Origin of the sequence: Aquabacterium sp. (assembly GCF_041909175.1) — a bacterium.
In the GTDB taxonomy this organism is placed as follows: domain Bacteria; phylum Pseudomonadota; class Gammaproteobacteria; order Burkholderiales; family Burkholderiaceae_C; genus Aquabacterium.
The window spans coordinates 171,377-286,719 of sequence record NZ_JAYRDZ010000001.1 but is presented as its reverse complement, the minus strand read 5'-3'; the positions used below and the strand labels follow the sequence as shown (position 1 = coordinate 286,719).

Below are 115,343 nucleotides of genomic sequence, written 5' to 3'. Positions count from 1 at the left end.
CCAGGAACTGCTCAAGAAAACCGGGCTCACGGTCATCACCCACAACCTGCTGGCCGCATCGGTGCTGGCCGAACACCCTGACTGCAAACTGCATGTCGCCGGAGGCCTGCTGCGGCACCGTGACAGCGCACTGGAGGGCGACAGCACCGTCGCCTTCATGAAGCAGTTCAAGGTCGACATCGCCATCATCTCGGCCATGGGTATCGAAGCCGATGGCAGCCTGCGCGATCTGGACCGCCGTGAAACCCCGGTGGCACAAGCCCTCATCGGGCAGGCAAGAGAAACCTGGCTCGCGGTGGACGTCAGCAAGTTCAACCAGACCGCGCTGGCCTCTGCGGCCACCTTGTCCCAAGTGAAGCGCGTGTTCACCGAAGGCTTGCCGCCCGCCCCCTTCCCCCTGATGCTGCACGAAGCCGACATCGCGCTCACGATTGCACCCTGAGGAGTTCCGCCATGGCCTTGTTGCTCGCCCTCGATCAGGGCACGTCCAGCTCCCGCGCCATCGTGTTCGACGAACTGGGCCATGTGGTTGCCCAGGCGCAAAAGGAAATCCGCCAGATCTTCCCGCAACCGGGCTGGGTCGAGCACGACCCGATCGAACTGTGGACAACCCAGCGCGACACCGCGCTGATGGCCCTGCTGGACGCACGCACCAAAGGGCACCGGCTCACCGACGTGCGCAGCATCGGCATCACCAACCAGCGTGAAACCACGGTGCTGTGGCGCCGCGACACGGGCGAGCCCCTGGCCCACGCCATCGTCTGGCAAGACCGCCGCACCGAGGGCATCTGCCTGCACCTGCGCGCGCAAGGTCTGGGTGAGGTGGTCAAGGCCCGCACGGGTCTGGTCATCGACCCCTACTTCTCTGGGACCAAGCTCAAGTGGCTGCTCGACACCCTGCCCGGCGCCCGTGAAGCAGCCCAGCGCGGCGAGCTGGCCTTCGGCACGGTCGACACCTGGCTGTTGTGGCAACTCACGGGGGGGCGGGTCCACGCCACGGATGTCAGCAATGCCTCGCGCACCATGCTGTTCAACATCCATACCCGCCAATGGGATGCCGAACTGCTGGCCTTGCTGGACATACCTGAGTCGGTGCTGCCCGACGTGCACCCCTCCAGCCATGTCTATGGGCACGTCAACCCGGCGGTCTGGGGTGGTGCGGCCGACATGGTCATGGAACTGCCGGCTCTGCCTGTCGGTGGCATCGCAGGCGACCAGCAAGCCGCGCTGTTCGGACAAGCCGGATTCGAGCCAGGGCTGGCCAAGAACACCTATGGCACCGGCTGCTTCATGCTCATGCACACCGGGGCCTCCTCACAACCCTCGGCCAACGGCCTGCTGACCACCTGCGCGGCCCAACCCGACCAGGCCCAGGCTTATGCCCTGGAGGGCAGCGTGTTTGTGGGAGGCGCCGTGGTGCAATGGCTGCGCGACGGGCTGCAAGCCATCAAGGCCGCAGGTGAAGTTCAGACCCTCGCGGCCAGCGTGCCCGACTCCGGTGGCGTGCGCTTTGTACCCGCCTTCACCGGCCTGGGCGCGCCCTACTGGGACAGCGAAGCCCGCGGCGCCATCGTCGGCCTTACCCGCGGCTCCACCGTGGCCCACATCGCCCGCGCCGCGCTTGAATCCATCGCCTTCCAGAGTGCGGCCCTGCTGCAGGCCATGAGCCGCGATGCCGTCGCAGCTGGCGGCCGACCCGTGAGCGAGTTGCGCGTCGATGGCGGTGCCTGCGTCAACAACCTCCTCATGCAGTTTCAGGCTGACCTGCTGGGCATCCCTGTCGTGCGGCCCAAGGTGATTGAAACCACCGCCCTCGGTGCTGCCTATCTGGCCGGGCTCTCATGCGGGGTCTACCCCGACCCCCAGACCCTGGCCAGCCTCTGGCAAACCGACCGCGTATTCCTGCCCACGCTGCCCCGTCCACGCGCGGCGCAACTGATGGCGGAATGGGAGCACGCCGTGCGACAAACCTGCCTGCGCTGAGCCCGCAACAAGTGCTTTCAATTTCCCTGCATCGCGCTCCCCCCTGAGGAGGGAACAGCCGGCCATTCCCACACCGTCTTGCGCTAGCGTGCTGGCCTAAAACGACAAATTCAGGTGTGGGTTCATGACCGATCTTTCCGACATCCGCAGCACCGCCTGGGATGCGGTGCGTGATGCTGCCGGCCAGTTACTGGGGGACCTCCTCAGCAGTGGCCCGACGCAGCACAACCGTTTGCTGCGACTGCATACCCCTTTGGGCACCGATGTGCTGCTGGCCGAGAGCGCCCGCATCGACGAACGCATCACCCCCGATGCGCAGCAGTCGCCCTTCGCCATCACCCTGCATGCGCTGAGCACCAATGCCTATCTGCAAGCGCCAGAGTTGATCGGCAAGCCGGTGTTGCTCGAATTGCTGACCGCGCACAGCCGCACCACGCTGCGCCCTTTTCATGGCCATGTGCACGGTTTCCGCCTGCTGGGTGCCGACGGCGGTCTGGCACGCTATGAGTTGATCATCGGTTCTTGGCTTGACTTCCTGCGCCACCGCAGCGATGCTTGGATGTTCCAGGACCAGAGCGTGATCGACATCACCGAGTCCGTCTTCACAGACTACCAGGGCCAGGCGAGCCTGCTGCCAGCGTGGCGCTGGGACCTGAAGGACCCGAACACCTACCCCCGCCTGAGCACCTGCAGCCAGCATCACGAAACCGATTTCGCCTTCCTGCAACGACTGTGGGCCAGCCACGGGCTGTTCAGCTGGTTCGAACACGAAGGCTCTCCGTCTGATCCCGATGCACTGGGTCGACACACCCTGGTCATTGCAGACCACAACGGTGCCTTCCAGCCCAACGCCCAGCCTCGCATCCGCTACATCCAAGCCGCCACCGTGCTCAAGGAAGACAGCATCCAGCGCTGGCACGGCCAACGACGCCTCGCTGCCAGCACCCTGAGCACAGCCAGCTTCGACTACCGCAGCGTGCTCAACCACACAGGCCAGGCCGATGCCCCTCAGGAACACGGCCAGGACATCCCACTCGCGCACATAGACCAACCTGGCGCCTACGCCTTCGAAACCCCCGCCTTCGCGCAGCACATGGCCGACGTGCTGATGCAATCGCTCAGCTCACAGCGCAAGCGCTTCGAAGGCCAAGGCACCGTGCGCACGCTGGCACCAGCCACTACCTTCACCCTGGCTGACCACGCCGAACACGATGCGGACCTCGCTGCCGGTGAGGTCGATGCCGCCTGCTTCGCCGTGCTCAGCGTGACCCACCACGCCCGCAACAACCTCCGTGCCGACGCCCAAGCCGGCCTGGCCCAATTGCTAGGCCCATCCGAGCTCTGCGCCGCAGCAGCCCGCGACTCACTCTATGAGGCCCGCTTCGAAGCGCAACGCGCAGCCGTGCCGTTTCGCCCCGCGCTGCAAGATGCACAGGGTCGCCTGCTGCACCCCAAGCCTTCGGCCTGGGGCACGCAGACGGCCATCGTGGTTGGCACCGGCGGGCCGGTCCACACCGATCGCGATGGCCGCATCAAGGTGCAATTTCACTGGCAACGCGGCACGCAAGGCAGCAGCCGACTGAGCCACCCCGCTGGCGACAATGCCCCTGCGTCCGACGCATCGGGCACCTGGGTGCGGGTAGCCCAAAGCTGGGCGGGCAACAACTGGGGTGGCGTCTTCGTGCCTCGTGTCGGGCAAGAGGTCATCATCGCCTTTGTTGAAGGCGACATCGACCGACCGGTGGTGGTCGGCACCCTTTACAACGGGCAGGGCAGTGCCGATGCGCAAGGCAATGTGATGTCAGGTGGCCCCGCCACCAGCACGGCCAACGCGCCCGCCTGGTTTCCGGGAGCACAGCGGGCCGGCGAGCAGGAAGGCCACGCCCACACCGCCACCCTCAGTGGCATCAAGACCCAAAGCCTCGATACCGCGCAAGACGGCGCCGGCAACTGCAACCAGCTGGTCTTTGACGACACCCCCGGCCAAGGCCGGGTGCTGCTGCACACCACCGAAGCGCAGACCTGGCTGCAAATGGGCCATCTGCTGCAACAGCACGACAACCAGCGGCTGGCTCCGCGGGGACACGGGCTGGAGCTGCACACCCTGGCCTGGGGCGCTGTACGCGCCGGCAGCGGGCTGCACATCAGCACCCACGCGCGAGCCCATGGCACCGCCAGCAACCAGGGCCAGGCCATGGCCAGCCGCGAAGCACAGCAACAACTCGCGCAGCATGCCGAGCTGCTGCAGTCACTGGCAGCCAATGCACAGACCCACCGTGCCAAATTGCCCCAGGAAGCCCAGTCCATCAGCCTGCCTGCACACCAGGCCCTGCAAGACACACTGAGCAGCCTGCGCGGCAGCCTGAGCGCCGACACCCATGGCCAGAGCGGAGGCGGCGGGCAGATCCCCACCACCGAGCGCCCAGACCTGCTGCTGAGTGCCGCCGCCGACATCAGCAGCGCCACCCCACGGCACACCGTGGTGTCAGCCGGCGGGCAAAGCACCATCACCTCGGCACAAGACACCCAACTGCTCAGCCAGCGCCATCACGCCTGGGCGGTCAAAGATGGCATCAGCCTGTTCACGCGAGGTGAAGCCAAAAATGCGCAACGTGCGGTGCAGGGCGTGGGCATGAAATTGCATGCCGCCAGCGGCAATGTGAACGTGCAGGCGCAAAGCGGTCCCTTCACCCTGACGGCATTGAAGACCATCGACCTGCAAAGCACCACCGACTGCATCGAGATCTCTGCACCCGACAAGATCGTGCTCAACGGTGGCGGCAGCTATGTGCGCATTGAAGGCGGGAATATCGAGATCGGGACAACGGGGCCTGCGGAGTTTCTGGCGGGGATGAAGGTGCTGACGGGGGCGGGCAGTGCTTCAGGCGTAGACCCTCACTTCACCCCCAACAGCCAGTTGTTCGATGAACAGTTTGTGCTGACAGATGAAGTCTCTGGACAACCCATCGCAGGCGCCCCCTATCGGGTCGAAAACAACCAGGGCAAGACACTGACCAACGGCATCACCGATGCGCAAGGACGCACGGCCCGCATTCGCAGTCATCAAGCCGAAGGCTTGAAGGTCTATTGGGGGCTGTGATGCCCCAGTTCAACGTCAAAGCAAATCCATATGGGAAACATCGCCTCCGTTGACCAAGCGCCGATTCTCGGACAAGGAACGACAAACACCACGCAAGGAAGCCAAGTCAAGTTACCCGTCAAGCCGGAACCGCTGGCATTCCTTCGTCTTGACACAGGCGAGGTCTATCTCGTCCCTGCCTCAGACACCAACGCGCTCAACGGTGAGTTTGACAAATGGAATCGACTGATCCACGAACAACTTTTAGCCAACGAGGTCTTGGCTCTGGCAGATGAGCGCATGGCCGCCATTGCAACAGCCAAGGCGACCAATCCGTCAGCCATCAGTCAAAACATCGAAGCTAACGCACGCGAAGTTCAGCGCTGGGCAGTCGAATGGCGGGCAACAGCTACTGAATCTGTACGCCAAAACATGCAGGCATTGGACAAGCTTGGGGGGACGGGAGCAAAGCTGATTGAACTGGTTCCTCTGCTTGAAACACCACAAAGCAAGCCATACGCGGGGCAACCTGGCAAGGACAACGGCGATTGGAAACGCAAAGGCATGGACTTAAGTAAGGCATGGTCGGTCAAGGGGGCTGCCGGCATCCGCGACAAATTCATGCAGGAGGCCCGATATGGTGGATTAGGCCCCTTGCGCTATATGTCCTCAGCCAAGCTGAAAGCGAGTTGGCCCCCTTTCAAGGACAAGAAACCCGGGGGAACCAAATGGGCAGATGTCTACAAGGCTGATGCGCAAGGCATGCGAAAAGTTGACAGGGCCAAGCTCAAAGCTTATCTCGGTGAGCAAGTCAGCCAGGCGAAGTTAAAAAGCACCGACTTTGCGAAGCTGGACATCGAGCACACCAGCACCTTGGGCCCAGAGGCACTCGCCAAATGGAATGAGAACTGCAAGGCATCAGCAAACGGAAAGATTGTTTGGGGCGATATTCAGCTCGCCGACATTGATCTCAACGCTGAAGCAGCTGCCATGCGCTTCTTCTCGGGCGCCAGTCTCAGCGCCGAGCTTGCACCGCTCCAAGGCAACCTCAGCCTCAAAGCCGAAGGCAGCGTTGAAGTCGCTTTTGCAGAAGGAAAAGCCGCTGGTCAGCTGTACTTTCCCAGCAAGGAGGGGCTGATGCTCTACTGGCTCGATCTTGAGCAGGCCCTCGACGTTGCCAAGGGCAAGGCGACAGACACAGGCAAATATGATCTGGGTGCTATTCGCCTGGCCTGCATGGCGGAGTTAAAAGGTGTCATCGGCGTAAGCCTGGCTGGCGAAGTTTCCATTGGCGTAGAAATGAAGGACATCGATTCCAAAGATGTCGATGGAAAAACCAAGCCTGGACGCATACCCCACATCAAAGGCACCAACAAAAAGGTCAAACGACTCGCATCAGCTGACGTCAGCGGACAAACCGCTGAGTGGAAAAACACAGCTGGCGTCGCTGCCAACGTGAATTTCTTTGCCGGGGCCAAGGGCGGTCTCGGGTTGAACGGGGCGATCGAATGGCGCAACCCCCATAGCAAAGACAAGAAATTCGAGCCATTTGCCAGCATCGCCCCCGAGCTCCAAGGCATGGCAGGCCTTGCTGGCGAGGCCAAATTGGCCATTGAATATGTCGAAGGCATCTTTCGCATCACCGCTCACGCAGGCTTGTGCTTCGGCCTAGGTGCAGAGGGCACAGTGACACTGGCTGTCGGGGCAAAGCAACTAGCCAGCTTCATGTACTGGTTCTATTACAACTTACTGAACTTGGGCTTTAGAAATGCCGAGTTTGTGGCAGAGGAAGCATTCTCCGCGGCCAAGTATGTTGGGTATTTGGCTTTAGCGGAGGGCAGAGAATTAGGGGACTACTTTGGTCAGAGTCTCATAAAAGGAGGTTATGCCTTGCAAGCAACCGTGAATCGGCTAGAAGCCAAGTTCAAGTTAGAGGCAGAAACACTTGAATTAGGGAAGCGTGTACTTGCCAATACGGCGGCAGTCCGCGTCACCCCGCCTGAAAGCAAGGGCATGCTGATCTACCAGCTCACTCGCTTCGGAGCAGTCAGCTGGGCGCTTGACGGGGCTGGCTTAGGCAGCAGTTACCTCACCACGCAACGTCAAGCGGTTTTAGCCGTACTTCGCCAGACACAAACCAAACGTGATATCGAGAACGTCATTCAACATATCCATCCAACGGGCGCCAAAGTGAATTTGGATCAGCGGCTAGCGGAGCTCAATCGCTTCTTCGCAGCGGAGGGACCGAATGGGCTAGATATGCCTGGCACCAGAACAACTCACCAAGACGGATTCCAGAGCCTCATGCGGCAACGTGGTCGGACGGATTTTGTCGCACTCAACGGAAACTTCAGCGACTGGTATGCGCATGTTCACGCATCCCTGATGGACGAAGCTCCAAGAGGCTATCCGGCGATGGACAACTCACACTTTACATATGAGCTGGCACGCAATGACAAGGGTGATCACCCGCTGTTTTCATCCAGCGAGCACGGCTTCTACAACAGCGTGGCATGACGCTCACCCGGGCGTGACCGCGCACCGCAGAGCCGGCATAAATGACGACGGCGCGAGCACCTGTTTGCCAGTGCCCTCATCATTTTTGAGCGGATACGGGGATTCGTGATATCGATGCACAGAAGATCCAACGAGTGGACTGTCCGCCACACTGCCCCCTCGAACCACTCGCATCGTTCCAGTTGCAGGGCCGCTCGGATTGACCGTGGGGGCGGTCGCATAAGCGTCCTCCGCATACCAATCGACAACCCATTCCTCTCCATTGGTACTCATGTCATGCAGACCCAACGGATTCGGAGGGAACATGCCAACAGCGTAATCACCCAGACTTTGATGTGGCGATAGCAACTCAACCTGAGCCCCATACGGCACATTGCGTCCATACACCACATTCCCGTCGTCTGTGGCCACCATGAAGAACTGGCCCCGACTACGCGCTGCATACTCCCATTGCGCCTCTGTGGGCAAGTCCATGGGCAGCCCCGTCAACTGCCCCAGCCATTGGCAGTAGCTCTTCGCATCCTGCCAATAGGCTCTCGCCGGAATGGCCGGATGCCTGCGCTGCCCGTCATATTCCATGCCCGTTCGGGGCCGCCCAGTCGCGTCGGTGAACACGTCAAACTCGGCATACGTGACCTTGTACTTGCTGATCCAGAAGTCGCTTAAGGTGACCTCCTTGACCACCTTGTCATCTTCCTTCGCCGTCATGCGGCTGACCCCATCCATGCCCATCAGCTTGGCGAAGTCACCCCGCATGAAGCTCCCACCACGCACAAAGACCATGTCAGCCACCACCTTCGCCTTGAGCTCGGCTTGGCGTGCATCCAATGAGCCCACCTGCAGTGCCGCCAGCGAGCGTGCCAAGGCCTGCGGCTGCTGCGGTACAGGCAATTTGGCCAGGTTCTTCGGGCTGATATAGAAATGGGTGACCCGTGGGTTACCAGGTGGCTTGACTGTGCTCAGGCTACTGGCCTCTGCCCTGGACAGCACAGCCCCAGGCCTCGCGGCCGTGGTTTGCTCGGACGGTACGCCTTGAGGTGGCTGCGCACACCCAGCCAAAGCACCCCACCCCAGAGACCAGACAGCGCCCCGGACAAGCTTGTTTGCCATCGCCAAAATGCACCTCTCGTGCGCGTTCATGTGTTGAATGCTGATGCTACTGGGCGAATTCGGCAGCCCACCCCCCAAAAGGGGCGAACTGTGTCACCGGTTGTACGCCACAGGGGGCGGTGCTCGAACCACCCTGCCCCCGAGAAGAATCCAACTCGCTCGGCAGCCCGCAACCGCAGCCACCTTCCTATAATCCACAGATTCCACCTGATACAGGCTGGGGTTGTTTCGTCCGCCATTTCGCACGAACGAGCAGCCACCAGCCTCTCTTGTCTTTGCGGTGATCCAATCCATGAGCGCTCCCAACGAGAACCAGACCTACGACCCGCGTGCTGTTGAAGCACGCGCCCAGCAACACTGGGAGGCCCACGACGCCTACCGGGTCACCGAAACCAAGGACAAGAAGTCGTTCTACGCCTGCTCCATGCTGCCTTACCCCTCGGGCAAACTGCACATGGGCCACGTGCGCAACTACACGATCAACGACATGTTGACCCGTTACCTGCGCATGAACGGCTACAACGTGCTGATGCCCATGGGCTGGGACGCCTTCGGCCTGCCGGCTGAAAACGCCGCCTTGAAGAACAAGGTGCCGCCTGCCGCCTGGACCTACGACAACATCGCCTACATGAAGAAGCAGATGAAGGCGATGGGCCTGGCGATCGACTGGTCGCGCGAAATCGCCACCTGCCAGCCCGCGTACTACAAATGGAACCAGTGGCTGTTCATCAAGATGCTGGAAGCCGGCATCTGCGAACGCCGCACCCAGACCGTGAACTGGGACCCGGTCGACCAGACCGTGCTGGCCAACGAGCAGGTGATCGACGGCAAGGGCTGGCGCTCAGGCGCCCCGGTGGAAAAGCGTGAAATCCCGGGCTACTACCTGAACATCACCAAGTACGCCGATGAGCTGCTGGGTGCGGTTGCCAATCCCGAAGACAAGAACTACCTGTCCGGTTGGCCCGAGCGCGTACGCCTGATGCAGGAAAACTGGATCGGCAAGTCGGAAGGCGTGCGCTTTGCGTTCAGCCACGACATCACCGGCGCCGATGGCCAGAAGATCAACAACGGTCAGCTGTGGGTGTTCACCACCCGCGCCGACACCATCATGGGCGTGACCTTCTGCGCTGTGGCGGCCGAGCACCCGCTGGCCCTGCACGCGGCTGCCAGCAAGCCCGAGGTGCAAGCGTTCATCAACGAGTGCAAGCAAGGCGGCACCACCGAGGCCGAACTGGCCACGCAAGAGAAGAAGGGCGTGCCCACGGGCTTGTTCGTCACCCACCCCATCACCGGCCAGCAGGTCGAAGTCTGGGTGGGTAACTACGTGCTGATGTCCTATGGCGATGGCGCCGTGATGGGCGTGCCCGCCCACGACGAGCGTGATTTTGCTTTTGCCAAGAAGTACGGCATTGCCATCCAGCAGGTCATCGGCGTGGAAGGCGAAACCTTCAGCACCGACGCCTGGGCTGAGTGGTATGGCGACAAGCAAAAGGGCGTGTGCGTCAACTCTGACGCCTTGAATGGCCTGGGCTACAAGGACGCCGTCAACAAGGTGGCCGAGATACTGATCGCCAAAGGCATTGGCGAGAAGAAGACCACCTGGCGCCTGCGCGACTGGGGCATCAGCCGCCAGCGCTACTGGGGCACCCCCATCCCCATCATCCACTGCGCCGACTGCGGCCCCGTGCCCGTGCCTGAAAAGGACTTGCCGGTCGTGCTGCCCGAAGACGTGGTGCCGGACGGCAGCGGCAATCCGCTCAAGTCGCGCCCCGACTTCCTGAACGTCGGCTGCCCCAAGTGCGGCAAGCCTGCCCAGCGCGAAACCGACACGATGGACACCTTCGTGGACTCGAGCTGGTACTTCATGCGCTACACCTGCGCCGACAACCACGGCCAGATGGTGGACGCCCGCACCGACTACTGGATGCCCATGGACCAGTACATCGGTGGCATCGAACACGCCATCCTGCACTTGCTGTACGCGCGCTTCTGGACCAAGGTCATGCGTGACCTGGGTCTGGTCAAGGTGGACGAGCCCTTCAAGAAGCTGCTCACGCAAGGCATGGTGCTCAACCACATCTACAGCCGTCGCACGGCCAAGGGTGGCAAGGAGTACTTCTGGCCGCACGATGTCGAGCACGTCATGGACGAGGCCGGCAAGGTCATCGGCGCCAAGCTGATCAACGAAGTCGACAGCGCCGACGGCAAGCTGCCGGTGGGCACCGCCATCGACTACGAAGGCGTGGGCACCATGTCGAAGTCGAAGAACAACGGCATCGACCCGCAAGAGCTGATCGAGAAGTACGGCGCCGACACGGCCCGCATCTACACGATGTTCACCGCCCCGCCCGAGCTGACGCTGGAGTGGAACGACGCCGCCGTGGAAGGCAGCTACCGCTTCCTGCGCCGCGTGTGGAACTTCGGCATGAAGCTGCAAGGTCTGGATCTGAGCAAGGCCTCGGAAGCCACCGCCGACAAGCAAAGCCTGGCCGATGTCGCCTTCAGCAAGGAAGCCAAGGCCCTGCGCCTGGAGATCCACAACGTGCTCAAGCAGGTGGACTACGACTACCAGCGCATGCAGTACAACACCGTGGTGTCGGGCGCCATGAAGATGCTCAATGCGCTGGAGGGCTTCAAGGCCACCGACAGCGCCGACGGGCAGGTCGCCCTGATCGAAGGTTTCGGCATCCTGCTGCGTGCACTCTACCCGGCCACGCCGCACCTGTCGCACACGCTGTGGAGCGATCTGGGCTACGCCGGCAAGATGGGTGACCTGCTCGACGCCGCCTGGCCCAAGGTCGATGATTCGGCCCTGGTGCAAGACGAGATCGAACTGGTGCTGCAGATCAACGGCAAGCTGCGCGGCTCGGTCAAGGTCAGCCCCAGCGCCGACAAGGCCGCCATCGAAGCAGCCGCGCTGGCCACCGAAGAATTCGCCAAGTTCAGCGAAGGCAAGGCGCCCAAGAAGGTCGTGGTCGTGCCCGGCCGCCTGGTCAACATCGTGGTGTAAGGTAGGTACATGAACCGCCGATCTGCCCTTTCTTTCCTGGCCCTGGGTGCCGCCGCTTCGGCGGGACTCTCAGGCTGTGGCTTCGCGCTGCGCCAACCGCCTAAACTGGTTTTCACGCGCGTCCAGCTGACCGGCTTTGCGCCCAACTCGCCACTGGCGGCGGAGCTGGCTCGCAGTCTGGAAAACACCGGGGTGACGGTGGTCGACCGCATCGCCCCGCCGGCCGGTGGCACATCCGGTGTGCAACTCAAGCCGGATCCCGATGTCGTGGTCCTCAAAGCCCTGAGCGACAAGCGCGAGCAGGTGGTGGCGACCAAGACCTCGTACAGCCAGGTGCGGGAACTGACGCTGCGGACCCGCTTCAAGTTCCAGCTGAGCCGCTCCGGTGGCGGTGAGATCATCGCGCCAACGGAACTGCTGCTCTCACGCGAACTGACCTACAACGAAGCAGATGCCCTGGCCAAGCAGGACGAGACCGAAGCCCTGCACCGCGCCATGCAGACCGACATCGTTCAACAGGTGATGCGTCGCCTGGGTGCCGTTCGTGCCGAGCAACTGGTCGCCCCGGTCGACTCGGTGCAAGCACCGGCGCTCGCTTCGTCCAATCCGCGCTGAGACGGCATGCAACTGCGCCCGGAGCAGCTGCTCGGCCACCTGCAAAAAGCAGGTGCCGGTGGACTCAAGCCCACCTACACCTTCCATGGCGATGAGGCCCTGCTGGTGCAGGAGGGCCTGGATGCGCTGCGCCAAACGGCCCGAGAAGCCGGCTACACCGAGCGCCAGGTGCACACGGTGTCAGGGGCCTATTTCGATTGGTCCGGCCTGCTTGGTGCGGGCAACGCCATGTCACTGTTTGGTGACAAGCAGCTCATCGAGATCCGCATTCCTTCCGGCAAACCCGGCAAGGAAGGCTCGCAAGCCCTGCAGGCCTATTGCGAACAGCACACAGGCGACGACAGCGTCCTGACCATCGTCACCCTGCCCCGTCTGGACAAGACACAGACCAGCAGCGCCTGGTTCACCGCGCTCGATGGCATGGGCGTGACCGTGCGCTGCGATCCCATCGAACGCAACGCCTTGCCGCTGTGGATTGCGCAGCGGCTGTCGGCACAAGGCCAGCAGGTGGAACCCGGTGAGGCCGGGCAACGCGCGCTGGGCTTCTTTGCCGACAAGGTTGAAGGCAACCTGTTGGCAGCCCACCAGGAAATCGTCAAGCTGGGGCTGCTGTACCCGGCGGGCACCCTGAGCATTGACCAGATCGAACAGGCAGTGGTCGATGTCTCGCGCTTCAACGTCTTCAAACTGAGCGAAGCCGTGCTGTCCGGGCAGGTCCAGCGCACCTTGCGCATGCTGGATGGCCTGCAAGCCGAAGGCGAAGCCCCGGTGCTGGTGCATTGGGCACTGGCGGAAGACATCCTGGCCCTGCACCGCTGCCGGCAGGCCATGGAGGGCGGCAAGCCGCTGCCCATGGTGCTGCGTGAAAACCGTGTCTGGGGTGTGCGTGAGCGCCTGTTCGAGCGCGTGCTGCCCCGCATGAAGGCCGCACAACTGATCCGTCTGGTGGTGTCGGCCAGCACGGTCGACGGCATCGTCAAGGGCCTGGGGCACCCGCTGTGGCCCAGCGACGCCTGGGAGGCCCTGCGCAAGCTGGCCCTGCAACTCACCCAACTGGCCGCCGGCGAAAAGCAAGCAGCCTGAGCAGGCTGTCAGAGCAGCATGCTCAGCAGCAGCCACGCGCCCGTGGCCAGCAGCATCCAGGCAAAGGCGCCGCGCAGTTGGCGCTCTGGCAGGCGATGCGCCAAAGCCACCCCGGATGACACGGTGAACATGCCGCTGACCGCCAGCGGCAGCCCCATCGACCAGTTCACCTGATGGGCCTGCGCGTAGCTGCTCAAGGCAATGATGGAACTCGGCGCGACCAGCGCCAGCGACAGGCTCTGCGCCACCGTCTGCCGCTGGCCGAACCATCCCGTCAGCAAGGGCGTGGCCACCAGGCCGCCCCCAATGCCCAGCAGGCCCATGCTGCTGCCCCCCACCACGCCGACCAGCGGGATGTAGCGTGAACCGACACGGGGCGCAGGCAACGCAGGCGTGCTCGCATCCGGGTTCGATGCACTTCGAACCGAGCGCCACCAGCGCACCAGCAGACGCCATGCCAGCACCATCAGGAACAGCGCAAAGATGGCCCGCAACTGCCGCGAGGGCAGGCCGATGGCCCAGTGCGCCACCAACCAGGTGGTGCCACAGGCCAGCACGCCAATGGCCAGCGCCCGTTGCCAGGGCACCGGGTAGACACGGCTGTAGCGCCACCACCCGATCAACAGATTGGGCACCATCATCACCAGGGCCGTGCCCTGCGCCATTTGCTGGTCCATGCCATAGAACCACACCAGCATCGGGATCGCGATGATCCCGCCACCGATACCGAACAGGCCGCCACAAAACCCGAGCACCGCCCCTACCAGCAGTCCTGGCAGCGCATGCCAGCCCATCGACAGCACCTCGGTCATCCCGGCACATCCTTGTCCAATTGGTACACAGGCCACCGATGGTAGGGGGCGCATCAAAATCATCAATGGTTTAGGATTGAATTGATTCATTCCCACAAAGAAACAATCCTCAACCATGAGCGACATCGACGATCTGGCGTTCTTCACCCTGCTGGCACGCAAGGGCAGCCTGGCCCGCGCCGCGCAGGAGCTGGGGCTGGGCGCACCGGCCGTCAGTCGCCGACTGGCTGCGCTGGAACAGCGCCTCGGTGTGCGCCTGCTGCACCGCACCACCCGCCGCCAGAGCCTCACCCCCGAGGGCGAGCGCTATCTGGAAGAAGGTGACCGCATCCTGCGCGACATCGACCTGCTCGAGCGTTCGCTGCGCACCGGCCTCGACCAGCCCCGTGGCCTGCTGCGCATCAACGCCACCTTCGGGTTCGGGCGCCGCCACCTGGCCCCGGCCGTTTCCGATTTCGTGTCGCGCTATCCGGAGGTCGAGGTCATGCTCGAACTCACCGACAAGCCACTGGACCTGGCTGCCCACGCCATGGACATCGGCATCCGCTTTGGCGAGCCCCCTGATGCCCGGGTGCTCGCGCGGCGCATCGCCAGTAACCAGCGCCTGCTCTGCGCCGCCCCCGATTACCTCGCCCGGCAGGGCGCTCCCCAGAAGCCGGACGACCTGCCCCAGCACGCATGTATCGTCATCCGTGAAAACTTGCGCGCCTTCAATGTCTGGCAGCTCTCGGACGGCAAGCAACAAGTCAAGGTCAAGGTGCAGGGTGCGCTGAGCACCAATCACGGCGAAATTGCCGTCGACTGGGCCCTGGCCGGCCACGGCATCGTGCTGCGCTCGCAATGGGACGTGGCCGCCTACCTGCGCAGCGGTGCCTTGCAGCCGATCCTGCCCGACTGGACCGACCCTGCCGCCGACATCCACGCCATCTACCCGCAACGCCACCTGCTGTCGGCCAAAGTCCGCGTGTTCATCGACTTTCTGGCAGAGCGTTTTGCCCCGCAGCGGCCAGACACACTCGCCGGCGAGCCATCGCCATGGTGAAGGCCCATTTGTGACTTTGATCACGAATTGGCAGGCAAAACGCCCGCTGTTGAAACCTCCGTTTAGATCAAGTGCTTGCTACGGTTGCCGATAGTCTCAACAAGCGTAGTCATCCCAGGTCGAGGTTCACATGGACCGCATTCAGCACGGCGAGGAAGCCGCCCGTTCCTTGCTCGATTCAGCCCCCGCAACAAAGGGAAGGCCCAGCACGGCAACGTCATCAAGCTGCGTCACAATCGATAAGCCGCCGATCCAGGCTGTACCGAGTTCACCTGTCAACCATCCATGGTTGGCAGAGGCGCTCAAGGTATGGTGTGCTTCACCCGCTATCGAACCGTGACCTGAATGCTTCCAAACGTCCTGAACCCCAGCAAGCTCCAGTCCCGCATCGTCGCGGTCTATCTGGGGTTGCTTTTGGTTGTCCAGGCTGTGAGCTATCACTTCATCCAGGACAGCCTCGATACCAATGCCCGGGCATCGCTCACGCAGGAGCTCGACACGGGTTCACGCATCCTGCAAAGGCTGCTGGATGACGCCGGCAACAGGCTGACCCGTGCCGCTCAATCAGCCGCAGGGGATGCGGCCATCGAACAGGCCATCCACAGTGGCCATCGCGAAGCGTTGACCGCAGCACTGGTGCAGCATGGCAGCAACGGCAAGGCCGACATCGCCCTGGCAACCGATGACCAGTTCCAGGTGAAAGCCACCACGGTGGCGGAGACCGACCCCTTCATCAAGGCCGTCCGACATTTCCTGCGTGATCAAGGCGAACAAAGCACCCCGCGGCGCCCACATCTGGAAGTGATATCAGGGCGCATTTACCAGGTGACCGCGGCGCGACTGGTACACCACGATGGATGGGTGGCCATGGCGACCCCCATCGACAATGCCCTTCTGACCGAAAGCCGCCAGTTGATCGGCATCGACTCGGCTCTGCTGCAAAGCCAGCCCGATGGCACCTGGCTAGTCAACCAGAGCACGCTGTCACAAGCACAGCAAAGCCAACTCGGTACCGCTTGGAATCAACTGTCGCAGAGCGCCAACCGCGCCCGCAGCACGATCCACCTGAACAGCGATGAATACAGCATCCGCGAACTGGTGCTGCAGCCACGGGCAGGCCACACGGGTATCTCCGCCCTGCTGATCAAGCCGGTGGAGGCCGCGCTGGCGCCCTACCAGGCCTTGCGACTCAAGCTGCTGATCCTAACGGCCATCGGCGCTTCGATCTTCGCGCTGGGCAGCTTCATCACGGCACGCCGCATCACCAACCCCTTGCGAACCCTGTCGAGTTCAGCCAAGCAACTTGAACGCGGCGATTACAGCAACGAAGTGCGCCTGCGCAGCCTCGATGAAATTGGCGAGCTGGCGCAATCCTTCGAAACCATGCGGCTGGCCATCCAGGCGCGCGAAGGCGAGATACGCCGACTCGCCTACCAGGACGCACTGACCGACCTCCCGAACCGTGAACAGTTCCGGCACGACCTGCGTCAGGCCATCGCCCGCGCACAAGACAGCAACCTGCCGTGCGCCGTGCTGTTGCTCGACCTGGACCGCTTCAAACACGTCAATGACGTGCTGGGCCACCGCTTTGGCGACCGGCTGCTGCGTTCGGTGGCCGAGCGTCTGCGCAAGGAAGTCCTGGGCGAGCGCAACATCCTGGCACGGTTGGGGGGCGACGAGTTCGCCATCCTGCTGCACGAAACCAATGCAGAGCAGGCCTTCCCGGTCGCCTTGCGCATCCTGCGGGCGTTCGAGCGCCCCATCACGCTCGACGACCACACCGTCGACCTGGGTGCCGGCATCGGCATCGCCAGCGCGCCGGAACATGGCTACGAAGCCGACATGCTGCTCAGCCGTGCCGAGGTAGCCATGTACGCGGCCAAGCAGCAGCAGGCCGGCACGGTCACCTACCACCCGGGTCTCGACTCGGGCAGCGAAGAGTCGCTGACCTTGCTGAGCGAGCTGCGCTACGCCGTCGACAACAACCAGTTGCGCCTCTACCTGCAGCCCAAGGTGAACCTGCGCACAGGCACCGTGATCGGCGCCGAAGCCCTGTTGCGCTGGGAACACCCCGGGCGCGGCATCGTGCCGCCCATGCGCTTCATCCCGTTTGCCGAACAGACCGGTTTCGTCCGGGTGCTGACCAGCTGGGTGCTGGCCCAGGTGGCCCGCGTCAGCGAAGAGCTGACCATGGCGGGGCTGCCCATGAAGCTGTCGGTCAACCTCTCGGCGCGTGACCTGATGGACCAGGACCTGCCGGTGAAAGTGGGCCAACTGCTTGAGCAGCACAAGGTGCACCCCGGCCTGCTGGTGCTCGAGATCACCGAAAGCGCCATCATGGACGACCCGCAGCGCGCCCTGCAGACGCTGGAGCGGCTGCACGCGCTGGGCCTCAAGCTGTCAATCGATGACTTCGGCACCGGCTACTCGTCGCTGGCCTACCTGAAGCGCCTGCCGGTGGACGAACTGAAGATCGACAAGTCTTTCGTGATGAACATGGAAAGCGACCTGCAGGACGCCAAGATCGTGCGCTCCACGGTCGATCTGGCCCACAACCTGGGCCTGACGGTGGTCGCCGAAGGCATGGAAAACCTCAAGGCCTGGAAGCTGCTCGCTGGCCTGTCATGCGACGAGGCCCAGGGCTATCTGGTGTCGCGCCCCATGCCCGCCGAGCTGTTCGGCAACTGGGTGCGGGAATGGATGCCGCCCGACACCAGCCATGAATGGCTGGGCACCGAGTTTGCAGCCATGATCTGACGCCCGCTCAGCGCTGCGCGCTGGGTAGCTGTCTGGCCAGTTCCACAAAGGCATCGAGCTGGTCTGCGGGCAAGCCAGCCAGCACAGGCTGCGCGGGGGCTGTGCCCGACGCCAGCCAGAGCGCCACACGCTCGACCTGGACCGTCAGGAGGCGTTGGACCTCGCCCAGCCGTGGCAGCACGGGCCCTGCAAACAGGACCACCCCACGCCAGGCCAGCAGCAGCGTGGGAAAGGTCTCGATGTCGATGTCACCCAGCGCATCGGCTTCATCCTCGATGTCGATCCACCGGAAATGGTGTCCTGGCGCGCAGGACTGCAACTCGTCAAACACCTGACGGTAGTCTCGGCAGGTGCCACACCACTCTGCGCACAGGCAAACCACGTCCAGCCGGAGAGCGGCTGAATCGGCGTCAACAGAAGAGCTTGAGCGCGGCGACAAAGACATAGCGGGATTGTCTACCAAACCGAAGATGACCTAAATAACGGGTGATTTCCGCCGATGACTTATCAGCTCTGACAATCAAGATATTCAACTTCCGCTGCTGGAATTGCTGTTGCAGTCATCATCATGAGAATCAAACACACGCTGTTGGGAATGGGTCTGTTGGGTGCCGCTTTGACCGTCATCGTGGGCACTGCCGGTTGGTGGGGTCTGCACGCACTGGGACGAGACATAGACGAAACCGTGGTCGCCACCCAAGGCACACAGGCCGCCACCATGGGCGACATGGCGCACGATGCGCTGCGTGGCGACGTCTTCCAGGCCTTGCTCTATGCCGGCCAGGGCAACCAGGCCGGTGTCACCACTGCCCGCAAGGAAGCCGAAGAACACGCGCAGGACTTCAACTCCCGCATCGCAGAATTGCAGGCACTGCCCCTGCCGGATGACATCCACCAGGGTGCCACCAAACTCGCCCCCATCATCAAGCAGTACACCGACAGCGGCATGCGCATTGCGACCCTGGCGGCTACCGATGCCCAGGCTGCACAGGCCGCCCTCCCCGAGTTCGTAGCCCTGTTCCAGCAGCTCGAAACCGAGCAGGACAAGGTGATCGAGGCGATCGAGGCCAATGCCCAGCGCACCAGCCAGCAAGGCGACCACACCCGTGCCGAAGCCGGGCAGCTGATGATCATCATCACCTTGCTGGGCAGCGTGGTGCTGACCGCCGTGGCGCTGGGCGTGGCCCGCCACCTGATGAACACCCTGGGGGCCGAGCCGAGCACGGTGCGCAAGCTGTTGACCAAGGTGGCCGAAGGCGATCTGGCACTCGACATCCGCGTGCGCAAGGACGATGTCGGCAGCGTGATCGCAGGTCTGCAGCAGATGGTCACCCGCCTGCGCGACACGGTGCAACTGGTTCGCGCCAATGCCGACGAAGTGGCTGCGGGTTCCGGGCAGGTGTCCATCGGCAACCAGGATCTGGCCAACCGCACACAGGACCAGGCCGCGGCCCTGGAGCGTTCAGCTTCGGCGCTGGAGCAGCTCTCAGGCACGGTCCGACAGAACGCCGACAACGCTGTGCAGGCAAACCAGCTGGCTCAAGGCGCATCCGGTGTCGCCACGGAAGGGGGCGAGGTCGTCTCCCAGATGGTCGACACCATGCAGGGCATCCACCAGGCTTCGCAGAAGATCGCCGACATCATTGGTGTGATCGACGGCATCGCCTTCCAGACCAATATCCTGGCGCTGAATGCCGCCGTGGAAGCGGCTCGGGCAGGTGAGCAGGGCCGCGGCTTTGCCGTGGTGGCCACCGAGGTCCGTAGCCTGGCCCAGCGCAGCGCCGAAGCAGCGCGCGAGATCAAATCGCTCATCACCGCGTCGGTCGAACGCGTTGGCGTGGGCTCGGAGCAAGCCGCCCGCGCAGGCGACACCATGAAGGACATCGTCAACGCCGTCCAACGCGTCACCGACATCATGGGCGAGATCACGGCGGCCAGTGCCGAGCAGACCACCGGCATCGCTCAGGTCGCCGAAGCGGTCACGCACATGGATCAGGGCACGCAGGGCAACGCCGCCCTGGTCGAGGAAACCGCCGCGGCCGCCGAGAGCCTGCGCAACCAGGCCCAGGCCCTCGCCAGCTCGGTGGCCCGCTTCAGACTGACAGCCTGATCCAGGTCGTCTTCAGCTCGGTGTACTTGTCAAAGGCGTGCAGCGATTTGTCTCGCCCATTGCCTGACTGCTTGACACCACCGAAGGGCACCGTGATGTCGTCTTCGTCGTACTGGTTGACGTGCACGGTGCCCGCTTTCAGCGCACGGGCCACCCGATGGGCGCGGTCGATGTGGCTGCTCCACACACTGGCCTGCAGCCCGTAGCTCGAGTCGTTGGCCAGGGCGATGGCTTCGGCCTCGTCCTTGAAGCGGATCACGCTCAGCACCGGCCCGAAAATCTCTTCACGCGCGATGGTCATGTCGTTGCGCACACCGTCGAACACCGTTGGCTCGACGTAGTAGCCCCCGGACGCTACCCGTGCACGCGCACCACCAATGAGGCAGTTGGCACCTTCACTGCGCCCCGCTTCGATGTAGCGCAGCACCGTCTGCAGCTGGCCTTCGTCCACCAAAGCCCCCATGGTCGTCTGCGGCGCCAGCGGATCGCCCGGCTGATAGCGGGGGGTCTGCCCCACCACGGCATCGATCACCGCATCGGCAATCGAGTCCTGCACCAGCAAGCGCGACGGCGCATTGCACGACTCGCCCTGGTTGAAGAACATGGCCCCGGCAACCGCCCGTGCAGCCTGGTCCAGATCCTCATGGTCTTCAAACACCACGAAGGCCGACTTGCCACCCAGCTCGTTGAACACGCGCTTGAGGTTGCTCTCGCCCGCATAGCCCAGCATCCTGCGACCAACCCGGGTCGAGCCGGTGAAACCAATGGCATCCACATCCATGTGCAGTGCCAGGGCTTCGCCTGCCTCGTGGCCATAGCCCGGGACCACGTTGAACACCCCTTCGGGGATGCCGGCCTGCAAGGCCAGTTCGGCCAGACGCAAGGCTGTCAGCGGCGATTTTTCAGAAGGCTTGAGCACGACACTGTTGCCCGCAGCCAGCGCCGGGCCCAGCTTCCAGGCAGCCATGATCATCGGGTAGTTCCAGGGCACAATCGCCCCCACCACGCCCATGGGCTCGCGGGTGATCAGCGCCAGCGCGGTGGCGGGCGTGGGCGCCACCTCGTCGTAGAGCTTGTCAATGGCTTCGCCATACCAGGCGATGCAGCGGGCGGCGGCAGGCACATCCACGGCCAGGCTGTACTGAATGGGCTTGCCCATGTCCAGCGTCTCCAGCAGGGCCAGCTCTTCCTGGGCAGCCAGGATCAGGCCGGCAAAACGCTGGAGCGCCCGCTTGCGTGCAGCCGGTGGCTGCTTTGACCAGCGGCCGTCCTCAAAGGCAGCACGGGCACTGCGTACCGCTGCATCGATGTCAGCGGCCTGCCCTCTGGCCACCTGGGTGAGCAGACGGCCATCCACGGGCGAATGGCAGGCAAAGGTGTCGCCCGACACGGCGTCCACACGCCGACCGTCGATCAGGGCTCGCCCATCGGGGCGCAGGTCCAGCGCGCGCTGGTGCCAGTTCACGGACAACTGCTCAGGCGACTTCAAATCGGTTCCAGACATGCGTCGTCTCCTCTCTGTTCCATGGTGATTGGGTCAACTCTAAGACACAATTCGGGCTTATCCACAGTCCGAACATGAGGAAGGATCGCGCCATGCCGGTCATCGTCGTCGCCAACCCCAAGGGAGGGGTCGGCAAATCCACCCTGTCGAGCAACATCGCAGGTTACTTTGCCCGCTCAGGCCACACCGTCATGCTGGGCGACATCGATCGCCAGCAGTCATCACGCCTGTGGCTCAAGCTGCGCCCGGCCGACATGCCCCTCATCAGCCCCTGGGACATCAGCGAAGAGAAGATCGCCCGGCCGCCCAAGGGCACGACCCACGTGGTGCTTGACACCCCGGCCGGCATGCACGGCAAGCACCTGGACGCGGTCATGAAGATCGCCGACAAGGTCGTGATCCCGCTGCAGGCCAGCGTGTTCGATATCTATGCCACGCAGGAATTCATCAACGAGTTGCTCAAGCGCAGCCGTGGCAAGGTGCAGATCGCCGTGGTGGGCAACCGCGTCAAGGAGCACACGCTGGCGACCGAGCACCTGGGTGAATACCTCGAGACCGTGAAGGTGCCCGTGCTCACCATGCTGCGCGACACCCAGAACTACGCCCACCTGGCCGCGCACGGCCTGACACTGTTCGACGTGGCCCCGACCAAGATCGAGCGTGATCTGGAGCTGTGGCAGCCCTTGACCAAGTGGCTCGACAAGGCCTGATCAGAACAGCAGATCGCGCATGCGGTACCAGGCCGTGCCCAGCACCAGGGCCGGCGTGCGCAGCATCTGCCCCCCCGGGAAGGCGTGGTGCTTGAGGCGCGCAAACACATCGAAGCGCCCGGCATCGCCTGCAATGGCTTCGGCCACCACGCGACCCGCCAGGCCGGTCAGTGCCAGACCATGCCCTGAAAAGCCCTGCAGGTAGTACATGTTCGGGCCAATGCGCCCGAAGTCTGGTGCGCGGTTGATCGTGATGTCGACAAAACCACCCCAGGCAAACTCGACCTCGGCCTGCGACAGCTGCGGGAAGGTCTTGAGCATGGTGCGCCGCATGGTTTCCGCCAGGTTCATCGGCGTGACCGTGCTGTAGCTCACCCGCCCACCGTAGAGCATGCGGTTGTCGTTGGTGGTGCGGAAGTAATCGAGCACGAAGTTGTTGTCGCACACCGCCGAGCGGGTCGGGATGAGCGAGTCGGCCTGTGCCTGCGACAAGGGCTTGGTACAGATGATGTAGGTGCCCACCGGCATGATGCGCGACTCGAGCTTGCTCGCCACCCCCTGCAGGTAGACATTGCCGGCCAGCAGCACCTGGCGTGCCTTGACGGCTCCGCGCGCCGTTTCGACACGTGCAGGTTGCCCCGGCACCACCTTGTTCACCGCGCTGTGTTCATAGATGCGCACCCCGGCCTTGGCCGCCGCAGAAGCAATGCCCAGGCTGTACTTCAAGGGGTGCAGGTGGCCTGAGCCGGCGTCGTAATAGGCGTTGTGATAGCGCGGGCTGTCGATCCACTGGCGCACATCGGCGTGGTCGACCACCTGGAGGGGGTAGTTGTAGACGCGCTGGATGCGCTCGGCCCACTCGTGCAGGTCCTTGCCCTTGCGGGCGTTGGTCGACACGCCCAGGAAGCCCTGACGCCACTCGCAATCAAAGCCATGGCGTTCGCTGCGTTCGCGCAGCAGGTTCACGGCCTCCAGGCTCATGTCCCACACCTTGCGGGCATCGTCGAGGCCCAGCTGGTCTTCAATGACGCTCTGGTCACAGGCCAGGCCGGCAATGGCCTGCCCGCCGTTTCGACCGCTGGCGCCCCAGCCCACTTGCTGCGCCTCCAGCAGCACCACGCTCAGGCCGCGTTCAGCCAACTCCAGCGCGGCACACATGCCCGCCAGCCCACCGCCCACCACCGCCACATCGGCGTCGATGGTTTCTTCCAGTGCCGGAAAGGACTGGGTACGGGGTGCCGTGGCCACGTAGTAAGACTGACGGGAGAGATCGCGATCGGTTTCCAGAAATGACATGACAACAAGCCTGCAATGGGATTCATGCCCGGATGGGCGCACTGTTGATCAGTCTAGGCAGCGTGGTGCGCAATGTGCTTGCAATATTGAAGCACTCAGCTCACATTGTTCGCACATTCAGCGACACTTTTGCACTTATGCGCAATGATTCTCCAGAACAGCCACCTTACGTGCAACTCGATGCGATTGACCGCGCCATCCTCACCGAATTGCAGCAGGACGCCCGCCTGACCAATGTCGAACTGGCTCAGCGTATCCACCTCTCCCCCTCCGCCTGTCTGCGCCGGGTCAAACAACTGGAAGACAACGGCGTGATCGCGCAGTACGTGGCCTTGCTGGACCCCAAGCGGGTGGGTCAGCGCGGCGTGAGCTTCACCATCGTCAACCTGAAGTCGGTCAACCGCGAGCAGGTCGAGGCATTCGAAGCCGCTGTGCGTGATGAGCCCCGCATCCTGGACTGCTTCTACATTGCCGGGGCCAACGACTACCTGATCCGCTTCACCTACCGTGATACCGATGATCTGGAGCGCTTTCACACCGATGTGCTGATGCGCCTGCCAGGCATCGAGCGCCCCAACTCCATGCTGGTGCTGCGCACCGTCAAGCGCACCACGGCGCTGCCACTGTGAACCAGCAGGCGGTGGCGCGCTCAGGCAGCCTCGGGTATGGGCGGCTTGACCTTGGCCAGCGCCGACCGGATCACGGGCGCCACCAGGCTGATCTTGGGCATCATCTCTTCACAGGGCACCGCCGCATACGACAGGATCAGCCCGCTGTAGCGCTGCGCCACGCAGTACACCGACAGCGGCATCAAGGTGACCCCGCGCTCGGCGGCTGCGTGCGAGATCAGTTGGTCGTCCACCTCCTGCGGCAGCAGCAAGGTCAGGTGCATGCCCATGGCCCCGCCCGAGATGCGCAAACGCCCATCGCCCAATTCTTCGGCCAACACCGCCTGCAGTGCACGTCGCAATGCCTCGCGTCGGGCCGCATATTCGCGCCGGGTTGCACGGATGTGCGCGGCATAGTGGCCCTCCCGGATGAAGTCGGCCAGCACACGTTGCAGCAGCACGTCCCCATCGCGGTAGAAGTCGGACGAGGCTGTCGCAAAGATCTGCTGCAGGTGTTCCGGCACCACGATGTAGGCCATGCGGATGCCGGGGTACAGCGATTTGCTGAACGTGCCCATGTAGATCACCCGTCCGGACTCCTGCATGCCGTGCAGGGAGGGAAACGGCTTGCCAACATAGCGGAATTCGCTGTCGTAATCGTCTTCGAGCAGGATGACGTCGTTCGTTTCGGCATAGCGCAGCCACTCCAGACGGCGCTCCAGCGGCATCACATGGCCCATCGGGAACTGGTGCGAAGGCGTCATGTAGACCAGGCGCAGAGGGCCCGGCAGGCTTTCCTTCACGGGCACCGGCAGACCGCCCTTGTCGACATCGAGTGCCTGTGTGACCAGACCGTGGTCCCCCAGCACGTGGCTCGCGCCCCAGTAGCAGGGGTTCTCCATCAGCACCACGTCGCCCGGGTCCGTCATCAGCCGCACCACAAGGTCCAGCGACTCCACCGTGCCGTCGGTCAGGATCACCTGCTCCGCCTTGCAAAGCACACCCCGCGTGGTGCGGATGTGGTCGGCAATGGCCTGCCGCAAGGGCACGGCCCCACCCTCTTCGCCCGACTCCAGGTAGCCCGCATCGGCCTGCGTCAGGTGGCGACGCAGCAAACGCCGCCAGATGGACATCGGAAACAGCGAGAGATCGAGCCGGCCGGAACAGAAGGCCTCGGGACGCCAGAACTGGTGAACGCGGTGGCGCTTGTAGGCCAGCCCCCTGCGCGACAGGGTGAGCGGTCGGCTACCGCGCGGCACAAAGGACTCGCCAGCCACGTCGCTGCCAGCCGGGGCATCCTGCCGGGCACGGCCGGCGCGCTGGCGCCAGTCCAGCTCCTGCACGCGGCGCACGAAGGTGCCCGAGCCATGACCCGCCACCAGCATGCCTTCCGACTTCAGCTGCTCATAGATGGCCACCACGGTATTGCGCGCTACGCCCAGCTCTCGCGCCAGTTCGCGCGAAGATGGCACCCGCACGCCCGGCGTCATCACCCCCTCCAGAATGGCTCTGCGCACCAATTGGAGGATCAATGCACCAGGTTGGGACGAGCGCCCAAGAACGGGGGCACGTTGGAGCTCCTGCTGGAGCCATTCGTGTAGGGCAGCGGTCTGCATGATGTATACAACGGCTAGGGAAATCCCGAGAACCCCGAATTGGGGCAATCTTCTCTCGACAGAAGGCAATAAGTGGACCAAATTACCGGCTACAAGTGGCCCTTCCTATTGGACCACTACCCCGGTATCGTCACCCTAACGTCATTTTTGTGACAAGCATGGTCTCCCCTGATACACCCTCCGCTCTGACTCCGCTGCCGCCGAACGCCCCTCGGGTGCTCGTGCCGGCGTGCAACCGGATGATTGGCCGGCACCCCTTCCACATCGTTGGTCAGAAGTACGTCGAAGCCGTGCGACTGGCTGGCGCCCTGCCTGTCGTCGTGCCCTTCGCTCAACCTGAAGAGATCGACAACTGGCTGGCCATGGCCGACGGCGTGCTGCTGACCGGCTCGCCTTCCAACGTGCACCCCAGCCATTTCGATCAGGATGTGCACAACCCCGAGTTGCCGCTCGACCCCACGCGTGACCAGTGGACCCTGCCGCTGATCCGCCGGGCCGTCGAGATGGGGCTGCCCTTGCTGGGCATCTGCCGCGGCTTCCAGGAAACCAATGTGGCGCTCGGTGGCAGCCTGCATCAGGCCGTGCACGAACAGCCCGGCCTGAACGACCACCGTGCCATGTCGGACGAAAACCCGATCGAGGTGCAATACGGCCCGGTCCACCCCATCCACGTTCAGCCTGGCGGCTTGCTCGACAAGCTGCTGCCCGCCGCTGACGCCCAGGTCAACAGCCTGCATGGTCAGGGTGTAGCCCGCCTGGCCGACGGCACCCGCATTGAAGCCACCGCTCCCGATGGGCTGGTGGAAGCCTTCTCCGTGACCAAGGGTCCGGGATTTGCTCTCTGTGTGCAATGGCATCCCGAGTGGCAAGCCGCGACCAATCCTGTTTCGATGGCCATCCTGCGCGCTTTCGGTGCAGCGTGCCAGGCCTGGCGCGACACGCACCGCCCACCGGGACGCTGAGCCCCCGCTCAGCCGCTTCTCTCCATGCGCCTTCGTCCGCGCATGCCCGGCCTGAGGACCTGATCAACTTCAACACAGGTCCCCGTGTCGTTTACCAGTCATGCACATGAACAGCCCTCAAATCCAATCGTTCGCTGATCTCGACCAGTGGTTCTCTGAACAACGCGTCACCGAGGTGGAATGCCTCGTACCTGACCTCACCGGCGTCGCCCGCGGCAAGATCCTGCCCCGCGACCGTTTCTCCGAAGACCGCGGCATGCGTCTGCCGGAAGTCGTCGTCGCCATGGGCGTGACCGGCGAATTCCCCGAATCCGGCCCCTACTACGACGTCATCACCCCCACCGACCGCGACATGCACCTGCGGCCGGACCCCACCACCGCCCGCATCGTCCCCTGGGCCACCGACCCCACCGCCCAGGTCATCCATGACTGCTACGACCCCGAAGGCAAGCTGGTGCCCTATGCACCGCGTTCGGTGCTCAAGCGTGTGTGCGAACTCTATGAAGCCAAGGGCTGGGAGCCCGTTGTGGCGCCCGAACTCGAGTTCTACCTGGTCGAACGCAACCTCGACCCCGACCTGCCCCTGAAGCCGCCCAAGGGCCGCAGCGGCCGTTCGGAAACCTCGCGTCAGGCCTATTCCATCGACGCCGTCAACGAGTTCGATCCGCTGTTCGAAGACATCTACGACTACTGCGAGAAGATGGAACTGAACGTGGACACCCTGATCCACGAAGTCGGCGCCGGTCAGATGGAGATCAACTTCTTCCACGCCGCTCCGCTGGGCCTGGCCGACGAAGTGTTCTTCTTCAAGCGCACCGTGCGCGAAGCCGCCCTGCGCCACGACATGTACGCCACCTTCATGGCCAAGCCGATTGCCGGCGAGCCGGGTAGCGCCATGCACGTCCACCAGAGCCTGATCAACAAGGCCACGGGCAAGAACCTGTTCAGCAACCCCGATGGCACGGCCAGCAAGGAGTTCTACTGGTACATCGGCGGCCTGCAGAAGTACATCCCCGCCGCCATGGCCCTGTTTGCACCCTATGTGAACAGCTATCGCCGCTTGGCGCGCTTCACCGCAGCCCCCATCAACATCCAGTGGGGCACCGACAACCGCACCGTCGGCCTGCGCTCGCCTGTCTCGTCACCTGCCGCCCGCCGTATCGAAAACCGCGTGATCGGTGCCGATGCGAACCCCTATGTGGCCCTGGCCGCCACGCTGGCCTGCGGTTATCTGGGCATCGTCAACCAGATCGAGCCGAGCCCCGAATGCAAGGGCGACGCCTACCTGGGCGACTACGGTCTGCCCCGCAGCCTGGGTGAGGCACTGGAGTTGCTTCGTAATGAAACGGACCTGGCTGAAGTGCTGGGTACCGAGTTCGTCACGGTCTACACCGAGATCAAGGAAATTGAACACGCCGAGTTCATGAAAGTGATCTCGCCGTGGGAACGCGAACACCTTTTGCTACACGTCTGACCGCCCTTCCAACAAAGGAACCACCATGTCTCGTGAATCTTCCCATCGATCCTTTCGAAGCCTTCTGAAACCGCTGGCCGTGGCCGCCCTGGCCGTGGCCGGTCTGGTGGGCCAAACCGCCCACGCCGATGAAGAGAAGGTGCTCAACATCTACAACTGGTCGAACTACATCGCACCAGACACGATCGCCAACTTCGAAAAGGAAACGGGCATCAAGGTCCGCTACGACGTTTTCGACAACAACGAAATCGTCCACGCGAAACTGGTGGCCGGCAAGACGGGCTACGACATCGTGGTACCTTCGTCGTACTGGGCCAAGCTGCAGGCTGACAGCGGCCTGCTGCAAAAGATCGACAAGAGCAAGGTTCCCAACTGGAAGAACCTGGACCCGGCCCTGCTGGCCCAGATGGCCAAGCTGGACCCGGGCAACCAGTACATGGTGAACTGGCTGTGGGGCTTTGACACCATCGGCATCAACGTCGACAAGGTCAAGGCTGCCCTGGGCAACCTGCCCATGCCGGAAAACGCCTGGGACCTGGTCTTCAAACCTGAATACATCAGCAAGCTCAAGAGCTGTGGCGTGTCCTTCCTGGACTCTCCCACCGATGTGATCCCCTCGGTCATGCACTATCTGGGCAAGCCCCCGTTCAGCCGCAGCCTGGGTGACTACTCTGGTGTGTTGCCCCTGCTCAAGAGCATCCGCCCCTACGTGACGCTGTTCAGCTCGTCGGGCTACATCAACGACCTGGCCAACGGTTCGCTGTGCGTGTCGATGGGTTACTCCGGTGACATCAACATCGCCAAGCACCGCGCCATCGAAGGCAAGACCGGTCAGCACATCGAAGCCCTGATCCCCAAGACTGGTGCTGCCCTGTTCTTCGACACCATGGTGATTCCTGCCGATGCGCCTCACCCCGAGAACGCACACAAGTGGATCAACTACATCCTGCGTCCTGAAGTGCATGCCGGCCTGACCAACTCGGTGTTCTATGCGAACCCGAACCTGGCCTCGCGCAAGTTCATCAAGCCTGAAATCGCCAACAGCCCTGCGGTCTACCCATCTGCCGAAGAGATGAAGAAGATGGTTCAGCCTGATTCGCTGAACAACGACATCCGCCGTCAGATGACCCGCATCTTCACCTCGTTCAAGACGGGTCTGTAAACCCCTCTCGCATTTCTCTGGAGCATCGTTCATGAGCACTGCTCATTCCCCTGACGGCAAGGAAGCCTTCCTCCGTATCGACAACGTGGTCAAGGACTTCGGCGGCGGCGCTGTCGCAGTCAACCACGTGAGCATCGACATCGCACGCGGCGAGATCTTCGCACTGCTGGGTTCCAGCGGCTGCGGCAAGACCACGCTGCTGCGCATGCTGGCCGGCTTCGAAACACCGACCTCGGGTCGCATCGTGCTCAATGGCCAGGATCTGGATGCTCTGCCGCCTTACCAGCGGCCGATCAACATGATGTTCCAGAGCTATGCGCTGTTCCCGCACCTCACGGTGTGGGACAACATCGCCTTCGGTCTGCGCCGTGACGGCCTGCCCAAGGACGAGATCGCGGAGCGCGTGGAGTCCATGCTCAAGCTCGTTCAGTTGAGCAAGTATGCCAAGCGCAAACCGCATCAGCTTTCCGGTGGGCAGCAGCAACGTGTGGCCCTGGCCCGCAGTCTGGCCAAGAAGCCCCAACTGCTGCTGCTCGATGAACCCCTGGGCGCGCTCGACAAGAAATTGCGCGAAGCTACCCAGCTCGAACTGGTCAAGATCATCCACGAAGTGGGTGTGACCTGCGTGATGGTGACCCACGACCAGGAAGAGGCCATGACCATGGCCAGCCGCATCGCCGTCATGAGCGAAGGCCGCATCCTGCAAGTGGGCGCGCCTGGCGACATCTACGAAACCCCGGCCACCCGCTTTGTGGCGGACTTCATCGGCAACGTCAACCTGATGGACGGCACCCTGGTGGTCGATGAATCCGACCACGTCGAGATCGAATGTGCCGATTGCCGCCACATGGTGGGCCACGGCATCACCGGCACGGTCGGCATGCAGGTGTCTGTCGCCCTGCGCCCGGAAAAGATCACCCTCACACACCTGGAGCCTGCGGGCCCCTGCAACCGCGCCACGGGCACGATCCGCGATCTGTCGTACTTCGGCAGCTTCACCGTTTACCACGTGCAACTGGCCAGTGGCGCAGCCATGAAGGTCTCGATGGCCAACACCCGCCGCCATGCCGAAGACCAGCTGCGTGTGGGCGACACCGTCTGGGCACATTGGGACAGCTCGTCCCAGGTGGTCCTGACCCAGTAAGGAGCGCACGCCATGTTCCTAGAGAAACTCCAGGCGGGGCGCAAGGCGGTGATCGGCATCCCGTATGCCTGGTTGCTGCTGTGCTTCCTGCTGCCCTTCCTCATCGTCTTCAAGATCAGCGTGTCCGAGATGGACGTGGTGACCTTCAAGGACCTGGTGACCTGGGCCGAAGGCGTGCTGACCATCCAGGTCAAGTTCGGCAACTACATCTACATCACCCAGGATGACCTGTACTTCAAGACCTATCTGACAAGTCTGAAGTACGCGGCCGTGACCACGCTGTGGTGTCTGGTCATTGGCTACCCCTTTGCCTACTTCATGGCCCGCGCCAAAGCTGCACTGCAACCGGCGCTGCTGATGCTGGTGATGCTGCCCTTCTGGACCTCCTTCCTGCTGCGTGTCTACGCCTGGAAGGGCCTGCTGAGTGAAGGGGGCTGGGTAGCCGACGTGCTGCAAGCCACCGGCATCGAGCACCTGCTGGCAGCCGCTGGTCTGATTCCGAGCGCTGGTCAGCTGATGAACACGCCGTTTTCGCTGATCGTCGGCATGGTCTACACCTACCTGCCGTTCATGATCCTGCCGCTGTTTGCCAACCTGTCGAAGCTGGACCTGCGCTTGCTGGAAGCCGCCTCCGATCTGGGTGCCACTGCCTGGGTGACCTTCTGGCGCGTGACCGTGCCGCTGTCCCGTGGTGGCATCGTGGCCGGGTCGATGCTGGTGTTCATCCCTTGCGTGGGTGAGTACGTCATCCCCGAACTGCTCGGTGGCCCATCTACCTTGATGATCGGTCGCGTGCTGTGGGATGAGTTCTTCAGCAACAACGACTGGCCGATGGCTTCCAGTGTGGCCGTGGTGATGATTCTGCTGATCATCGTGCCGCTGGCTCTGTTCAACAAGGCGCAAGCCGATGCGCAGAAGGACCGTCGATGAGCCGCCTGCCCTCCACTCCCTTCACCCCGGCGTTCAACCGCCAGTTCGGCCGCGGCTGGCTGGCTGCAGGGTTCCTGTTCCTCTACCTGCCCATCCTGGCCCTGGTGTTCTACTCGTTCAGCGCGTCGAGCGTGCCCAATGTCTGGGGCGGCTTCACACTGAGCTGGTACAGCGCCCTGCTCAATGACCAGGAACTGCTGTCCGGCCTGGGCCTGTCACTGCGCATTGCGACGGCCACGGCCTTCGGCTCGGTCATCCTCGGCCTGCTGGCGGCCTTCGCCCTGGTCAAGTACCCGCGCTTCAAGGGCCGCACCATGTTCGCTGGCATGGTCAACGCGCCACTGGTGATGCCGGAAGTCATCATCGGTCTGTCGCTGCTGCTGATGCTGGTGTCCATGCAGCGCGCCCTGGGCTTCCCCGAGCGCGGTGCCGGCACCATCTGGCTGGGTCACCTGCTGCTGGGCATGGCTTACGCCACCGTGGTGCTGCAAGCCCGTCTGAAGGAGCTCAACCCCTCGCTGGAAGAAGCCGCCATGGACCTTGGTGCCCGTCCGGCCCAGGTGTTCATGCTGGTCACCCTGCCGTCCATCATCCCGTCGCTGCTGTCCGCCTGGCTGCTGACTTTCACGCTGTCACTTGACGACGTGGTGCTGTCGGCCTTCCTGTCGGGCCCAGGCTCCACCACCTTGCCGCTGGTCATCTTCTCGCGAGCCCGTCTGGGCCTGAGCCCCAGCATCAATGCCGTCGCCACCGTGATCATCACCGTGGTCGCCATTGCGGTGGTACTGGCCAGCTGGCTGATGGCCCGTCGCGAACGCTTGATCGCTGCAGAACAAGCTGCAGCACAACGCGAAGCCAACTGATCGCCCCTTTCATCCACTCACTCACCTTGACTGCCTCTTACCTAGGAGCACCCATGAAGAAAGCCTGGACACTAGCCGCGTTGAGCCTCGCCCTGGCCGCGGCCTACCCTGCGGCCCACGCAGCCCCCAACGACGACATCCTCGCTGAGCTGAAGGCCCTGAAGGCCAAGGTGAATGAGCTGGAGCAAAAGCTGCAAGCGCAAGATGCCAAGATCGCCGACATGCCCCAGGGCATGACGCCTGAGCAGCAGGCCGACTTCAACCGCATCGCCGTCAAGACCGAAGCGCTGGAAGATGGCCGTGACTCGCTGGGCTTCAAGGGGCTGAAGATCTCGGGCTACATGGACCCGACCTACATCTACAACCAGCGCCGTGACCGCGCCGGCTTCCAGTTCCTGAACAACGTTTCTGAAGGCGACTCCTACAACTACAGCTACGACAATTCCTACTTCGGTGCTGCCGTGATCGATTTCCTGAAAGAAACCGATGGCGGCACGCGTTGGCACTTTGCCTTGGCCCCCAACCGCGGTGTGGGCGCCACGTTCAATGGCAATTCACCGATCCAGGAAGCCTCTGTTTCGGTTCCGCTGACCGACCTGCAGACTCGCCTGATCGCCGGTCAGATTCCTGACTGGTCGGGCTACGAATACCTGCAAGCCCCGCTCAACAAGCTGATCAGCCACAACCTGCTGTTCGACTTCACGCTGCCCACCGCCTACACCGGCGCCGGCCTGGAGCTGACACGTGATCAGTGGATCATCAAGGGCGTGCTGGCCAACGTGAATACCAGCAAGCGTGCAGACGGTCGCACCGCGCCCGCTTTTGCCTACCGTGTGGACTACGCCAAGGGTGAATTCCAGGGCTTTGGCTTTGCTGGCGTGCATGGCCAGGCTGCCAACGGCACCACACTGGTGGCTGACGGCGCACCGGATTCCCGCATCGACCTGTTTGAAGCCGACGGCTACTTCATCCGCGGTGACTGGACTGTGCAAGGTCAGATCAGCTTCGGTCGTCAGAAGGACGCTGCGATTGCCCTGTCGTCAACTGGCGCGTTGCAGGATGCCCAATGGTGGGGCCTGTCTGGTCTGGCCGCATATAAATTCAACCCGCGTTTTGAAGGCACCGTCCGCGCCGACTACCTGAACAACAGCAAGCATGGCGGTGGCCTGCTGGGCTATGCGACGGCCGATGACATCAACGGTATCGGCCCCGATGCGCTGGTTTGCCCAGACACCGGCGTTGTCGATTCCGGCTGCTCCAAGGGCGCCAACCGCGCTGCGCTGACCTTTGGTCTGAGCTACCTGTGGGACCTGAACACCACGTTCAAGGTTGAGTACCGCTACGACTGGGCCAGCAAGTCCGTGTTCCTCGATACCGGCAGCGGTGACTACAAGAAGAGCAACCAGCTGCTGGGTGCTTCCGTCGTCGTCACCTTCTGATCTCTCCACAAGGCATTTCTCTCATGAGCACCTCCTCGGTGAACTGGCATGAACGCGCAGCCGCCCTGCGCATCGACGGGCGCGGCCTGATCGATGGACTGCGCTGCGCGTCCCTGACCGGACAAACCTTCGACAAGCACTCTCCGGTGGATGGTCGCCTGCTGGCGCCCGTTATGCGGGGTCAACAGGCTGATGTGGACGCTGCCGTGCACAGTGCCCGCGCCGCCTTTGCTGACCGCCGCTGGGCGGGGCAAGCTCCGGCTGCCCGCAAGAAAGTGCTGCAACGCTGGGCCGAGAAGGTGCTCGCTGCCCGTGATGAACTGGCTCTGCTCGAAACGCTCGACATGGGCAAGCCCATCCGCAAGAGCCTCAACGTCGACGTCGTCTCCTCGGCCAACTGTCTGGCCTGGTATGGCGAAGCCGTCGACAAGATTTACGACGAGATCGCGCCCACGGCCTCCACGGCCTTGGCGCTCATCACCCGCGAGCCCATGGGTGTCATCGGGGCCATCGTGCCCTGGAACTACCCCATGATCATGGCGTGCTGGAAGCTGGGCCCGGCCCTGGCGGCCGGCAACAGCGTGGTGCTCAAGCCCTCTGAAAAATCTCCCTTTACCGCCGTTCGGCTGGCGGAACTGGCCATTGAGGCCGGCCTGCCGCCGGGCGTGCTCAACGTCATTCCCGGCTTCGGTCACGAAGCAGGTGAAGCCCTGGCACTGCACCCAGAAGTCGATGCCATCGGCTTCACCGGCTCCACCCGCGTGGGCCGCCGCATGCTGAGCTATGCCGGCGAGAGCAACCTCAAGCGCGTCTACAACGAGCTGGGTGGCAAGTCGGCCTTCCTGATCTTTGAAGACAGCGATGTCGAAGCCGCTGCCCGCACGGCCGTGGGCGCGGTGCTGTTCAACCAGGGTGAGTCGTGCAATGCCCCGACCCGCATCCTGGTGCAGGAATCGCTGATGCCCGAGGTGCTCGCCGCCATGCGCGACGAAGCCCGCAGCTACGAGCCGGGCGACCCTCTCGACGAAGCCACCAACATGGGCGCCGTGGTCGACCAGGGCCAGATGAAAACCGTGCTGGGCTACATCGACAAGGGCCTGGCCGAAGGTGCCGAGCTGGCCTGTGGTGGCCAGCAGGCTCGCCAGGACAGCGGCGGCTTCTATGTGCAGCCCACCGTGTTCGCCGGCGTGCGCAACGACATGGTCATTGCCCGCGAAGAAATCTTCGGCCCCGTCATGGGGGTGATCCCCTTCCGCACCGAAGCCGAAGCCATCGCCCTGGCCAATGACAGCCAGTACGGCCTGCAAGCCAGTGTGTGGAGCAAGCAGATTGACCGCGCCCACCGCGTGGCGCGTGCGCTGCAAGCCGGCACCGTGCACGTCAATCAGTACGACGAAGACGACATCACCGTGCCCTTCGGTGGCGTCAAGCAGTCTGGCAACGGCCGCGACAAGTCGCTGCACGCTTTCGACAAATACACCGAGCTGAAAACCACCTGGCTGCGTATCGAACCCTGACACGCGGCCCTCTCACCCGACCTTCGAGTCCTTTCGCATCATGTTTACCCACAAGCCCTCCCTCGACCACGCTCCCTCCCTCTACGCCGCCACCGGTCTGCCGCAGCCCGAGCGACCGGCGCTCCAGGGCGCCATCGAGGCCGATGTCTGCGTCATTGGCGCGGGCTACACCGGGATGTCGTCGGCACTGCACCTGGCTGAAGCCGGCTTCAAGGTGGTGGTGCTGGAAGCGGCCCGGGTGGGCTGGGGTGCATCGGGCCGCAATGGCGGGCAACTGGTGCACAGCTACTCGCGGGACATGGATGTCATCGAGTCCCGCTACGGCAAGCAAGCCGCCCAGACCCTGGGCAGCATGGCTTTTGAAGGCGCGCAGATCATCAAGGAACGCATCGAGCGCTACAACATCGACTGCCATTTCAAGAAGGGTGGCGTGTTCGCTGCCCTGACCGACAAGCAGGTTGGTCACCTCGAGAACCAGCAAGCCCTGTGGGCCCGTTTCGGCCACAAGGACATGACGATGCACGATGCCGCGGAATCTGAAAAGATGACCGGCTCCAACCGCTACAAGGCCACCCTGGTCGACCACAGCACCGGCCACGTGCACCCGCTGCGCCTGGCTCAAGGCGAGGCCCTCGCTTTCGAACAGCTCGGCGGCCAGATCTATGAACTGTCGGGCGTCACCAAGATCGACCGAGGCGAGCCTGCCGTGGTCCACACGGCCCAAGGCCAGGTCAAGGCCCGCTTCGTGATCGTGGCCTGCAACGCCTACATCGGCGAGCTTGAGCCCCGTCTGGCTTCGCGCTCCATGCCCTGCGGCACCCAGGTCATCGCCACCGAGCCGCTGGGCGACCGCTTCCCCGAAATACTGCCCACCGACTACTGTGTCGAAGACTGCAACTTCCTGCTGGACTACTTCCGCCTGTCGGCCGACCGCCGCCTGGTCTACGGTGGTGGCGTGATCTACGGTGCCCGCGAGCCGCACCACATCGAGTCCATCATCCGACCGAAGCTGCTCAAGACCTACCCGCAGCTGAAGAATGTGCGCATTGACTACGCCTGGACCGGCAACTTCCTGCTGACGCTGACCCGTCTGCCCGAAGTGGGTCGCCTGGCACCGAACATCTACTTCTCGCAAGGCTGTTCGGGTCACGGCGTCACCTTCACGCACCTCATCGGTCGCGTGCTGAGCGAGGCCATCCGCGGTCAAAGCACCCGCTTCGACGCCTTTGCCAACCTGCCGAGCTACCCCTTCCCCGGCGGTCGTGTGTTCCGTGTGCCGTTCACGGCCATCGGCGCCATGTATTACGACCTGCGCGACAAGCTCGGCATCTGACGTCCGGACAAGGCAGCCATGGCCGACCACGAGTTTGCGTTCCTCTCGCAGAACACCTTCCTCAAAGCGCCGGCCTTTGACGGTGCCCGCCCCTATGCGGTGGCGGGCGTCGCGTGGGATGGCTGTGTCACCAACCGCCCCGGCGCCCGCTTCGGTCCGGATGCGATCCGCCGCTCCAGCCACATGCTGTGCGACGGCACGCACCCGGTGTTCGACACCGTGGCGCTGGATCACCTGACCGACCTGGGCGACCTGGCCCTGCCCAACACCTCGCTGGAAGCCATGCGGGCCATCCTGCAGGCGCAGGCCAGCCTCATGCTCAAGCGCCACCACATGGTCTGGCTGGGTGGGGACCACTCCATCACCTTGCCCTTGCTGCGTGCCCTCAAGGCCCACCATGGTCGCCCTCTGGCGCTGCTGCATTTCGACGCGCACTGCGACACCTGGGTCGACCACTTTGGCGAGCCCTCAGGCCACGGCACCTGGACCTACGAAGCCCTGCAGGAAGGCCTGGTCGTGCCCGAAGCCACGGTGCAGATCGGCATCCGCTCCTCAGGCGTGCGTGAGGCGCGCGAGTATGTGAACGATGTGGGCGGCCGGGTCTTCACCGCGCGCGAGCTGCGCGGCTGTGAAAGCCCATCGCAACTCGGCTTCGTGATCGACGAGATCCGCCGGCGCCATGCGGCCGCTGGTGCCCCGCCCATCTACCTGACGCTGGACATCGACTGCCTGGACCCCGCCTTTGCCCCCGGCACCGGTACGCCCGAGCCGGGTGGCCTGAGCTCCAACCAGGTACTCAGTCTGCTGGAAAGCCTGCATGACCTGCCCTGGGCCGGCATGGACTGTGTCGAAGTCTCGCCGCCCTACGACCACGCCGAGCTCACCAGCTCGGCGGCCGCCACCTTTGTGTGGACCTACCTGAGCGGCCTGCTCGCTCAGGGGTAAAGCCCGCGGTCCTGACGGGCCAGCAAGATGCGCTCGCACGCCACCGCAAACGCGGCCGTGCGCAGCGAAATCTGCAGCGCATCGGCCTTGTCCCAGATAGCGCCCAGCGCGTCGACCATGATCTTGTCGAGCCGGTCGTTGATCTCGGCTTCGGTCCAGAAGTAGCTCGAGAAGTCTTGCACCCACTCGAAGTAGGACACGGTCACCCCACCCGCATTGCAGATCACATCCGGCACGACCAGGATGCCCCGCTCGGCCAGCACCGCATCGGCAGCCGGTACCGTCGGGCCATTGGCGCCTTCCAGCACCATCCAGGCCTGCAGGCGCGTCGCGCGGTCGGCCGTGATCTGGCCTTCCAGTGCTGCCGGGATCAGGATGTCGCAAGGCACATCCCAGAAGCGCTCGTCGTCCAGCGGCTCGGCACCGGCAAAGCCCTGCACGCTGCCGTGTTCGGCCCGGTGGGCCTGCAAGGCCGGCACATCCAGCCCCGCATCGCGGTAGACCGTGCCGGTGTCGTCCTGCACAGCCACCACACGGGCGCCAGCCTGGGCAAAGAGCTCAGCGGCCACGCTGCCCACATTGCCAAAGCCCTGCACGGCCACACGCACGCCTTCCAGCGCCAGCTTCTGGCGGCGCAAGGCCTCTCGCCCAGCAATGAACACCCCACGTCCAGTGGCCTTCACACGGCCCAGCGAGCCGCCCAGGTGCACCGGCTTGCCCGTGACCACGCCGGTGGCGGTGGCCCCCACGTTGGCCGAATAGGTGTCCATCATCCAGGCCATGATCTGGCCATTGGTGTTCACATCGGGCGCGGGAATGTCACGTTGCGGCCCGATCAACAAGCCGATCTCGCTGGTGTAGCGGCGTGTCACTTTTTCAAGCTCGCGCACAGACAACTGGTGCGGGTCAACGCGCACCCCGCCCTTGGCCCCGCCATAGGGCAGGTTCACGGCAGCGTTCTTCACGGTCATCCACGCCGACAAGGCCATCACCTCTTCCAGGGTGACGCCGGGGTGGTAGCGCACACCGCCCTTCCCAGGGCCGCGGCTCAGGTTGTGTTGCACGCGGTAGCCCTCGAAGTGGCGCACCGTGCCGTCGTCCATCTCGATGGGGATGTCGACAATCAGCGCGCGCTTCGGGCGCTTGAGCGTATCCGCCCAGCGCGACAGCGACCCCAGGTAAGGGATCACGCTATCGACTTGAGCCAGGTAAGTGCCCCAGGCGCTGTCCGGTTCCGGGCGGACATAGGACAGCGCCTGCAAATCACCCGTGAGGGTGGATGCGGGTTTGGAAAGCATGACGACAGAGACTCCTCAGATACAAGAAAGACGCCACTGGCGCCACGCTGACCGTGGCGCGGTTTAACCCGGCTGGCTGTCCAGCCCGGCCATGGCCAGGTACTTGGTCACCAGGTAGTCGTCCATGCCCAGGTGCGAGCCTTCACGGCCCAGACCCGACTGCTTGACGCCACCAAACGGTGCCACCTCGTTCGAGATGATGCCGGTGTTGATGCCCACCATGCCGTACTCCAGCGCCTCAGCCACACGCCAGATGCGTCCGATGTCGCGGCTGTAGAAGTAGCTGGCCAGGCCGAACTCGGTGTCATTCGCCATGGCGATGACCTCGTCGTCCGTCTGGAAGCGGAACAGCGGCGCCAGCGGGCCGAAGGTTTCTTCCTTGGCCACACGGGCGGTCGGCGGCACATCGACCAGCACGGTCGGCTCGAAGAAGGTCTGACCCAGCTCGTGGCGCTTGCCACCGGACAGCACCCGCGCGCCGCGCTTGACCGCGTCGGCAATGTGCTGCTCGACCTTGTCGACCGCAGCCGCATCGATCAGCGGGCCTTGCGTCACACCGGCTTCCAGGCCATTGCCCACCTTCAGCTTGGCCACTTCGGCGGTCAGCTTGGCGGCAAAGGCGTCGTACACCTTGTCTTGCACATACAGGCGGTTGGCACACACGCAGGTCTGACCGGCGTTGCGGTACTTCGAGGCCAGCGCCCCTTGCACAGCCTGGTCCAGATCGGCATCGTCGAACACGATGAAAGGCGCATTGCCGCCCAGTTCGAGCGACAGCTTCTTGATCGTGTTGGCCGATTGCGCGTAGAGCAGGCGACCCACTTCGGTCGAACCCGTGAAGGTGAGCTTGCGCACGACCGGGTTGGCCGTGAGCTCGCCACCAATGGCGCGGGCATCACCCGTGATGACCTGGAACACACCAGCGGGCACGCCAGCGCGCTCGGCCAGCACGGCCAGAGCCAGGGCCGACAGCGGGGTCGACTCGGCGGGCTTGAGGATCATCGGGCAGCCAGCGGCCAGGGCCGGGCCAGCCTTGCGGGTGATCATTGCCAGCGGGAAGTTCCACGGCGTGATCGCGGCACACACCCCGATGGGCTCGCGCACCACCAGCAGGCGGCGGTCGTTTTGCGGGCTGGGGATGGTTTCACCGTAGATGCGCTTGGCTTCTTCGGCAAACCACTCGATGAACGAGGCGGCATAGGCCACTTCGCCACGGGCTTCAGCCAGCGGCTTGCCCTGCTCGGTGGTCATCAGCACAGCCAGGTCTTCGGCATGGGCCAGGATCAGCTGGAACCAGCGCTGCAGCACCGCGGCGCGGGCCTTGGCGGTCTGGCGGCGCCAGCCGGCCCAGGCCAGGTTGGCCGCGTCAATGGCACGGCGCGTTTCCACGGCGCCCATCTCGGGCACGTTGGCAATGTGTTCGCCCGTCGCCGGGTTGAACACCTCGATCACGGCACCGTTGTCCGCATCGGTCCAGCGGCCCTCGACGTAGGCCTGCTGACGCAGCAGGTCGGGGTCCTTCAGGGCAATCGGTGTCAGACTCATCTTCGTCATTCCTTCGCGCAATGCTGGGGATCAGGCTGCCAGGATGGCGGCTTCCAGGATGTCCAGGCCTTCGTTGAACACGGTGTCCTCGATGGTCAGCGGGTGCAGGAAACGAACCACGTTGCCATACACGCCACACACCAGCACCATCAGACCACGGGCCAGGGCTTCCGCCTGCACGCGCTTCGTGAAGTCGGCGTCCGGTGCATGGGTCTTCGGGTCGAGGAACTCGACAGCCACCATGCTACCCGGGCCACGCACGTCGGCAATGGTGGGAACCTTGGTCTTCAGGCCGTTCAGGCGGGCCTTCAGGCGGTCGCCCAGCACCACAGCGCGCTCTTCCAGCTTCTCGGTGTCGATGATGTCCAGCACGGCGTGGGCAGCGGCCACGGCCAGCGGGTTACCAGCATAGGTACCGCCCAGGCCACCAGGCTGCGGTGCGTCCATCACGTCGGCACGGCCACACACGCCAGACAGCGGCATGCCGCCGGCCAGGCTCTTGGCGAAGGTCATCAGGTCGAATTCGACGTTGTAGGCCTGCGAGGCAAACAGCTTGCCGGTACGGGCGAAACCGGTCTGGATTTCGTCAACGATCAGCAAAATGCCGTGCTCGTCGGCAATCTTGCGCAGGCCTTCCACGAAGTCGGCCGGGGCCGGGTTGAAACCACCCTCGCCTTGCACCGGTTCGAAGATGAAGGCGGCCACGCGTGCCGGGTCGATGTCGTTCTTGAACAGCTGTGCCAGCGATGCCAGGGCATCTTCCGTCGTCACGCCATGCAGCGGGTTGGGGAACACAGCGTGGTACACGTCACCAGGGAAGGGACCAAAGCCGCGCTTGTAAGGCATCACCTTGCCGGTCAGCGCCATGCTGAAGAAGGTGCGGCCGTGGAAGGCGCCATTGAAGGCGATCACGCCCGGGCGGCCAGTGTACGAACGGGCGATCTTCACGGCGTTTTCAACGGCTTCGGCGCCGGTGGTGAAGAAGGTGACCTTCTTGGTCGACTTGCCCGGTGCGCGCTGTGCAATCTTCTCGGCCAGCGAGACGTAAGAGGCATACGGCACCACCTGGTAAGCCGTGTGCGTGAAGTGGTCGAGCTGTTCCTTGATGGCCGCCACGATCTTGGGGTGACGATGGCCGGTGTTCAGCACGGCAATGCCGCTACCGAAGTCGATGTAGCGGCGGCCTTCGATGTCCCACAGCTCGGCGTTCAGGGCCTTGTCGGCGTAGAAGCTCTGACCCACGGCCACGCCACGCGGGGTGATGGCGTCCTTGCGGGCCACCCACTCGGCGTTGCTGCCCTTGAAAAAGCCGGAATCAAGTTTGAAATCTGTGCTGTTCGACATGATGGAAGTCACCTGGATCAGAAAAGGAGGAAGAGGAGAACCTGACCATCAGATTAGGCAAATTTGGTTCTTCAAAAAAGATCCACTCTGGTAAATTTGATAGAACCACTTTGACGCCTGTGCGTCGACCTCCATGAGCACCACTTCCCTGTCTGACTGGTTGCAGCAACACCTGGTGCGCGACCAGGGCGAGCCCACCTACCGCCAGCTGCACCGCCTGCTGCGCGGCGCCATCCTCGAAGGACGGCTGCCTGCCCAGACCCGACTGCCCTCCACCCGGCTGCTGGCCTCAGAGCTGGGCATTGCGCGCAACACCGTCATCGAGGTCTATGCCCAACTCGCGCTGGAAGGGTGCGTCAGCAGCGTGCAAGGCAGCGGCACCGTGGTGTCCGACGTGTCCGGCGAGCGCATGCTCGACGTGGCCCTGGCCCCCGGCCAGCCTGGTGCCAACACGCCCGATGCCAACCTGACCCTCCTCTCGCCCCGCGGGCAAGACTTGCTGCGCCTGGCCGGGGTCAGCAACCGCCAGTGGGGTGCCTTCATGCCCGGCGTGCCCGATGTCACCGCCTTCCCCGCCCGCACCTGGACACGCCTGCACAACCGCTACTGGCGCAAGCCCCAGCCCGAGCACCTCAGCTACGCCCCCGGCGGCGGCCTGCCCGCCTTGAAAGAAGCCCTGGCCGCGCACCTGCGCACCGCCCGCTCGGTCAACTGCGAGCCCGAGCAAATTGTCATCACCACCGGCAGCCACCAGTCCATTGACCTCACCCTGCGCCTGCTGGCCTCACCGGGCGACCACGTGTGGCTGGAAGACCCCTGCTACTGGGGCCTGCGCAGCACCCTCGCCTCGCTGGACGCCCACATGGTGCCCGTGCCGGTGGACGACGAAGGCATGGCCTGGCAACACCTGCCCGGCCTGCCCAACCCGCGGCTGATCCTGGTCTCGCCCTCTCACCAATACCCGCTGGGCACGGTGATGAGCCTGCCGCGCCGCCAGGCCCTGCTGGCCCAGGCCCGCGCGCAAGATGCGTGGATCATTGAAGACGACTACGACAGCGAATTCCGCTACGGCAACCGCCCCCTGCCCAGCCTGCAAGGCCTCGACGACAGTGGGCGTGTGATCTACGTGGGCAGCTTCAGCAAGATGCTGTTTCCCGGCCTGCGCGTGGGCTACCTGGTGGTGCCACGCAGCCTCAGCAGCGCCTTTGCCACCGGCTCGGCGGCGCTCTACCGCGAAGGCCAATCATGGCTGCAAGCCGTGCTGGCCGACTTCATCCGCGAGGGGCACCTCACCTCGCACATCCGCCGCATGCGCGGCCTCTACAGCCAGCGCCGCCAATGCCTGCTCGAAGCCATTGAGCGCCACTTCGGCACCCGCTTTCCGGTACTGGGCGACAACGCCGGCCTGCACCTCGTGCTGCGCCTGCCCGACCACATTGATGACGTGCAACTGGCCGAGCAGTCCCTCGCCGCCGGCGTGGCTGTGCGCCCGCTCAGCCGCTACCACGCCGATGCGCGACAGGCCCCGAAGGGCCTGCTACTGGGCTATGCCTGCGTCGCGCCAGAAGCTATCGGGCCCGCGTTTGATGTGCTGGCGGGAGTCATTTCAGCGATGTGCGGCTGAGCTCACCGCCCGTAGAGCCCGGTCATCACCGCCGTGCCGATGGCATTGGCACGCGTCATGTAGCCAATCAAGGCTGCAGAGGCATTGGGCGGCACGGCCAGGTGGTCGGTCTTCAAGGCATACAGCGTGAACACATAGTGGTGCGCCGGGTCACCCACCGGCGGGCAAGCGCCGCCAAAGCTGTGGCTGCCATAGTCGTTGGGCCCCTGCTTCGCGCCGGCAGGCAGCGCCGGCCCCTTGTCCGAGCCGGCATTGGCAGGCAACTCGCGCACATCCGCGGGGATGTCGTAGACCACCCAGTGCCACCAGCCCGAGCCGGTCGGCGCATCGGGGTCGTACACGGTCAGCACCAGGCTGCGGGTGCCCGCAGGCACGCCAGACCACGTGAGCGCAGGCGACTGGTTCCCCCCCTCGCAGCCAAAGCCCTGGAAGACTTGTTGGGCAGACATGCGGCCGCCGTTTTCAAACGCCGTGGTGGTCAGCGAAAAAGGCTCGGCATGCGCTTGCAAAGCCAACACAGACAAAGCCAGCGACGTCAGATACCGATGAAGTTTCATGATCAGTTTCTCCTTGATGTGAAACCGATCATGCGCGGCGGCGCCCCACCCCGGTTAGCCGTTTGCAACCAGACTTTGGCCGTTTTCGTTCATCTCGTCGTGCCCGTGCTGATCGACCAGCTCGGCCCGCACCACCGACGGCAGCACACCCCAACGCTGCAGAAACATGGCCGTGAAGCGGCTGTGTGAAGCCCACCCGCACATCTGGGCCACTTCGCCCACAGCAAGGTCACCCCTTTGAAGCAGGGCCAGGGCAATCTCCAGGTGCACCTCGCGCACGATGGCAGCCACAGACAGCTGCTCGCCCTCCAGGCGGCGACGCAGCGACGAGGCGATGATCTTCATGGGGTGGAGATGCTCTGCGCGGTGCGCTCCAGCTTGGCAGTATCAAACCCCATCTTCGCCAACCTGTCCAGCAAGCCTTGATAGGCCACCGGGTCCACCTGCGGTGTGCGTGACAGCACCCACAGGTATGCGCGGTTGGGTTCGCTCACCGCCGCCAACTGGTAGCGCTCGTCCAGGTCGATCACCCAGTAATTGGCCCATACGAACGGCAGAAACGACAGCCACGCGGGTGCAAAGCGCACTTCCAGCTTGGGCGAGGTGGCCGGGCCCACCTGCCTCGCTGCCGCCACGGCTTGCGTCATCTCGCCCGAGGCCGTGCGACAGCGGTTGACAACCTGCAGCGAGCCATCGAGGTTCGCGCTGTATTGGGCCGTGGTGTCGCCCGTGCACTGCCGCTGAAAGCGGTTGGGGTATTTGGCGATCTCGTACCAGACACCCAGGTAACGGGGCACGTCGAGCGCGGGGATCGGGGTCAAGGCGGCGGGGGCCGACGACACCTCGGCAGCCAAGGCATTCACGGCGCCCAGGCACAACAGGGCGGCCATCAGGGGTGGTTTCAACATAGATCGTTTCAACATGGCAGGGCCTCACGGATGATCGCAAGCCTACACAGCCTTATAAGCCCTCAAGGCCTTCGGGGGCACATGCCAGTCGGCGAAACAGGGGACTGCTTTGCAGCGGGAGCAGCCCGTCGAATCGCTGAACTCGATGCCCAAAAACGGCCCCCCAATGCGAGGACCTATCAACTATAAACAGCTCCTGAGAGTCGAACGCGTTCCCTAGCACGAGACACAGGGTTCCAATGAAGGCTGGCGCATGTACTTTGTTAGCCTCAGCGTGGGCCATAGAGCGCGCGTAAAGTGCCTAACGGTCGACCGCAAGAATCCAGGTCCGCAAAACCTTGGCCGTGGTCGGACCAAGGTAGCATCTGACTTATCGTAGTCGTGCAGGTCATCAAGTTGACGATACGCCCTGCAACCCAAGCACACTTGAGACATGCGCTTTATCCCGAATGGTCCCAGCATTCCAGATGAACTACTGACGGCGAGGGATGCGGGTCAGGTTCTTTTTTTCTGCGGCGCAGGGGTCTCGCTGGCTAAAGCCAAGCTCCCCGATTTCGTCACGCTGGCAGAGCGAGTCCTTGAGATCCTCGGCTCCGGCCTCAATAGTTCCGCTAGACTGCTTTTCAATCAAGCAAAGGCTCAACCTGGAACGGTTGCCACAGACCGGATCTTTGGGCTCTTGGAACGAGAGTTCGATCCATCGGATGTTCGTGAAGCTGTGGCGATGGCTTTGACGCCTCCGAACGAAGCTAGCTTGGGCGCGCATCGACTGCTTCTCGATCTTTCGAGAGACAAGGCGGGAGTGCCAAGGCTCGTAACGACGAATTTCGATGTTCTATTCGAAGCTTGCGAGCCTGGGATTGATTCGTTTAACCCTCCGGGTCTACCCGATCCACGTCGGCCGCAAGACTTCCGCGGAATAATTCATCTCCACGGCTGCGTGGACGATGCCTATCGCGGTGCGCGTGACAACGAATTTGTCCTCTCAAGTGCAGATTTCGGCCATGCCTATCTTGCTGACGGCTGGGCGTCGAGATACATACAGTCCCTGCTGCAGCGTTTCCGCATCGTATTTCTAGGCTACTCGGCAGATGATCCGCCCGTGCAATATCTTCTGGAGGCGCTGAACCGATTCGCAGCACCTTCACAATCGCTTTATGCGTTTCAAGCCGAAAATGCGTCGGAGGCCTTGGCCCAGTGGGCTCATAAGGGTGTGACGCCGATACCGTATGACAGCGCAAATCATCATGCAGCCCTCTGGGACACCTTGTCTGCCTGGGCTGGGAGAGCCCGAGACGTTGAAGCCTGGCACCAGCAACTTCTCAAATCCGCCTCCGAGCGCGGACCAGCTCAAATGGCGCCGCACGAGCGCGGCATGGTCGCGCACCTTTTCTCGACTGTGGAGGGTGCTCGGTTCATAGCTGGGTCCAAGACACGGCTGCCGGCGACGTGGCTCAGCGTTATCGATCCGCAACTGCGATATGCCAAGCCACATCTGAGTGGACTGTCCCCTAACGCTAGCTGTCGGTTTGATCCTTTTGATGCATATGGGCTGGACTTCGACGAGCCGCCTGCGCCGATGGATCTAGCCAATCACTATGCCTCACGCGAGGTTCCTGAGGGGGCCTGGAATGGGCTTGCCTGTCAGGTGAGTGAGTTGTGCGACGTCGAACCTTCACCCAACAGAGGAAGCCGTGGGCTTACGACTGATAGCTCTCACGGCCTCCCTGCCCGATTGGGTCACATTGGCTCTTGGTTGATCAGTATTGCCCATCAGCCTGCTGCGCTTTGGTGGGCCGCAGGGCATGCGGCACTTCACCCCTACGTTCTCGGCGGTATCGAGCGTAGGCTTATTTCAGATCAGGGAATCACACCAGCTCTTCGAGCCGGATGGCGGATGGCGATCGCTTGCATGCGAGATCGGGCGGGTAACGCCGACTACCGATCTCACATGATTGATGCTCAAGCGAAAGCTGAGGGTTGGTCAACGCCACTTGTCCGCGAGGCAATCAATGTTTACAAACCCCAGTTGACTCTAGATCGCCCATTTAATGCCATGGTTCCGGAGACAGACGCCGAGGCGGAGCTGAGCGCCCTTGTCCGCTTTGACGTTGACTACCCTCACCCACACCGTCCGATCGATGTCCCGGCTGAATTCCTTGCCTACGGCGTCGGGCAATTCCGTCAGGCCCTGGAATACGGCCTGGATCTCGAGCGCGAAGTCACCGGCAGGGACGTGCCATATTTCGACACCATTCGAGCTGACGACGGGAAAGTGCTGCCAACTGATGCTCACGGGCTGACTGGCCATCTTGTACTGTTCACGAACCTCGTCTCCAAATTGGCGGAATACGATGTTGATGCTGCCAGGCGCGAGGTGGCGCAATGGTCTCAGCGTCAGCACCAAGTCTTCATACGACTGAAGATCTGGGCGGCCGGTCGAGCCGATCTCACCACGCCGGAACAAGCCTATCAAACGGTGCTCGATCTAGACGACGAGACGTTCTGGTCCTCGCGCCAAGAACGAGATCTGCTTTTCAGTCTCCGAGATCGATGGAACGAGTTTTCGTCGTCACTTGCTAGAGAGATCGAAGTTCGCCTTCTCACGAGTGACATCCCTTGGTTGAAAGGGCAGCCTGATCTAGCCGCGAGCATGGCGCACATACGACTGAACCGACTGCATTGGCTTTCGTCTCGCGGCGTGCAGTTCAATTTTGACTATGGCTCCGTATTCACAGACCTCCGAATACTCGCGCCTGAATGGGACGAGCAATCAGCTCAGCAGACCGCACAACCTCAGGTTTCCGAGGCGTTCTTTCTGACCATGGACGTCGATCCCACCGAAATCGATCGCCTACCGCTCGGGGAAGTGCTGGCAAAGGTCCAGGCACTTGCTGGAAATGACTTTTTCGCTCGATTGCACAGAGATCCGTTTCTCGGGTTGGCCAAAAGTCGCCCATCGAGAGCGTTGAGCGTGCTTACTTGCGCCAAGAAGAAAGGATCATTTCCAGCGTCGGCTTGGTGGTCCTTTCTTACGGCCCAAGCGGAGGAATCCTCCCGTTCTAGGCGGTTGCTCATTGCCATTGCAGCTCGACTCGCACGTCTAAACACCAACGATTTGGTGAAGATTTTGCAGCCAGCATCAACCTGGACGCATAACGAGCATCAGCGATTGCAACATGAGTGTCTTGCGACGTTTGAAGCACTGTGGAGTGCCTTAATGGATGCACTCCGCTCGCCCATAACAGAGCTTCCGAGGAGCCGATCTGTTCCGCGACGGTGGGTGGATGAAGGCTTGAATAGTCCTGCAGGGCGATTGGCAATGGCGCAGCGGCAGCAGTTGGCTGAGGTCAACCAAGAGTTCAAGGAGCTTCCTAGAGCATGGAAGCTCAGAACAGAGGAACTACTCAGTCTTCCTCAGGATCACCGGAATCACGTGATTGCGATGATCGCAGCGGATGTGGGACGGCTTTATCAGGCCGACCAGCGGTGGACTGCAGAGCAACTACTTACAGTCCTAGCTAGGGATGATGAGATGGGAGTTGCTGCGTTCTGGGATGGATTCTTGTGGGGCGCACGCGGGATACACGCCGATCTCTTCCCCCAACTCAAAGCGGGACTGATGAAACTTGCACAGGCACCGGAGTTGGCTGACAGGGACCAGACCAGATCTATCGCCGGTTTGCTCTTGGCTACGTGGAGTGACTGCAAGCGGCGCGCTGATTCTTCGCCGCAACTCTCCGACGTGGAACTGAGGGAGGTTCTTATCCAAGCAGACGATAGGTTCCGCATGCAAATGCTTTGGTACGTTGAGCATTGGTGCAAAGATGACAAAGCGAACTGGTCAGAATTCCTCATACCCTTCCTTACAAAGGTCTGGCCTCGGCAGCTTGCTGCACGCACGCCGAGTGCATCTGCGCGGCTCGTGGCTCTGGCACTGGCGCTCCCTGATCGATTTTTGGAGATTGCCGATGCGGTTCAGCGACAGCTTGTCGTGTCGAACAACTCCTTCATGAACCTATTCAATGAGGAGCACAAACAGATCGCGGAGAGGCATCCGCTTGAACTGCTAGCAATCTTGTCAGCCTCACTTGGCGAAGACCCGTCGAGTTGGCCCTACGAAATTGGGAAATTGCTCGCAGTTCTCGCCGAGCAGCCTCTGACGAGATCGGATCCCAGATTGATCATGCTGCGGGAACGCGAGCAGCGGGGTATGCGGTAGGCTGACCGAAGGTGCATCTTTATCGACGATTTCTGGGTCGAAATGCCGGGAAGATTGACCTCGCCTCCCGCCGTACCAGCTTGGCGCTCTCTGCATGGATCTGATGAGATGCAAAGCAGTCCCTGGGGAACTACCGCAATCAGCCTGAGGCCGACCGTCTCTGAACTATTGCCCCCTAATCCCAACCGATATGCGTCACCGTCCAGCTACCAAATCCAGAACTAGGCAGACTTACCCACCGACGCGGCCATGCCTCGATAAAGCACCTCGTAGCCTTCCTCGCTAGGCCAAAAAGCTGCAGCGTCCAGATAATCGGGCCAGCGACTGGTTCGCATATCTGCATCAAATACACGCGCGACGGTAGGTGCCACGATCGAGTCATGCGAAACGAACAGATGTACGCCCCGTTCGCAACCGGAGTTGTCCAGCATGTGCTTGACAAGAGCGTTCGCAGCCTCAGTTGGGTCAGCCATCCCAGGCAGCGCGCCCACTCCCGAAACAAGATGTTTGATCACACCATGGTTGCCATTAGCCAGCCAGTTGTTCCAGGCAATTTCTTCGTCGAGTACATAGACGCCCGGCGCACCCAAGCGCCTATCCAAATTGACGGCTTTATTCAAGTCAGCAGCTTGGCAGAGCAACTCAGCTGTTTGCACACACCGGAGTACCGGGCTTGACCAGGCGGATCTGAGCCTCCCCGTCAGCGCTCTACCTAACTCATGGCACATGCGGACACCCAACTCATTCAGCGGAAGATCCAAACCTGTGCCGCCATCCATAATGTCATCCCGAGCTGAATGCCTGAGGAGCAACGCTACGGGCAGACTGTCAGGGACAGACTGAATCAAACTCAAAGTGCGCTCCAGGGATGTCGTTGTTGCGTCTTTCATATCGCCTCACCGATCAGAACCGTGGACAACGCGTTCATGCGCTTGGCCTCTTTAAGAGCGAATCCGGTTCGCGCTAGCAATTCTGTGTACTGCGCCAGGGTCCGTTCACGCCCGCCCGTGACCATAAGCAGATGAAGGTCGCAGAGGGCGCCACTTGGATCGTTGTCAGACATGACCATCTCGACAATAAACATCTGCCCCCCCAGGGGCATACTTTCGCGTGCACGAGCCAATATTCGCAATGCGTCGGGGTCATCCCAGTCGTGAAGAATGCGGGCCAACACGACGGCGTCGCCTGACACATCCCAAGGAGCAAAGAAATCTCTTGCGACCCACTGGATCTGATCGCGTCTGGTGTGTGTTGCTCTCGCCAATGCGACAACCTCAGGGCGATCGAGAACAACTAGCTGAAGGGTTGGTTGCTGTGACAGCAACACATCGGCCAACACACCCAACCCACCACCTGCATCAATCACACATTCATTACCGACCAGATTCAGCGCTGAAGAAACGGTCGGATAGTCATGTCGAGCGTAACTGCGCAGCATCTGATGATGCAGAGCGGACCGCGTGGTATCAGCCGCGAGCATGCCAAAGATGTCAGGAGGAGTCCATCCGCCATCCCGACGCAGCGCTGCGGCGAGTTGCGACCACATGCCAGGAAAGTGCCGCCCAAACTCCAACGCTGCATGAGACAAGGTCAGCGGGTGATCCTTCCGTAAATACGATCCACGCTCTGTGACGTGCCATACCTCGGAGACCTGCTTGACAAGGTTCAATTCGCTCAAGGCACGAAGCAAGCGAGCCAATCGGTCATGCTGAACTGCCAGCTTTTCAGCCATTGAGGCAGCCGTTGTCGGCAAGACCTCAAAGACACCCAACTCCACAGCGGCAGCGATGGTTTCGGTTCGCCAAAACCCGACCATGTCGCCAGACAGTGAGGCGAACTCGGATTGAGTTTCGGTGCGCAAGACTGTCAAGATCACGCCAGACTCATCGATAACTTCCAGACCACCACACACAGTCTCTACGCGGGCTTGCCCGTTGTAGAAGGGCTCGACTGCGGCGAACCTCCGCTCGTAGATGGGGTGTCCTCGCATGTCAATGTGCATCCAGCCACGTGCATCTTTGGCTCTCGCAAACCCCTTGTGAAAGACATCGAGGTCATGAAACCAAATGCCGTGGAGCTTCAACCCCTGTGCGTTGATGTGAGTAGAGCGCCCATCGGCAGCTTGAACTACAGCAACACCATCTCGAAAGTCTCCGGCATAACGCCATCGCTCTCGGTAGGCTGGTCGACCATCGGGGGTGATGTGGAAGTAGGCACCATCGGTATCACGCACCGTGCAATGGCCCTCTTGGTAATTTCCGCACCATTCATATCTCTGAGGGTAGGCATCTTCTCCAGCAGCGGTGATGTGGAGCGCGCCCTCATCAGATAGGACTGCAGCCAACCCCTCATAGAACCCAAATGTTCGCTGGAACCTACGTGCGTACGCTTGTGTGCCATCGGGATGAACATGCCACGCAAAGGTATCGCGTCGCACGGGCGCCAAGCCCGGAGAATGAAACTTGAGGACCTCGTCAAAACGAGCCAAGTACGCAGGCTCGTTGTTCACAAGGTGGTGGGTAGCACACGGAGAGACCACCAGATCGGTCCAATTCATGTTGGCGACTCCACTGGCTTGCGCATATTGCAACTCAGGCAAAGGCTTCTATTCCGATAGGTCGCCTTCAGTTCTTGATATGCATCGCTCTCCCATATTTCAATGAAGCCCTGTTTATGGAGATTACCGAAATCGCCCAAAGAACGACGCTGTGCATCTGGTGCGCAACAGGGGTTGAAACGCCCTTCAGCACTAACCCAGGCCTCTTGGCCCAAGAATGGACATAGGCCCCCCGGAGCAAGATCGGCTTGCGCACTTTCGTCCAGAAGAAAGATGTTCTCCAGCAAGAGTGGCTTACCGTTGGGCAACATCCGCTCAGAGATGGCCTGGCGCGCGGCAAGCACGGCGTCATTCCATCGCTGAATCGAGGCAGGGCTCCGGCGCATTGACAGGTGCTTGATCTCCTGGAAATGTGCCCAGACGTGATGCCCCTTAAGTCGATCAACCCCCAGATCCACGGCAAGACGCACGATGTCAGCCAACTCACCGACGTTGGATTCCAAAAAGGTCATCTGAAAAGTCACTCGACACCGATGTCCCCCTCCGGCTGCATGAGCGTCCCGCACCGCGATGAAGTCCTTGACATTGCGAACCATCGCTTCCCAGCGTGCCCCGATCATGATGGACTCCTGCGTCGCCTGAGTCGCCCCATTCCAGGAGATCTTGACGTCAGATGCCACGGGCACGATACGCTCGGCCCATGTTTTGGCACCCAGCCGTGGAAAGGTCCCGTTGGTGGTGAGATTCAACTTGATACGGTGCCGTTCACACAACTCGAGGATGCGATCGAAGTCATCGTAGACAAGCGGCTCCCCCATGGTGGAGGGAATGATCTCGCGCAAGCCACGCGGAACCGCCTGCTCCAGCACCTGCTCTATCAGTCGAACGGGCATGATCCGTCGAGCCTGGCCCCGGCCTTTTCGCTCCTCTTGCAAGGTGCTGTGAGGCGAGTGCTCTTCGCACATCACACAGTTAAGGTTGCATGTATCCGGGTTGGTATCGAAAGTGATGCGCCACGGCCCCTGTGTGGGATCAATGTGCGCGCGATCTCGACGTCGAACCAGAGACTCATACAAGGTTTCGATGGCAAGAACGTGGTCATCAATCGACGGGATCTGTCCGTCCTCGCTGAAGAGATAGCCACGTTGGCCTAGACGTTCAAGCAAGTGCGAATCATCCAGCAAACGCTGCATCTGTTCTGCAAGTGCTCGGTGCGATCGGTGCTCAAACAGAAGGCCATTGACCTCGTGGGCAACATACTCCGCCATTCCACCAGCGTTGGCAGTGATGACCGGTACTCTGGCTTGCTGCGCCTCATGAATGACCAGCGGTGAGTTTTCAACCCAAACCGATGGCACGACAATCGCATCCACCTTGTCAAAGACGTCTCGAACGATGTCCTGATTTCGATATTCAGGCATCCATTCAACACGGTCGACCACGCCTTCCGGAAGGTCGCGGGCCAGCGCCTTCAATGCCTCGGTGTCTTGCCCACGATGACGCCCCCAGATCCGCAAGACTGCATTGCCACGTAGCAGACCAAAAGCACGGATCAAATCGTGAATGCCCTTGGCAGGAATGTGCGTACCGATGTAGCCGAAGGTCACAGGCTCGCCCGAGACTCGCGAACGACCCGCAGATCGCTTTCGGTCAAAACCATAGTCCAAGTATTTCAACTTCGCTTCAGGCAAGCCAAAGTCATCTCTGTATCGCTCTAGCAGGTATCGCGCAGGCGCCACAAACACGTCGACCAGTTCAGTCATCGCACGCATGTGACTCATCCTCCGACCCACCCACTGGGTCCAGTAAGACAAGTCGATGGTTTGCTCATCCGCCGCCCCACTGAAGTAGCGCGAATAGCAGCGTTCCGCGCACTTCTGGTCATCCTGCCCATCGCAGGCAGCCCAGAGGTTGTTTGGATCCTCGGGAAATGTCTGCATGAATTGACCGCGTGGGCACATCACCCAGTAGTCATGAAGCGTATAGACGATTGGGATTTCTCTGCTGGCAGCTTCGTGCAGCAGAGAGGTGGACAAATGATTCAGATGCCCGACATGGACCACATCCGGCTTCAAATCATCCAACAACTCAGCAAACCTCTGATCGATACCCGCAGCGCGGTACCGATCTTTGTTCCTTGGGTTGTTGACAAGATGCAAGGTAATCCTGTCGTCATCAGGATCCCTCTCTGTTCGGACTCGATAATCGGGCGCAAACGAATCTTCTTCCCGGGTAAAGACATGAACCTCATGTCTTCCGGCCAACCCCTGACATAGGGTCTGGCTGTAGACCTCGGACCCGGCGTTGTAGCGCATCGGGTAGCCATGAATTACTTTCAATATTTTCATATCACCACCTCAACCTGCTGACTCTTAAAGCAACTCACGCGCATAGTCCGCGATGAGCCGTGACAACCCATCTTTCAGGGACACTTGCGGAGCCCAATTCAATGCATGCATCGCAAGAGAGGGAGATCCATAGAACTGCGCAACATCAAAATTGCGAGGTGGTGCTTCGACAATTGGCGATTCGCTGTCAGCGATGGCGATTGCTTGCAGAGCCAACTCACCTAGAGTCGTTGCAATGCCAGACACAAATTGAATCGGGGGCAAGCAGTCCCATGGACTGCTCATGTGATGAATTAACAAGATGATGCCTCTACAAACATCGTCGACGTGGGTGAAGTCGAAGGTATGGCGATACCCATCGACTCTTAACGGCTCACCCAATACTGCTGCCCTTGCAAAGGCAGGAATCACCCTGTCAACATGGTCAGATGTGCGGCCATACACATTCGACAACCTGATGGTAGAGACCCTCAAACAGTCAAACAAATGCGCACCAAGAACAAGGCGCTCACCCTCTGCTTTGGAGCGCGCATAGATATTCACCGGGTTGAGGGGGGTGTCCTCTGTGGCAGGAAGCTCTTTAGGTTGACCATAGACTTCACGGCTACTGGCAAAGATCAACCAGGGTGGAGAGCTTTGCTTCTTCATCGCTGCGAGTATGTTTTTGAGACCCCCAACATTGGTCGCCCAACATAGGTCCGGATCTCGCTCACCCCATACAACGCGCGAAACCGCCGCAAGATGCAGGATGCCGTCACAGCATGAAACTGCATCCTCTACACAAGCGTAGTCGCAGATATCACCCTGCTCGTCGCCCACCCCATTCAGATCCAAGCCCTTTACAACGTAGCCTCGTGCCAATAATTCTTTGGCAACGACGCGACCAACCAAGCCCTCTGATCCAGTGATCAGTATCCGCTGTGTCATTTTTTGATTCCACGAAAGTGCGCAGCCAAAAGTGGTTACCACTTCGGCTGCATAGAGATGCCGATTACTTGGCGCTGTTGATCAACTGCCGAAGACTGACCCGAGAATCCGAGTGATTAAGCGGTGCTTTCTCTCGCCTCGAGCTAAGTTCTTCCGTCTTGGCTATCGCTAGTGCCTTGGCACGTTCGTCATCCTGACCTCTAGCGAGGTAGTACGCGGAATGGCAAGGGTTCAGCTGGCTGGAACGGTTGTCCCGTGCTGACTTTGAGTCTGAAGTACTCATGAATTGGCTCCAAATATGACCAGCACGGACGATCAACACCTCTTCGGGTCAGAGAGGCTGCCTGGAGCAAGGCATGCGTATTTAGCTACGCAGATGAGGTCAATGCTGGATCGGGTCTGACTGAGCGAAGGTACTAACTCAACGAATTAACCGTCACCCCAGACCCGGACTTGGAGCGTAAAGAGAAGTATCGACGCAGGTGATCAGCATAGACGTCGTATGCATACGCGTCAAGCGAATCCTTTCCCTCACCCCCGCCCAGCCGAAGCCACTTCCTGCGCCCTGCGCCGCTCCATGCGGGCCAGCGCGTAGCTGCCGCCAATCACCGCCACCGACACCACGGCAATCACCACGGTGGCCACGGCGTTCACGCTGGGGTCCAGCCCCAGACGGGCGCGCGAGAAGATCACCAGCGGCAAGGTGGTGGCCCCGGGGCCTGAGAGAAAGGCGGCCAGCACCACGTCGTCCATCGACAGGGTGAAGGTGAGCAACCAGGCCGAGGCCAGAGCCTGGCCGATCATGGGCAGCGTCACCAGAAAGAACACCTGCATGGGCCGGGCGCCCAGGTTTTGCGCAGCTTCTTCGAGCGAGGGGTTGAGGCCTTGCAGGCGGGCCTGCACCACCACGGTGGCGTAGGCCATGCCCACCAGCAGGTGGCCCAGCCAGATGGTGGTGAGCCCCCGCTCGGGGAAGCCAATGGCGCGCTGCATGGACACCAGCATCAGCAGCAGCGACAGGCCGATGATCACCTCCGGCATCACCAGCGGGGCGTTGACCATGCCCACCATCACGGTGCGGCCCATGAAGCGCTTGTTTTTCACCAGGGCCAGGGCCGTGAGGGTGCCCAGCACCACCGCCGCCGTGGCCGACAAAAATGCCACCTTCAGTGTGAGGGTGATGCCTTCGATCACCTCGGTGTCGTGCGCCAGCTTGTGAAACCACTTCAGCGTGGCGCCGCCCCACACGGTGGGCAGGGGCGAGTCGTTGAAGGAATAGATGACCAGCGCAATGATGGGCAGGTAAAGAAACAGGAAGCCGCAGGTGAGCCACAGGCGCGAGGTCCAGCGCCCGACGGCATGGGCACTGGGAACACGTGGCAGGCTGCTCATCGCTTGCCCTCCTGCTGTTCGGTCTGGGCCTTGTTGAAGAGCGCCAGCGGCACGATGATCATCAAGATCATCACCACGGCCACGCTGGAAGCCATGGGCCAGTCGTTGTTGCTGAAGAACTCATCCCACAGCACACGGCCAATCATCAGGGTCGAGGGGCCGCCCAGCAGCTCGGGGATCACATACTCGCCCACGCAGGGAATGAACACCAGCATCGAGCCCGCCAAAATGCCCGCGCGTGAAAGCGGCACCGTCACGGTCCAGAAGGTCACCCAGGGGGAGGCGCCCAGGTTTTGCGCGGCTTCCAGCAGGCGAATGTCCATCTTCGCCAGGTGCGAGTACAGCGGCAAGATCATGAAGGGCACATAGGTGTAGACCATGCCGATCACCAGCGAGAAGGGCGTGTTCATGTACTGCCCCGGCCCGGGTATCAGGCCTGCCCCCACCAGCAGCGGGTCCACCCCTGAGTGGCCCAGCACCGTGGCCACCCAACCGCCCGGCACCAGCAGGCCCTTCCAGGCGTACACGCGCAGCAGGAAGGAGGTCCAGAACGGCAGCATCAGCATCATCAGCAGCGCGGGCTGGATGGCCGGGTTCGAGCGCGCCATGAAGTAGGCAAAGGGGTAGCCAATCAGCAGGCACAGCACCGTGGTGATGGCGGCGTATTTCAGGCTGGTGAGGTAGGCCGTGAAATAGAGGTTGTCTTGCGTGATGTAGAAGTAGTTGCTGAACTTGAGCTGCATGTGCAGCACGCCATCAGCCCAGGTGAACAGGTCCTTGAACATGACCCCGTCCACTTCCGACACGCTGATCTTCATCACGATCAGGAAGGGCAGCATGAAGAACAGCAGCAGCCACCCGTAGGGAATGCCGATGAGCAAGCGGTTGGACCATTTCATGGCGGCCTCCGTTCAGAGCGTGAGCACCACCTGCGCCGTGGGCGACCACCAGGCCCAGGCCTCGTCGTCCCAGGTGAGGGTGTGGTCGGGGTGGCGTTCGGTGTTGCTCTGGCTCACCTTGAGCAGTTGGCCGCTGGGCAACTGCAGGCGGTAGACCGTGAAGTTGCCGAAATAGACCATGTCCTTGATCTTGCCCTTGACGAGGTTCATGTCGGGCGGCGTGCCTGGCAGCGGCTCGGGCCGGAGTCGGCCAATCTTGATCTTTTCCGGGCGCAGGGCCACCGACAAGGCCATGCCCACGTGCCCGCTGATGCCGTGGCTCACATAGTGGCGGCAGTCTGCACACTGGATGACCACGTGGTCCGATTCGTCTTCGGTCAGCGTGCCTTCCATCAGGTTCACGTTGCCGATGAAGTCGGCCACGAAGCGCGTCGCCGGGGTTTCGTAAATCTCGCGCGGGGCGCCCACCTGCTGGATGCTGCCCTCGCTCATCACCGCAATGCGGCTGGCCATGGTCATGGCCTCTTCCTGGTCGTGGGTCACCATCACGCAGGTCACGCCCACCGATTCGATGATGTTGACCAGCTCAATCTGCGTTTCTTCACGCAGCTTCTTGTCGAGCGCACCCAGGGGTTCGTCAAGCAGCAGCAGCTTGGGCTGCTTGGCCAGGCTGCGCGCCAGGGCCACCCGTTGCTGTTGTCCGCCCGAGAGCTGGTGCGGCTTGCGCTGCGCATACTTGCCCAGTTGCACCAGCTTGAGCATGGCTTCCACACGCTCGGCCACCTGGGCCTTGGGCATGCCTTCACGCCGCAGCCCGAAGGCGATGTTGTCCCACACCGTGAGGTGCGGAAACAGCGCGTAGTTCTGGAACATCATGATGATCGGCCGCTTGTAGGTCGGCAGACCGGCCAGATCCTGCCCATTGAGCAAGATGCGGCCTGATGTCGGGTTGTCAAACCCGGCCAGCATGCGCAGCAAGGTGGTCTTGCCGCAGCCGCTGGAGCCGAGCAGGGCGAAGATCTCGCCCTGGTTGATCTCGAGGCTGACATTGTCGACTGCCCTGAACGGCGCAGCGTCGGTACCGAAGTCCTTGACGACTTTCTCGATGCTCAGGAATGCAGTCATGCTGTCCGCCTTACAGACCGGTCTTGAACGAGGTGTAGATGCGTGTCATCTGACGACGGATGTCGTTGTTCAGTGCGCCGGGCTGAGCCATCTGCTTCATCTCGGCCTCGTTCGGGAACACCGCCGGGTCGTTGGCCACCTCGGGCTTGACGAACTTGCGGGCCGCCAGGTTGGGGTTGGCGTAGAACACCTTGTTCGTCAGCGCGGCATGCACCTCGGGGCGCATGATGTAGTTGATCCACTTGTGCGCGTTCTCGGGGTGAGGCGCGTCAACCGGGATCACCATGGTGTCCATGAACACCACGCCGCCGGTCTTGGGGATCAGCGTCTGGATGTGCTGGCCGCTCTTCGATTCGATGGCGCGGTTCTTGGCGATGTTGATGTCACCCGAATAGCCCATCGACAGGCACAGCGAGCCGTTGGCCAGGTCGTTGATGTAGCCCGACGAGCTGAACAGCGTCACATAGGGGCGGATGCTTTTCAGCAGCGGCAGCGCACCGGCGTAGTCGCCAATGTTGCGGCTGAAGGCAGGCTTGCCCAGGTAGTGCATGGCGGCCGGCACCACTTCGGTGGCCGAGTCGAGCACGGACACGCCACAGCTCTTGAGCTTGCTGAGGTACTCGGGCTTGAAGAACAGGTCCCAGGCGTTGTCGGGCATGGGCATGCCACCCAGCGCGGCCTTGACCTTGTCAACGTTGATGCCGATGGTGGTGAAGCCCCACAGCCAGTCGACCATGTACTGGTTGCCCGGGTCGAGCTTGGAGAGCTGCGACATGAAGAGCGGGTCCAGGTTCTTCATATTGGGCAGCTTGCTCTTGTCGAGCTTTTGCAGCAGGCCGCCATCAGCCTGCATGCGCGCCCAGTAGGAAGAGGGCACGACCACGTCGTAGCCGCTCTTGCCCGCCACCAGCTTGGCGTGGACGATTTCGTTGTTGTCGAAAACGTCGTAGCGCACCTTGATGCCGGTTTCCTTCTCGAAATTGGCAATGGTGTCGGGTGCGATGTAGTTCGACCAGTTGTAGACGTTGAGGATCTTTTCTTCCTCGGCCTGGGCACCCAGGCAAGTGGTCAGTGCCACCAGACCGGTGGCCACGCTCATCAGCGTGCGCTTGAACATGCTCTCAAACTCCTGTCAGTTCAGTCCAGGTCAGATCCAGACACTTGCGGATCAGACCCATCATTTCGTCAATCTGCTCGCAGGTCAGTACCAGCGGGGGGGCAATGATCATGCGGTCACCCACGGCCCGCATGATCAGGCCGTTGGCAAAGCAGTGACCACGGCACACCATGCCGGCACCGACGCTGGACGGGAAGGGTTCCGCCGGGCTGGTGTCGGTCGCCTTGCGGCGCACCAGCTTCAACGCCCCCATCAGCCCGCAGGTTTCGGCTTCGCCGACCAACGGGTGTTCCAGCAGCTTGGCGTATTGTTGAGCCAGATAGGGTCCAGTTTCGTGACGAACACGTTGCACCAGACCCATTTGCTCAATCAATTCGAGGTTGGCCAGGGCCACGGCACAGGCCACGGGGTGGCCGCTGTAGGTGTAGCCGTGGTTGAAATCGCCACCCTGGTCGATCAACACCCGGGCCACGCGCTCGCCCACCAGCACGCCACCCAGGGGCACATAGCCTGAGGTGACGCCCTTGGCGAAGGTGATGAGGTCCGGGCGCGTGCCAAAGCGCTCGCAGCCAAACCAGTAGCCCGTGCGGCCAAAGCCGCAGATGACTTCGTCGGACACCAGCAAGATGCCGTACTGGTCGCAGATGCGCTGGATTTCAGGCCAGTAGGTGTCGGGCGGGATGATGACGCCACCGGCGCCCTGCACCGGCTCGCCAATGAAGGCGGCCACCTTGTCGGCACCCACTTCCAGGATCTTGGCTTCCAGCCACGAGGCGGCACGGCGACCGAAGTCGTCACGGCTTTCACCGGGTTGGGCGTGTTCGCTGTAATGCGGCTGGTCGATGTGGACGATGCCGGGGATGGGCAGGTCGCCCTGCTCGTGCATGTCGGGCATGCCGCCCAGCGAGGCGCCGGCCACGGTCGAGCCGTGGTACGCGTTGCGGCGGCTGATGATGGTCTTGCGGCTCTTCTGGCCCAGTACGTCCCAGTAGCGGCGCACCATGCGCACCACCGTGTCGTTGCCCTCCGAGCCCGAGCTGGTATAGAACACGTGCTCGAACCCAGGCGGGCTGAGCTGCGACAGCTTGTGCGCCAGCGCAATGGCCGGCGGGGTCGCCGTCTGGAAGAAGGCGTTGTAGAACGGCAGGGTTTCAAGCTGGTGCGTGGCCGCCTCGATGAGCGGGCGCTGGCCGTAGCCCACGTTCACGCACCACAGGCCGCTCATGGCGTCGAAGATCTTGTGGCCATCGCTGTCCCACAGGTAGATGCCATCCGCTCGGGTGATGATGCGCGAGCCCTTGGCCGCCAACGCCTTGAAGTCGGTAAAGGGGTGCAGAAAGTGGGCGGCGTCCAGCGCTTGCCACTGTGCCGTGCTGTGCTCGAATTGCGGGGGTGCCATAGGTTTTTCTCTCGGTCAGACGTGCAAAAGCAGGTGTTCGCGCTCCCAGGGCGAGATCACCTTCATGAACTCGGCGTATTCGACTTCCTTGATCTCGGTGTAGACCGTGACAAAGGCTTCGCCCAGCACCTCGGCAAGGTCGGGCTCTTCGCGCAGGGCCGTGAGGGCTTCGCCCAGGCTGCGCGGCAACTGGTAGTTGGCCAGGTAGGCATCGCCCCGACACTCGGGCGTGGGCTCGATCTGCTTGGTGATGCCCAGGTAACCGCAAGCCAACGTGGCAGCCAGGGCCACATAGGGGTTGGCATCGGCCCCGATCACGCGGTTTTCGACGCGCCGCGCGGCCGGCGTGGCCACCGGCGAGCGGATGCCCACGGTGCGGTTGTCGGTGCCCCATTGCGTGTTGATGGGCGCAGCGTTGGAGCGCACCAGGCGGCGGTAGCTGTTCACATAGGGCGCAAACAGCGCAGTGGCCGCAGGGATGTATTTCTGCAGCCCGCCGATGTACCAGTAGAACGCTTTCGAGGGGCTGCCGTCGGGGTTGCTGAAGATGTTCTGGCCCGTGGCCTTGTCGGTGATGCTCTGGTGCACGTGCATGGCGCTGCCGGGCTCATTGGCCATGGGCTTGGCCATGAAGGTGGCATACATGCCGTGGCGCAGCGCCGCTTCGCGGATGGTGCGCTTGAAGAAGAACACCTCGTCGGCCAGCCCCAGCGGGTGGTCGTGGAAGAAATTGATCTCCATCTGGCCTGCACCCACTTCGTGGATCAGGGTGTCGACATTGAGCCCCATGCGCTCGCAGTAGTCGTAGATGTCTTCAAAGAGCGGGTCGAACTCGTTGACCGCATCGATGGAATAGGCCTGGCGCGAGGTTTCCGAGCGGCCGTTGCGGCCCACCGGGGGTTTGAGCGGCAAGTCAGGGTCGATGCTGCGCTCGACCAGGTAGAACTCCAGCTCGGGCGCCACGATGGGCTGCCAGCCCTGGTCGTCAAACAGCTGGCACACGCGGCGCAGCACCGAGCGTGGCGCATAGGGAATGAGCTTGCCGTCGCGGTCATAGCAGTCATGCACGACCTGCGCGGTGGGGTCGGTCGCCCACGGCACGATGCACACCGTGGCCGGGTCGGGCTGCAGGTGCATGTCGCGGTCGGTGGGGGTGATGAAGTCGTAGTACGAGCCCGACTCAGGGAACTCGCCCGTCACCCCGATGGCGACGATGGCTTCGGGCAGGCGCATGCCGCGGTCTTCGGTGAATTTCTCGCGGGGCAGGATCTTGCCGCGCGCCACCCCTGTCAGGTCCGGCACCAGGCATTCGATTTCGGTGACACGGCGCTCATTGAGCCATTGTTCGAGTTCACTGAAGCTGCTGGGGGCGGTGGAAGGCATGATGAACCTCGGTCTGCTGTTCAGTCAGACGGGCACCATTGCACGCGACGAGAAGGGGACATGTCTGGCGCCCGTTGACGTGGTGGTTTGTCTGACCAGTGTGCCAAACCGTATACCGAAGTCAACCCAGCCCGTCCGAATTTGTTCACGCTGCGCTATGCTTGCCAGCATGAAACTCGTCTTGCGGTGGCTGCTGTTGTCGGCAGCCCTGATGTTGCTGGCCCAGTGGGACAGCGGTATCCAGATCAAGGACTTCGGCTCGGCCATGATTGCCGCGCTGGTATTGGGCTTGCTCAATGCCTTTGTACGGCCCTTGCTGATTCTGTTCACCCTGCCGGTCACGGTGCTGACCATGGGGCTGTTCCTGCTGGTGATCAACGCCTTCACTTTCGAGATGGCGTCTTACCTGCTGGACAACTTCCATGTGCACAGCTTCACCGATGCACTGCTGGGCTCGGTGCTCTACAGCCTGTGGGGCCTGGTGATCGATGTGGCACTGGAGCGCCTGATGGGCCCGCGCCAGGTGCCCACCGACGACCAATGGCGCTGAGCTAAGCCAGGCTGGCGAGCAAGCCCTGCAGGGCACGCAGCACCGTGGCCTGCCGGACCGCCGCGCGGTCACCGTCAAACACACAGCGCACGGCCTGTGCAGGCTGCCCCTTGCGCGCCCAGCCAAACCACACGGTGCCCACCGGCTTGTCAGCCGAGCCACCCGTAGGCCCGGCCACACCCGTGACCGCCACAGCCAAGTCCACCCCCGCCATGCGCACGGCACCTTCGGCCATGGCGCAGGCCACCGGCTCGCTCACCGCGCCATGGGCCACGATGAGCTCGGCCGGCACGCCCAGCATGGCGGTCTTGGCCGCATTGCTGTAGGTCACGAAACCACGGTCAAACCACACGCTGGAGCCTGCGCGCTCGGTGCAGGCCGCCGCGATCAACCCCCCTGTGCAGGACTCGGCTGTGGCCATCATCCAGCCCCGCGCTTCGAGCGCCGCAGCCAGCTGGGCAACGAGATCGGCGACGGGGTCAGATTGGGTGTCCATGGGGTCGCTCAGCTCATCAGGCCTGCGGTGACGCCACCCTGGCGCATGGCCACAGCCGCCGCCAGGACCAGCAGGGTGCACAGGGCGGCCACCAGGTCGTCAAACAGGATGCCGAAGCCCTGCGCCCAGCCAATGCTTTCGCCGCGGTGCAGCTTGAACAGGCCGTCGGCCCAGCCAATGGGGCCGGGCTTGGCCGCGTCGAAATAGCGAAACAGGATGAAGCCCAGGGTCTGGCCCAGGATGCCATAAGGGGTGATGAACCAGAGCACGAGCCAGATGGCGAGGATCTCGTCCCACACCACGGCACCGGGGTCGGCCACCTGCAGATGTTGCGCAGCCCGTGTGCAGGCCCACCAGCCCACCGCGAGGCCCACCACCAGCACAATGCCCCAGATGAGGTCGGCGTGACGGCTACCGCCCCACCACAGGTTCAGGGCCACGAAACTGGCCCAGCCCCACAAGGTGCCAAAGGTGCCCGGCGCAAACGGTGCCAGCCCGCTGCCCGCGCCCAGGGCAATGAAATGCGCGGGGTGGCGTACAAGAAACGCCACATCAGGGCGGCGCGGCCCCGGCATCACCGAGGGCGAAGGAGCGTCGTCAACGGGCGCGTTCATGTCTTGAAGTGGTCGAAAGAGGTCCAGCGGTTGTCCACCCACTGGCGGCGACCGGCTTCGGCCGGTTCATCGAGCACGCCGGTGAACAGGCGCAAGCCCGCGTCAGCCTGAATGCGGCCGATGCGGCTCACGGCCACGCCGGCTTGTGTAGCACGGGCCAGCACCGCCTCGCGGTCAGCCGGGGCCGTGGTGAACAGCAATTCGTAATCATCGCCCCCGGCGAGGATGCAGTCGAGCTGGGTTTCCCTCGTGCGATGGGCCAGCACGGTGTGCACGGGCAGTGCGTCGAGCGCCAGCTCGGCGCCGACATCGCTGCGGCGCAGCACATGGGCGAGGTCACCCAGCAGGCCGTCGGACACGTCAATGGCCGCATGGGCCAGCCCCTGCAAGGCCAGCCCCAGGGCGACACGCGGGTGAGGCCGCTCGAGCACATCGCGGGCCAGACGGAAATCGAGCCCGGACAAGGGGGGCTCCAGCGTGTCACGGAAACCTTCCAGCGCCAGGCGGGCGACGCCCGGGTAGCCACTGACCCACAGGTCGTCACCCGGTTGGGCGCCACTGCGCAGCAGGGCACCGCCCGCTTTGACCTCACCCATCACGGTGATGCCGATGCTCAAGGGGCCCGAGGTGGTGTCGCCGCCGATGAGTTCGCAGTCGTGGGCATCGGCCAGCGCCAGCAGGCCCTGGGCAAAGGCGGTGAGCCAGGCTTCGTCGACGCGGGGCAAGGTGAGCGCCAGCGTGAATGCCAGCGGACGGGCGCCACAAGCCGCCAGATCAGACAGGTTGACGGCCAAGGCCTTGTGACCCAGGCGGGCCGGGTCAACCGTGGACAGGAAATGGCGACCTTCGACCAGGGTGTCGGTCGAAATGGCGAGGTGGTGTCCGAAAGCGGGCGTCAGCACGGCGCAGTCATCGCCGTTACCCACGAGAGAGTGACGGGCCCCCTGGCCAGGGGGCCGCCAGAAATATCGTTCGATAAGATCGAATTCACCGAGGCTCATGTTGACATTGTCGGTGAATACTGCCTTACCGCGGCCAACGACCCCTGAGCAGCTGCCTTAGTTATTCTTGGCTGGTACTGTCTGATTCTTCTTGTCAGCTCAGCAACAATGCTTCACAGTTTGGCCCAAACATACGGGTTATTGCCTGATCCGATGGCTAAACCGACGTTTAGAGCACATTTCGTTGAATCTGTCTCGATACCATTGAGGTATGACTCCTGGCGTACGCATTCTTGTTATTGACGACCACCCGCTGTTCCGTGAGGGGCTGAAAAGCCTGCTGTACGGACTGGATGCGCTCGCCAATGTGAAACAGGCTGCATCCATCGCCGAAGCCCTGACCCTGGTGGGCGAGCCCTTCGACCTGATCCTGATGGACCTGCACATGCCCGGCACCCAGGGCATGGAGGCGCTCACGGCCATCAAGGCCGCGTTCGATGAGTCCACCGTGGTGGTGGTGTCGGGTGAAGAGTCGCCACACGTCATCCAGGCGGCCATCCAGCATGGTGCGGCGGGTTATGTGCCCAAGAGCACCGACCCCAGCGTGACCACCCAGGCGCTGCGCCTGGTGCTGGCCCAGGGCATCTACCTGCCGCCTGAAGCTCTGAAGGCCCCCCAAGGCGCCGAGCACAGCCACCATGCGCCCAGCAGCCTGCCGGCGCCCTCGCCCAGCGCCGAGGCGGCCAACCGTTGGTCGCAAGAGCTCAGCCCGCGTCAGTTGGCCGTGCTGCGCTGCCTGCTGCAGGGCAAGCCCAACAAGGTCATTGCCCGTGAAATCGGCATTGCCGAAGGCACGGTGAAGGCGCACCTGTGGGCGGTCTACCAGCTGCTCGGTGTCAACAGCCGGGCCCAGGCCATGTACCGTGCGCACGAGCTCAAGCTTTTCGGCGCCCTCAACGCAGGGCCGGCGGCGACGCTGACCAGCGCGCCCTGAGTGCCGCCGCATGTCCACGCAGTACCCGACCGCGGCCCCTCCACCCCACGCCAGCACCACCCCGTTGAATGCGGAGGTGGAAGTACTTGACCTGATCGCACGCCAGGCCCGCAAGGTGCCCTGGCCGGTGGGGCTGGCTGCGCTCTTCGTGCTGGCCGTGACCTGGCAACACGTGCCCCATCTGGCGCTGCTGGTATGGACCGCCTCGGTGGTGATCATGCAAGGGGTGCGCTGGAGCTTGCTGCCCGACCTGCCTTCCCGCCCAGGCACGCACGAGTCGCGCATGCGCACGGCCATCCTGCTCAGTGGCATCAACGGCATCGCACAAGGCTCGGCGGTGCTGTTCTTCTACACGATGACCGATTTGCAGCGGGCGGTGGTCTCCATCCTGCTGTCGGGCATCACGGCCGGGGCCATTGGCACCACGAACGGCCACCCGCGCATCTACAACGCCTTCGCTTACCCGGTGATGCTGGGCATGACCCTGAGCTGGGCGTTTTCGCCCCACCCGGGCGCGCTCTGGTGGGTCGATGCCGCCATGTCCTTCCTGTGCCTGGCCTTTCTGGTCGTGCAGATTGGCCTGGCCAAGGACCACTACCGTTCACTGAACGAATCCGTGAACATGCGCAACGAGCAGATCAGGCTGAACGACCAGCTGCGCTCGGCCCTGCAGTTTGCCGAAGAGGCCAATACGGCCAAGACCCGCTTCCTGGCTTCGGCCAGCCACGACTTGCGCCAGCCCCTGCACACGCTGACGCTGTTTTGCGCCGCCTTGATGACCCACAAGCTGGACGAATCCGGCCGCAGCATCCTCACCCACATGGACGCCGCGCTCAGTGCGCTGCGCTCGCAGCTGACGGCGCTGCTCGATGTCTCGAAGCTGGATGCCGGCATCGTCACCGTCAACCAGAAGCCGACCGACATCGGCCCGATGCTGCGCCGGCTGTGCGATGAAAAGCGCGAAGAGGCCCGCACCAAGGGGCTGCAGCTGGACTGCCAGGCCGACGGCCCCCTGGTCGTCAAGACCGATGCGCTGCACCTGGAACGCATCATCACCAACCTGCTCGACAACGCCATCAAGTACTGCAACGCTGGCAAGGTGTGGCTGGAGGTGAAGGACAGCGGGGCCTTTGTGGAAGTGGCCGTGCGCGACACCGGGCGGGGCATCCCGCAAAAGGACCTGGCCCGGGTATTCGAAGAGTTTTACCAGGTCGACAACCCGGAACGCGACCGCACGCGGGGCCTGGGCCTGGGCCTGTCGATCGTGCAGCGCCTGAGCCGCCTGCTCGACATCCCGCTGGACCTGCAGTCCGAGTTGGGCGTGGGCACCCGCGTGGCCATGCGGCTGCCCCGTGCCGAGCTGAAAGAAGCGCCGGCCGCGCTGCCCGAGATCGACTCGGCGGCGATCCCGCTGTGCCACATGCTGGTGCTCGATGACGAGGCTGGTGTGCGCATGGCGATGAAGACCCTGCTGGAATCTCTGGGCTGCCAGGTGACCCTGGCCGCCGACACCGACGAAGCCATGCGCATGGCCAGCATCGATCCCCCCGACGTCGTGCTCGCGGACTTCCGCCTGCGCGGCGAGGAGAGCGGCATCAAGGCCATCCGCAAGCTGCGCCAGCAACACCCGCACCTGCCTGCCATGCTGATCAGCGGCGACACGGCGCAGGACCGGCTGATCGAGGCACAGGAGGCCGGACTGCGCCTGCTGCACAAGCCGGTATCGGTCGAGGTGTTGCTGAAGGCGGTGATGGACACACTGGAGCAAGGAGTCCCGGATGTCCCCGTCGATGCAGCCGCAGAAAGGCCCTCAGGCACGCCCTGAAGCAGGCCCGCCATGTCAGAGTCGCTGGTTGTCGCAGGGGTGGGAGTCCCTGCTGCATGACCTGCTGACAGGTCAGCGACCGGCTGACGCAGCCGGCTGCCACTGCGATGTCCTCATCATTGGCAGCGGCTACGGCGGGGCCATCGCTGCGGCCGAGTTGGCCGGCACCCGGTTGCCTGATGGACGCCCCGCACGCGTGTGGGTGCTGGAGCGGGGGCAGGAGTACCTGCCGGGCAGTTTCCCGTCCGAACTCGGGGAGCTGCCAGGCCACGTGCGCTTCAGCACCAGCGCCACCGAGCAACCAGCCGGACGCCGCACGGGGCTGTTCGATGTGCGCCTGGGCGCCGAGATGTGCGCGCTGGTCGGCAGCGGCCTGGGCGGCGGCTCGCTGATCAATGCCGGCGTGATGGACTGGCCTACCAGCGAGGTGTTCGACTCACCCGCGTGGCCACAGGCCTTGCGTGCTGACAAAGACCAGCTGGCACAACGGGCCCTGGACGTCAGTGTGCGGCTGGGCGCCCACCTGCGCGAAGGCCCGGTCAATGGCGTGCACACCCACGGCATGGCGCCCGACAAGAACCGGGTGCTGCAGCAACTGGGTGCCCGACTGCCTTACCGCGATGCGCCGATCACCGTGGCCCTGGTTGATCAGCCCAGCAGCGACCAGGTGCAACTGGACGCCTGCGTGCAATGCGGCGACTGCGCCACCGGGTGCAACCACAACGCCAAGATCTCGCTGGACACCAACCTGCTGGCCCAGGCCCAGCGCCTGGGGGCGAAGCTCATCACCGGTGCGACGGCCTGGCGGCTCGCGCCAGGCGAAGCGGGCGGCTGGCAGGTCGAGGTCATCCACACCGACGACCAGGCCCAACGACGGGAGGGGCGGCCCCACACACTGCGCGCACACCGCGTGATCCTGGCGGCCGGCACGCTGGGCTCCACCGAGTTGCTGATGCGCTCGCAAGAAGCCGGGCTGCCGGTGTCATCCCGCCTGGGTCAGCAGTTTTCAGGCAACGGCGACATGATCACCGTGGCCTATGACCTGCATGACCAGCACGGCGCCCCCACCACGGTGAATGCCGTGGCCCACGAGCACGACGAACCTGCCCAACGGCAGGTCGGGCCCACCATCACGGGCATCCTCGACCGGCGTGACCCCGCCCACCGGCCCGCTGGGGTGCCCCCTCATGTGATCGAGGACCTGGCCGTGCCCGGGCCGATGCAGCGGCTGTTTGGCGAGATCTTCACCACGGCCCGCGCCCTGCAGGAGCTGGGCGAGGCCGACACCAGCGCCCACCACGGTGACCCCGACTGGGTGGACCCCATGGTGGTGTCGGACGAGGCGGTGCGGCGCTCGCTGGTGGTGGCCCTGATCGGACATGACCAGGGCAATGGCCAGTTGAAGATGCCTGACAAGCGCAGCAACCGCATCCCGACGGACGGGCAGTTGCACATCAGCTGGCCGACCTTGAAAGACGACCCCCGTTTTCTGGCCCAGGAAAACGCCCTGGCGGCGCACTGTGCACAGCAGGGCTGGCAGATGCGGGTCTTGTCGAACCCCGGCTGGAAGCCCCTGCCCGATGCGATGGAGAAGATCTTCGGCGCCCAACGCGGGCCGCTGCTGACGGTGCACCCACTGGGGGGCTGCGCCATGGCCGACGATGCCCGCGCTGGCGTGGTCGACCACCTGGGCCGCGTCTTCAACCCGACGCCTGAGCAGCCCAGCCAGGTCCACGAGGGTCTGGTCGTGATGGACGGGGCCATCGTGCCCTGCTCGCTGGGCATCAACCCCGCGCTGACCATTGCCACGCTGGCGCAACGCAATGTGCTCGCCTTGCGAGCGCTGTGGGGCTTCACGGTGCCCGCACAAGCCGCCCCGCCCCTGCGGCAACGCCCACGTGCACGACCACCCCAAGCGGTGTCAGCTGCGCCCGCCACCGAGGTGGAGCTGGCCGAGCAATTGCGTGGCTGGGCTGGTCAGCAAGGCATCGAGCTCACCCTGCATTTCCGGCCTCAACCCATCCGGGAGTTGATTGAAGGCCCGCGCCGGCTGGAGGTGGACCCGACCCGCAGCGAGGTGCGGGTGATCAGACGGCCATCGACCGCAGACAGCGACGCCCGCGGGGCCCAGCCCTGGCATGAGGACTTCACCCTGCACCGCAGCCCGGTGCAAGGCACGCTCACGGTGCTGCACCGCGAGGCCAGCACGCCCGCCTGGCGCACAGCCCGGGGCCTGGGCGCCTGGTTCGTGAACCGGGGGCTGCGCGATGTGGTGCAGGCCCTGCAGGCCGCCGTGAAAGCCAGGCTGAACCGATCAGACCGCACGGCGTCGACCACGGACACCGACCTCGCCACGGCCCTGCAGCGCCTGTGGCAGGACCGGGTCCTGGGCACCTTCCGGCTGGCCAGCCGCGCAGGGGAAGTCCGCCTGTTCGATTACGACCTCACCGTACTCGGGCAAGGCCCCTGGGCGGGGGAGCGCCTGCAAGGTCAGAAGCGCTTGACCTATGCCTGCCGCGGCAACCCGTGGCTGCAGCTGATGCAGATGCAGCTGAACCGCGCACCGGGTCTGCCACGTGATCAGCGCCCGCTGCTCACCCTGAACCTGGGCTACCTGGCCGATGAAGGCGTGCCGCTGATGCGGGTGATCCGGCAGCGGCACATGCCCGACACGCTGATGGACCTCATCAGCCTGGGGCTGATGCTGACCCGCGTCATGCTGCACCAGCATGTCTGGAGCCTGCGCAAACCCGACACGCCTGAAGCGCGCCCCATCCACCGCCTGCCGGTGGCCGTGGAAGGGCTGCCGCCGCCGGAGGTGATTGAGCTCGATGTGGCCCCACCCCTGAGCAATGGCACCCCCGTGCGGCTGCGGCTGACGCGCTACCGCGGTCAGACGGCTCAGGCAGAAGCGGTGCTGATGCTGCATGGCTACAGCGCCGGCGGCACCACCTATGCCCACCGCTCCGTGCCCGACGGCCTGGGGCACACGCTGTGGACAGCCGGCTTCGATGTGTGGGTGGCCGACATGCGCACCAGCCCGGGCATGCCCACCGCCACCAAGCCCTGGACCTTTGAAGACCCGGCCTATCACGACATCCCTGTGGCGGTGGACCATGTCTGGCGTGCCACCGGGCAACGCCCCATCCACATCTTCGCCCACTGCATGGGCTCGGCCATGCTCTGGATGGGGCTGCTGGGGCCCCGTCAGGCCGACCACCTGACCCACGAGGCCTTGCGGGTGGCGATGCCCGACCGCATCAGGCGCGTGGCCCTGTCGCAGATCGCGCCCGTGGTCACATTTGACCCGGCCAATGTGTTCCGCGCCTTCGTGATGCGCTACTTCCAGCAGTTCATGCCGCTGGGGCCCTTCTATTTCCGACCCGAGACCGGCGAAGCCAGCAGCACCTCGATGGTGGACCAGATGCTCGACCGCCTGCTGTCCACCCTGCCCTACCCGGTTGACGAGTTGCGCCGCCAGGACCCGTTCTGGCCGCCCGGACAGGCCACGCCCTGGGCCGCCACCCGCCACCGCATGGACATCCTCTACGGGAGGGACTTCAAGCTGTCCAACATCAGCGAAGCGGTGCTGCGCGACATCGACGAGCATTTCGGCCCGCTGAGCCTCAAGACCCTGAGCCAGGCCATGCAACTGGCCCGCAATGGCGGCATCGCCACCCCGCAAGGCGACAACCTCTACCTCGACCCGCACCGCATGCGGGCTCTGCTGGCGCGCTTCCCGGTCATGAGCGTGCATGGGCGGGAAAACGCCTTGTCGGACATCCGCGGCCTGTACCGCTTCAAGGCCTTCATCGACGCCCTGGGCCCGCAGGCCAGCCAGCGCTTCACGCACCACATCATCGATGGCTATGGCCACCAGGACTGTCTGATCGGGGAAAACGCCCGTGCCGATGTCTTCCCTTACATCGTCGATTTCCTGAAGGCCGCAGACGACCAGCTGCCACCGTCCACCCTGACCGAACCCCGCCCACCGGCTGCGCTCGATGTACAGCCCGCGCCCTATGGCCCCTTCCTGGGCACCGCCTTCCTGCACCCGGATGGCCACTGGCACTGGCCCGTCACCATCGGTCGCGACACCCCCTGCGCCCAGCCGGCCGCTGTGGCCTGTGTCACCCGCCAGGCCGATGGCAGCCTCGGGGCCATCCTGTTGCTGCCCTGGCCAGATGCACGGCCTGGCCTGGACCCCACCCCCTCGCTGATGCGGACCCTGAGCCTGCCCGAGGCCTGCTGGCCAGACGCGCACAGCACGGTCGGCCTGTTCTTGGTGCACACCCAGCCCGGCCACGACAGCCCTCGGCTGGCCGACATCCAGGCCGCGCTGACGCCCTTGATGCACAGCTGGAGCGAGACCGACCTGATCTGGATCCCCCGTCCGCCGCTGCCGGTCGATCAGCCGGATCAGCAGGGCTGGTCCTTCATGCTGTCAAGCTGCCTCTACCCTGGCAGCATGGCCGAACGCACCCCCGATGCCGCCCACTGGCAGCCCGGGCCGGCCGACCAGGCCTGGCAGCGTCTGCTCGCCTGGCGAACCGACCCGCAGCGCACGCAGCCGGAACTGGCCATGCTGCTGGGCGACCAGATCTATGCGGACGCCACGGCCGGCCTGTTCGACCCGCGTGCGGCGGATGGCCGCTTCAACCTGCCCTACCAGAGCATGCTGAGCCTGCGCTGGATGCGCCACGCCCTCAATGGCCTGCCGGTGCACACCCTGGTGGACGACCACGAGATCGTCGACAACTGGAGCCAGACCGATTCCGACGATCCGCAGGAAGCCGACAACGACACCCTGCGCGCCGAGGGCCTGCGGGCCTACCGCCACTTCCAGCGCTTTGCGCAGCCCGTGCGCCAGCCGGTGGACCCGCTCGACCCCACGCGCCGCCCTGCACGCCTTTGGTACACCTTCACCCACCGCGGGCTGCCCTTCTTCATGGCCAACACCCGCACCCAGCGGACCTGTCGCGAGGTGGCCCGTCTGGACGAGGCCCGCATCATGGGCCGCGTGCAGTGGGCGCAACTCGAAGCCTGGCTCACCCGGCACGGCCCCGATGCGCAGCCCAGCTTCGTGGCCACGCCATCCATCCTGCTGCCACGGCGCCTCACCAGCGACACCCTGCGCCCGGCCAGCGCCCTGATGGCCGATGCCTGGGAGTCCTATCCGGGCTCGCTGCACGCGCTGCTGGCCCTGCTCTACCGCTGTCAGGCCCGCCATGTGGTGTTCCTGTCGGGTGACGAGCACGTGTCGTGCGTGGCCCGCATCACCCTGACCCGCGAAGGCGACGCACCCGACCGGGCCGTGGTGGCCCACTCGGTGCACAGCTCCGCCCTCTATGCGCCTTACCCGTTCGCCAACTCGCGTCCCACCGACTTCCATCTGAACGACAGCTTCAGCTTCCGGCACCAGCATGAAGGGCAACTGCACCACTACCACTGCCGCGTCGAGACCGAGGTGATCCCGGGTGACGGGTTTGCCATCCTGGCCTGTCAGCCGGATGGTCCGGATGGCGGATGGCAGGTCACCACCACCTTCAACCGACAGGAGGGCCTGCACCACCGTGTGCTGCGCTGAGGCGGTCAGGCTTCACGTCGGCTGGCAACTTTCTTGCGGACATCCACACAACAGCCCCCTCCGAAGTTCCTAGAATCGGGGGTCCGGGCGAGTACCCCTTCGCCAGCCAACAAAGGCCGCACCATGACCACACCCGAAGAAAAACGGGCCGAGCTCAAAAAAGCCGCGCTCGAGTACCACGAGTTCCCCACACCCGGGAAGCTCGCCATTTCTGCGACCAAGCAACTGACCAACCAGCGCGACCTGGCGCTGGCCTACTCGCCAGGCGTGGCTGCTGCCTGTGAAGAGATCGTTGCCAACCCCGCCAATGCCTTCCGCTACACCAGCCGGGGCAATCTGGTGGCCGTGGTGACCAACGGCACCGCCGTGCTGGGCCTGGGCGACATCGGCCCGCTGGCCGCCAAGCCGGTGATGGAAGGCAAGGCCGTCCTGTTCAAGAAGTTCGCCGACATCGACGTCTTCGACATCGAAATCAACGAACAGAACCTCGACAAGCTGGTCGACACGATCGCCTCGCTCGAGCCCACCTTCGGCGGCATCAACCTCGAAGACATCAAGGCCCCGGACTGCTTCTACGTCGAGCGCAAGCTGCGCGAGCGCATGAAGATCCCCGTCTTCCACGACGACCAGCACGGCACCGCCATCGTGGTGGGCGCGGCCCTCCTCAACGCCTTGAAGGTGGTCGGCAAGGACATCAAGACCGCCAAGCTGGTGACCTCGGGCGCCGGTGCGGCGGCTCTGGCCTGCCTGCAACTGCTGGTCAAGCTGGGTGTGCCCCGCGAAAACATCTGGGTGACCGACCTGGCCGGCGTGGTCTACGAAGGCCGTACCGAGCTGATGGACCCCGACAAGGCCACCTTTGCGCAAAAGACCGAGCTGCGCAAGCTCTCCGAAGCCATTGAAGGTGCCGACATCTTCCTGGGCCTGTCCGCTGGCGGCGTGCTCAAGAAGGACATGGTCGCCAAGATGGCAGCCAAGCCCATCATCTTCGCGCTGGCCAACCCGACCCCCGAAATCCTGCCGGACGAGGTCAAGGAAGTCCGCGACGACGCCATCATGGCGACCGGCCGCTCCGACTACCCGAACCAGGTCAACAACGTCCTGTGCTTCCCCTACATCTTCCGTGGGGCCCTCGATTCCGGCGCGACCACCATCACCGACGAGATGGAAATTGCGGCCGTGCACGCCATTGCCGAGCTGGCCCAGGCCGAGCAAAACGAGGTGGTGGCTGCGGCCTACACCGGCGAGTCGCTGAGTTTCGGTCCGGAATACCTGATTCCGAAGCCATTCGACCCGCGCCTGATGATCAAGATTGCGCCGGCTGTCGCTCAAGCTGCCGCCGCCTCCGGTGTTGCCTCGCGCCCGGTGGCCGACCTCGACGCCTACCGCGACAAGCTGCAGACCCTGGTCTACGCTTCCGGCCACACGATGAAGCCCATCTTCAGCGTGGCCAAGCGCGCCAAGGCCAAGCGCATTGCCTACGCCGAAGGTGAAAACGAAGGCGTGCTGCGCGCCGCCCAGATCGTGGTCGACGAAGGCATCGCCCGCCCGACCCTGATCGGCCGCACCCCGATCATCCTGCAGCGCATCGAGCGTTTCGGGCTGCGCCTGAAGGCCGGCGTCGATTACGACATCGTCAGCACCGAAGAAGACCCACGCTACCGCGAGTACTGGCAGACCTACCACGCGCTGGCCGACCGCAAGGGCGTGACCGCGCAGATGGCCAAGATCGAGATGCGCCGCCGCCTGACGCTGATCGGTTCGATGCTGCTGCACAAGGGCGAAGTCGACGGTCTGATCTGCGGCACCTGGGGCAACACCTCGCTGCACCTGCATTACATCGACCAGGTGATTGGCAAGCGCGAGGGGGTGAAGACCTACGCCACGATGACCGGCCTGATCCTGCCGGGCCGCATGGTCAACATCCTCGACACGCACATCAACTACGACCCGACCGCCGAGCAATTGGCCGAAATCACCATCATGGCCGCCGAGGAAATGATGCGTTTCGGTCAGCGCCCGAAGGCCGCGCTGCTGTCGCACTCGAATTTCGGTTCGAGCAACCAGCCCTCGGCCATCAAGATGCGCGAGGCCCTGGGCCTGATCCAGCAACAGGCTCCCTGGCTGGAAATCGATGGCGAAATGCATGGCGACACGGCCCTGGACGAGTCCTACCGCACCCAGCTGATGCCGCGCACCACGCTGAGCGGCGAGGCCAATCTGCTGGTTTGCCCGAACATCGACGCGGCCAATATTGCCTACAACCTGCTCAAAGTTGCAGCTGGTAACAATATTGCCCTGGGGCCCGTTTTGCTGGGTGCCGCCAAGCCGGTTTGCATCCTCACGCCATCGGCCACCGTGCGCCGAATCGTCAATATGACCGCGATGACCGTAGCAGACGCGAACGCCAGCCGCTGAACGCCAACCATCCGGCTAGCGCGTATACCACAATCGCGCAACCCCCTGTCAAAGGCCCTGCCCTACCGGTTTTCCGGTGGTCAGGGCCTTGAGCTTTTTGCCCCTTTTCAGTAGCATCTTGCCTTCACAAGAGCTGACGTCTTAAGCTGACATGAGCAAGGCTGGGTACACAGCATGAGAACAGTGCAGTCACTGCGCGCAACGGGCTTCAAAAGCACCGCCGCCAGAATTGCCTGCCTCGTGTTGGGCATCGCAGGGGTCGTGGGTGCTTCGGCACTGACGAACGCCGGCAGCACCGCAGCCTGGGCCCGCACCCGGGCCGAGGTTGCCGACACAGTCCAGGCGGAGAGAACCTCCACCGTCGGGCTGTCCGAATTGCCCCCTCAAGCCCAAGACGTCCATCGGCGCATTCTGGCCGGCGGCCCTTTTCGATACGACAAGGACGGTAGCGTCTTTGGCAACCGGGAGCGTGCCTTGCCTCGCAGACCACGTGGTTTCTACCATGAGTACACCGTGCCCTCACCCGGCGCGCGTGACCGTGGTGCTCGCCGCATTGTCTGTGGAGGTGAAATTCCGCAAAAACCGGAAACTTGTTTCTATACCGAGGATCACTACAGCAGTTTCAGGATGATTGATCCCAGGCATTGAAGCCTTCGTTCTTTTCTCGTTCTTTTGTTCATCACTTACACCTTCATAAAAGCCTGATGAGATGCCGATCCGTTCGGTGTGTCATGGCTCCAGCGATCATGTTGTTGCAATCCGTTCGACCCAACATCGTCCAATCCATTCGCGCCTTCCGCCCGAGTGACTTGCAACAGGCAGCCCAGGAGTTGGGCCAGCACTTCCTGTATACCAATCTGGGCACTGCTCAGAGCAAGGAGGAAGTGCTGGAGATCATCGCCCGCGACTTCCTATTCCCAGACCACTTCGGCAAGAACCTCGACGCCCTGTACGACTGCATCACCGACCTGGTGCACAAGTCCGGGCCGCAGCCGGGCTTCGTCGTCGTGCTGGAACTCATCCCCGGTGACACCAAGTGCGACCGCGAAACCCGCGAGCAACTGCTCGACGCTTTCCGCGATGCCGCCGATTACTGGGGTGAGCGCAAGATCCCGTTCCGCGTGTTCTATTCGATCGCCTTGTCCGGCAAGGAGTCGGCCAGCAACTGGGACCGTCCCGAAACGGCCCAGAACGATGCTGCCGTGCCTGCCAAGCCCGTCAAGACCTCGAAGAACGCCCCGCAGCCGATGATCATGAACCTGCCGCCGATGAGCAGCGCGTTCGACACGGCCATGCTGCTGGTGGCGGCCTGATTGCCTCGTCAGGGCTGAGCCCTGCATGAAAAAGGCCTCCCGGTGGGAGGCCTTTTGCTTTGCTGCCATCAAGGCAGGTCCAACTCGGGTGGCGGCTGGTCGCCCGCACGCGGACCAATGGTCGCCCCCAGCCGCGTGCGGATCGACAAGGGCTTGCCATACAGCACATGCCCGTACACCACGGCATTGGCCACCACGCGCTTCACATAGTCACGTGTTTCGCTGAAAGGCACGTTTTCAGCCCACGCAGCAGCATCGACCTTGGCCCCTTCACGCCAGCGGCGCGGGCGACCAGGGCCGGCGTTGTAAGCCGCTGCGGCCATGGCCTGTGAGCCCCCCAGGTCGTCGAGCACCAGCTTGAGGTAGCTCGCGCCGATCTTCATGTTCACCAGCGGGTCGGTGATCATGTCCTGCGTGAAGGGGATGCCCTTGCGCTTGGCCGTCCACTGGGCCGTGGCCGGCATGACCTGCATCAGGCCGGCGGCGCCCACGTTCGAGCGCGCCGCCGTGATGAAGCGCGACTCCTGGCGCATCAGCCCGTACATATAGGCCGGGTCCAGCCCCACCTCATTGGCTGCGGCCAGCACGTCGGTCCGCATCGGCGTCGGGAAACGCTGGGTCAGATCCACCGCCTGCCGGGTGCGCTCGCTGGTGTTGATGCAGCGGTCCCAGATCTCGCGCTGGCAGGCCACTTCGGCCAGCGCCAGCACCTCGCGTTCACCCATCTGCCCGCCGGGCTTGCCATAGCTGGCCGTGAAGTTCCATTCCTTGACCGCTTCGGTGCGCCAGCCCAGCGCAAACAGGCGCAAGGCACGGTCCACACCAGGCCAGGACATCACCTGGCTCAACTCGGACTCGGAGGGGCGGGGTGGCACCAGGGGCGGCTTCGGGGCCACGCCATCGAGCTCTTCGGCGGCCAGCAGGTTGTAAAAGCCCAGCCCGCTGCTGATGCGCGTCAGCATCTCGCGGCCTTGCAGGCGCGAGACACCCGGCCGGCTGATCAGGGCACGGGCCTTCCAGTAGACCCAGGTGGTGTCCTGCTGCATGTCGGGGGGCATGGCGGCAATGGCCCGGTCCACCAGGCTCCAGTAGGCCGGCTGACCCGCGGTGGCCCAGCGCAGGCCTGCACGGGCCATCCAGGCCAGGGTGTCGGGCGACCAGGCACGCGGGCCTTCGCCGGGCGCGAGCTCGTCGAACGAACCCATCGCGCGCTCGAAGTACTGCGGCGCCTCCGGCAGCAGGCGCTGCGCGCTTTGCCGCCCCACCTGCGACCAGGCCCAGGCCGACTCTTCACCGCGCCAGCCCCAGGCGGCGCGACGCTGGGGATCGTCCAGTGCCTGGGCAGCCGCCTGCGGATCCATGGCCGCCCAGCGGATGAAGGCCAGCAGGTTCAGCGGCCCCTGGAACTCGCGTGGCACCGGCGGCTGTACCTGAGGCAGATCGCTCGGGCGAACCACCTTGTTGCGCCCGGTCTTGCGTTTGGTCTTGCTGCGGCTCGTGTCCGCCTTGAGCACCGGCGCCTTGACCGCAGCCGTCGCGCTGCCTTGCCCTTGATCGCCGTCCATCAGGTAGGCACGGGGCTGGCCCAACGCACGGGTCAAGGCCTGCGCGACCACATCGCCCAGCATGGCGGCCGCCTTCTGCGACGCCTTCGGCTTGTCCGCCTCGACGGACAAGCGCAGCTTGCGCCAGACGTCATCCGGGGTCAACACCCCGGCCTTGAAGAGGGCCTGCGCCATGGTGTCACAGCCGGTGTCCGCATCTTTTTGCGCCCACCAGGCACGCCGCGCCTGCTCGCGCAGGTCACCCGGGCCTTCCTGGGCCACACTGGTCTGCTGGCGCGCCAGCACATCCCAGCAACTGACCTCTCGGTCGTCGTTCATACGGAATGCGGGCTTGATGCGCAGAAAGGTCGCCCAATCCCGACGGTTGCCCAGCACCAGCAGCCAGTCGTTGCGCAGCCGGTCGGCCACATAGCTGTCAGGCCAGCGCGCCAGAAAGGCGTCCACATCGGCCACAGAAGCGCTGGTGAGGCGCGTCTGCAATGCCCAGTAATCAGCCCAGGGCGCCAGGGGGTGAGAAGCCGCCAGGGCGGCATCCCGAGCATTGGCGAGGCGGTCCTTGTCACGCACGCGGTAGGCGTCCTTGGCCTGCAGCATGACGGCATCGCCGTCCGACTGTGCCTGCGCCGCGCCTACCGGGGCAGCCATCAACAGCGCCCCCCCGATGGTCAGCGTCAGCGGCCACTTGTGCATCAAGCTGGCCGCATACTCGCTCATTCGTTTCACGTTGAAAACCTTTGTCATCCCGGCCATGAGCACCCAGACACCGTCAGACCCCACCACGCCGTCGCGCGCCAGCCTGCGCCAGCAACTGCTGGCCCGCCGGGAAGCCTGGAGCGGCTCGCCAGAACACCTTGCCGCACAACAGGCACTGCAAAGCCGATTGATGACGGTGCTGGGGCAACTGGAGCCTGAATGTCTGGGCCTGTACTGGCCCATCAGAGGCGAATTTAACCCAAGGGAGGTGGCCATGCTGGCGCAGCAAGCATTCGGTTGCACCCTGGCCCTGCCCTGGGCACAGAAATCACCCCGCCAGATGGACTATCGAACATGGCAAGGCGATGAACCCGCCAGCCGCGATGACTGCGGCATTCCAGCGCCCGACAGCAAACCGTGCACGCCGGATGTGGTGGTGGTGCCCTGCGTGGGCTACACCCGCGAAGGATTTCGCCTGGGTTATGGCGGCGGGTACTTCGACCGCTATCTGGCCCAGCACCCCGGCGTCACGGCGCTAGGCGTGGCTTGGGCCCACGCCGAGCTGACGCTGACCGAGCTGGCGCCTGAAGCACACGACCTGCCCTTGATCGGCATCGTCACCGATACCGAGGTGTGGAGCGACTGACGCGTCCTGCTGCAGGCTTGAAAAAAGAAAGGCTCCCGGATGGGGGAGCCTGTCTTCAGGGTTGAAACCCGTCTTGTGGACGGGTTTCGCCAAAGTGATCTGGCTGTCAGATCAGAAACGGTAGCCGATACCGACGCCCACCAGCAGCGGGTCGATCTTGAAGGTGTCCAGCTTGGCACCGGTGGCATCGTTGACGTCAGTGCGGATATAGACCTTCTTGATGTCCACGTTCAGATACCACTGCTTGGCCAGAGGGATGTCGGCACCAGCCTGGAAGGCCAGACCCCAGCTGCCACGGTCCACATTCAGACCACCAGGCAGATCAACCGCAGTGAAGTTGGTGTAGTTGATACCGGCGCCAACATAGGGGCGGAAGGCGGTGCTGTCAGGCATGAAGTGGTACTGCAGCGTCAGAGTCGGGGGCAGGTGCTTCACGGAACCGATCACGCCGCCGTTGAGCTTGACGTTGTGCTTTTGCGGGTAGGTCAGGATCAGTTCGGCCGCGATGTTCGGTGTGAAGTAGTAGCTGATGTCGAACTCGGGGATCAGCTTCTTGTTGATCGACACGTCCAGGTTGTCGTTGTCGTTGGCCGGATCGATGTTCACGGCACGAACGCGCACTTCCCAGTTGCCATCAGTCTGAGCTTGGGCGACAGGGGCCAGAGCGGCAACGGCCAAGGCCACAGCGGCGAGGCGAATCATCTTGGTCTTCATGGTCACATCCTTTGGTGTCGAGGTTGCTTGCAGATGCCGACCCCGGCATCGCGATGGAGGCCATTGCATCAAGCGCACCCCACGCCAAACTTGCTTTGCGTCAAATCCGCGATGTCACACAGGGCGCACCCACCCTGCCGACGAGACGGGTTTGCGGTAGATCAGATCAACTTGACGCTTTTTGGCAACACACCAGATCAGGATGTCCGAAGTTCAAATACCAAGACGCTCGCACAGGCCCAGCACGGGAGCGGACTGGTTCATCGTGTAGAAGTGCAGGCCAGGCACGCCCCCGCGTCGCAGTTGTTCGCACAGCTGGGTCACCACGTCCAGCCCGAAAGCCTGGATCGAGGCCTTGTCATCACCAAAGCCTTCCAGACGGCTGCGCACCCAGCGGGGAATCTCGGCACCACAGGCATCCGAGAAGCGCATGAGCTGGCTGGAGTTGGTGATGGGCATGATGCCCGGGATGATGGGGATGGTCACCCCTTCGCGCGCGGCCTCGTCCACGAAGCGGAAGTAGGCATCGGCGTTGAAGAAGTACTGGGTCAGGGCCGCATTGGCACCGGCCTTGACCTTGGTCACGAAGGCCTGCAGGTCGGCCTGCGGGTTGCGGGCTTGGGGGTGCATCTCGGGGTAGGCCGCCACTTCGATGTGGAAGTGGTCGCCGGTTTCTTCGCGGATGAAGGCCACCAGTTCGCTGGCGTAGCGGAACTCGCCAAAGCCGCCGTAACCGCTGGGCAGGTCACCCCGCAGGGCCACAATGCGGCGGATGCCTTCGGCCTTGAACTGGGCCAGTTGCTCGCGCACCGAGCCCTTGCTGGCACCAATGCAGGAGAAGTGCGGCGCAGCATCAAACCCCTCGGAGAGGATGGCCCGCACGGTCTGGATCGTGCCATCCTGGGTAGAGCCGCCTGCCCCATAGGTCACGGAGCAGTATTGCGGGCGAAGCGGGTACAGACGCTGACGCACCATTGCCAGCTTCTCGACGCCTTCCGGCGTCTTGGGCGGGAAAAATTCGAGGCTGATGGGCAACGAGGCCGAGTCAAGCTTGCTCATGCTTCACACTTTCATGGGGTCGGAGGCAGCGCACCTGCCTCGTCAACATCGGGCGACTGCGCCCAGATAAAGAATTCCAGGTTGCCATCACCGCCGGCAATGGGGCTGGCAAAGCCCTTGTGCACGGTCCAGCCCAGCTTGGTACAGGCACGCCGCACCATGTCGCGCGCCCGGGCGTGCTGGGTTGGGTCCCTGACCACCCCGCCCTTGCCGACGTGCTCCTTGCCGACCTCGAACTGGGGCTTGATGAGCATCACCGCGTGGCCACCCTTTTTCAACCAGGCGCCCAGGTGCGGAATGATCTTCGACAAGGAGATGAAGGAGAGGTCGGCCACGATGAGATCGAAGCCGCCGGCCGGCGCGTGGTCGCGCAAGCTGCTTTGCTCCAGCTCACGGGCATTGACGTTTTCCAGGGCCACCACACGTGTGTCAGCCTTGAGCTTGTCATGCAACTGGCTGTGCCCGACATCGACCCCGACGACCTGGCTGGCCCCGGCGCTCAGCAGCACATCGGTGAAGCCACCGGTGCTCTGCCCGACATCCAGGCAGCGCATGCCGCTGACATCCAGGTTGATCTGAGCCAGGGCACCTTCCAGCTTGAGGCCGGCGCGCGAAACCCAGCGCAGCTCGTCGTCGTTGGTGACCCGGAACTGGGCGTCTTCAGGCAGGTCTTCACCTGCCTTGCGCAGGCTGGTCCAGCCCTTGGGGCCCAGCCACTGGGCTGCGCCGGCTTCAATCAGGCGGTGCGCTGCCGAGCGGGTGGGCGCGTGCCCACCCGAGACCAGCAGTTGATCGGCTCTCGGCATGTCGTTCCTTTGGACGGTTCGGGATCAATAACGGTAGGTATCGGGCTTGTAAGGGCCGTTCTTGGGCACGCCGATGTAGGCGGCCTGCTCATCGGTCAGCTCGGTCAGCTGGGCGTTGAGCGTGGTCAGTTGCAGGCGGGCCACCTTTTCATCGAGGTGCTTGGGCAGCACATAGACCTTGCCGTTGTCATAGGCATCGCTGTGGGCAAACAGCTCGATCTGGGCGAGCGTCTGGTTGGCGAAGCTCGACGACATCACGTAGCTGGGGTGACCCGTGGCGCAGCCCAGGTTCACCAGACGGCCCTTGGCCAGCAGGATGATGCGCTTGCCGTCCTTGAAGATCACATGGTCGACCTGCGGCTTGATCTCTTCCCACTCGCAGTGCTCTTCCAGCTTGGCGACCTGGATTTCGTTGTCGAAGTGACCGATGTTGCACACGATGGCGTTGTTCTTCATCGCGGCCATGTGTTCATAGGTGATCACGTCGCGGTTGCCGGTGGTGGTCACGAAGATGTCGGCCTGCGGTGCGGCCCACTCCATGGTCACCACGCGAAAGCCTTCCATGGCGGCCTGCAGGGCGTTGATGGGGTCGATTTCGGTGACCCACACCTGGGCGCTCAGCGCGCGCAGGGCCTGGGCCGAGCCCTTGCCCACGTCGCCATAGCCGGCCACCACGGCGATCTTGCCGGCGATCATCACGTCGGTGGCGCGCTTGATGCCGTCCACCAGCGATTCACGGCAACCGTACAGGTTGTCGAACTTGGACTTGGTGACCGAGTCGTTGACGTTGATGGCGCGGAACAGCAGGGTGCCCTTGGCGCTCATTTCGTTGAGGCGGTGCACCCCGGTGGTGGTTTCTTCGGTCACGCCGAGGATCTGGGCGCTCTTGCGGCTGTACCAGGTGGCGTCGTCAGCCAGCTTGGCCTTGATGGCGGCGTACAGGATGCGCTCTTCTTCGCTGCCCGGGTTGTCCAGCACGCTGATGTCCTTTTCGGCGCGCTTGCCCAGGTGCATCAGCAGCGTGGCGTCACCACCGTCGTCCAGGATCATGTTGGGGCCTTCGCCTTCGGAGCCCTTGGGGCCGAATTCGAAGATGCGGTGGGTGTAGTCCCAGTAGTCTTCCAGCGACTCGCCCTTGTAGGCGAACACGGGGGTGCCAGCTTCCACCAGGGCCGCTGCAGCGTGGTCCTGGGTGGAGAAGATGTTGCACGAGGCCCAGCGCACATCAGCGCCCAGGGCCTGCAGGGTTTCGACCAGCACGGCCGTCTGGATGGTCATGTGCAGCGAGCCGGTGATGCGGGCACCCTTGAGGATCTGCTTGTCGGCGTATTCCTTGCGGATGGCCATCAGGGCCGGCATCTCGCTTTCAGCGATCTTGATTTCCTTGCGGCCCCAGGCGGCCAGCGACATGTCGGCGACGACACAGGCGACGCCCTTGTGCTCGGTGATCAGGTTGGAAACAGCGGTCATGGACAAAGCTCCTAAGGATTCAGAAGCCGCCGTGCGCTGCCGGGAGTCAATGAAAACAGATACAACTCACCCAGCGGGACACATGCGGGTGAGCGCGGTTGCAATGAAGACATCGGACTTTCGAGCCTGGGGTTCAGCGCGGATGGTGAACCTTGCAACGCTCCTCGAAAGCGACGCGAAGTATAAAGGGTTCGATCAGTTCTGTGTGGTGATTTCCGGCTCGGGGGCCAGCACGACCCGGTTGCGACCGCTTTCCTTGCCCATGTATAGCGCCTGGTCCGCTCGGGCCAGGGTGCGGTCGATGGACTCATGGGGCAGCCGCACGGCCACCCCCAATGTGACACTCAAGGGCTGCCTGCCTGCGGCGCCCATGAACCGTTGCGCGGCCACCCGCTGGCGCAATCGTTCCGCCACCTTCACCGCCTCATCCACCCCGGTGGCAGGCAGCATCACCAGAAACTCCTCGCCGCCCCAGCGTGCCACCTGGTCACCCTCGCGCAGGCCGTCCTGCAGGGTCTGCGCGATCAGCAGCAAGGCATCGTCGCCCGACTCGTGCCCATGGCGGTCGTTGATGCGCTTGAAGTGGTCGACATCCACCAGCAGCAGTGCCAACGTGTGGACGTCATCGGCCGGCACCTCCCGGACGCACTCGCGCTGCACCATGTCGCGCATGGCACGACGATTGAAGAGCTGGGTCAAGGGGTCGGTGCTGGCCTGCACATGCAGCAGGCGCTGCGCCTCTTTCACCATGCGGAAGTACACCGTGCACAGCAGGCCCAGTAGCAAGAGCATGCTCACCAGGTTGAAGTAGTGCAAGGCCAGCAGCACCGGCCCAGCCAGGCTGAACACCGGGGCTTGCTGACGGAAATGCCAGTCAAGCAGCACATAGAAGACCCCGACCGCAAAGGCAAAGGCCACCTTGCGCTGCACCGAGGTCAGGGCGCTGACGATCACGACCGGGATGATCAGCATGATGTAGAAGTGGAAGCCGCTGTCCCAACCGATGGCCAGCACGGCGGCTGTGCTGTGGCCCAGCACCTCGATCGCCATGAGCCACACGGCCAGCAGCGGATGCTCGCCACGGATCAGCTGGTAAGCAAGCAGGTATACCAGCACACTGGCGACATTGACCCCTGCCAGGGGCCATACGGCTGCCCAGGCAAAGACCCCGATGAAGGCCAGATGCACCCCCGCCGCGACGAGGGCCACCGTGGTCATCAGGCGCAGAAAGAGGTGGCGCGTCGAGCGACGCTCTGCCGACTGAAGATAGCTGCGCACGGAAGTGGCTGGTTGGTCTGTTTGCTTGTTTACCCGGTTTATCGGCCGTTCCGCAAGGTGCTTGACCCTTGGGTGTTCATCGTCCCACTGACGTCCGCGACGCGAAGCTGCGACAATGAGCGGTTTAGCCGAACTTTTCCGAGTCCTGCCGTGAGCTTCACGTCCGAAACGCGCCGCCGTCGCACCTTTGCCATCATTTCCCACCCTGACGCGGGTAAGACCACGCTGACGGAAAAGCTGTTGCTGTTCTCCGGCGCGATCCACATCGCCGGTTCGGTGAAGGCCCGCAAGGCCTCACGCCACGCCACCTCCGACTGGATGGAAATCGAAAAGCAGCGCGGCATCTCGGTGGCCTCGTCCGTGATGCAGATGCTGTACCGCGAACACGTGGTGAACCTGCTCGACACCCCGGGCCACAAGGACTTCTCGGAAGACACCTACCGCGTGCTGACCGCGGTGGACTCCGCCCTGATGGTGATCGACGCCGCCAACGGTGTGGAAGCGCAGACCAAGCGCCTGATCGAGGTGTGCCGCCAGCGTGACACGCCCATCATCACCTTCGTCAACAAGATGGACCGCGAAGGCCGCGACCCGCTGGAACTGCTCGATGAAGTCGAGCAGGAGCTGGGCATGCCCTGCGTGCCCATGACCTGGCCAGTGGGCCAGGGCAAGCAGTTTGGCGGCATCGTGAACCTGCGCACGAAGAGCATGCGCCTGTTCGAAGCCGGCGAAGACAAACGCAGCGACGAATACGAGACCGTTTCGCTCGACGAACGTGACAAGCTGGCTGCCCGTTTCGGCCAGGACTGGGAGATTGCCGAATCGAACATGGAGTTGATGGCGGAAGCCGCACCCGCGTTCGATCTGGAGCAGTTCCTGGCCGCCAAGCAGACCCCGGTGTTCTTCGGCTCGGCCGTGAACAACTTCGGGGTGCAGGAGGTGCTGGACGCCCTGGTGGACCTGGCCCCCTCGCCGCGCCCCCGCTTCTCGACCGAGAAGGACGGCTCGCACAAAGAAATCTCGCCCGACATGGAGAACTTCTCGGGCGTGGTCTTCAAGGTACAGGCCAATATGGACCCTTCGCACCGCGACCGCATCGCCTTCGTGCGCGTGTGCTCGGGCAAGTACGAACCGGGCATGAAGCTCAAGGTGCAACGCTCGAGCAAGGAGCTGCGCCCCACCTCGGTCGTGACCTTCCTGTCACAACGCCGTGAAGCGGTGGACGAGGCCTTTGCCGGCGACATCATCGGTTTCACCACGCACGGCGGCGTGCAGCTGGGCGACACCATCACCGATGGCATCAACCTGCAGTACACCGGCCTGCCCTTCTTCGCGCCCGAGCTGTTCCAGACGGTGGAGCTGGCCAACCCGATGAAGAGCAAGCAGTTGCAAGCCGGGTTGCTGCAGCTGGGTGAAGAAGGTGCCATCCAGGTGTTCCGACCGGAAGTCGGCGGCTCGATGCTGCTGGGCGCCGTCGGTCAACTGCAGTTTGAAGTGGTGCAGCACCGTCTGAAGGCCGAATACGGTGTCGAGATCCGTCTGATGCCCTGCCGCTTCACCGGCGCACGCTGGATCACGGCCGACACGCCCGAGGCCATGAAAAAGTTCACCGACGAGAACGCCAGCAAGCTGGCCCTCGACGCGGCCGACACCCTGGCCTACATGATGACCTCGACCTACGACTTGCGCCTGACGGCCGAGCGTCACCCGCAGGTGCACTTCCACCCGCTGCGCGAGCACGCGGGCCTGAGCCTGTCGACCCAGTAAGCGCTCAGGCGACGACTGGCGGGTTCATCAGCAGGTCGGCCAGCCGGGCCAGCATGGCGTCACAGCGCGCCAACTGGTCCACGGTGACGAACTCATCGGGCTTGTGCCCCTGGTCCATGCTGCCGGGGCCGCACACCACGGTCGGGATGCCGATGAGGTGGTAAAGGCCGCCTTCGGTGCCATAAGCCACCGTGCCAAAGGCCGTGGAGCCGCTCAGCAGCGCCAGCAGCTTGGCGGCCTCGGAATCGGCTTCGGTAGCCAGGCCCGGGTAGGCACTCAGCGACTGCATCTCGATGCCGGTGTCGGCCTGCACCGCCTGCATGCGTGGCACCAGGTCCCGGGTTGCATAGTCGCCCAGCTCCTGCGCCACGGTCTCGGCATCGAAGCCGGGCAAGGCGCGCACCTCGAAATCAAACGTGCACTCGGCCGGCACGATGTTGAGCGCGCGTCCACCCTGGATCACACCGGTCTGCACCGTCGAGTAGGGGGGATCGAAGCGCGCGTCGTGCAGGGCCGGGTCGGCCAGGCGGGCGCCGATGTCCCCCAGGCGGCTGATGAGGCGCGCCGCGTATTCGATGGCATTGACGCCATAGGGTGCATAGGCCGAATGGCAGGCCGCCCCCTTGACCTGGCAGCGCATCGCCAGCTTGCCCTTGTGGCCCAGCACGGGCTTCATCTCGGTGGGTTCGCCGATCAGGCACAGACGGGGCTTGACGGCACGCTGGGCCAGTTCGCCCAGCATGGGGCGCACACCCTGGCAACCCACTTCCTCGTCGTAGGAAAAGGCCAGGTGCACCGGCCACACCAGCTTGCGGGACACGAAACGCGGCACCGCCGCCAGCACCGAGGCCAGGTAGCCCTTCATGTCGGCCGTGCCGCGACCATGAAGGCGCCCATCGCGCTCGCTCAGCACGAAGGGATCGACCGTCCAGGCCTGCCCATCGACCGGCACCACATCGGTGTGGCCCGACAGCGCCACACCACCCCGGTCGGTCGGGCCGATGGTGGCGTACAAACTGGCCTTGCTGCCCTCGGCGTTGAGGAACAGTTCGCTCTCGACACCGAAGCCGGCCAGATAGTCCCGGATGAAGTGAATCAGCGCGAGGTTGGAGTCCCGACTGACGGTGGGAAAGCTGACCAGCTTCGCCAGCAGGTCGCGGCTGCTGACCTCACTCATCGCCCGGCACTCCATAGCTCGGTGCGGCGGTGGGGTCCAGGGCGCGGGTCAGGTAGTCCTGCATCTGCGGGCGATAAGCCGTCCACAGACCGACCAGTGCGCCAATGGGGTCGGTGTCGGCCCAATCGACGCGCAGGTCGATGATGGGCCAACTGACGTCGCCCACCACCTTCAACGCTGCCGAATGCACCGGCCCGGCCTCGCCACCGGCCGCCATCGCTGCCTGCATGGCCGCCAGCAGCCGGTCCGCCAGCGAGCCTTGTGCGGCCTCGAAGGCATGCACCAAGGCGTCGATGACGGACGCATGGGACAGCATATTGCCCGCCGCCACACAGTGGTGTCCCGCAACGGCATGGAAAGTGCCCAGCGCATGCGGACCGTTGTAGAGCGCGGTCGCGCCCTGGGCCGACAGCACAATGACTTGCCGATGATCCCGCCCGGCATCGGCCGCCAGCGCGCGCGCCAGGGCCGCCTCCGGGGCCTGCCCTTGCGCGAGGCCGGCGAGCACCTGCGGGCCCAACGCCGGCAGGGTCACGTTCTGCGTCGACACCGCGCCCACCCCTGCTTGCAGCCAGGGGCAACGTGCCCCCACGGCGATGCTCGACGAGCTGATGGCGATGCCCAGTTGCCCGGTTTCGGCGCAGTGGCCGACGATGGAAAAGGTCATCGGCTTGCCTTTCAGGCCTGCTTGGGCTGCCAGCCCTCGGGGATCACGGCGATCACGTCGATCTCCATCAGCCACTGGGGCTGCCCCAGGGCCACGACGACCAGGCCGGTGGAAATCGGGAACACGCCCTTCAACCACTTGCCCACTTCCTGGTAGACCGCCTCGCGGTAGCGCGCATCGGTCAGGTAGGTGGTGGTCTTGACGACATGGCTCAGGTCGCTGCCGGCTTCCTCCAGCAGTTGCTTGAGGTTCTTCATGGCCTGCTCGGCCTGTGCACGCGGGTCACCCAGGCCCACCAGGTTGCCGTCGAAGTCCGTGCCCACCTGACCCCGCACGTAGACGGTGTTGCCGGCACGCACGGCCTGGCACAGGTCGTTGTTGAGGCTCTGGTTCGGGTAGGTGTCCTTGGTGTTGAACATCCGGATGCGGGTGTGTGTCGGTTGGCTCATGGCCCTCTCCTTCGGTTCAGACGGTGGCGGTTTCCGGCACGGCGGCCTGGTAAGCGGCGTACTTGCGCTGGGTGGCGATGTGGTCGGCGATGTACTTGGCGTCATGCCAGACACCCCAGATGAAGGTCGAACCCCGGCGTGACAACCAGGGCAGACCCAGGAAGTAGACACCCCGTTCGGTCGAGACCCCACGCTGGTGGGCCGGCTTGCCCTGTGCGTCCAGCGCATTGACCTGCAGCCAGCTGTAATCCACCGTGAAGCCGGTGGCCCAGATGATGGTGGTGATGCCGGCTTCCGCCAGGTTCAGCGACAGGATGGGATGGGTCACGCAGTCCGGATCGGGCAGGCGCTTGCGTGCTTCCGGCTCTTCCGGCAGGTCCAGGCCGTTGCGGGCGATGTAGGCATCGGCCGCGTCCAGCAGGGACAGGTAGTTTTCGTCGCCCTTGGCGATGTTGTCAGCCAGATCGGCATCAAACGTGGCCACGCCATCGGCGAAGGACTTGGTCAGCCCCACCAGGGTGATGCCCTGATGACCCAGGGCACGGAAGTCAACCGTGTGGCCGCCATGGGCGCCACTGACGGCGATGGTCACGTGCTCCTTGCCTGGCTTGGTGGCGGCGGCATCCCACTCGCCCAGCACACCAAGCCACCAGACGAAATCACGACCGCGGTAGGCACGCGGTGGGCGGTCATGTGCACCCACCGAGAGGTAAACCTGCTTGCCTGCGCGCTGCAGTTCGTCGGCGATCTGCACGCCCGACGAACCGGCACCCACCACCAGCACGGCGCCCTCCGGCAGCTGCGCCGGGTTGCGGTAATGGGCCGAGTGCAGTTGGGTCAGGCCGGCATCCTTCGGCGCAATGGCCGGGATGGTGGGGCACTGGAACGGGCCGGTGGCCGCCACGATGCGCTGGGCCTGGATCACCCCTTCCGAGGTCTCCACGGTGAAGCCGGATTCACCGGCATTGCGCACCACGCGCTTGACTTCGACACCAGTCTGGATGGGGGCCTTCACCATCTTGGCATAGGCCACCATGTAGTCGGCGATGTCTTCCTTGGGCACGAAAGCGTCGGGGCTGAAGCCGTCGAACTCCATGCCGGGGAAGCGGTCGTGCCACGCCGGGCCATTGGCCACCAGTGAATCCCAGCGCTCCGAGCGCCAACGCTCGGCAATGCGCTTGCGCTCCAGAACGAGGTGGGGGATGCCCAGTTTGCCCAGGTGCTCGCTCATCGCGATGCCGGCCTGGCCGGCGCCGATGACCAGTGTGTCGATTTCCGTCTTCTCAAGTGACATGGTGTTCCTACATTTGCCGCAGGGGTTGCTGTAGGACGCATTCTGGTGAGAAGGCCGAATTAGCGAAATTATGTTTTTTGGAGCGTGGAACGAGGAAAAAACTGCCCTGCTGCGGGAGGCGTTCCCATCACGAGTGGCCCATCGAATGGCCTAGGTACACGGTGGTAGTTCATGAGACCCTCCATGACACAGGGCACCACCTCAGCCCAGGATGGCCATGTAAAGTGGCCCATTTGCTCACGCAAGTGCGCGCGCTCGCTCGGATCAGCTACTCGCCGCAATGCCTTCAGCAACGACTGGGGGGTCGAATCGAAATAATGCGCACAGTCTCCCAGCACCTCCCTGCATACAGGCAGGTCACGCGCGACAACCGGACACCCCAGGCTGGCCGCCTCGATCAGCGGCAGCCCGAACCCTTCGGCCTCCGAGGCGAACACCAGTGCTTGTGCGCTGCGATAGGCAAGGGCCACATCAGCGTCCCCCAAAGAAGGAAACCAGAACAATTTGCGTTGCCACCAGGGCGAGCCCTGCATGCGACTCGCGATGAATTGACTCATCCAGCCTCGGCGCCCTATGACCACCAACCATCGCGGGTCACCATCTGCCCAGAGCTGCTCCATCGCATCTATGGCATCCAGGTGCCCCTTTTTAGGCTCAATGGTGCCCACCATCAGCAAATATCCATCTGGGTGATTCACAAATGGCTGCACGGAGGATGATGGTTTACTGGTGGGATCACTGTCGCAACATAACGGCTCAAGCCCGTTGTGGGCGATTCCAATGTGAGCTTCCAGCTGACATCGCTTTGCCACCTGCTGCAAGTCCATGCGCGTCGCCTCTGAGATCGCCAGCACGCCAACACCCATTTCGAGCATTTGGCGTATCGCTCGCAGTTGGGTGTGACTCAACTCGGGTGTGTAATGCCGTGGCATCGTGATGGGCAGAACATCGTGTACCAGCATCACGACGCTACCGGCTCGCGCCTGCAGTCGCTTCAAAACCGCGGGCTCGTGGCGATACCAGTGCGCAGGGCAGAACACAGCATCATCCACGTTCAGACCGACGGACACACCGGGTAGCCTGACGTACGCCCCATCCAAAGCCGTGAAAGGCAGTCTAAGGCCCGCCAGAATGGGCCCCAGCACAGCCTTGCCCGCTTGCCGCCAACGGCGGCGGGGCAACCCTGCCACCCCAAGGTCGACAGCGGCCTCTGCCAACCGCCCAAGATAGATCGCCACCTCACGACACAGTTGGCGGCACACGTAGATAGAGGAGACCACGGCTCGGTGGAACCAACTCATCTGCACCCAATGTACCGAGTGGCTACCCGGCTTGATATCGTCAAAGTACGGCATGCCATGGGCATTCATCCGCATGGCCCGGACAGGCACGCCAGCAGTCTCGCCCCACGTGTGCGCATGCTTCAAATAGTTCCTGACCACCCGACTGAACCCGGCGGTCTGCGCTCGCAAGTCAAGGTGCGAACAATCAATCAGGATGCGCATGTCAAAAACCCGCCTGACTGACAGACGGGCCCTCCCTCTTACTGCGTGAATATGTTCTTCTCAGTTACATATGCCCACAGTAGAACATGAAGGGATTAACTGGTCCACAGATCGTCGAGGTTGGAGAAGTTCCAGGCCGAGGGGGATTCGCGCGCCACAATCTGGTCGCTGCACCCCGGCGTGCCGAGCGCCAGCACCACCGGCATGATCGGCTCGTTCGACTTGGTTGAGAAGAAGGCCTTGACGACCGGGTTGGTCAGCGAGTTCTCACCCTGTTCGATGACCACCCCCAGCCGCCCCGACTTCAGCCGTACCAGCGAGCCGACGGGATAGATGCCGATGCTGCGCACGAAGGCCTGGAACACCTGGTCGTCAAAGTGGCCATCCTTGGTCCACTGGACCATGTTGAGCACCGAGTCGGCCGGGTCCCAGCCCGCCTTGTAGGGGCGGTTGGAAGTGATAGCGTCGTAGACGTCGCACACCGCCCCCATGCGGGCATACAGGCTGATCTGCCCGGCTTTGAGGCGATGCGGGTAGCCGGTGCCGTTCATCTTTTCATGGTGATGCAGGCACACGTCCAGCGGGATCTCACCGGCGCCCTTGGCCTCCAGCAGCATCTTGTGGCCTTCGACCGGGTGGCTCTTCATGATGGTGAACTCGGCATCCGTCAGCTTGCCGGGCTTGTTGAGCACCTCCGGCGGCATCACCGCCTTGCCCAGGTCATGCAGCAGGCCCGCCAGCCCGGCTTCGCGGGTGTCGGCCTCGGACAGCTGGAGCTGCTTGGCCAGCGCCACCATCAGGGCGCACACCGCCACCGAGTGCATGTAGGTGTAGTCGTCACTGGTCTTGAGCCGCGCCAGGCTCACGAGGGCACCGGGGTTGCGCCCGACCGAGCGGGAGATGTCTTCCACCAGGGGCAGACAGTGCTCGGCATCGATGGCCTTGCCCAGACGCACGTCCTGGAACATGTTGATCACGGCGCCACGGGCCTGCCCGACGATCTTGCGCGCCCGCTGCAGCTCATCGGCCATGCTGGCCGTCGGTTCGACCGGCGTCTTGAGCTTGTCTGCTGGCGGCACAGGCGGAATCCGTCCCATGGATGCCCGCACCACCGGCACCTCGACATCGTCATGCACCTCCAGCTCGACGACATCCAGCCCCTTGGCCGTGTCGATCCAGAGCTCCTTGATGGGGCTGCCCTGAATCTGCCCCAGCACCTTGGGGTCTTCGACCTTGAAGGAATTTTTCCAGAAGGGGTGATCGATCCACGAGCCACAGAACTCGTCGATGAACATCCCTATCCGAAGTTGATCAACTGCAATTTTCTTTTTCATACCCTGGTGTGCCACACCTTTTCGGACACGTCTGGATCCTAGGGGCATCTGGTGGTGCTTGCGATGGGAATTGGCCCGTTTTCGGGACATTTTTTACGCGCATACCCCAACTACAGATTGGCAGCATGAAGTCGATAACGCAAGACGAACACCGTTACAGGCTCAGAGGTATTCAACAATGGGTTTCACGCGCATGGGTATCGCCCGCAAGATGTGGGTTGGCGTCATCGCCCTGATCGTCTCGAACATATTTGTAGTGGGTTTTTCTGGTTGGCGCACCGCCTCCCTGAAGGCCAAATCCGAAGCGGCATCAGAACTGATTGATGCGCGCATGCAAGCCGCTCAGCAGTGGGTCAGCCTCAGCGAAGCGGCATCCAGTCGGGCCATGGCGGCCGCGGTCAGCACCGACCCCACCGTACAGCAGGCCTTGCAGGCCGCCAGCGACAAGGCCACCACCGAGATCACCGGGCTGCGCCAGCAACTCGATGGATTGCAACTGAGTGACGCCGACAAGCAGCAACTGCAGAAGATCGAGGGGCTGCGTCAGCAGGTGGACGCCCAGATCCGGGCCGTGAAGTCTGACCCGGCTACCGCGGCCCAGGCCATTGGCGCAGGGGCACTGGCTGCAGCCGACCAGTACAACGACGCCTTGCGCGAGTTCTCTGCCATGCAGCGCCAGGCCGCCATCGACCTGCGTCATCAGATTGGCATCGAGCGCAGCAAGACCGTCGTGATCGCCGCCGTGATGGGCATCGTGGTGCTGGCGGGCATGGCCATTGGCGCCGGCATGCTGATCCGCAACATCCGCAAGCCGCTGGCCGAAGCCGTCAGCGCCGCAGCACGCATGGCCGAAGGCGACCTGACCGTGCGCATTGAGCACCACGGCACGGACGAGCTCGGCCAGTTGCTCGACTCGCTGCGCAAGCTCGGCCACTCGCTGCACGACCTGGTCGGGCAGGTGCGCCAATCCACCGACAGCATCCACACGGCATCGAGCGAGATCGCCGCCGGCAACCAGGACCTGTCCAACCGCACCGAGCAGACGGCGGCCAACCTGCAGCAGACCGCGTCCTCCATGGTCGACCTGACGGACAACGTGCGTGACTCGGCCCAAGCGGCCCAGCAGGCCAACCAGCTGGTGGGGCAAGCCTCTCAGACGGCGCAGCGTGGCGGCGAGGTCATGAGCCAGGTCGTGAGCAACATGGACGGCATCGCCCAGGCTTCGCGCAAGATCAACGACATCATTGGTGTGATCGATGGCATTGCCTTCCAGACCAACATCCTGGCGCTGAACGCGGCGGTAGAAGCCGCACGTGCCGGCGAACAGGGCCGTGGCTTCGCCGTGGTCGCGTCTGAAGTGCGCAGCCTGGCGCAACGCTCGGCCCAGGCCGCTCGCGAGATCAAGGGCCTGATCGGCGCATCGGTCGACCAGGTCGAGGCCGGGTCCAAGCTGGTGCAGGACGCCGGCCAGACCATGCAGGACATCGTGGCCTCGGTGATGCGTGTCACCGATGTGATCAACCAGATCACCTCGGCCGCCTCGGAACAAAGCTCAGGGATCGGCCAGATCAATCTGGCAGTCAACCAGCTCGATCAGATGACGCAGCAGAACGCGGCACTGGTCGAGCAATCCGCCGCTGCAGCATCCAGCCTCAGAGGGCAGGCAGACCAGCTGCGCACACTCGTCAATGTGTTCCGTCTGGACCATCACCTGGCGCAAGGCGCCTGAGCTGGCAGACCCGCAACCGGAGCCCTCCTCATGCGTTTTTTCAACAACCTCTCCATCGCCGGCCGATTGTGGACCGCGGTGATTTTCCTGATCGTCGCACTTGTCAGCATCGTCGGCTTTGCCGGCTGGCGCTCGGCCGCCACCCAGAAGGAAGCCGAGGCTCAGATGAGCCAGGCTGCAGCCAAGCTCAAGGCCGTGCAGGACTGGGCCACCATGTCCGAGCTGACCATCACCCGCGCCACGGCAGCCGTGTTGAGCAAGGACCCGAATGTGGGCATCCAGTTCAAGGACATCAACGACAAGGCCATCGCCGAGATCACTGAGCTGAAAAAGCAGATCGAAGCCATGGACCTCACCGAGGCCGACCGTGCCCAGATGACCAAGATCGGCGAGCTGCGCGCCACCGTCCTAGCCGCCCACAAGAAGTCCGCTGACCTCAAGGCCGCCGGTGACGATGAAGGGGCGCTCCGCGAGTTCAAAGAGCACTTCCGCCCGGCCGTCGACGTCTATGCCCAGGGCCTGCGCGACTTCGCCCACATGCAGGAAGAGCAAAGCGCCACCCTGCGCGTGCAGGTGGCGGAGGCCCGCCGCACCACGGTGGTCATGGCTGCCGTCATGATCGTGGTCGTGCTGGCCATCGTGGTGGTCGGTGCCCACTTCCTGATTCGCAGCATCAAGGCCCCCTTGTCGCACGCGGTTGACGTGGCCCAGCGCATTGCCGAGGGTGATCTGTCGGTGCAGGTGCACATCGTGCGCCACGACGAAGTTGGTCAGATGCTGCAGGCACTCAAAGGCATGACCACTTCGCTGTCGTCCCTGGTCGGCGATGTACGCTATTCGACCGACAGCATCTCGACCGCATCGTCCGAGATCGCCACCGGCAACCAGGACCTGTCCGCCCGCACCGAGCAGACCGCCTCCAACCTGCAGGAAACCGCCTCGTCGATGGAGCAACTGACCGGCACGGTGAAGCAGTCGGCAGACGCCGCTCGCCAGGCCAACCAGCTGGCCTCGTCGGCCTCGACCGCTGCGCAGCGCGGTGGCGACGTGGTCGCGCAGGTGGTCACCAACATGGACAGCATTGCCACGGCCTCGCGCAAGATCTCCGACATCATCGGGGTGATCGACGGCATCGCCTTCCAGACCAACATCCTGGCGCTGAACGCGGCCGTGGAAGCGGCCCGCGCCGGCGAGCAAGGCCGCGGCTTTGCCGTGGTCGCGTCGGAAGTGCGCAGCCTGGCCCAGCGATCGGCCGAGGCCGCCAAGGAGATCAAGTCGCTGATTGCCGATTCGGCCGAGAAGGTGGACGCGGGCTCACGCCTGGTGTCGGATGCCGGCGCCACCATGCAGGACATCGTGACCTCCATCCAGCGCGTGACCGACATGATGGCCGAGATCACCGCCTCGGCGGCCGAGCAAAGCGACGGCATCAGCCAGGTCAACCAGGCAGTCACCCAGCTGGACAACATGACCCAGCAAAACGCCGCGCTGGTCGAGCAATCGGCCGCAGCCGCCTCCAGCCTGCGCCAGCAGGCCGAACACCTGGCCCAGGTGGTCAGCGTGTTCCGTCTGGCCTGATCTCGAAGAGGCAGGCCTGGCCCAGCTGGCGATCGTGCCAGCGCGACAGCAGCAGCTGGGCCAGCATCGCCCCGATCCAGGCCATGGCCATGTCGGACTGGGTATCGAACGGGTCGCCCTGGGTCGCCAGGAACTCGTCGGCGCCTTGCTGCAGCGCCACCGCAGCACCCCACTCGATGAACTCGTAGAGCGCGCTGATGGCCAGGCACACCGCCGTCACCAGCGTGAACAGCCAGCCGCCGGCTCGCAAGGGTGTCTGGCGCAGCAGGATCTCGCGGGCAATGATCGCTGGCACGAAGCCCTGGGCCAGGTGCCCGATGCGGTCGTAGTCGTTGCGCGCCCAGCCAAACCAGTCCTGCATCCAGAAGCCCAGGGGGACGCGCGCATAGGTGTAGTGGCCGCCGACCATCAGGATGATGGCGTGCACACAGATCAGGCCGTAGACCAGGGGGGTGAGCGGAAAGCGTGTCCGCGTGGCGGCCAGCAGCGGCCAAGCCACCAGGGCCGGAAAGACCTCCATCAGCCAGACGCGCTGGTCGAAGGCCCCGATCCAGGACCACAGCAGCACCGCCGCAGCGATGGCGCTCAGGCTCAACAGGTAGGCCGATGAGGCCTCAGCGGCAGGGAGGGTTTGGGCTTGGCGCATGCCCCATCATAGACGGGGCATGGCCTGGCCGCTGGGGCCCTGCTACCGGACGGCTCAGCCCTTCAGGCCCGCTGCGTCCCGCAGTGCCTGGGCCTTGTCCGTGCGTTCCCAGCTGAACTCGGGCTCTTCGCGACCGAAGTGGCCGTAGGCCGCGGTCTTGGAGTAGATGGGGCGCAGCAAGTCCAGCATCTGGATGATGCCCTTGGGGCGCAGGTCGAACAGCTCGTTGACCAATTGGGCGATCCGCTCGTCGGGGATCACGCCCGTGCCTTCGGTGTAGACGGTCACATTCATGGGGCGGGCGACGCCGATGGCATAGGCCACCTGCACCTGGCACTGCTTGGCCAGACCGGCTGCCACCACGTTCTTGGCAACGTAGCGGGCAGCGTAGGCAGCCGAGCGGTCGACCTTGGTCGGATCCTTGCCCGAGAAGGCGCCGCCACCGTGCGGGCAGGCACCACCATAGGTGTCGACGATGATCTTGCGGCCGGTCAGACCACAATCACCTTGCGGCCCACCGATCACGAAACGGCCGGTCGGGTTGATCAGGTACTTGGTGTCGGCCGTCAGCCATTCCTGGGGCAGCACCGGCTTGATCAGCTCTTCGCGGATGGCTTCGTAGAAGCTGTCCTTCATCTTGGTGGCGGTTTCCGACTGGTCGGGGCTGTGCTGGGTCGACAGCACCACGGTGTCGATGCTGTGCGGCTTGCCGTCCACATAGCGCATCGTCACCTGGCTCTTGGCATCAGGGCGCAGGAAAGGCAGACGGCCGTCCTTGCGCAACTGGGCCTGACGCTCCACCAGGCGGTGCGCGTAGTAGATCGGCGCCGGCATCAGCTCGGGCGTTTCGTCGCAGGCGTAGCCGAACATCAGGCCCTGGTCGCCGGCACCGATGTTCAGGTAGTCGTCCGACGCACGGTCCACGCCCTGTGCGATGTCGTTGGACTGCTTGTCGTACGCCACCAGCACGGCGCAACCCTTGTAGTCGATGCCGTACTCGGTGTTGTCGTAGCCGATGCGCTTGATGGTGTCGCGCGCGACCTGGATATAGTCGACATTGGCCTGCGTGGTGATTTCACCCGCCAGCACGACCAGACCGGTGTTGGTCAGGGTTTCGGCAGCCACGCGGGACAGCGGGTCCTGCGCCAGGATGGCGTCGAGGATGGCATCGGAGATCTGGTCAGCCACCTTGTCGGGGTGGCCTTCGGAAACCGATTCCGAGGTAAAGAGGTAGTCGTTCGCCACGTTGATGTGCTCCAGAAAGAGTTTGAGACCTCGGCGTCGCCGGGGCTGGGAGTCATCACTCTGGGCAGCGGCGAACGCTTTAGCGGCATTTGTGAATCGCCCCGCAAGTTGTCCTGTTAACTCGGCGATGTGCACAGTGTAGCCAATCCTGGTCATACCCTGGACATGAAATAGCCCTATGTCATCTGCGAAGATCGGGGTTTTGCACGTTTTCGAACTGTGCCTCGGCACGGTCTGTTGCACATGTCCCGTTTGTTTTTCGTGCTGGCGAACTGGCCCCTGGGGCTGCTGCACCCCGTGGGTGCCCTGCTCGGCTGGCTGACCTACCTCGCCTCGCCCTCGTACCGGCGTCGCATCCAGGCCCACACCCGGCAGGCCGGCATGAGCCTGCGCCAGCGCTGGTCGGCCGTGGCCCACACCGGCCGCATGGTGGCCGAGATGCCACGGCTGTGGGGCCGCCCCGCCAACCAGATGCTGGGCGACCGGGTGCAATGGCTCCACCCCGAGGTGGTGGAAGCAGCCCTGGCCCAGGGCAAGGGCCTGTTGCTGCTGACCCCGCATATTGGCTGCTTCGAGATCTGCGCCCAGGCCTATGCCGAGCGCTTTGGTGCCGACAAGCCCATCACCGTGCTGTACCGCCCGGCCAAGCAGGCCTGGCTGGCCGAAGTGATGGTGCATGCCCGCAACCGCCCTCACCTGCTGGCCTCGCCCGCCACGCTCAGCGGCGTGCGGCAATTGATGCGCGCCCTCAAGCAAGGGCAGACCATCGGCCTGTTGCCCGACCAGGTGCCACCCGAGGGCATGGGCGTCTGGGCACCCTTCTTTGGTCGCCCCGCCTACACCATGACCATGGCGGCCAAGCTCGCCCACCAGACCGGTTGCCAGATCGTGCTGCTGCGCGGTGAGCGCCTGGGCCTGCTGCAGCGCTGGCGACAAGGTGCCGATTTCGTGGTGCACGCCGAAGCCGGCCCGGCCGCGCTGATGGCGGCCATCGCCACTGGCGATCCGGCACAATCGGCCACCGCCGTGAACCGCGCCATGGAAGACCTGATCATGCAATGCCCTCAGCAGTACCTTTGGGGCTACAACCGTTACAAGGGCCCGCGCCGCGAGATCCTGACCCGTCAGGAAGCCGGAGGTGCCGCGTGAGCAGCCTGGCTACCCGCTTGGCCCTGGGCCTGCTCTGGCTGCTGTCGCACCTGCCCTTGCGCGTGCTGGCCGCACTGGGCTGGCACCTGGGCGGCTTGCTGTACTGGCTCGCGGGGTCCCGCCGGCGCATTGCGTTGCGCAATCTGGAGCTGTGCTTCCCCGACAAACCGCAGGCCGAACGGGAGGCCATTGCCCGCGAGCACTTCCGCTGGCTGACCCGCAGCCTGCTGGAGCGCAGCGTGCTCTGGTACGCCTCGCCGGAACGCATCCGCAAGCTGATCCATGTCGAGGGCGACATCGACCTGGCCGAGCGGGTTTTTCAGACGGAAGGCCGATCGACGATGTGGCTGTGCCCGCACTTCGTGGGCCTTGATGTGGCCGGCGCCGCCATCCTGCTGTGCCAGCCTCGCCCGGGTGCCTCCATCTACCAGCGCCAAAGCAACCCGGTGATCGATGCCGCCATGAAGCATGGCCGCCTGCGCTTTGGCGACGCCGAAATCTTCCCCCGCAGCGATTCGGTCAAACCGCTGTTCCGGGCCGTCAAGGCAGGACGCGGTTTCTTCAACCTGCCCGACATGGACTTCGGTCGCAAGGATGCGGCTTTCGTGCCCTTCTTTGGGGTGCCGGCCGCCACCTTGCTCGCCCCCTCGCGTCTGGCCCACATGCTCAACATGGTGGTGCAGCCGGTGATCGCGGAAACCTTGCCGGGCGGGCAAGGCTGGCGCGTCCATTTCCGCCCGGCGCTCACCGGTTTCCCGACCGACAACGCCGAAGCCGACACGGCTGTCCTGAATCGCTATATCGAGTCCGAAATCATCAGACTGACCCCTCAGTATTTGTGGGTACACAAGCGCTTCAAGACCCGTCCCCGAGGGGAACCCCGCATGTACTGAGTACATGACCGCCCGATATTTGACAAACGTCGTTTCCTGAGGCGGTCAAGATGCAGTGGATTACCTGGCTGAGAAGTTTCTCGATCCGTTCACGCCTGCTGGCGTGCATGGCCCTGGTGGTGGGCATTGGTACCATCGTCGGTGTGGGCACCACCTGGCAACTGGTGCAGTTGCGCGGGGCGTTTGACGCCTTCACCACCCAAGAATTTGCCGCCACCCAGCACATGGGCACCCTGGCTCTGAGCATGGGCCGGCTGCGGGGGCTGGAGCGCACCGCCATCATCAACGCGGGTGACTCGGTCACGTCCGCCGAGCTGGTCAAGGGCTGGCAGGCTTCCTTGAAAAGCACCATCCAGGCGGCCCAGGACCTGGCGGGTTCTGCGCCCAACGAATCCGTGGCCCAACAGGCCCAGCAGGTGGCCAGCAAGCTGCAGAACTACGGCCAGGGCCTGAGCCCCACGCTGGAGCTCATCACCTCGTCGGCGATCAGTTCCGCGGCCGAGGCCTACCAGTCCAGTGAGGCGCCACGCACCGAGGCCGATGCCGTCGACGCCATCGTGCTCAAGCTCAACGGCGAGATCGAGCAACTCGCACAGGCCCGACGCGCCAGCGCCAGCGCCGGGGTGAGCCGCGCCATCGTGATGCTGTGGGCCCTGCTGCTGTCGCCGGGCGTGGTCTTTCTGGGCCTCATGGGCCTGACGATTTCATCCATCACGGCGCCCCTGCGACGCGCAGAAAACATCACCCTGTCCATTGCCCAGGGTGATCTGACACACGACATCACGGTGCGCGGTCAGGATGAAATCGCCCGCCTGATGCAATCGATGTCCGTCATGCAGGATGGCTTGCGCGAGATGGTGGACTCGGTTCGTCAGTCAGCCGAGACCATGCTCACGGCCAGCACCGAGATCGCGGCGGGCAACCAGGACCTGTCAGACCGAACCGAGCAGGCCGCCTCCAACCTGCAGCAAACGGCTTCGGCCATGGAGGAGCTCAGCGGGACGGTCACCCAATCGGCCCAGTCGGCCAATGTGGCGAGCGACCTCGCGGGCTCGGCCTGCCAGCGTGCCGAACACGGCGGACAGGTGGTCAGCAGCGTGGTCACGCAGATGCAGGCCATCACCGATGCCTCTCGCCAGATCGGCGACATCATCGGGGTGATCGACGGCATCGCCTTCCAGACCAACATCCTCGCGCTCAATGCAGCGGTCGAAGCCGCCCGGGCAGGCGAGCAAGGTCGCGGCTTTGCGGTGGTCGCTGGCGAAGTGCGGTCGCTGGCCCAGCGCAGCGCCGATGCAGCCCGCGAGATCAAGGCCCTCATCGGGCAGTCGGTCGAGCGCGTCGAGGTGGGCTCGCAGCGCGTGCAGGACGCCGGCGGGGTGATGGCCGAGATCGTCGATGCGATCCGCCGTGTCACCCAGGCCATGGGTGACATTGCCGGCGCCACGCACCACCAGGCCGAAGGCATCCACCACGTGAGCGCATCGGTCACCCAGCTCGACCAGATGACCCAGCAAAACGCGGCCCTGGTCGAACAGTCGGCCGCTGCCGCCGCCAGCCTGCGCCATCAGGCCAGCGCCTTGTCCGAGGCCGTGGCGCGCTTCCGCATCAAGGCCGCCTGAGCGCCCTGGAATTGGGGGCGCCCTCTCGGCAAACACGGACGACGGGCGGATAATCCCGCCCATGAAGCTGCGCTTTACCAAGATGCACGGCGCGGGCAACGATTTCATCGTGCTCGACGCCACCCGTGGGCCGCTGCCACTGAGCGCGGCCCAGTACCGTTTCCTGGCCGATCGCCGTTTCGGCATCGGCGCCGACCAGATCCTCATCGTCGAGCCCGGCTCGGCCGAACTGGCCACCGATTTCACCTACCGCATCATCAACGCCGATGGGGGCGAGGTGGAGCAGTGCGGCAATGGCGCACGCTGCTTTGCGCGCTATGTGCATGACGCGGGCCTGACCGGCAAGACCGCCATCCGCGTCAACACCATGGCCGGTGTGATCGAACCCCAGCTGCAAAGCGACGGCCGCGTCACCGTGGACATGGGCGCCCCCATTCTGGAGCCGGCCCGTGTGCCCTTCGACGGCACGGGCCTGACGCCCAAGATGGTCAACGGCTGCGAGCTGTGGCCGCTGCCCTTGAGCGACTACCCCATCGATGTCGCCGTGGTGTCCATGGGCAACCCCCACGCGGTCACCCGTGTGGACGACCTCGCGCACGGACAGGTCGAATCCCTCGGTCCCCAGATTGAAGGCCATGCCCGCTTCCCGCGCCGCGTCAATGCCGGGTTCATGCAGGTGCTCAGCCGCACGCAGATCAAGCTGCGCGTCTATGAGCGTGGCGCTGGCGAAACGCTGGCCTGCGGCTCGGGTGCCTGTGCCGCCGTGGTGGCCGGCATCCGCCTGGGCTGGCTGGACCACACCGTCGATGTCGAGATGCGCGGCGGCAAGCTCACCATCAGCTGGGCAGGCCCGGGTCAGCCAGTGCTGATGACTGGCCCCGCCGTCACCGTCTTCGACGGCGAGATCGACGTCCCCGACAACCTGTGAATTCCATTTCGACCATGACCCTGCAAGGCATCACCGAAGACGAGATCGTCAACTACCTCGTCCACACCCCCGGCTTCTTCGAACGCCAGGCCCAGTTGCTTGCCAGCATCCAGCTCACCAGCCCGCATGGTGGCCGAGCCGTGTCGCTGCAAGAGCGCCAGATGGAAATGCTGCGCGACAAGATCAAGGGCCTGGAGCGTCGGATCATGGACATGATCCGTCACAGCCAGGACAACGAAGCCATTGCCAACCGCCTGCACGAGTGGGTGCACACCGTGATGCGCGCCCATGACGAGCGCCAGCTGCCCGATGTGCTGCTGGGCGATCTGCAAAGCCGCTTCCTGATTCCGCAGGCCGCCGTGCGCATCTGGGGCACCCCCAGCCGCGCCCTGCGCAGCGATCTGGCCGACCTGCCCTGTGGCCAGGCCGTCAGCGACGATGTGCGCAGCTTCGCAGCCAGCCTGAGCGTGCCCTACTGTGGCGTCAACGCCGGTTTCGAAGCCAGCCGCTGGCTGGAGGACGCCAACCAGGTGGCCTCGCTCGCCATGATTCCGCTGCGTGACGGCGACGCCACCTACGGCCTGATGGTGCTCGGCTCACCCGACCCCACCCGCTACACGGCAGACATGGGGGTCGAGTTCCTGCAGCAACTTGGCGATCTCGCCAGCGCTGCGCTGGCCCGCCTGCTGCAGGTGAACTGAAGCACACCATGGGCGCGGCAGAGGACCAAGCCCCACCGGCTGCCTGGCAAGGCCAGCTGGAAGGCCACCTCGCCTACCTGCGGGTACAGAAACGGCTGGCCGAACGCACCCTGGCCAACTATGGTGAAGCCTTCACGCGCCTGAGTGAAGCGATGCAGCGCGACGGCGTGCCCGATCTCGCCAGCGTCAAGCCCCATCACGTGCGCGGCTGGGCGGCACGCCTGCATGCGCAAGGGCTGGGGCCACGCAGCATCGCGCTGCAGTTGTCGGCTTGGCGCGGGCTGTGGCGGTGGCTGGGTCGAGAAGGCCTGGTGACCATCAACCCCGTCGAGGGCATCAAGGCGCCCAAGGCGCCCAAGCCCTTGCCCAAGGCCCTCGGTGTGGAAGATGCGGTTCGTCTCGCAGAGTACGCAGCCCGAGCCGAGCCCCCTGCGCCCGCCTCGGACGCCGCAGCCGCCCGTGCCGATGTCGAAGCCCCCTGGCTGCAGGCACGCGACCATGCCATCGTCGAGCTGCTGTATGGCTGCGGCCTGCGCAGCGCCGAGTTGCTGGGCCTGGACGTGGCAGCAGGCCCGCAGGCCGAGGGCTGGATTGACCTGCGCACCGGTGAAGCCCATGTGCTGGGCAAAGGCAGCAAGCGCCGCATGGTGCCCATCGGGCAAGCGGCCATGACGGCCTTGCGCCGCTGGCTGTCGGTGCGCGACACGCTGCGCCCGACGCAGGAAACGGCGCTCTTCCTTGGCCGGCTCGGCACACGGTTGACGGCAGCCCAGTTGCGCGCACGACTCAAGCGCCTGGCACTGGATGCCGGCCTGCCCACCCACGTGCATCCGCACATGCTGCGGCACAGTTTCGCCAGCCACATCCTGCAGTCCAGTGGCGACCTGCGTGCGGTGCAGGAGTTGCTGGGTCACGCCCACATCACCACCACCCAGATCTACACCAAGCTGGACTTTCAGCATCTGGCCAAGGTCTACGATGCAGCCCACCCCAGGGCCCGACGCAAAGGGCCGGGCTCCGGCTCAGGTCCATGAGCCCAGCGCCAGCCTGACCAGACGGTTGACCACCGCGCCGCCCAGGATCAACCACACAAACAGGGCCGCCCCGAGGAGCAGCGGGCGCAACCCGGCACCGCGCAGGTCTCTCACGTGGGTGGTCAACCCCAGCGCCGCCATCGCCATGGTCAGCATGATCAGATCGACCTGCATCAAGGCCCGCACCCACGTGGCCGGCATGGGCACCCACGAGCGCCAGGCCACGACCAATGCAAAGCCGAATGCGAACCACGGCACACGTCGATGCCAGGCAGGCCCCTTCAACCCCGCGGGCACCGAACTGGCCGGCTGACGCAATGCGAGCGCCACCAGAAACGGGGCCAGCAGCATCACGCGGACCATTTTTGTGATGACGGCCGAGGCCTGTGTCGCGGGATCGATGGCGTGCGCGGCCACCACCACCTGCGCCACTTCGTGCAGGGTCGAGCCAATGTAGACACCAAAGCTGCCCGGATCGCCTGCAACCAGGGTGCTGTGAGCATGGAGCCAGGGGTAGAGGAACATGCCCAGGCTGCCAAACAGGACCACACAGGCCACAGCCACACTGGCTTGGCTGTCACGTGCCCGTACCACTGGCGCTGTGGCCAGCACGGCCGCTGCGCCGCAGATGGCACTGCCTGCGCTGACCAGGCTGGCCGTCTCGCGGTCCAGCCCCAGCCAGCGCATGCCGATCCAGCGCCCCCCGACGAACGTCAGGGTCAGCATCAGCAGGTCGATCAGCACCCCGGCCACGCCCACCTGCGCGACGTTCTGGAAGGTCAGGTTGAGGCCATAGAGCACGACGCCCCAGCGCAACAACTGGTGGCGTGCCACACCCAGCCCTGTGGCCCCACGCTGCAGCCAGGCAGACGGCAGGACGTGGGCCAGCAACATGCCCCACAACAAGGCCAGCGCCAGGGCAGACAAGCCCTGCGCGGCCACGGCCGGGACCGCCGCCGTCGCCCCTGCGGCCACCCCCGTCAGCGCAGCCAGTCCCAAGCCCGTCCATGGCAAGCGATCTCCCCTGCCTGCCACCTTGCTGTTCAACCCATTCCCGACCATGACCGCCTGCCTTTCCACACTGCCTGATGGCACATGGAGCGGACTCTATGCAGACCTCATCAATCAATCCAACGAGTAATATGTTTATGACTTATCGATCTGATCGATCACACCCATGGCGACGCTCCACCTCACCTTGCGCCAGTTACAGGTCTTCGCTGCCATCGCCCGTCTCGGCAGCACCACCGCGGCTGCGCCTGAACTCGCCCTGTCGCAATCGGCCACCAGCTCGGCGCTGTCCGAGCTCGAGCGGCTGCTCGGTCAAACCCTGTTCGACCGGGTCGGCCGGCGCCTGCTGCTCAACGAGCACGGCCGTACCCTCTTGCCACAGGCGCTGGCCACGCTGGACAGTGCCCAGTCCATCGAGCGGCTCAGCCAAGGGCAAGGGCTGCACTGGTCGGCCATCAGGCTCGGCGCCAGCACCACCATCGGCAACCACGTGGTCCCGCCGTTGCTCGCCCGCTGGCTCGAACAAGATCAGGAGCCACACCCCGCCTTACCTGAGCGCCTCCGCATCGGCAACACCGCCGAGATTTGTCAGGCCGTCGCCGCTTTCGAGCTCGATGTCGGCTTGATAGAGGGTCCATGTCATACCCCCAGCCTCGACGTTCACCCCTGGCTGGATGACGATCTGATCATCGTGGCAGCCCCAGGCAGCCGGGCGGCCCAGCTGGTGAGCCGCGCGCCGCTGAGCCTGGCGCAGTTGCGCGCCCAGCGCTGGCTCTTGCGAGAGCCAGGTTCCGGCACCCGCGAAGCCACTGATCACCTGCTGCTGCCACACCTGCAGCGCTACGCCCATCACCTCGAACTCGGCAGCTCGGAGGCCATCCGGGAAGCCGTTGCCCACGGCCTGGGCGTGGCCTGTCTGTCCCGCTGGGTAGTCCAGCGCGACCTTGATGCCGGGCAGCTGCTCGATCTGCCATGCCGCCTGCCCCGTTTGCAACGGCCCTGCATGATCGTGACCCACCAGGCCCGCCGACACCATCCACTCGTACACATGCTGCTCACGCGCTTGCGTGGAACTTGACGATGCGGCCGGAGTCAGCGTAGAACAGGCACTGTTTCAACCCATAAAAAAGGACGCGTCATGGAGCGCCCCATCCACACCCTCAGCGATTTGTTCCGCCAATTGGGCCTGCCCGATCAGCCGCAGGACATCGAACAATTCATTGCCCGCCACCGCCCCCTCGCACCGGAAACGGCACTCGCCGATGCGCCTTTCTGGCAAGCCGATCAGGCCACCTTCCTGCGCGAAGAAGTGGCGGAAGATGCCGATTGGGCCGAACTGGTCGACCTGCTCAGTGCCCTGCTGAGGGTGGCTCCGCCGGAGGCCTGACCACCTCAGCCTGCCCCACCTCGCCCAACCGCACGCCCGCCACACCGCCACGGTGTTTGGGCTGCCCGATGCGCTGGGACCGGTAAATGCCGTTGTGGCCCGAAAACAGGTAGCTCACCGTACAGGCCAGCAAGGCATACAGGCCCACCTGGCTGCCGAACAGTTCGATCGCCATCAGCGTGCAGGCCAGCGGGGTGTTGGCCGCACCGGCAAACACGCCGACAAAGCCCACCGCAGCGAGCAGCGTGTAGGGCTGCTGCAGCACCGGGGCCAGGGCATTGCCCAGGGTGGCACCAATGAAGAACAAGGGTGTCACCTCGCCCCCCTTGAAGCCGGAGCCCAGCGACAGCACCGTCAGCGCCAACTTGGCCGGGGCATCCCACCAGGCCAGCGGATGCTGAAAGGCCTCTTCGATGACCGGCACGCCCAGCCCCGCATAGCGCCAGGCATCCAGCCCCCAGATCAGGGCTGCCACCACGGCCCCGCCCAAGGCCGCACGCCAGGGCGCGAAGGGCACATGCTGTTTGAAGCGCGCCCCCAGTTGATGGGTGGCCCAGGCAAACAACTTGCCCACCAGGCCGAACGCCAGCCCCGCCACCGTCACGGCCAGCAGGCCCCAGGCCGTGACGCTCGGCAGCACGCCGGCGTCGTAATGCGTGTGGTGCACGCCCCAGAGCAGGCAGACCTGGTCGGCCGCCATCGCCGCGACCACGCAGGGCAAGAGCGCGTCATAGCGCATGCGGCCCAAGGCCAGCACCTCCAGACCGAACACGGCGCCCGCCAGCGGGGTGCCAAACACCGATGCAAAACCGGCGCTGATGCCCGACATCAGCAGGATGCGACGGTCGTCGTGACGCAGCCGAAAGACATGGGTCAGCTGGTCAGCCAGAGAGCCGCCCATCTGCACGGCCGTGCCCTCGCGGCCCACCGAGGCCCCAAACAGATGCGAGATCACGGTGCTCACCAGGATCAGCGGGGCCATGCGCAAAGGCACCACTTTCTTGGGGTCGTGCACCTCGTCGATCAGCAGGTTGTTGCCCGCTTCGACCGACTGCCCGAACTTCAGGTAGACCCAGGCCACCACAGCCCCGGCCACTGGCAGACCGGCAAGCAACCAGTGGTGGCTGTCGCGGGTCGAGGTCGCCCATTCAAGTCCCATCAGGAACCAGGCCGAGGCCGTGCCGGACAACACCGCCACCAGCAGCGCCAGCGCGCTCCAGCGCACCAGACCCGGCAGCATGCGCAGCTGTTCGTTGCGTTGCAGCCAGCTCATGCTGCCCACTCCTTGTCGACCTCGGACCATGCCCTGCCCTGCACCACCACGCGGTGGTGTTGTGACAGCAAGCCTGCGAAGGCTTCACCGCCCAGCACCTGGTATTCCTGAAAACGGGCCCCGCCAATCTCTTCACCTGCGTCCAGCCGCGCTGCCGGATGGCACATCAGGGCGTCGTCAGCCCGGGCCAAGGGCAACCAGCCCGCCAGGCGTTGCAGGTAAGCCGCTGCGTCGCCATCAAAGCCGTAAACCCCCAGCAGGCGTCCGGTCGTCAGGAAGCCCACCGACCGGGCCTGGCCCCGCAGCGCACGGCTGCCCAGCGCCGCGATCAGCCACCCCTTCCAGCCCTGCCCTGTTGCGGCATCGCTGATGCGCAGCCATGGACGAGGTGCCGTTGGATAGCGCCGACGCAGCTCGGCCACCAAGGCCTCGCGCACCTGCGGCAACTGGTGCACATGCTGATGGCCATCCACATAGTCGGGCGCCCGCCCCAGGGCCTGCTCGAAACGGTCGAGCTGGTCGGCCACCACCTGCTGCAAGTGCGCACCATCGAGCTGACGCAGATACGCTCTCACGATCACCTCCTTCAAGGCCTGCGCGCCCGGCACAAAGGCGGTCAGGTCCAGATGCAGGCCCAGCCGGATGCGGGCCTGGACCTCGGGGGTCAGACGCGCCGCTGCAGCCGGCCAGCGCGGGCTGCACGTCATGCAAGAAGTGGCACTGAGCCGCCCCTGCGCGACCAGGTCGAGGATGCCGTCATCCACGGCCTCACTCAGCGCGTAATCATCTGCGGTGACAATGAGCGGTTTCATACAGCGTCCAGTCTATCGTCTATGCGCCCGGTTGACCGTCTGCAGCTCCTGATCGCGACCCCTGCCCGCCTGTTTGCCGTGCTGGCAGCGTGGTTCACCCTGCTGGCCGCCTGGCGCCCGCTGGCCGTGCCCGACGAAGGGCGCTATACCGATGTCGCCCGGTGGATGCTGCGCAGCGGCGACTGGGTCATTCCGCGCCTGGACGGCCTGCCCTTCCTGCACAAACCCCCGCTCTACTACTGGATCGAAGCCAGCGTGATGGCCGTGACCGGGCCCACCGTGCTGAGTGCCCGGGTGGCCTCGTTGCTGGGCCTGTGGGCCGTGTGTCTGGTCAGCTATGTGCTGGTTAGGCGGCTGGCCGACGAGCGCAGCGCCCGCTGGGGCGTGACCGTGCTGGCGACCAGCCCGCTGGCCGTGCTGGGGGGGCAGTACGCCAACCTCGACATGCTGGTGGCCGGCTGCATCAGCCTCACGCTGATGCTGGCGGTGCTGGCCTGTGTCAGCGAAGGCCGCTCGCGCCAACGCTACTGGTGGGCGGCCTACGCCATGGCCGGGGTCGGCGTGCTGGCCAAGGGGCTGATCGGCATCGTGCTGCCCGGCGCGGTCTTCGTGCTGTGGACGCTGCTGGACCGCCAGCCTCGTCGCATCCTGCAAGGGCTCAGCGTGGTCGGCCTCGTGCTGTTCCTGGCCGTGGTGGCCCCGTGGTTCTGGTTTGGCGAGCAAGACATTCCCGGTCTCACGCACTTCTTCATCGTGGTGCAGCACTTCCAGCGCTACACCCAGACCGGCTTCAACAATGCCTGGGGGCCCTGGTACTACCCGGCGGTCGTCGCCGCCGGCCTGCTGCCGTGGACCCTGGCGGCCCTGGCTGCATGGCGTCGCGCTGCCCCGCAGGCCACCCCCGAAACGCGCAGCCTGCAGCGCCTCGGCGTGGTGTGGTTTGCGGTGATCATGGTGTTCTTCTCGATCCCGCCGTCCAAGCTGGTGGGCTACATCCTGCCACTGCTGCCCGCCGTGGCCATGCTGCTGGGCCCGCGCCTGGCGCAATGGCCACATCGGCACAAGGCCGCCTGGCTGGGTGCCCTGCTGTGCGTGGTGCTGGTGGTCGCCGCCTCGCGCCACCAAAAGACCGATGCCACCCGCCTGGCCCAGGCACTCAAACCACAGATCGCTTCGGCCGACCTGGTGGTGTGCTGGCAGCGCTATGACTACACCGTGCCCGTGGTGCTGGACCGACGCACGCCCGTGCAGGTGGTCAACGACTGGTCCACGCCGAGCCACCTCACGCCCGACAACTGGCGCCGTGAACTCAAGGAAGGCCAGGAGTTTGAACCGCAACACACCGACATCCTGCTGAGCCGTGAACAGTGGCAAGCCCAGCGCGCCAACCAACCCACACGCACAGCCTGGATCTGGGTCGATGCCGGCACCGCTGCCAAGGACCCCTTGTTGAGCGGCTATCCGGTCGCCAGGCGCGTCGGCAAGCTGGTGGTGCTGAAGGCGGGCGGCCAGCCTTGATGGCGCCGGCCCCTCAGGCTTCCTCGCGCTCTGCAAACGCCCAGAAGCGGCTGAGCAAGTAGGTCCCCACGGCCACCGCTACCAGGGTGAAGCCCAGCGCCAGCCAGAATGGCACCGGGGTCCACCGCAACAAGGCCAGCAGCAGCAGCTGGTTGGCCGCGAAGCTGGTGAGTGCCACCGACAGAAACCGTGGCAGCGCCTGCCGATGCGGCACCTGGATGCCCTTGAACGTGAGTTCGCGGTGGCCCAGGTAGCTCACCGGAAACGCGCAGGCAAAAGCCAAGGGGTTCGCCCATCCGGCCGGCACGCCCAACAGGTCATGCAACACCAGCGCCACGAGGTAATGCACGGCGGCTGCAGTCGCCCCCACCAGCAAAAAGGCCAGGGGCCCGCTGGGCAGGCGCTCAGTCCAGCGCATGGCGGCTGCCACGGCTCGGGGTCAGATCGGCCACCAGGAAGCTGGGGCGGCCTTTGACCTCGTCATAGACCCGGGCCAGGTATTCGCCCAGGATGCCGATGAACAGCAATTGCACGCCCGAAAAGAACATGATGCTCGCGACGATGGTGGGCCAGCCCGGTACCGTCACGCCATTGATGAACTTGTCGAGCACCACGAACACGGCGTAGAGAAAGGCCACGGCCGACAGCAACAGGCCTACCGCCACGGAAACGCGCAGCGGCAAGGCTGAGAAGCCCGTGAAACCGGTCCACGCCAGCTTGATGAGCTTGCGCTTGGAATAGCTGGTTTCACCCTGCGCACGCGGCAAGGGCATGTAGGGCAGCCCGATGGTGCGGAAGCCCACCCAGGCGTACAAGCCCTTCATGAAGCGGCTGCGCTCCGGCAAGGCATTGATGGCATTGACCACACTGCGGTCCATCAGCCGGAAATCGCCCGCATCCTCGGGGATACGGATGTGCTCGTCCATCGACACCAGCCGGTAGAACCAGCGCGCACCCCAGCGCTTGAAGCCGGGCTCGGTGTGGCGGTCCCGGCGCACGGTGTAGACCATGTCGATGCCGTCGAGCCAGTGGGCCAGCATGGGCTCGATCATGTCCACCGGGTGCTGGCCATCGGCATCCATGCAGATGACAATGTCGCCCCGGGCGTGAGCCATGCCCGCGGACAAGGCAGACTCCTTGCCGAAGTTGCGCGACAGCCGCAGCAGCGACGTTTGCAGCGACGGGCTCAGTTCGAGCACCGCATCCACCGTCTTGTCGCGGCTGCCATCGTCGACCACCAGGATGTCCCAGTGGGGCACATGCACCTTCAGCCAGGAGGCGATGCCATGCACCGTTTCGCCGATGGCGGCGGCCTCGTTGTAGGCCGGCACCACGATGGTCAGGTGGCTGTGGTCCAGAGAGCGCGCCTGACGCGCGTGCAGTTCAGGCAGGGTGGGTCGGGCTTGTGCGGCATCCATGTCGATATTGGAACAGGTCTCGTGCACCGTTCGACACGGCTCGGCGACAATTCGGGGTTTTCCGGGCTGATGCGGCCCGTTCATTCCTCATTTTTCTGCCATGAAGACCATCACCCTGCGCGAAGGCAAGGAACGCTCCGTCATCCGTCGTCACCCCTGGATCTTCCAGGGCAGCGTGGCCAAGGGCCGCGCCGACAGCGGCGAGACCGTGCGTGTGGAGGCCCATGATGGCCGCTTCCTGGCCTGGGGTGCTTTCAGCCCCACCTCGCAGATCCGCGTGCGCGCCTGGACTTTCGACGAAGCCGAGCGCATCGACGCGGCCTTCTTCCAGCGCCGCATTGCACAGGCCTTGCTGCTGCGCAGCCGTCTGGCCATCGCCTCCGATGGCGTGCGCCTGATCCACGGCGAGGCCGATGGCCTGCCCGGCCTCATCGTCGACCGCTACGGCGATCTGCTGAGCGCCCAGTTCCTGAGCACCGGCATGGAGCGCTGGAAGGACGTGATCGCCGATGCCCTGCTGGCCGCCACCGGCTGCCGCTGCCTCTATGAGCGATCGGACTCGAACGTGCGCCAGCTCGAAGGTCTGCCGCTGGTGAGCGGCTGGCTGCGCCGCCCTGACGATGTCCCCGAAACCGCCACCACGGTGACCATCCGTGAACACGACTACCGCCTGACCCTGGACGTGGCCGAAGGCCACAAAACCGGCTACTACCTCGACCAGCGCGACAACCGCAAGTACTTCGCCGACCTGGTCCGCCAGCTGGGCGCCAAGAGCGTGCTCAACTGCTACAGCTACACCGGCGGCTTCAGCGTCGCCGCCCTGGCCGGTGGGGCCGAAGAGGTCTACAGCGTTGATTCATCCGGCCCTGCCCTGGCGCGCGCCACGGCACACGTGGCACTCAATGGCTTCGATCCGGCCCGCCACACTGCGCTGGACGCGGACGTCAATGGCACGCTGCGCCGCTTCCTTGCCGAGGGCAAGCGCTTCGATGCCATCGTGCTCGATCCGCCCAAGTTCGCCGCCAGCGCCGCCCATGCGGACCGGGCTTCACGGGCCTACAAGGACATCAACCGCCTCGGCCTGAAGCTGCTCAATCCCGGTGGTATGCTGCTCACCTTCTCGTGTTCGGGCGGCATTTCGGCCGAGCTGTTTCACAAGATCGTGGCCGGTGCCGGCATCGACGCTGGCGTTGACGGCTACCTCGTCCGCCGGCTAGAAGCTGCCCCTGATCACCCGACGACGATCGCTTTCCCTGAGGGGGAATATCTGAAAGGCCTGGTGATCGTGCAGAAATAACGGACACAAATCCCAGCTTGTCGGACATAATCGAACACGTACGTTGTCAGTACTTGTGATCGGACGCAGCACCATGAGCAGTAACAAGCAGCCAAACTGGGATTTTCGTCGCGGCATCGCCACCGCCCGTATTCTGACCCAACTCGGGTACGAGAAGGGTCTCACCTTCGACACGATGTTGCGCCACACCGGCGTCACACGCACGATGCTCGATACGCCTGATGCGGAAATCGAGACATCGCAGGAGTTGCAGCTTGTACGCAACCTCCTGACTGAGCTGAAGTTCGCCCCCGAACTCGGTTTCCAGGCCGGCATGCGCTACCACGTGACCACCTACGGCCTGTGGGGCTATGCCGTGATGAGCAGTGCCACCCTGGGCGACGCCATCGCGATGGCGTCCCGCATGATGAACCAGGCCTTCGCCTTGGTGCGCCACTACGTCGAACGCCGTGGCGACCTCATCTACTCCACCTACCAGGCTGACCACCTGCCACCCGATGTCCGCCAGTTCATCCTGGACCGCGACCGCGTGGCCATGGCCAATATCCAGCGTGAAGTGCTGACGCACCGCCTGCCCTATCGCGAGATCCACATGCGCTGCGCCGAGCCGAGCCCGGAGGTCGTCGCGGTCTACACCGATCTGTTCGGTGTGCGCCCGCTCTTCAACCAGGCACGCGACTGCCACATCCTTGACGCCTCGTCGCTGCACGAGCCCCTGCCGCAAGCCAATGCCCACACGCTGCTGGTATGCGAACAGATGTGCCGCCAGCTGCTCGAAAGCCGCCAGACCCGTACCGGCGTGGCGGCCACCGTGCGTGATCGGCTGCTGCGCTCGCCCGGCCGCATCCCCGACATGGAGGAAGTCGCTGCAGAGATGCGCATGACCTCGCGCACCCTGCGCCGGCACCTGACCGCCGAGGGCGCCACCTTCCGCGGGCTGCTGGAAGAAGTGCGCCGCACACTGACCGAAGAGCTGATGGCCAAGGCTAGCCTCACGCAAAGCGAGATCGCCGAGCGCCTGGGTTATGCCGATGTCACCACCTTCATCGAGGCCTTCCGCCGCTGGAAGGGCGTGGCCCCTGGCGAGTACCGCAAGAGCCTGGGCCTCAATGCGCCGGTCACCCGCATGGCCCGAAGCCGTCTGGGGCTGCGCAGCGCTGGTCGTTGAATCAGGGTTTGTTCATGGCACCAGGACACCCTGTCCTGGCCTAGACTGATGTGCAACCGGGGAAGGCCATGAGCATCGAATCACCACTGCGCGACCTCAACATCGATCTGCCCTCGTGTCCATCGACACTGGTCAAGATGTCGCTGTTGATGGCCGACGAGCACACCACGACAGAGCAACTTGCCCTCGTCATCGAGACCGACATGGCCTTGTCGGCCGCCGTGGTTCGCACGGTGAACTCGGCCTTGTTCGGCCTGCTCAAGCGGGTCGACACGGTGCACGAAGGCATCCGCTATCTGGGCATGGCGCAGGTGGCTGCGCTCACCTATGAAATCGGCCTGCGCGGGGCCTTCCCGCCAGGGCCTGTCATGCAGGCCATCTGGGACAAGGCCAGCATCCGTGGCCTGGCCATGGGCCGCATTGCCAGGCAGCTCGACGTCGACCCCTGGCTTGCCCACACCATCGGTCTGTTTGCGGAAACCGGGCGGGCGGTGCTGGTGGCCTAT

The 115,343-nt window shown here is 63.9% G+C and carries 90 protein-coding genes, 1 pseudogene and 1 riboswitch (2 of these 92 running past the window's edge); of the genes and pseudogenes, 47 read left to right on the top strand and 44 right to left on the bottom strand.

The genetic code is table 11. The features are described 5' to 3' along the window. The 4 genes from ACE3PH_RS01185 to ACE3PH_RS01170 all read left to right on the top strand — a co-directional run. On the top strand, window positions 1-442 hold the 3' portion of the coding sequence (locus tag ACE3PH_RS01185) for a DeoR/GlpR family DNA-binding transcription regulator (protein WP_374315656.1). 344 nt of this gene lie to the left of the window's left edge; only the last 442 of its 786 coding nucleotides appear in the window; its start codon lies beyond the left edge, outside the window; it ends in the stop codon at window positions 440-442. An 11-nt stretch (window positions 443-453) separates the two neighbouring features. Continuing rightward, window positions 454-1,983 carry a glycerol kinase GlpK gene (glpK, locus tag ACE3PH_RS01180; RefSeq protein ID WP_374315654.1) on the top strand — a complete coding sequence of 510 codons (1,530 nt, stop codon included), beginning with the start codon at window positions 454-456 and terminating at the stop codon, window positions 1,981-1,983. Window positions 1,984-2,107: 124 nt separating this feature from the next. Beyond that, a complete protein-coding gene (locus tag ACE3PH_RS01175) occupies window positions 2,108-5,083 on the top strand; it encodes a type VI secretion system Vgr family protein (protein WP_374315652.1) in 2,976 nt (991 codons plus the stop codon). Between the two features lie 30 nt (window positions 5,084-5,113). After that, window positions 5,114-7,579 carry a hypothetical protein gene (locus ACE3PH_RS01170; protein ID WP_374315650.1) on the top strand — a complete coding sequence of 822 codons (2,466 nt, stop codon included), beginning with the start codon at window positions 5,114-5,116 and terminating at the stop codon, window positions 7,577-7,579. A 3-nt stretch (window positions 7,580-7,582) separates the two neighbouring features. On the opposite strand, the gene ACE3PH_RS01165 is transcribed toward ACE3PH_RS01170, so the two are convergent. Further along, entirely contained in the window at window positions 7,583-8,689 is a 1,107-nt protein-coding gene (locus tag ACE3PH_RS01165) for a formylglycine-generating enzyme family protein (protein WP_374315648.1), read from the bottom strand. Between the two features lie 292 nt (window positions 8,690-8,981). Here ACE3PH_RS01165 and leuS point away from each other — a divergent pair, with 292 nt between their 5' ends. The 3 genes from leuS to holA are packed head-to-tail and all read left to right on the top strand — an operon-like array spanning window position 8,982 to window position 13,397. After that, window positions 8,982-11,699 carry a leucine--tRNA ligase gene (leuS, locus tag ACE3PH_RS01160; RefSeq protein ID WP_374315646.1) on the top strand — a complete coding sequence of 906 codons (2,718 nt, stop codon included), beginning with the start codon at window positions 8,982-8,984 and terminating at the stop codon, window positions 11,697-11,699. Window positions 11,700-11,708: 9 nt separating this feature from the next. Beyond that, window positions 11,709-12,314, top strand: coding sequence for an LPS assembly lipoprotein LptE (gene lptE / locus ACE3PH_RS01155; RefSeq protein WP_374315644.1), 606 nt, complete (start codon window positions 11,709-11,711; stop codon window positions 12,312-12,314). 6 nt (window positions 12,315-12,320) lie between these two features. Beyond that, window positions 12,321-13,397, top strand: a complete 1,077-nt coding sequence (holA, locus tag ACE3PH_RS01150; RefSeq protein ID WP_374315642.1) for a DNA polymerase III subunit delta — start codon at window positions 12,321-12,323, stop codon at window positions 13,395-13,397. Window positions 13,398-13,405: 8 nt separating this feature from the next. Here holA and ACE3PH_RS01145 read toward each other — a convergent pair whose 3' ends face one another. Next, the gene (locus ACE3PH_RS01145) at window positions 13,406-14,209 is read right to left on the bottom strand and encodes a sulfite exporter TauE/SafE family protein (protein WP_374315640.1); all 804 of its coding nucleotides are present in this window, start codon (window positions 14,207-14,209) and stop codon (window positions 13,406-13,408) included. 115 nt (window positions 14,210-14,324) lie between these two features. Here ACE3PH_RS01145 and ACE3PH_RS01140 point away from each other — a divergent pair, with 115 nt between their 5' ends. Both ACE3PH_RS01140 and ACE3PH_RS01135 read left to right on the top strand, forming a co-directional pair. Continuing rightward, window positions 14,325-15,251, top strand: a complete 927-nt coding sequence (locus ACE3PH_RS01140; protein WP_374315638.1) for a LysR family transcriptional regulator — start codon at window positions 14,325-14,327, stop codon at window positions 15,249-15,251. Between the two features lie 345 nt (window positions 15,252-15,596). After that, entirely contained in the window at window positions 15,597-18,008 is a 2,412-nt protein-coding gene (locus ACE3PH_RS01135; RefSeq protein WP_374315636.1) for a putative bifunctional diguanylate cyclase/phosphodiesterase, read from the top strand. Between the two features lie 7 nt (window positions 18,009-18,015). On the opposite strand, the gene ACE3PH_RS01130 is transcribed toward ACE3PH_RS01135, so the two are convergent. Further along, window positions 18,016-18,453, bottom strand: a complete 438-nt coding sequence (locus ACE3PH_RS01130; protein WP_374315634.1) for a thioredoxin family protein — start codon at window positions 18,451-18,453, stop codon at window positions 18,016-18,018. A gap of 123 nt (window positions 18,454-18,576) precedes the next feature. Between ACE3PH_RS01130 and ACE3PH_RS01125 the strand changes: the two genes are divergently transcribed. Beyond that, window positions 18,577-20,118, top strand: coding sequence for a methyl-accepting chemotaxis protein (locus ACE3PH_RS01125; protein WP_374315632.1), 1,542 nt, complete (start codon window positions 18,577-18,579; stop codon window positions 20,116-20,118). On the opposite strand, the gene ACE3PH_RS01120 is transcribed toward ACE3PH_RS01125, so the two are convergent. Next, window positions 20,102-21,622 carry an aldehyde dehydrogenase gene (locus tag ACE3PH_RS01120; RefSeq protein ID WP_374315630.1) on the bottom strand — a complete coding sequence of 507 codons (1,521 nt, stop codon included), beginning with the start codon at window positions 21,620-21,622 and terminating at the stop codon, window positions 20,102-20,104. The genes ACE3PH_RS01125 and ACE3PH_RS01120 overlap by 17 nt on opposite strands. 92 nt (window positions 21,623-21,714) lie before the next feature. Here ACE3PH_RS01120 and ACE3PH_RS01115 point away from each other — a divergent pair, with 92 nt between their 5' ends. Next, on the top strand, window positions 21,715-22,332 hold the full coding sequence (locus tag ACE3PH_RS01115) for an AAA family ATPase (protein WP_374315628.1): 618 nt from the start codon (window positions 21,715-21,717) through the stop codon (window positions 22,330-22,332). Here ACE3PH_RS01115 and ACE3PH_RS01110 read toward each other — a convergent pair whose 3' ends face one another. After that, window positions 22,333-23,628: an NAD(P)/FAD-dependent oxidoreductase gene (locus ACE3PH_RS01110; RefSeq protein WP_374315626.1), complete on the bottom strand. Its 1,296-nt coding sequence runs from the start codon at window positions 23,626-23,628 to the stop codon at window positions 22,333-22,335. Window positions 23,629-23,765: 137 nt separating this feature from the next. On the opposite strand from ACE3PH_RS01110, the gene ACE3PH_RS01105 reads away from it, so the two are divergent. Continuing rightward, the gene (locus ACE3PH_RS01105; protein ID WP_374315624.1) at window positions 23,766-24,257 is read left to right on the top strand and encodes an Lrp/AsnC family transcriptional regulator; all 492 of its coding nucleotides are present in this window, start codon (window positions 23,766-23,768) and stop codon (window positions 24,255-24,257) included. Window positions 24,258-24,277: 20 nt separating this feature from the next. Here ACE3PH_RS01105 and ACE3PH_RS01100 read toward each other — a convergent pair whose 3' ends face one another. Beyond that, window positions 24,278-25,852 carry a PLP-dependent aminotransferase family protein gene (locus tag ACE3PH_RS01100; protein ID WP_374315622.1) on the bottom strand — a complete coding sequence of 525 codons (1,575 nt, stop codon included), beginning with the start codon at window positions 25,850-25,852 and terminating at the stop codon, window positions 24,278-24,280. A 158-nt stretch (window positions 25,853-26,010) separates the two neighbouring features. Here ACE3PH_RS01100 and ACE3PH_RS01095 point away from each other — a divergent pair, with 158 nt between their 5' ends. The 10 genes from ACE3PH_RS01095 (at window position 26,011) to speB (ending at window position 37,621) form a co-directional block, all read left to right on the top strand. Continuing rightward, complete coding sequence (locus ACE3PH_RS01095) at window positions 26,011-26,814, top strand: gamma-glutamyl-gamma-aminobutyrate hydrolase family protein (protein ID WP_374315620.1); 804 nt, start codon at window positions 26,011-26,013, stop codon at window positions 26,812-26,814. 106 nt (window positions 26,815-26,920) lie between these two features. Continuing rightward, window positions 26,921-28,288 carry a glutamine synthetase family protein gene (locus ACE3PH_RS01090; RefSeq protein ID WP_374315618.1) on the top strand — a complete coding sequence of 456 codons (1,368 nt, stop codon included), beginning with the start codon at window positions 26,921-26,923 and terminating at the stop codon, window positions 28,286-28,288. 25 nt (window positions 28,289-28,313) lie between these two features. Beyond that, on the top strand, window positions 28,314-29,450 hold the full coding sequence (locus tag ACE3PH_RS01085; RefSeq protein ID WP_374315616.1) for a polyamine ABC transporter substrate-binding protein: 1,137 nt from the start codon (window positions 28,314-28,316) through the stop codon (window positions 29,448-29,450). A 31-nt stretch (window positions 29,451-29,481) separates the two neighbouring features. After that, on the top strand, window positions 29,482-30,594 hold the full coding sequence (locus ACE3PH_RS01080; protein ID WP_374315614.1) for an ABC transporter ATP-binding protein: 1,113 nt from the start codon (window positions 29,482-29,484) through the stop codon (window positions 30,592-30,594). Between the two features lie 12 nt (window positions 30,595-30,606). Further along, window positions 30,607-31,524, top strand: coding sequence for an ABC transporter permease subunit (locus tag ACE3PH_RS01075; protein ID WP_374315612.1), 918 nt, complete (start codon window positions 30,607-30,609; stop codon window positions 31,522-31,524). Then, complete coding sequence (locus tag ACE3PH_RS01070) at window positions 31,521-32,387, top strand: ABC transporter permease subunit (RefSeq protein ID WP_374315610.1); 867 nt, start codon at window positions 31,521-31,523, stop codon at window positions 32,385-32,387. The genes ACE3PH_RS01075 and ACE3PH_RS01070 overlap by 4 nt, the downstream gene beginning before the upstream one ends. A 53-nt stretch (window positions 32,388-32,440) precedes the next feature. Beyond that, window positions 32,441-33,826: a DUF3138 family protein gene (locus ACE3PH_RS01065; RefSeq protein WP_374315608.1), complete on the top strand. Its 1,386-nt coding sequence runs from the start codon at window positions 32,441-32,443 to the stop codon at window positions 33,824-33,826. Window positions 33,827-33,849: 23 nt separating this feature from the next. Next, window positions 33,850-35,343 (top strand): aldehyde dehydrogenase, encoded by a 1,494-nt coding sequence (locus ACE3PH_RS01060; RefSeq protein ID WP_374315606.1) that lies wholly within the window; start codon window positions 33,850-33,852, stop codon window positions 35,341-35,343. A gap of 40 nt (window positions 35,344-35,383) precedes the next feature. After that, window positions 35,384-36,676 (top strand): NAD(P)/FAD-dependent oxidoreductase, encoded by a 1,293-nt coding sequence (locus tag ACE3PH_RS01055; protein ID WP_374315604.1) that lies wholly within the window; start codon window positions 35,384-35,386, stop codon window positions 36,674-36,676. A gap of 18 nt (window positions 36,677-36,694) precedes the next feature. Then, window positions 36,695-37,621 (top strand): agmatinase, encoded by a 927-nt coding sequence (gene speB / locus ACE3PH_RS01050; protein ID WP_374315602.1) that lies wholly within the window; start codon window positions 36,695-36,697, stop codon window positions 37,619-37,621. On the opposite strand, the gene ACE3PH_RS01045 is transcribed toward speB, so the two are convergent. The 3 genes from ACE3PH_RS01045 to gabT all read right to left on the bottom strand — a co-directional run bounded on the left by ACE3PH_RS01045 (window position 37,612) and on the right by gabT (window position 41,808). Continuing rightward, window positions 37,612-38,919 carry a Glu/Leu/Phe/Val dehydrogenase gene (locus ACE3PH_RS01045; RefSeq protein WP_374315600.1) on the bottom strand — a complete coding sequence of 436 codons (1,308 nt, stop codon included), beginning with the start codon at window positions 38,917-38,919 and terminating at the stop codon, window positions 37,612-37,614. The genes speB and ACE3PH_RS01045 overlap by 10 nt on opposite strands. A 63-nt stretch (window positions 38,920-38,982) precedes the next feature. Further along, window positions 38,983-40,464, bottom strand: coding sequence for an NADP-dependent succinate-semialdehyde dehydrogenase (gabD, locus tag ACE3PH_RS01040; RefSeq protein ID WP_374315598.1), 1,482 nt, complete (start codon window positions 40,462-40,464; stop codon window positions 38,983-38,985). Window positions 40,465-40,494: 30 nt separating this feature from the next. Continuing rightward, on the bottom strand, window positions 40,495-41,808 hold the full coding sequence (gene gabT / locus ACE3PH_RS01035) for a 4-aminobutyrate--2-oxoglutarate transaminase (protein WP_374315596.1): 1,314 nt from the start codon (window positions 41,806-41,808) through the stop codon (window positions 40,495-40,497). A 133-nt stretch (window positions 41,809-41,941) separates the two neighbouring features. On the opposite strand from gabT, the gene ACE3PH_RS01030 reads away from it, so the two are divergent. Continuing rightward, the gene (locus ACE3PH_RS01030) at window positions 41,942-43,432 is read left to right on the top strand and encodes a PLP-dependent aminotransferase family protein (protein ID WP_374315594.1); all 1,491 of its coding nucleotides are present in this window, start codon (window positions 41,942-41,944) and stop codon (window positions 43,430-43,432) included. A gap of 2 nt (window positions 43,433-43,434) precedes the next feature. Here the strand turns inward: ACE3PH_RS01030 and ACE3PH_RS01025 are convergent, their stop codons facing one another. From ACE3PH_RS01025 to ACE3PH_RS01015, 3 genes are read right to left on the bottom strand one after another with little or no spacing between them, the layout of a single operon-like run. Then, window positions 43,435-43,989 carry a YbhB/YbcL family Raf kinase inhibitor-like protein gene (locus tag ACE3PH_RS01025; protein ID WP_374315592.1) on the bottom strand — a complete coding sequence of 185 codons (555 nt, stop codon included), beginning with the start codon at window positions 43,987-43,989 and terminating at the stop codon, window positions 43,435-43,437. Window positions 43,990-44,043: 54 nt separating this feature from the next. Further along, window positions 44,044-44,334, bottom strand: coding sequence for a helix-turn-helix domain-containing protein (locus tag ACE3PH_RS01020; RefSeq protein ID WP_374315590.1), 291 nt, complete (start codon window positions 44,332-44,334; stop codon window positions 44,044-44,046). Next, the gene (locus tag ACE3PH_RS01015; RefSeq protein ID WP_374315589.1) at window positions 44,331-44,897 is read right to left on the bottom strand and encodes a lipocalin family protein; all 567 of its coding nucleotides are present in this window, start codon (window positions 44,895-44,897) and stop codon (window positions 44,331-44,333) included. The genes ACE3PH_RS01020 and ACE3PH_RS01015 overlap by 4 nt, the downstream gene beginning before the upstream one ends. Window positions 44,898-45,330: 433 nt before the next feature. On the opposite strand from ACE3PH_RS01015, the gene ACE3PH_RS01010 reads away from it, so the two are divergent. Then, window positions 45,331-49,119 (top strand): SIR2 family protein, encoded by a 3,789-nt coding sequence (locus ACE3PH_RS01010; protein ID WP_374315587.1) that lies wholly within the window; start codon window positions 45,331-45,333, stop codon window positions 49,117-49,119. Between the two features lie 221 nt (window positions 49,120-49,340). On the opposite strand, the gene ACE3PH_RS01005 is transcribed toward ACE3PH_RS01010, so the two are convergent. The 10 genes from ACE3PH_RS01005 to ACE3PH_RS00960 form a co-directional block, all read right to left on the bottom strand. Next, window positions 49,341-50,009: a histidine phosphatase family protein gene (locus ACE3PH_RS01005; protein WP_374315585.1), complete on the bottom strand. Its 669-nt coding sequence runs from the start codon at window positions 50,007-50,009 to the stop codon at window positions 49,341-49,343. Next, window positions 50,006-51,676, bottom strand: a complete 1,671-nt coding sequence (locus tag ACE3PH_RS01000; protein ID WP_374315583.1) for a methyltransferase — start codon at window positions 51,674-51,676, stop codon at window positions 50,006-50,008. Before ACE3PH_RS01000 ends, ACE3PH_RS01005 begins: the two co-directional genes overlap by 4 nt. After that, the gene (locus tag ACE3PH_RS00995; RefSeq protein ID WP_374315581.1) at window positions 51,673-54,024 is read right to left on the bottom strand and encodes a glycosyltransferase; all 2,352 of its coding nucleotides are present in this window, start codon (window positions 54,022-54,024) and stop codon (window positions 51,673-51,675) included. Before ACE3PH_RS00995 ends, ACE3PH_RS01000 begins: the two co-directional genes overlap by 4 nt. A 24-nt stretch (window positions 54,025-54,048) precedes the next feature. Beyond that, a complete protein-coding gene (locus ACE3PH_RS00990) occupies window positions 54,049-54,951 on the bottom strand; it encodes an NAD-dependent epimerase/dehydratase family protein (protein WP_374315579.1) in 903 nt (300 codons plus the stop codon). Window positions 54,952-55,482: 531 nt separating this feature from the next. Beyond that, window positions 55,483-56,343, bottom strand: a complete 861-nt coding sequence (locus ACE3PH_RS00985) for an ABC transporter permease subunit (RefSeq protein WP_374315577.1) — start codon at window positions 56,341-56,343, stop codon at window positions 55,483-55,485. Then, complete coding sequence (locus ACE3PH_RS00980; protein ID WP_374315575.1) at window positions 56,340-57,242, bottom strand: ABC transporter permease; 903 nt, start codon at window positions 57,240-57,242, stop codon at window positions 56,340-56,342. The genes ACE3PH_RS00985 and ACE3PH_RS00980 overlap by 4 nt, the downstream gene beginning before the upstream one ends. A 12-nt stretch (window positions 57,243-57,254) precedes the next feature. Continuing rightward, on the bottom strand, window positions 57,255-58,367 hold the full coding sequence (locus ACE3PH_RS00975) for an ABC transporter ATP-binding protein (protein ID WP_374315573.1): 1,113 nt from the start codon (window positions 58,365-58,367) through the stop codon (window positions 57,255-57,257). Window positions 58,368-58,377: 10 nt separating this feature from the next. Further along, a complete protein-coding gene (locus ACE3PH_RS00970; RefSeq protein WP_374315571.1) occupies window positions 58,378-59,484 on the bottom strand; it encodes a polyamine ABC transporter substrate-binding protein in 1,107 nt (368 codons plus the stop codon). A 4-nt stretch (window positions 59,485-59,488) separates the two neighbouring features. Beyond that, window positions 59,489-60,883, bottom strand: coding sequence for an aspartate aminotransferase family protein (locus ACE3PH_RS00965; RefSeq protein ID WP_374315569.1), 1,395 nt, complete (start codon window positions 60,881-60,883; stop codon window positions 59,489-59,491). A gap of 15 nt (window positions 60,884-60,898) precedes the next feature. After that, window positions 60,899-62,266 (bottom strand): glutamine synthetase family protein, encoded by a 1,368-nt coding sequence (locus ACE3PH_RS00960; protein ID WP_374315567.1) that lies wholly within the window; start codon window positions 62,264-62,266, stop codon window positions 60,899-60,901. A 169-nt stretch (window positions 62,267-62,435) separates the two neighbouring features. Here ACE3PH_RS00960 and ACE3PH_RS00955 point away from each other — a divergent pair, with 169 nt between their 5' ends. Continuing rightward, complete coding sequence (locus ACE3PH_RS00955; RefSeq protein ID WP_374315565.1) at window positions 62,436-62,816, top strand: phage holin family protein; 381 nt, start codon at window positions 62,436-62,438, stop codon at window positions 62,814-62,816. A gap of 1 nt (window position 62,817) precedes the next feature. Here the strand turns inward: ACE3PH_RS00955 and ACE3PH_RS00950 are convergent, their stop codons facing one another. Genes ACE3PH_RS00950 through thiL form a run of 3 tightly spaced genes read right to left on the bottom strand, consistent with a single transcriptional unit; the run spans window position 62,818 to window position 64,927 of the window. Next, complete coding sequence (locus ACE3PH_RS00950; RefSeq protein ID WP_374315563.1) at window positions 62,818-63,312, bottom strand: CinA family protein; 495 nt, start codon at window positions 63,310-63,312, stop codon at window positions 62,818-62,820. Between the two features lie 8 nt (window positions 63,313-63,320). Then, window positions 63,321-63,926 carry a phosphatidylglycerophosphatase A gene (locus tag ACE3PH_RS00945; RefSeq protein ID WP_374315561.1) on the bottom strand — a complete coding sequence of 202 codons (606 nt, stop codon included), beginning with the start codon at window positions 63,924-63,926 and terminating at the stop codon, window positions 63,321-63,323. Next, window positions 63,923-64,927, bottom strand: a complete 1,005-nt coding sequence (thiL, locus tag ACE3PH_RS00940; RefSeq protein ID WP_374315559.1) for a thiamine-phosphate kinase — start codon at window positions 64,925-64,927, stop codon at window positions 63,923-63,925. Before thiL ends, ACE3PH_RS00945 begins: the two co-directional genes overlap by 4 nt. Before the next feature lie 211 nt (window positions 64,928-65,138). Here thiL and ACE3PH_RS00935 point away from each other — a divergent pair, with 211 nt between their 5' ends. The 6 genes and pseudogenes from ACE3PH_RS00935 to ACE3PH_RS00910 all read left to right on the top strand — a co-directional run. Beyond that, complete coding sequence (locus ACE3PH_RS00935) at window positions 65,139-65,861, top strand: response regulator (protein WP_374315557.1); 723 nt, start codon at window positions 65,139-65,141, stop codon at window positions 65,859-65,861. Between the two features lie 10 nt (window positions 65,862-65,871). Beyond that, window positions 65,872-67,686, top strand: coding sequence for an ATP-binding protein (locus tag ACE3PH_RS00930; RefSeq protein WP_374315555.1), 1,815 nt, complete (start codon window positions 65,872-65,874; stop codon window positions 67,684-67,686). Then, window positions 67,640-73,273 carry an alpha/beta fold hydrolase gene (locus ACE3PH_RS00925; RefSeq protein ID WP_374315553.1) on the top strand — a complete coding sequence of 1,878 codons (5,634 nt, stop codon included), beginning with the start codon at window positions 67,640-67,642 and terminating at the stop codon, window positions 73,271-73,273. Before ACE3PH_RS00930 ends, ACE3PH_RS00925 begins: the two co-directional genes overlap by 47 nt. Before the next feature lie 123 nt (window positions 73,274-73,396). Continuing rightward, a complete protein-coding gene (locus ACE3PH_RS00920) occupies window positions 73,397-75,691 on the top strand; it encodes an NADP-dependent malic enzyme (protein ID WP_374315551.1) in 2,295 nt (764 codons plus the stop codon). A gap of 174 nt (window positions 75,692-75,865) precedes the next feature. Next, window positions 75,866-76,339 (top strand): ribonuclease domain-containing protein, encoded by a 474-nt coding sequence (locus ACE3PH_RS00915; protein WP_374315549.1) that lies wholly within the window; start codon window positions 75,866-75,868, stop codon window positions 76,337-76,339. Window positions 76,340-76,437: 98 nt separating this feature from the next. Continuing rightward, window positions 76,438-76,824 (top strand): annotated as a pseudogene (locus tag ACE3PH_RS00910) (barstar family protein); the annotation flags it as partial. 248 nt (window positions 76,825-77,072) lie between these two features. Here the strand turns inward: ACE3PH_RS00910 and ACE3PH_RS00905 are convergent. Beyond that, window positions 77,073-79,283, bottom strand: a complete 2,211-nt coding sequence (locus tag ACE3PH_RS00905) for a transglycosylase SLT domain-containing protein (RefSeq protein WP_374316211.1) — start codon at window positions 79,281-79,283, stop codon at window positions 77,073-77,075. 34 nt (window positions 79,284-79,317) lie between these two features. On the opposite strand from ACE3PH_RS00905, the gene ACE3PH_RS00900 reads away from it, so the two are divergent. Then, a complete protein-coding gene (locus ACE3PH_RS00900) occupies window positions 79,318-79,908 on the top strand; it encodes a 5-formyltetrahydrofolate cyclo-ligase (protein ID WP_374315547.1) in 591 nt (196 codons plus the stop codon). 111 nt (window positions 79,909-80,019) lie between these two features. On the opposite strand, the gene ACE3PH_RS00895 is transcribed toward ACE3PH_RS00900, so the two are convergent. The 5 genes from ACE3PH_RS00895 to ACE3PH_RS00875 all read right to left on the bottom strand — a co-directional run bounded on the left by ACE3PH_RS00895 (window position 80,020) and on the right by ACE3PH_RS00875 (window position 85,235). After that, window positions 80,020-80,622 carry an OmpW family protein gene (locus tag ACE3PH_RS00895; protein ID WP_374315545.1) on the bottom strand — a complete coding sequence of 201 codons (603 nt, stop codon included), beginning with the start codon at window positions 80,620-80,622 and terminating at the stop codon, window positions 80,020-80,022. 213 nt (window positions 80,623-80,835) lie between these two features. Further along, a complete protein-coding gene (gene metF, locus ACE3PH_RS00890; protein WP_374315543.1) occupies window positions 80,836-81,681 on the bottom strand; it encodes a methylenetetrahydrofolate reductase [NAD(P)H] in 846 nt (281 codons plus the stop codon). 11 nt (window positions 81,682-81,692) lie between these two features. Then, window positions 81,693-82,487, bottom strand: a complete 795-nt coding sequence (locus ACE3PH_RS00885) for a TlyA family RNA methyltransferase (RefSeq protein WP_374315541.1) — start codon at window positions 82,485-82,487, stop codon at window positions 81,693-81,695. Window positions 82,488-82,511: 24 nt separating this feature from the next. Beyond that, window positions 82,512-83,957: an adenosylhomocysteinase gene (ahcY, locus tag ACE3PH_RS00880; RefSeq protein ID WP_374315539.1), complete on the bottom strand. Its 1,446-nt coding sequence runs from the start codon at window positions 83,955-83,957 to the stop codon at window positions 82,512-82,514. 83 nt (window positions 83,958-84,040) lie between these two features. Next, window positions 84,041-84,129, bottom strand: a riboswitch (S-adenosyl-L-homocysteine riboswitch). 23 nt (window positions 84,130-84,152) lie between these two features. Continuing rightward, window positions 84,153-85,235 carry a diguanylate cyclase gene (locus tag ACE3PH_RS00875; protein ID WP_374315537.1) on the bottom strand — a complete coding sequence of 361 codons (1,083 nt, stop codon included), beginning with the start codon at window positions 85,233-85,235 and terminating at the stop codon, window positions 84,153-84,155. A 150-nt stretch (window positions 85,236-85,385) separates the two neighbouring features. On the opposite strand from ACE3PH_RS00875, the gene ACE3PH_RS00870 reads away from it, so the two are divergent. Then, a complete protein-coding gene (locus ACE3PH_RS00870) occupies window positions 85,386-87,002 on the top strand; it encodes a peptide chain release factor 3 (protein ID WP_374315535.1) in 1,617 nt (538 codons plus the stop codon). Window positions 87,003-87,006: 4 nt separating this feature from the next. Here ACE3PH_RS00870 and argE read toward each other — a convergent pair whose 3' ends face one another. The 6 genes from argE to ACE3PH_RS00840 form a co-directional block, all read right to left on the bottom strand. Continuing rightward, window positions 87,007-88,179 carry an acetylornithine deacetylase gene (argE, locus tag ACE3PH_RS00865; RefSeq protein ID WP_374315533.1) on the bottom strand — a complete coding sequence of 391 codons (1,173 nt, stop codon included), beginning with the start codon at window positions 88,177-88,179 and terminating at the stop codon, window positions 87,007-87,009. Beyond that, complete coding sequence (locus ACE3PH_RS00860) at window positions 88,172-88,846, bottom strand: DUF1028 domain-containing protein (RefSeq protein WP_374315531.1); 675 nt, start codon at window positions 88,844-88,846, stop codon at window positions 88,172-88,174. The genes argE and ACE3PH_RS00860 overlap by 8 nt, the downstream gene beginning before the upstream one ends. An 11-nt stretch (window positions 88,847-88,857) precedes the next feature. Beyond that, a complete protein-coding gene (locus ACE3PH_RS00855; protein WP_374315529.1) occupies window positions 88,858-89,295 on the bottom strand; it encodes a RidA family protein in 438 nt (145 codons plus the stop codon). A gap of 16 nt (window positions 89,296-89,311) precedes the next feature. Continuing rightward, the gene (locus ACE3PH_RS00850; protein ID WP_374315527.1) at window positions 89,312-90,589 is read right to left on the bottom strand and encodes a flavin-containing monooxygenase; all 1,278 of its coding nucleotides are present in this window, start codon (window positions 90,587-90,589) and stop codon (window positions 89,312-89,314) included. A 68-nt stretch (window positions 90,590-90,657) separates the two neighbouring features. Beyond that, a complete protein-coding gene (locus ACE3PH_RS00845; RefSeq protein WP_374315525.1) occupies window positions 90,658-92,094 on the bottom strand; it encodes a glycosyltransferase family 4 protein in 1,437 nt (478 codons plus the stop codon). 95 nt (window positions 92,095-92,189) lie between these two features. After that, window positions 92,190-93,428, bottom strand: a complete 1,239-nt coding sequence (locus ACE3PH_RS00840; RefSeq protein WP_374315523.1) for an HD-GYP domain-containing protein — start codon at window positions 93,426-93,428, stop codon at window positions 92,190-92,192. Between the two features lie 178 nt (window positions 93,429-93,606). Between ACE3PH_RS00840 and ACE3PH_RS00835 the strand changes: the two genes are divergently transcribed. Beyond that, a complete protein-coding gene (locus tag ACE3PH_RS00835; RefSeq protein ID WP_374315521.1) occupies window positions 93,607-95,157 on the top strand; it encodes a methyl-accepting chemotaxis protein in 1,551 nt (516 codons plus the stop codon). A 30-nt stretch (window positions 95,158-95,187) separates the two neighbouring features. Beyond that, the gene (locus ACE3PH_RS00830; RefSeq protein ID WP_374315519.1) at window positions 95,188-96,735 is read left to right on the top strand and encodes a methyl-accepting chemotaxis protein; all 1,548 of its coding nucleotides are present in this window, start codon (window positions 95,188-95,190) and stop codon (window positions 96,733-96,735) included. Here ACE3PH_RS00830 and ACE3PH_RS00825 read toward each other — a convergent pair. Together ACE3PH_RS00825 and metK are read right to left on the bottom strand one after the other, a co-directional pair. Then, the gene (locus ACE3PH_RS00825) at window positions 96,713-97,381 is read right to left on the bottom strand and encodes a DUF2238 domain-containing protein (protein ID WP_374315517.1); all 669 of its coding nucleotides are present in this window, start codon (window positions 97,379-97,381) and stop codon (window positions 96,713-96,715) included. The two genes, ACE3PH_RS00830 and ACE3PH_RS00825, sit on opposite strands and share 23 nt — an antisense overlap. A 54-nt stretch (window positions 97,382-97,435) precedes the next feature. Next, window positions 97,436-98,626: a methionine adenosyltransferase gene (gene metK, locus ACE3PH_RS00820; RefSeq protein ID WP_374315515.1), complete on the bottom strand. Its 1,191-nt coding sequence runs from the start codon at window positions 98,624-98,626 to the stop codon at window positions 97,436-97,438. A gap of 243 nt (window positions 98,627-98,869) precedes the next feature. Between metK and ACE3PH_RS00815 the strand changes: the two genes are divergently transcribed. The 6 genes from ACE3PH_RS00815 to ACE3PH_RS00790 all read left to right on the top strand — a co-directional run bounded on the left by ACE3PH_RS00815 (window position 98,870) and on the right by ACE3PH_RS00790 (window position 104,953). After that, window positions 98,870-99,775, top strand: coding sequence for a lysophospholipid acyltransferase family protein (locus ACE3PH_RS00815; RefSeq protein ID WP_374315513.1), 906 nt, complete (start codon window positions 98,870-98,872; stop codon window positions 99,773-99,775). Next, window positions 99,772-100,668, top strand: a complete 897-nt coding sequence (locus ACE3PH_RS00810; protein ID WP_374315511.1) for a lipid A biosynthesis acyltransferase — start codon at window positions 99,772-99,774, stop codon at window positions 100,666-100,668. The genes ACE3PH_RS00815 and ACE3PH_RS00810 overlap by 4 nt, the downstream gene beginning before the upstream one ends. 50 nt (window positions 100,669-100,718) lie before the next feature. Beyond that, on the top strand, window positions 100,719-102,290 hold the full coding sequence (locus ACE3PH_RS00805) for a methyl-accepting chemotaxis protein (protein WP_374315509.1): 1,572 nt from the start codon (window positions 100,719-100,721) through the stop codon (window positions 102,288-102,290). A 61-nt stretch (window positions 102,291-102,351) separates the two neighbouring features. After that, a complete protein-coding gene (gene dapF / locus ACE3PH_RS00800) occupies window positions 102,352-103,218 on the top strand; it encodes a diaminopimelate epimerase (RefSeq protein ID WP_374315507.1) in 867 nt (288 codons plus the stop codon). Between the two features lie 14 nt (window positions 103,219-103,232). Further along, window positions 103,233-103,919, top strand: a complete 687-nt coding sequence (locus ACE3PH_RS00795) for a DUF484 family protein (RefSeq protein WP_374315505.1) — start codon at window positions 103,233-103,235, stop codon at window positions 103,917-103,919. Window positions 103,920-103,927: 8 nt separating this feature from the next. Next, window positions 103,928-104,953 (top strand): tyrosine recombinase XerC, encoded by a 1,026-nt coding sequence (locus ACE3PH_RS00790; RefSeq protein WP_374315503.1) that lies wholly within the window; start codon window positions 103,928-103,930, stop codon window positions 104,951-104,953. On the opposite strand, the gene ACE3PH_RS00785 is transcribed toward ACE3PH_RS00790, so the two are convergent. Next, window positions 104,942-105,967 (bottom strand): YeiH family protein, encoded by a 1,026-nt coding sequence (locus tag ACE3PH_RS00785; RefSeq protein ID WP_374315501.1) that lies wholly within the window; start codon window positions 105,965-105,967, stop codon window positions 104,942-104,944. The two genes, ACE3PH_RS00790 and ACE3PH_RS00785, sit on opposite strands and share 12 nt — an antisense overlap. Before the next feature lie 163 nt (window positions 105,968-106,130). Here ACE3PH_RS00785 and ACE3PH_RS00780 point away from each other — a divergent pair, with 163 nt between their 5' ends. Beyond that, window positions 106,131-107,042 (top strand): LysR family transcriptional regulator, encoded by a 912-nt coding sequence (locus tag ACE3PH_RS00780; protein WP_374315499.1) that lies wholly within the window; start codon window positions 106,131-106,133, stop codon window positions 107,040-107,042. A 60-nt stretch (window positions 107,043-107,102) separates the two neighbouring features. Continuing rightward, complete coding sequence (locus tag ACE3PH_RS00775) at window positions 107,103-107,351, top strand: DUF2789 domain-containing protein (protein ID WP_374315497.1); 249 nt, start codon at window positions 107,103-107,105, stop codon at window positions 107,349-107,351. Here the strand turns inward: ACE3PH_RS00775 and ACE3PH_RS00770 are convergent. Together ACE3PH_RS00770 and ACE3PH_RS00765 are read right to left on the bottom strand one after the other, a co-directional pair. Beyond that, a complete protein-coding gene (locus ACE3PH_RS00770) occupies window positions 107,314-108,624 on the bottom strand; it encodes a voltage-gated chloride channel family protein (protein WP_374315495.1) in 1,311 nt (436 codons plus the stop codon). The genes ACE3PH_RS00775 and ACE3PH_RS00770 overlap by 38 nt on opposite strands. Then, window positions 108,621-109,436: a ChbG/HpnK family deacetylase gene (locus ACE3PH_RS00765; protein WP_374315493.1), complete on the bottom strand. Its 816-nt coding sequence runs from the start codon at window positions 109,434-109,436 to the stop codon at window positions 108,621-108,623. The genes ACE3PH_RS00770 and ACE3PH_RS00765 overlap by 4 nt, the downstream gene beginning before the upstream one ends. A 21-nt stretch (window positions 109,437-109,457) precedes the next feature. Here ACE3PH_RS00765 and ACE3PH_RS00760 point away from each other — a divergent pair, with 21 nt between their 5' ends. After that, complete coding sequence (locus ACE3PH_RS00760) at window positions 109,458-110,954, top strand: ArnT family glycosyltransferase (protein WP_374315491.1); 1,497 nt, start codon at window positions 109,458-109,460, stop codon at window positions 110,952-110,954. A 13-nt stretch (window positions 110,955-110,967) separates the two neighbouring features. Here the strand turns inward: ACE3PH_RS00760 and ACE3PH_RS00755 are convergent, their stop codons facing one another. Next, window positions 110,968-111,372, bottom strand: a complete 405-nt coding sequence (locus tag ACE3PH_RS00755) for a GtrA family protein (RefSeq protein ID WP_374315489.1) — start codon at window positions 111,370-111,372, stop codon at window positions 110,968-110,970. Further along, window positions 111,359-112,372 carry a glycosyltransferase family 2 protein gene (locus ACE3PH_RS00750; protein WP_374315487.1) on the bottom strand — a complete coding sequence of 338 codons (1,014 nt, stop codon included), beginning with the start codon at window positions 112,370-112,372 and terminating at the stop codon, window positions 111,359-111,361. Before ACE3PH_RS00750 ends, ACE3PH_RS00755 begins: the two co-directional genes overlap by 14 nt. A gap of 100 nt (window positions 112,373-112,472) precedes the next feature. Between ACE3PH_RS00750 and ACE3PH_RS00745 the strand changes: the two genes are divergently transcribed. From ACE3PH_RS00745 to ACE3PH_RS00735, 3 genes are all read left to right on the top strand, one after another. Further along, a complete protein-coding gene (locus ACE3PH_RS00745) occupies window positions 112,473-113,669 on the top strand; it encodes a class I SAM-dependent rRNA methyltransferase (RefSeq protein ID WP_374315485.1) in 1,197 nt (398 codons plus the stop codon). 73 nt (window positions 113,670-113,742) lie between these two features. Beyond that, window positions 113,743-114,837 (top strand): AraC family transcriptional regulator, encoded by a 1,095-nt coding sequence (locus ACE3PH_RS00740; RefSeq protein WP_374315483.1) that lies wholly within the window; start codon window positions 113,743-113,745, stop codon window positions 114,835-114,837. Between the two features lie 68 nt (window positions 114,838-114,905). Then, window positions 114,906-115,343, top strand: partial view of an HDOD domain-containing protein gene (locus tag ACE3PH_RS00735; RefSeq protein ID WP_374315481.1) — the 5' portion only. It continues 390 nt past the right edge of the window; 438 of the gene's 828 nt are visible here — the first part of the coding sequence; the start codon lies at window positions 114,906-114,908; its stop codon lies beyond the right edge, outside the window.

Coding starts and splice junctions, on each gene's coding strand:
- glpK (WP_374315654.1), top strand. CDS start 454: ATGGCCTTGTTGCTCGCCCTCGATCAGGGCACGTCCAGCTCCCGCGCC.
- ACE3PH_RS01175 (WP_374315652.1), top strand. CDS start 2,108: ATGACCGATCTTTCCGACATCCGCAGCACCGCCTGGGATGCGGTGCGT.
- ACE3PH_RS01170 (WP_374315650.1), top strand. CDS start 5,114: ATGGGAAACATCGCCTCCGTTGACCAAGCGCCGATTCTCGGACAAGGA.
- ACE3PH_RS01165 (WP_374315648.1), bottom strand. CDS start 8,689: ATGGCAAACAAGCTTGTCCGGGGCGCTGTCTGGTCTCTGGGGTGGGGT.
- leuS (WP_374315646.1), top strand. CDS start 8,982: ATGAGCGCTCCCAACGAGAACCAGACCTACGACCCGCGTGCTGTTGAA.
- lptE (WP_374315644.1), top strand. CDS start 11,709: ATGAACCGCCGATCTGCCCTTTCTTTCCTGGCCCTGGGTGCCGCCGCT.
- holA (WP_374315642.1), top strand. CDS start 12,321: ATGCAACTGCGCCCGGAGCAGCTGCTCGGCCACCTGCAAAAAGCAGGT.
- ACE3PH_RS01145 (WP_374315640.1), bottom strand. CDS start 14,209: ATGACCGAGGTGCTGTCGATGGGCTGGCATGCGCTGCCAGGACTGCTG.
- ACE3PH_RS01140 (WP_374315638.1), top strand. CDS start 14,325: ATGAGCGACATCGACGATCTGGCGTTCTTCACCCTGCTGGCACGCAAG.
- ACE3PH_RS01135 (WP_374315636.1), top strand. CDS start 15,597: ATGCTTCCAAACGTCCTGAACCCCAGCAAGCTCCAGTCCCGCATCGTC.
- ACE3PH_RS01130 (WP_374315634.1), bottom strand. CDS start 18,453: ATGTCTTTGTCGCCGCGCTCAAGCTCTTCTGTTGACGCCGATTCAGCC.
- ACE3PH_RS01125 (WP_374315632.1), top strand. CDS start 18,577: ATGAGAATCAAACACACGCTGTTGGGAATGGGTCTGTTGGGTGCCGCT.
- ACE3PH_RS01120 (WP_374315630.1), bottom strand. CDS start 21,622: ATGTCTGGAACCGATTTGAAGTCGCCTGAGCAGTTGTCCGTGAACTGG.
- ACE3PH_RS01115 (WP_374315628.1), top strand. CDS start 21,715: ATGCCGGTCATCGTCGTCGCCAACCCCAAGGGAGGGGTCGGCAAATCC.
- ACE3PH_RS01110 (WP_374315626.1), bottom strand. CDS start 23,628: ATGTCATTTCTGGAAACCGATCGCGATCTCTCCCGTCAGTCTTACTAC.
- ACE3PH_RS01105 (WP_374315624.1), top strand. CDS start 23,766: ATGCGCAATGATTCTCCAGAACAGCCACCTTACGTGCAACTCGATGCG.
- ACE3PH_RS01100 (WP_374315622.1), bottom strand. CDS start 25,852: ATGCAGACCGCTGCCCTACACGAATGGCTCCAGCAGGAGCTCCAACGT.
- ACE3PH_RS01095 (WP_374315620.1), top strand. CDS start 26,011: ATGGTCTCCCCTGATACACCCTCCGCTCTGACTCCGCTGCCGCCGAAC.
- ACE3PH_RS01090 (WP_374315618.1), top strand. CDS start 26,921: ATGAACAGCCCTCAAATCCAATCGTTCGCTGATCTCGACCAGTGGTTC.
- ACE3PH_RS01085 (WP_374315616.1), top strand. CDS start 28,314: ATGTCTCGTGAATCTTCCCATCGATCCTTTCGAAGCCTTCTGAAACCG.
- ACE3PH_RS01080 (WP_374315614.1), top strand. CDS start 29,482: ATGAGCACTGCTCATTCCCCTGACGGCAAGGAAGCCTTCCTCCGTATC.
- ACE3PH_RS01075 (WP_374315612.1), top strand. CDS start 30,607: ATGTTCCTAGAGAAACTCCAGGCGGGGCGCAAGGCGGTGATCGGCATC.
- ACE3PH_RS01070 (WP_374315610.1), top strand. CDS start 31,521: ATGAGCCGCCTGCCCTCCACTCCCTTCACCCCGGCGTTCAACCGCCAG.
- ACE3PH_RS01065 (WP_374315608.1), top strand. CDS start 32,441: ATGAAGAAAGCCTGGACACTAGCCGCGTTGAGCCTCGCCCTGGCCGCG.
- ACE3PH_RS01060 (WP_374315606.1), top strand. CDS start 33,850: ATGAGCACCTCCTCGGTGAACTGGCATGAACGCGCAGCCGCCCTGCGC.
- ACE3PH_RS01055 (WP_374315604.1), top strand. CDS start 35,384: ATGTTTACCCACAAGCCCTCCCTCGACCACGCTCCCTCCCTCTACGCC.
- speB (WP_374315602.1), top strand. CDS start 36,695: ATGGCCGACCACGAGTTTGCGTTCCTCTCGCAGAACACCTTCCTCAAA.
- ACE3PH_RS01045 (WP_374315600.1), bottom strand. CDS start 38,919: ATGCTTTCCAAACCCGCATCCACCCTCACGGGTGATTTGCAGGCGCTG.
- gabD (WP_374315598.1), bottom strand. CDS start 40,464: ATGAGTCTGACACCGATTGCCCTGAAGGACCCCGACCTGCTGCGTCAG.
- gabT (WP_374315596.1), bottom strand. CDS start 41,808: ATGTCGAACAGCACAGATTTCAAACTTGATTCCGGCTTTTTCAAGGGC.
- ACE3PH_RS01030 (WP_374315594.1), top strand. CDS start 41,942: ATGAGCACCACTTCCCTGTCTGACTGGTTGCAGCAACACCTGGTGCGC.
- ACE3PH_RS01025 (WP_374315592.1), bottom strand. CDS start 43,989: ATGAAACTTCATCGGTATCTGACGTCGCTGGCTTTGTCTGTGTTGGCT.
- ACE3PH_RS01020 (WP_374315590.1), bottom strand. CDS start 44,334: ATGAAGATCATCGCCTCGTCGCTGCGTCGCCGCCTGGAGGGCGAGCAG.
- ACE3PH_RS01015 (WP_374315589.1), bottom strand. CDS start 44,897: ATGTTGAAACCACCCCTGATGGCCGCCCTGTTGTGCCTGGGCGCCGTG.
- ACE3PH_RS01010 (WP_374315587.1), top strand. CDS start 45,331: ATGCGCTTTATCCCGAATGGTCCCAGCATTCCAGATGAACTACTGACG.
- ACE3PH_RS01005 (WP_374315585.1), bottom strand. CDS start 50,009: ATGAAAGACGCAACAACGACATCCCTGGAGCGCACTTTGAGTTTGATT.
- ACE3PH_RS01000 (WP_374315583.1), bottom strand. CDS start 51,676: ATGAATTGGACCGATCTGGTGGTCTCTCCGTGTGCTACCCACCACCTT.
- ACE3PH_RS00995 (WP_374315581.1), bottom strand. CDS start 54,024: ATGAAAATATTGAAAGTAATTCATGGCTACCCGATGCGCTACAACGCC.
- ACE3PH_RS00990 (WP_374315579.1), bottom strand. CDS start 54,951: ATGACACAGCGGATACTGATCACTGGATCAGAGGGCTTGGTTGGTCGC.
- ACE3PH_RS00985 (WP_374315577.1), bottom strand. CDS start 56,343: ATGAGCAGCCTGCCACGTGTTCCCAGTGCCCATGCCGTCGGGCGCTGG.
- ACE3PH_RS00980 (WP_374315575.1), bottom strand. CDS start 57,242: ATGAAATGGTCCAACCGCTTGCTCATCGGCATTCCCTACGGGTGGCTG.
- ACE3PH_RS00975 (WP_374315573.1), bottom strand. CDS start 58,367: ATGACTGCATTCCTGAGCATCGAGAAAGTCGTCAAGGACTTCGGTACC.
- ACE3PH_RS00970 (WP_374315571.1), bottom strand. CDS start 59,484: ATGTTCAAGCGCACGCTGATGAGCGTGGCCACCGGTCTGGTGGCACTG.
- ACE3PH_RS00965 (WP_374315569.1), bottom strand. CDS start 60,883: ATGGCACCCCCGCAATTCGAGCACAGCACGGCACAGTGGCAAGCGCTG.
- ACE3PH_RS00960 (WP_374315567.1), bottom strand. CDS start 62,266: ATGCCTTCCACCGCCCCCAGCAGCTTCAGTGAACTCGAACAATGGCTC.
- ACE3PH_RS00955 (WP_374315565.1), top strand. CDS start 62,436: ATGAAACTCGTCTTGCGGTGGCTGCTGTTGTCGGCAGCCCTGATGTTG.
- ACE3PH_RS00950 (WP_374315563.1), bottom strand. CDS start 63,312: ATGGACACCCAATCTGACCCCGTCGCCGATCTCGTTGCCCAGCTGGCT.
- ACE3PH_RS00945 (WP_374315561.1), bottom strand. CDS start 63,926: ATGAACGCGCCCGTTGACGACGCTCCTTCGCCCTCGGTGATGCCGGGG.
- thiL (WP_374315559.1), bottom strand. CDS start 64,927: ATGAGCCTCGGTGAATTCGATCTTATCGAACGATATTTCTGGCGGCCC.
- ACE3PH_RS00935 (WP_374315557.1), top strand. CDS start 65,139: ATGACTCCTGGCGTACGCATTCTTGTTATTGACGACCACCCGCTGTTC.
- ACE3PH_RS00930 (WP_374315555.1), top strand. CDS start 65,872: ATGTCCACGCAGTACCCGACCGCGGCCCCTCCACCCCACGCCAGCACC.
- ACE3PH_RS00925 (WP_374315553.1), top strand. CDS start 67,640: ATGTCCCCGTCGATGCAGCCGCAGAAAGGCCCTCAGGCACGCCCTGAA.
- ACE3PH_RS00920 (WP_374315551.1), top strand. CDS start 73,397: ATGACCACACCCGAAGAAAAACGGGCCGAGCTCAAAAAAGCCGCGCTC.
- ACE3PH_RS00915 (WP_374315549.1), top strand. CDS start 75,866: ATGAGAACAGTGCAGTCACTGCGCGCAACGGGCTTCAAAAGCACCGCC.
- ACE3PH_RS00905 (WP_374316211.1), bottom strand. CDS start 79,283: ATGAGCGAGTATGCGGCCAGCTTGATGCACAAGTGGCCGCTGACGCTG.
- ACE3PH_RS00900 (WP_374315547.1), top strand. CDS start 79,318: ATGAGCACCCAGACACCGTCAGACCCCACCACGCCGTCGCGCGCCAGC.
- ACE3PH_RS00895 (WP_374315545.1), bottom strand. CDS start 80,622: ATGAAGACCAAGATGATTCGCCTCGCCGCTGTGGCCTTGGCCGTTGCC.
- metF (WP_374315543.1), bottom strand. CDS start 81,681: ATGAGCAAGCTTGACTCGGCCTCGTTGCCCATCAGCCTCGAATTTTTC.
- ACE3PH_RS00885 (WP_374315541.1), bottom strand. CDS start 82,487: ATGCCGAGAGCCGATCAACTGCTGGTCTCGGGTGGGCACGCGCCCACC.
- ahcY (WP_374315539.1), bottom strand. CDS start 83,957: ATGACCGCTGTTTCCAACCTGATCACCGAGCACAAGGGCGTCGCCTGT.
- argE (WP_374315533.1), bottom strand. CDS start 88,179: ATGAGTGAGGTCAGCAGCCGCGACCTGCTGGCGAAGCTGGTCAGCTTT.
- ACE3PH_RS00860 (WP_374315531.1), bottom strand. CDS start 88,846: ATGACCTTTTCCATCGTCGGCCACTGCGCCGAAACCGGGCAACTGGGC.
- ACE3PH_RS00855 (WP_374315529.1), bottom strand. CDS start 89,295: ATGAGCCAACCGACACACACCCGCATCCGGATGTTCAACACCAAGGAC.
- ACE3PH_RS00850 (WP_374315527.1), bottom strand. CDS start 90,589: ATGTCACTTGAGAAGACGGAAATCGACACACTGGTCATCGGCGCCGGC.
- ACE3PH_RS00845 (WP_374315525.1), bottom strand. CDS start 92,094: ATGCGCATCCTGATTGATTGTTCGCACCTTGACTTGCGAGCGCAGACC.
- ACE3PH_RS00840 (WP_374315523.1), bottom strand. CDS start 93,428: ATGAAAAAGAAAATTGCAGTTGATCAACTTCGGATAGGGATGTTCATC.
- ACE3PH_RS00835 (WP_374315521.1), top strand. CDS start 93,607: ATGGGTTTCACGCGCATGGGTATCGCCCGCAAGATGTGGGTTGGCGTC.
- ACE3PH_RS00830 (WP_374315519.1), top strand. CDS start 95,188: ATGCGTTTTTTCAACAACCTCTCCATCGCCGGCCGATTGTGGACCGCG.
- ACE3PH_RS00825 (WP_374315517.1), bottom strand. CDS start 97,381: ATGCGCCAAGCCCAAACCCTCCCTGCCGCTGAGGCCTCATCGGCCTAC.
- ACE3PH_RS00815 (WP_374315513.1), top strand. CDS start 98,870: ATGTCCCGTTTGTTTTTCGTGCTGGCGAACTGGCCCCTGGGGCTGCTG.
- ACE3PH_RS00805 (WP_374315509.1), top strand. CDS start 100,719: ATGCAGTGGATTACCTGGCTGAGAAGTTTCTCGATCCGTTCACGCCTG.
- dapF (WP_374315507.1), top strand. CDS start 102,352: ATGAAGCTGCGCTTTACCAAGATGCACGGCGCGGGCAACGATTTCATC.
- ACE3PH_RS00795 (WP_374315505.1), top strand. CDS start 103,233: ATGACCCTGCAAGGCATCACCGAAGACGAGATCGTCAACTACCTCGTC.
- ACE3PH_RS00790 (WP_374315503.1), top strand. CDS start 103,928: ATGGGCGCGGCAGAGGACCAAGCCCCACCGGCTGCCTGGCAAGGCCAG.
- ACE3PH_RS00780 (WP_374315499.1), top strand. CDS start 106,131: ATGGCGACGCTCCACCTCACCTTGCGCCAGTTACAGGTCTTCGCTGCC.
- ACE3PH_RS00775 (WP_374315497.1), top strand. CDS start 107,103: ATGGAGCGCCCCATCCACACCCTCAGCGATTTGTTCCGCCAATTGGGC.
- ACE3PH_RS00770 (WP_374315495.1), bottom strand. CDS start 108,624: ATGAGCTGGCTGCAACGCAACGAACAGCTGCGCATGCTGCCGGGTCTG.
- ACE3PH_RS00765 (WP_374315493.1), bottom strand. CDS start 109,436: ATGAAACCGCTCATTGTCACCGCAGATGATTACGCGCTGAGTGAGGCC.
- ACE3PH_RS00760 (WP_374315491.1), top strand. CDS start 109,458: ATGCGCCCGGTTGACCGTCTGCAGCTCCTGATCGCGACCCCTGCCCGC.
- ACE3PH_RS00755 (WP_374315489.1), bottom strand. CDS start 111,372: ATGCGCTGGACTGAGCGCCTGCCCAGCGGGCCCCTGGCCTTTTTGCTG.
- ACE3PH_RS00750 (WP_374315487.1), bottom strand. CDS start 112,372: ATGGATGCCGCACAAGCCCGACCCACCCTGCCTGAACTGCACGCGCGT.
- ACE3PH_RS00745 (WP_374315485.1), top strand. CDS start 112,473: ATGAAGACCATCACCCTGCGCGAAGGCAAGGAACGCTCCGTCATCCGT.
- ACE3PH_RS00740 (WP_374315483.1), top strand. CDS start 113,743: ATGAGCAGTAACAAGCAGCCAAACTGGGATTTTCGTCGCGGCATCGCC.